The organism is Pseudomonas sp. B611 (genome assembly GCF_055407965.1).
Map to the genome: position 1 here is coordinate 399,123 of NZ_JBUZST010000002.1, position 111,481 is coordinate 510,603.

General features: G+C 61.6%; 107 protein-coding genes, 1 other RNA gene and 1 pseudogene (2 of these 109 only partly in view). 68 read left to right on the plus strand and 41 right to left on the minus strand.

Annotated elements, in window-relative coordinates; genetic code table 11:
• The 3 genes in view from ACZRMO_RS06840 to ACZRMO_RS06850 are tightly spaced (at most 7 nt apart) and all read left to right on the plus strand, a layout consistent with a single transcriptional unit that may run on beyond the window.
• Positions 1-506, plus strand: the 3' portion of a protein-coding gene (locus ACZRMO_RS06840; protein WP_463972491.1) for a fimbria/pilus chaperone family protein. It extends 184 nt beyond the left edge of the window; the window shows 506 of its 690 coding nt (coding positions 185-690); its start codon lies beyond the left edge, outside the window; it ends in the stop codon at positions 504-506.
• A gap of 7 nt (positions 507-513) precedes the next feature.
• Positions 514-3,009 carry a fimbria/pilus outer membrane usher protein gene (locus ACZRMO_RS06845; protein ID WP_463972339.1) on the plus strand — a complete coding sequence of 832 codons (2,496 nt, stop codon included), beginning with the start codon at positions 514-516 and terminating at the stop codon, positions 3,007-3,009.
• Positions 2,999-3,538, plus strand: a complete 540-nt coding sequence (locus ACZRMO_RS06850; protein ID WP_124526862.1) for a DUF1120 domain-containing protein — start codon at positions 2,999-3,001, stop codon at positions 3,536-3,538. Before ACZRMO_RS06845 ends, ACZRMO_RS06850 begins: the two co-directional genes overlap by 11 nt.
• Here the strand turns inward: ACZRMO_RS06850 and ACZRMO_RS06855 are convergent.
• From ACZRMO_RS06855 to ACZRMO_RS06870, 4 genes are read right to left on the minus strand one after another with little or no spacing between them, the layout of a single operon-like run.
• Entirely contained in the window at positions 3,519-4,256 is a 738-nt protein-coding gene (locus tag ACZRMO_RS06855; RefSeq protein WP_124526861.1) for an amino acid ABC transporter ATP-binding protein, read from the minus strand. The genes ACZRMO_RS06850 and ACZRMO_RS06855 overlap by 20 nt on opposite strands.
• A complete protein-coding gene (locus ACZRMO_RS06860) occupies positions 4,243-4,893 on the minus strand; it encodes an amino acid ABC transporter permease (RefSeq protein ID WP_429474736.1) in 651 nt (216 codons plus the stop codon). The genes ACZRMO_RS06855 and ACZRMO_RS06860 overlap by 14 nt, the downstream gene beginning before the upstream one ends.
• Positions 4,890-5,558 carry an amino acid ABC transporter permease gene (locus ACZRMO_RS06865; RefSeq protein ID WP_017736949.1) on the minus strand — a complete coding sequence of 223 codons (669 nt, stop codon included), beginning with the start codon at positions 5,556-5,558 and terminating at the stop codon, positions 4,890-4,892. Before ACZRMO_RS06865 ends, ACZRMO_RS06860 begins: the two co-directional genes overlap by 4 nt.
• Positions 5,559-5,572: 14 nt before the next feature.
• Positions 5,573-6,358: a transporter substrate-binding domain-containing protein gene (locus tag ACZRMO_RS06870; protein WP_463972340.1), complete on the minus strand. Its 786-nt coding sequence runs from the start codon at positions 6,356-6,358 to the stop codon at positions 5,573-5,575.
• A gap of 262 nt (positions 6,359-6,620) precedes the next feature.
• On the opposite strand from ACZRMO_RS06870, the gene ACZRMO_RS06875 reads away from it, so the two are divergent.
• The 5 genes from ACZRMO_RS06875 to ACZRMO_RS06895 all read left to right on the plus strand — a co-directional run bounded on the left by ACZRMO_RS06875 (position 6,621) and on the right by ACZRMO_RS06895 (position 11,817).
• The gene (locus ACZRMO_RS06875) at positions 6,621-7,316 is read left to right on the plus strand and encodes a FadR/GntR family transcriptional regulator (RefSeq protein ID WP_124526858.1); all 696 of its coding nucleotides are present in this window, start codon (positions 6,621-6,623) and stop codon (positions 7,314-7,316) included.
• Positions 7,317-7,424: 108 nt separating this feature from the next.
• Positions 7,425-7,754 carry a thioredoxin TrxA gene (trxA, locus tag ACZRMO_RS06880; protein WP_017736946.1) on the plus strand — a complete coding sequence of 110 codons (330 nt, stop codon included), beginning with the start codon at positions 7,425-7,427 and terminating at the stop codon, positions 7,752-7,754.
• 234 nt (positions 7,755-7,988) lie between these two features.
• Positions 7,989-9,248, plus strand: coding sequence for a transcription termination factor Rho (gene rho / locus ACZRMO_RS06885; protein WP_016973082.1), 1,260 nt, complete (start codon positions 7,989-7,991; stop codon positions 9,246-9,248).
• Positions 9,249-9,382: 134 nt separating this feature from the next.
• Complete coding sequence (ubiD, locus tag ACZRMO_RS06890; RefSeq protein WP_017736945.1) at positions 9,383-10,849, plus strand: 4-hydroxy-3-polyprenylbenzoate decarboxylase; 1,467 nt, start codon at positions 9,383-9,385, stop codon at positions 10,847-10,849.
• Complete coding sequence (locus ACZRMO_RS06895; protein WP_463972341.1) at positions 10,849-11,817, plus strand: CDP-6-deoxy-delta-3,4-glucoseen reductase; 969 nt, start codon at positions 10,849-10,851, stop codon at positions 11,815-11,817. Before ubiD ends, ACZRMO_RS06895 begins: the two co-directional genes overlap by 1 nt.
• A gap of 140 nt (positions 11,818-11,957) precedes the next feature.
• On the opposite strand, the gene ACZRMO_RS06900 is transcribed toward ACZRMO_RS06895, so the two are convergent.
• Positions 11,958-12,440 (minus strand): sn-glycerol-3-phosphate transporter, encoded by a 483-nt coding sequence (locus ACZRMO_RS06900; RefSeq protein WP_463972342.1) that lies wholly within the window; start codon positions 12,438-12,440, stop codon positions 11,958-11,960.
• 328 nt (positions 12,441-12,768) lie between these two features.
• Between ACZRMO_RS06900 and ACZRMO_RS06905 the strand changes: the two genes are divergently transcribed.
• Both ACZRMO_RS06905 and ACZRMO_RS06910 read left to right on the plus strand, forming a co-directional pair.
• Entirely contained in the window at positions 12,769-15,156 is a 2,388-nt protein-coding gene (locus ACZRMO_RS06905; protein ID WP_463972343.1) for a TonB-dependent receptor plug domain-containing protein, read from the plus strand.
• A gap of 26 nt (positions 15,157-15,182) precedes the next feature.
• The gene (locus tag ACZRMO_RS06910) at positions 15,183-15,836 is read left to right on the plus strand and encodes a gamma-glutamylcyclotransferase (RefSeq protein ID WP_124526853.1); all 654 of its coding nucleotides are present in this window, start codon (positions 15,183-15,185) and stop codon (positions 15,834-15,836) included.
• On the opposite strand, the gene glpT is transcribed toward ACZRMO_RS06910, so the two are convergent.
• Both glpT and ACZRMO_RS06920 read right to left on the minus strand, forming a co-directional pair.
• Positions 15,833-17,170, minus strand: a complete 1,338-nt coding sequence (glpT, locus tag ACZRMO_RS06915; RefSeq protein ID WP_005792400.1) for a glycerol-3-phosphate transporter — start codon at positions 17,168-17,170, stop codon at positions 15,833-15,835. The genes ACZRMO_RS06910 and glpT overlap by 4 nt on opposite strands.
• A 292-nt stretch (positions 17,171-17,462) precedes the next feature.
• The gene (locus tag ACZRMO_RS06920; protein ID WP_207040398.1) at positions 17,463-18,440 is read right to left on the minus strand and encodes an NADPH:quinone oxidoreductase family protein; all 978 of its coding nucleotides are present in this window, start codon (positions 18,438-18,440) and stop codon (positions 17,463-17,465) included.
• Between the two features lie 150 nt (positions 18,441-18,590).
• Between ACZRMO_RS06920 and ACZRMO_RS06925 the strand changes: the two genes are divergently transcribed.
• Positions 18,591-18,998 (plus strand): flagellar basal body-associated protein FliL, encoded by a 408-nt coding sequence (locus ACZRMO_RS06925; protein WP_099585937.1) that lies wholly within the window; start codon positions 18,591-18,593, stop codon positions 18,996-18,998.
• A 118-nt stretch (positions 18,999-19,116) separates the two neighbouring features.
• Here ACZRMO_RS06925 and ACZRMO_RS06930 read toward each other — a convergent pair whose 3' ends face one another.
• The 4 genes from ACZRMO_RS06930 to ACZRMO_RS06945 form a co-directional block, all read right to left on the minus strand.
• Complete coding sequence (locus ACZRMO_RS06930) at positions 19,117-20,235, minus strand: ABC transporter permease (protein WP_463972344.1); 1,119 nt, start codon at positions 20,233-20,235, stop codon at positions 19,117-19,119.
• Positions 20,235-22,952 carry a ribosome-associated ATPase/putative transporter RbbA gene (gene rbbA, locus ACZRMO_RS06935; protein ID WP_463972345.1) on the minus strand — a complete coding sequence of 906 codons (2,718 nt, stop codon included), beginning with the start codon at positions 22,950-22,952 and terminating at the stop codon, positions 20,235-20,237. The genes ACZRMO_RS06930 and rbbA overlap by 1 nt, the downstream gene beginning before the upstream one ends.
• The gene (locus ACZRMO_RS06940) at positions 22,949-23,914 is read right to left on the minus strand and encodes an HlyD family secretion protein (protein ID WP_463972346.1); all 966 of its coding nucleotides are present in this window, start codon (positions 23,912-23,914) and stop codon (positions 22,949-22,951) included. Before ACZRMO_RS06940 ends, rbbA begins: the two co-directional genes overlap by 4 nt.
• Positions 23,915-24,056: 142 nt before the next feature.
• A complete protein-coding gene (locus tag ACZRMO_RS06945) occupies positions 24,057-24,506 on the minus strand; it encodes an EVE domain-containing protein (RefSeq protein ID WP_124526849.1) in 450 nt (149 codons plus the stop codon).
• 194 nt (positions 24,507-24,700) lie between these two features.
• On the opposite strand from ACZRMO_RS06945, the gene ACZRMO_RS06950 reads away from it, so the two are divergent.
• Positions 24,701-24,850 carry a hypothetical protein gene (locus ACZRMO_RS06950; protein ID WP_092355790.1) on the plus strand — a complete coding sequence of 50 codons (150 nt, stop codon included), beginning with the start codon at positions 24,701-24,703 and terminating at the stop codon, positions 24,848-24,850.
• 22 nt (positions 24,851-24,872) lie between these two features.
• Here ACZRMO_RS06950 and ACZRMO_RS06955 read toward each other — a convergent pair whose 3' ends face one another.
• The 4 genes from ACZRMO_RS06955 to ACZRMO_RS06970 all read right to left on the minus strand — a co-directional run bounded on the left by ACZRMO_RS06955 (position 24,873) and on the right by ACZRMO_RS06970 (position 26,277).
• Entirely contained in the window at positions 24,873-25,487 is a 615-nt protein-coding gene (locus tag ACZRMO_RS06955; RefSeq protein WP_463972347.1) for a 5-formyltetrahydrofolate cyclo-ligase, read from the minus strand.
• A 57-nt stretch (positions 25,488-25,544) separates the two neighbouring features.
• Positions 25,545-25,723: non-coding RNA, 6S RNA (gene ssrS, locus ACZRMO_RS06960), on the minus strand.
• A 30-nt stretch (positions 25,724-25,753) separates the two neighbouring features.
• On the minus strand, positions 25,754-26,071 hold the full coding sequence (locus ACZRMO_RS06965; protein WP_124526847.1) for a cell division protein ZapA: 318 nt from the start codon (positions 26,069-26,071) through the stop codon (positions 25,754-25,756).
• On the minus strand, positions 26,068-26,277 hold the full coding sequence (locus ACZRMO_RS06970; RefSeq protein WP_003177365.1) for a TIGR02449 family protein: 210 nt from the start codon (positions 26,275-26,277) through the stop codon (positions 26,068-26,070). Before ACZRMO_RS06970 ends, ACZRMO_RS06965 begins: the two co-directional genes overlap by 4 nt.
• A 138-nt stretch (positions 26,278-26,415) precedes the next feature.
• Here ACZRMO_RS06970 and ACZRMO_RS06975 point away from each other — a divergent pair, with 138 nt between their 5' ends.
• The 9 genes from ACZRMO_RS06975 (at position 26,416) to gcvH (ending at position 35,808) form a co-directional block, all read left to right on the plus strand.
• Positions 26,416-26,973 carry a YecA/YgfB family protein gene (locus ACZRMO_RS06975; RefSeq protein ID WP_017739071.1) on the plus strand — a complete coding sequence of 186 codons (558 nt, stop codon included), beginning with the start codon at positions 26,416-26,418 and terminating at the stop codon, positions 26,971-26,973.
• Positions 26,974-26,993: 20 nt separating this feature from the next.
• Positions 26,994-28,316, plus strand: coding sequence for a Xaa-Pro aminopeptidase (pepP, locus tag ACZRMO_RS06980; RefSeq protein ID WP_026137093.1), 1,323 nt, complete (start codon positions 26,994-26,996; stop codon positions 28,314-28,316).
• Complete coding sequence (gene ubiH, locus ACZRMO_RS06985) at positions 28,313-29,500, plus strand: 2-octaprenyl-6-methoxyphenyl hydroxylase (protein WP_124526845.1); 1,188 nt, start codon at positions 28,313-28,315, stop codon at positions 29,498-29,500. The genes pepP and ubiH overlap by 4 nt, the downstream gene beginning before the upstream one ends.
• Complete coding sequence (locus tag ACZRMO_RS06990) at positions 29,493-29,978, plus strand: DUF4442 domain-containing protein (protein WP_463972348.1); 486 nt, start codon at positions 29,493-29,495, stop codon at positions 29,976-29,978. The genes ubiH and ACZRMO_RS06990 overlap by 8 nt, the downstream gene beginning before the upstream one ends.
• Positions 29,979-29,987: 9 nt before the next feature.
• The gene (locus ACZRMO_RS06995) at positions 29,988-31,205 is read left to right on the plus strand and encodes a 2-octaprenyl-3-methyl-6-methoxy-1,4-benzoquinol hydroxylase (protein WP_463972492.1); all 1,218 of its coding nucleotides are present in this window, start codon (positions 29,988-29,990) and stop codon (positions 31,203-31,205) included.
• A gap of 161 nt (positions 31,206-31,366) precedes the next feature.
• Complete coding sequence (locus ACZRMO_RS07000) at positions 31,367-32,371, plus strand: extracellular solute-binding protein (protein ID WP_463972349.1); 1,005 nt, start codon at positions 31,367-31,369, stop codon at positions 32,369-32,371.
• A gap of 144 nt (positions 32,372-32,515) precedes the next feature.
• A complete protein-coding gene (locus ACZRMO_RS07005) occupies positions 32,516-34,132 on the plus strand; it encodes an ABC transporter permease (protein ID WP_463972350.1) in 1,617 nt (538 codons plus the stop codon).
• 156 nt (positions 34,133-34,288) lie between these two features.
• The gene (gene gcvT / locus ACZRMO_RS07010; RefSeq protein WP_463972351.1) at positions 34,289-35,371 is read left to right on the plus strand and encodes a glycine cleavage system aminomethyltransferase GcvT; all 1,083 of its coding nucleotides are present in this window, start codon (positions 34,289-34,291) and stop codon (positions 35,369-35,371) included.
• Positions 35,372-35,424: 53 nt separating this feature from the next.
• Positions 35,425-35,808: a glycine cleavage system protein GcvH gene (gene gcvH / locus ACZRMO_RS07015; protein ID WP_463972352.1), complete on the plus strand. Its 384-nt coding sequence runs from the start codon at positions 35,425-35,427 to the stop codon at positions 35,806-35,808.
• Positions 35,809-35,965: 157 nt separating this feature from the next.
• Here the strand turns inward: gcvH and ACZRMO_RS07020 are convergent, their stop codons facing one another.
• The 7 genes from ACZRMO_RS07020 to ACZRMO_RS07050 all read right to left on the minus strand — a co-directional run bounded on the left by ACZRMO_RS07020 (position 35,966) and on the right by ACZRMO_RS07050 (position 42,044).
• Positions 35,966-37,108: a DegT/DnrJ/EryC1/StrS family aminotransferase gene (locus tag ACZRMO_RS07020; RefSeq protein WP_463972353.1), complete on the minus strand. Its 1,143-nt coding sequence runs from the start codon at positions 37,106-37,108 to the stop codon at positions 35,966-35,968.
• A gap of 157 nt (positions 37,109-37,265) precedes the next feature.
• Positions 37,266-37,931, minus strand: a complete 666-nt coding sequence (locus ACZRMO_RS07025) for an outer membrane protein (protein WP_463972354.1) — start codon at positions 37,929-37,931, stop codon at positions 37,266-37,268.
• A 183-nt stretch (positions 37,932-38,114) separates the two neighbouring features.
• Entirely contained in the window at positions 38,115-38,429 is a 315-nt protein-coding gene (locus tag ACZRMO_RS07030; RefSeq protein ID WP_003176799.1) for a DUF2388 domain-containing protein, read from the minus strand.
• 68 nt (positions 38,430-38,497) lie between these two features.
• Positions 38,498-38,944, minus strand: coding sequence for an NfeD family protein (locus ACZRMO_RS07035; protein ID WP_463972355.1), 447 nt, complete (start codon positions 38,942-38,944; stop codon positions 38,498-38,500).
• A gap of 10 nt (positions 38,945-38,954) precedes the next feature.
• Positions 38,955-39,875: an SPFH domain-containing protein gene (locus tag ACZRMO_RS07040; RefSeq protein WP_017739057.1), complete on the minus strand. Its 921-nt coding sequence runs from the start codon at positions 39,873-39,875 to the stop codon at positions 38,955-38,957.
• 66 nt (positions 39,876-39,941) lie between these two features.
• A complete protein-coding gene (locus ACZRMO_RS07045) occupies positions 39,942-41,621 on the minus strand; it encodes a GspE/PulE family protein (protein WP_463972356.1) in 1,680 nt (559 codons plus the stop codon).
• 84 nt (positions 41,622-41,705) lie between these two features.
• Positions 41,706-42,044: a hypothetical protein gene (locus ACZRMO_RS07050; protein WP_463972357.1), complete on the minus strand. Its 339-nt coding sequence runs from the start codon at positions 42,042-42,044 to the stop codon at positions 41,706-41,708.
• Positions 42,045-42,171: 127 nt separating this feature from the next.
• Here ACZRMO_RS07050 and ACZRMO_RS07055 point away from each other — a divergent pair, with 127 nt between their 5' ends.
• Positions 42,172-42,642 carry an Lrp/AsnC family transcriptional regulator gene (locus tag ACZRMO_RS07055; protein WP_017739054.1) on the plus strand — a complete coding sequence of 157 codons (471 nt, stop codon included), beginning with the start codon at positions 42,172-42,174 and terminating at the stop codon, positions 42,640-42,642.
• Between the two features lie 98 nt (positions 42,643-42,740).
• On the opposite strand, the gene ACZRMO_RS07060 is transcribed toward ACZRMO_RS07055, so the two are convergent.
• Positions 42,741-44,108 (minus strand): CYTH domain-containing protein, encoded by a 1,368-nt coding sequence (locus tag ACZRMO_RS07060; protein ID WP_463972358.1) that lies wholly within the window; start codon positions 44,106-44,108, stop codon positions 42,741-42,743.
• A 158-nt stretch (positions 44,109-44,266) separates the two neighbouring features.
• Here ACZRMO_RS07060 and argE point away from each other — a divergent pair, with 158 nt between their 5' ends.
• Both argE and argA read left to right on the plus strand, forming a co-directional pair.
• Entirely contained in the window at positions 44,267-45,415 is a 1,149-nt protein-coding gene (gene argE, locus ACZRMO_RS07065; protein ID WP_124526833.1) for an acetylornithine deacetylase, read from the plus strand.
• Positions 45,416-45,551: 136 nt separating this feature from the next.
• A complete protein-coding gene (gene argA, locus ACZRMO_RS07070) occupies positions 45,552-46,850 on the plus strand; it encodes an amino-acid N-acetyltransferase (RefSeq protein WP_124526832.1) in 1,299 nt (432 codons plus the stop codon).
• Positions 46,851-47,037: 187 nt separating this feature from the next.
• Here argA and tauA read toward each other — a convergent pair.
• Positions 47,038-47,136, minus strand: a pseudogene (gene tauA / locus ACZRMO_RS07075) (taurine ABC transporter substrate-binding protein); the annotation flags it as partial.
• Positions 47,137-47,602: 466 nt separating this feature from the next.
• Here tauA and ACZRMO_RS07080 point away from each other — a divergent pair.
• Both ACZRMO_RS07080 and ACZRMO_RS07085 read left to right on the plus strand, forming a co-directional pair.
• Positions 47,603-48,937 (plus strand): OprD family porin, encoded by a 1,335-nt coding sequence (locus ACZRMO_RS07080; RefSeq protein ID WP_017739050.1) that lies wholly within the window; start codon positions 47,603-47,605, stop codon positions 48,935-48,937.
• Between the two features lie 276 nt (positions 48,938-49,213).
• A complete protein-coding gene (locus tag ACZRMO_RS07085; RefSeq protein ID WP_463972359.1) occupies positions 49,214-49,852 on the plus strand; it encodes a peroxiredoxin in 639 nt (212 codons plus the stop codon).
• Positions 49,853-49,972: 120 nt separating this feature from the next.
• Here the strand turns inward: ACZRMO_RS07085 and ACZRMO_RS07090 are convergent, their stop codons facing one another.
• Positions 49,973-50,170, minus strand: coding sequence for a hypothetical protein (locus tag ACZRMO_RS07090; protein ID WP_463972360.1), 198 nt, complete (start codon positions 50,168-50,170; stop codon positions 49,973-49,975).
• Between ACZRMO_RS07090 and ssuE the strand changes: the two genes are divergently transcribed.
• The 6 genes from ssuE to ACZRMO_RS07120 all read left to right on the plus strand — a co-directional run bounded on the left by ssuE (position 50,169) and on the right by ACZRMO_RS07120 (position 54,844).
• On the plus strand, positions 50,169-50,762 hold the full coding sequence (gene ssuE / locus ACZRMO_RS07095; RefSeq protein WP_124526829.1) for an NADPH-dependent FMN reductase: 594 nt from the start codon (positions 50,169-50,171) through the stop codon (positions 50,760-50,762). The genes ACZRMO_RS07090 and ssuE overlap by 2 nt on opposite strands.
• 95 nt (positions 50,763-50,857) lie before the next feature.
• Positions 50,858-51,826, plus strand: coding sequence for a sulfonate ABC transporter substrate-binding protein (locus ACZRMO_RS07100; RefSeq protein WP_124526828.1), 969 nt, complete (start codon positions 50,858-50,860; stop codon positions 51,824-51,826).
• Between the two features lie 25 nt (positions 51,827-51,851).
• Entirely contained in the window at positions 51,852-53,000 is a 1,149-nt protein-coding gene (gene ssuD / locus ACZRMO_RS07105) for an FMNH2-dependent alkanesulfonate monooxygenase (RefSeq protein ID WP_463972361.1), read from the plus strand.
• Between the two features lie 8 nt (positions 53,001-53,008).
• Positions 53,009-53,797 (plus strand): aliphatic sulfonate ABC transporter permease SsuC, encoded by a 789-nt coding sequence (gene ssuC / locus ACZRMO_RS07110; protein WP_017739045.1) that lies wholly within the window; start codon positions 53,009-53,011, stop codon positions 53,795-53,797.
• Positions 53,794-54,600, plus strand: coding sequence for an aliphatic sulfonates ABC transporter ATP-binding protein (gene ssuB / locus ACZRMO_RS07115; RefSeq protein WP_124526827.1), 807 nt, complete (start codon positions 53,794-53,796; stop codon positions 54,598-54,600). The genes ssuC and ssuB overlap by 4 nt, the downstream gene beginning before the upstream one ends.
• A 28-nt stretch (positions 54,601-54,628) precedes the next feature.
• Positions 54,629-54,844 carry a TOBE domain-containing protein gene (locus tag ACZRMO_RS07120; RefSeq protein ID WP_003213899.1) on the plus strand — a complete coding sequence of 72 codons (216 nt, stop codon included), beginning with the start codon at positions 54,629-54,631 and terminating at the stop codon, positions 54,842-54,844.
• Positions 54,845-54,974: 130 nt separating this feature from the next.
• Here the strand turns inward: ACZRMO_RS07120 and ACZRMO_RS07125 are convergent, their stop codons facing one another.
• Positions 54,975-55,604: a TetR/AcrR family transcriptional regulator gene (locus ACZRMO_RS07125; RefSeq protein WP_463972362.1), complete on the minus strand. Its 630-nt coding sequence runs from the start codon at positions 55,602-55,604 to the stop codon at positions 54,975-54,977.
• A gap of 202 nt (positions 55,605-55,806) precedes the next feature.
• On the minus strand, positions 55,807-57,183 hold the full coding sequence (locus ACZRMO_RS07130) for a glutamine synthetase family protein (RefSeq protein ID WP_026137087.1): 1,377 nt from the start codon (positions 57,181-57,183) through the stop codon (positions 55,807-55,809).
• Positions 57,184-57,461: 278 nt separating this feature from the next.
• Here ACZRMO_RS07130 and ACZRMO_RS07135 point away from each other — a divergent pair, with 278 nt between their 5' ends.
• From ACZRMO_RS07135 to ACZRMO_RS07170, 8 genes are all read left to right on the plus strand, one after another.
• A complete protein-coding gene (locus ACZRMO_RS07135; RefSeq protein WP_463972363.1) occupies positions 57,462-58,241 on the plus strand; it encodes a gamma-glutamyl-gamma-aminobutyrate hydrolase family protein in 780 nt (259 codons plus the stop codon).
• Between the two features lie 39 nt (positions 58,242-58,280).
• Positions 58,281-59,639, plus strand: coding sequence for a glutamine synthetase family protein (locus ACZRMO_RS07140; protein ID WP_185709770.1), 1,359 nt, complete (start codon positions 58,281-58,283; stop codon positions 59,637-59,639).
• 58 nt (positions 59,640-59,697) lie between these two features.
• Entirely contained in the window at positions 59,698-61,062 is a 1,365-nt protein-coding gene (locus tag ACZRMO_RS07145) for an aspartate aminotransferase family protein (RefSeq protein ID WP_463972364.1), read from the plus strand.
• Positions 61,063-61,258: 196 nt separating this feature from the next.
• The gene (locus ACZRMO_RS07150; RefSeq protein WP_463972493.1) at positions 61,259-62,353 is read left to right on the plus strand and encodes a polyamine ABC transporter substrate-binding protein; all 1,095 of its coding nucleotides are present in this window, start codon (positions 61,259-61,261) and stop codon (positions 62,351-62,353) included.
• A gap of 233 nt (positions 62,354-62,586) precedes the next feature.
• Positions 62,587-63,681 carry a polyamine ABC transporter substrate-binding protein gene (locus ACZRMO_RS07155; RefSeq protein ID WP_463972365.1) on the plus strand — a complete coding sequence of 365 codons (1,095 nt, stop codon included), beginning with the start codon at positions 62,587-62,589 and terminating at the stop codon, positions 63,679-63,681.
• A 64-nt stretch (positions 63,682-63,745) separates the two neighbouring features.
• The gene (locus tag ACZRMO_RS07160) at positions 63,746-64,888 is read left to right on the plus strand and encodes an ABC transporter ATP-binding protein (protein ID WP_003176776.1); all 1,143 of its coding nucleotides are present in this window, start codon (positions 63,746-63,748) and stop codon (positions 64,886-64,888) included.
• Positions 64,885-65,805, plus strand: a complete 921-nt coding sequence (locus ACZRMO_RS07165; RefSeq protein ID WP_032884234.1) for an ABC transporter permease subunit — start codon at positions 64,885-64,887, stop codon at positions 65,803-65,805. Before ACZRMO_RS07160 ends, ACZRMO_RS07165 begins: the two co-directional genes overlap by 4 nt.
• On the plus strand, positions 65,802-66,686 hold the full coding sequence (locus tag ACZRMO_RS07170) for an ABC transporter permease subunit (RefSeq protein ID WP_124526823.1): 885 nt from the start codon (positions 65,802-65,804) through the stop codon (positions 66,684-66,686). Before ACZRMO_RS07165 ends, ACZRMO_RS07170 begins: the two co-directional genes overlap by 4 nt.
• A gap of 139 nt (positions 66,687-66,825) precedes the next feature.
• Here the strand turns inward: ACZRMO_RS07170 and ACZRMO_RS07175 are convergent, their stop codons facing one another.
• Positions 66,826-67,464 (minus strand): HD domain-containing protein, encoded by a 639-nt coding sequence (locus tag ACZRMO_RS07175; protein WP_463972366.1) that lies wholly within the window; start codon positions 67,462-67,464, stop codon positions 66,826-66,828.
• Between the two features lie 267 nt (positions 67,465-67,731).
• On the opposite strand from ACZRMO_RS07175, the gene ACZRMO_RS07180 reads away from it, so the two are divergent.
• A complete protein-coding gene (locus tag ACZRMO_RS07180; protein WP_463972367.1) occupies positions 67,732-68,697 on the plus strand; it encodes a GlxA family transcriptional regulator in 966 nt (321 codons plus the stop codon).
• Positions 68,698-68,825: 128 nt separating this feature from the next.
• Here ACZRMO_RS07180 and ACZRMO_RS07185 read toward each other — a convergent pair whose 3' ends face one another.
• Positions 68,826-71,180 carry a penicillin acylase family protein gene (locus ACZRMO_RS07185; protein ID WP_463972368.1) on the minus strand — a complete coding sequence of 785 codons (2,355 nt, stop codon included), beginning with the start codon at positions 71,178-71,180 and terminating at the stop codon, positions 68,826-68,828.
• 30 nt (positions 71,181-71,210) lie between these two features.
• A complete protein-coding gene (locus ACZRMO_RS07190; protein ID WP_463972369.1) occupies positions 71,211-71,786 on the minus strand; it encodes a DUF6436 domain-containing protein in 576 nt (191 codons plus the stop codon).
• A gap of 98 nt (positions 71,787-71,884) precedes the next feature.
• Here ACZRMO_RS07190 and bipL point away from each other — a divergent pair, with 98 nt between their 5' ends.
• On the plus strand, positions 71,885-72,808 hold the full coding sequence (gene bipL, locus ACZRMO_RS07195; protein ID WP_463972370.1) for a phospholipase BipL: 924 nt from the start codon (positions 71,885-71,887) through the stop codon (positions 72,806-72,808).
• A gap of 120 nt (positions 72,809-72,928) precedes the next feature.
• Here the strand turns inward: bipL and ACZRMO_RS07200 are convergent, their stop codons facing one another.
• Entirely contained in the window at positions 72,929-73,681 is a 753-nt protein-coding gene (locus ACZRMO_RS07200; protein WP_463972371.1) for a DUF2059 domain-containing protein, read from the minus strand.
• A 132-nt stretch (positions 73,682-73,813) separates the two neighbouring features.
• On the opposite strand from ACZRMO_RS07200, the gene ACZRMO_RS07205 reads away from it, so the two are divergent.
• Positions 73,814-74,446, plus strand: a complete 633-nt coding sequence (locus ACZRMO_RS07205) for a 2OG-Fe(II) oxygenase (RefSeq protein ID WP_463972494.1) — start codon at positions 73,814-73,816, stop codon at positions 74,444-74,446.
• 2 nt (positions 74,447-74,448) lie between these two features.
• Positions 74,449-74,943 (plus strand): 2-thiouracil desulfurase family protein, encoded by a 495-nt coding sequence (locus ACZRMO_RS07210; protein WP_463972372.1) that lies wholly within the window; start codon positions 74,449-74,451, stop codon positions 74,941-74,943.
• 101 nt (positions 74,944-75,044) lie between these two features.
• On the opposite strand, the gene ACZRMO_RS07215 is transcribed toward ACZRMO_RS07210, so the two are convergent.
• Positions 75,045-75,536: a transporter substrate-binding domain-containing protein gene (locus tag ACZRMO_RS07215; protein WP_463972373.1), complete on the minus strand. Its 492-nt coding sequence runs from the start codon at positions 75,534-75,536 to the stop codon at positions 75,045-75,047.
• Between the two features lie 134 nt (positions 75,537-75,670).
• Here ACZRMO_RS07215 and ACZRMO_RS07220 point away from each other — a divergent pair, with 134 nt between their 5' ends.
• Positions 75,671-76,111, plus strand: coding sequence for a DUF4399 domain-containing protein (locus tag ACZRMO_RS07220; RefSeq protein WP_124526814.1), 441 nt, complete (start codon positions 75,671-75,673; stop codon positions 76,109-76,111).
• Positions 76,112-76,176: 65 nt separating this feature from the next.
• Here ACZRMO_RS07220 and serA read toward each other — a convergent pair whose 3' ends face one another.
• Positions 76,177-77,406, minus strand: a complete 1,230-nt coding sequence (gene serA, locus ACZRMO_RS07225; protein ID WP_017736698.1) for a phosphoglycerate dehydrogenase — start codon at positions 77,404-77,406, stop codon at positions 76,177-76,179.
• A 205-nt stretch (positions 77,407-77,611) separates the two neighbouring features.
• Between serA and ACZRMO_RS07230 the strand changes: the two genes are divergently transcribed.
• The 4 genes from ACZRMO_RS07230 (at position 77,612) to ACZRMO_RS07245 (ending at position 81,931) form a co-directional block, all read left to right on the plus strand.
• Positions 77,612-79,006 carry an FAD-binding oxidoreductase gene (locus ACZRMO_RS07230; protein ID WP_463972374.1) on the plus strand — a complete coding sequence of 465 codons (1,395 nt, stop codon included), beginning with the start codon at positions 77,612-77,614 and terminating at the stop codon, positions 79,004-79,006.
• Between the two features lie 22 nt (positions 79,007-79,028).
• On the plus strand, positions 79,029-79,694 hold the full coding sequence (locus tag ACZRMO_RS07235) for a fumarylacetoacetate hydrolase family protein (RefSeq protein WP_463972375.1): 666 nt from the start codon (positions 79,029-79,031) through the stop codon (positions 79,692-79,694).
• A 281-nt stretch (positions 79,695-79,975) separates the two neighbouring features.
• Positions 79,976-80,902, plus strand: a complete 927-nt coding sequence (locus ACZRMO_RS07240; RefSeq protein ID WP_463972376.1) for an SdiA-regulated domain-containing protein — start codon at positions 79,976-79,978, stop codon at positions 80,900-80,902.
• Positions 80,903-81,022: 120 nt separating this feature from the next.
• Positions 81,023-81,931, plus strand: coding sequence for an SdiA-regulated domain-containing protein (locus tag ACZRMO_RS07245; RefSeq protein WP_463972377.1), 909 nt, complete (start codon positions 81,023-81,025; stop codon positions 81,929-81,931).
• Here the strand turns inward: ACZRMO_RS07245 and ACZRMO_RS07250 are convergent, their stop codons facing one another.
• A complete protein-coding gene (locus ACZRMO_RS07250) occupies positions 81,932-83,878 on the minus strand; it encodes an autotransporter domain-containing protein (RefSeq protein ID WP_463972378.1) in 1,947 nt (648 codons plus the stop codon).
• Positions 83,879-84,285: 407 nt separating this feature from the next.
• Positions 84,286-84,957, minus strand: a complete 672-nt coding sequence (rpiA, locus tag ACZRMO_RS07255; RefSeq protein WP_017736692.1) for a ribose-5-phosphate isomerase RpiA — start codon at positions 84,955-84,957, stop codon at positions 84,286-84,288.
• 138 nt (positions 84,958-85,095) lie between these two features.
• Between rpiA and ilvA the strand changes: the two genes are divergently transcribed.
• Both ilvA and ACZRMO_RS07265 read left to right on the plus strand, forming a co-directional pair.
• Positions 85,096-86,610 carry a threonine ammonia-lyase, biosynthetic gene (ilvA, locus tag ACZRMO_RS07260; RefSeq protein ID WP_463972379.1) on the plus strand — a complete coding sequence of 505 codons (1,515 nt, stop codon included), beginning with the start codon at positions 85,096-85,098 and terminating at the stop codon, positions 86,608-86,610.
• A gap of 41 nt (positions 86,611-86,651) precedes the next feature.
• Positions 86,652-87,065, plus strand: coding sequence for a DUF2269 family protein (locus ACZRMO_RS07265; RefSeq protein ID WP_124526807.1), 414 nt, complete (start codon positions 86,652-86,654; stop codon positions 87,063-87,065).
• 113 nt (positions 87,066-87,178) lie between these two features.
• Here the strand turns inward: ACZRMO_RS07265 and ACZRMO_RS07270 are convergent, their stop codons facing one another.
• Positions 87,179-87,835: a histidinol-phosphatase gene (locus tag ACZRMO_RS07270; protein ID WP_463972380.1), complete on the minus strand. Its 657-nt coding sequence runs from the start codon at positions 87,833-87,835 to the stop codon at positions 87,179-87,181.
• 143 nt (positions 87,836-87,978) lie between these two features.
• On the opposite strand from ACZRMO_RS07270, the gene ACZRMO_RS07275 reads away from it, so the two are divergent.
• The gene (locus tag ACZRMO_RS07275) at positions 87,979-88,458 is read left to right on the plus strand and encodes an RNA pyrophosphohydrolase (RefSeq protein WP_003176750.1); all 480 of its coding nucleotides are present in this window, start codon (positions 87,979-87,981) and stop codon (positions 88,456-88,458) included.
• 22 nt (positions 88,459-88,480) lie between these two features.
• Entirely contained in the window at positions 88,481-90,760 is a 2,280-nt protein-coding gene (ptsP, locus tag ACZRMO_RS07280; protein WP_463972381.1) for a phosphoenolpyruvate--protein phosphotransferase, read from the plus strand.
• 106 nt (positions 90,761-90,866) lie between these two features.
• Here the strand turns inward: ptsP and ACZRMO_RS07285 are convergent, their stop codons facing one another.
• Positions 90,867-91,613, minus strand: a complete 747-nt coding sequence (locus ACZRMO_RS07285) for an NRDE family protein (protein ID WP_463972382.1) — start codon at positions 91,611-91,613, stop codon at positions 90,867-90,869.
• A gap of 120 nt (positions 91,614-91,733) precedes the next feature.
• Here ACZRMO_RS07285 and ACZRMO_RS07290 point away from each other — a divergent pair, with 120 nt between their 5' ends.
• From ACZRMO_RS07290 to ACZRMO_RS07300, 3 genes are all read left to right on the plus strand, one after another.
• Positions 91,734-92,516 carry a sulfite exporter TauE/SafE family protein gene (locus tag ACZRMO_RS07290; protein ID WP_463972383.1) on the plus strand — a complete coding sequence of 261 codons (783 nt, stop codon included), beginning with the start codon at positions 91,734-91,736 and terminating at the stop codon, positions 92,514-92,516.
• 64 nt (positions 92,517-92,580) lie between these two features.
• Positions 92,581-93,393 carry a prolipoprotein diacylglyceryl transferase gene (lgt, locus tag ACZRMO_RS07295; protein ID WP_463972384.1) on the plus strand — a complete coding sequence of 271 codons (813 nt, stop codon included), beginning with the start codon at positions 92,581-92,583 and terminating at the stop codon, positions 93,391-93,393.
• 54 nt (positions 93,394-93,447) lie between these two features.
• Positions 93,448-94,281 carry a thymidylate synthase gene (locus tag ACZRMO_RS07300; protein WP_185709742.1) on the plus strand — a complete coding sequence of 278 codons (834 nt, stop codon included), beginning with the start codon at positions 93,448-93,450 and terminating at the stop codon, positions 94,279-94,281.
• Between the two features lie 130 nt (positions 94,282-94,411).
• On the opposite strand, the gene cadR is transcribed toward ACZRMO_RS07300, so the two are convergent.
• Positions 94,412-94,852 (minus strand): Cd(II)/Pb(II)-responsive transcriptional regulator, encoded by a 441-nt coding sequence (gene cadR, locus ACZRMO_RS07305; RefSeq protein ID WP_257783934.1) that lies wholly within the window; start codon positions 94,850-94,852, stop codon positions 94,412-94,414.
• 85 nt (positions 94,853-94,937) lie between these two features.
• On the opposite strand from cadR, the gene ACZRMO_RS07310 reads away from it, so the two are divergent.
• From ACZRMO_RS07310 to ACZRMO_RS07345, 8 genes are all read left to right on the plus strand, one after another.
• A complete protein-coding gene (locus tag ACZRMO_RS07310) occupies positions 94,938-97,190 on the plus strand; it encodes a heavy metal translocating P-type ATPase (RefSeq protein WP_463972385.1) in 2,253 nt (750 codons plus the stop codon).
• A gap of 16 nt (positions 97,191-97,206) precedes the next feature.
• Complete coding sequence (locus ACZRMO_RS07315; protein ID WP_463972386.1) at positions 97,207-98,070, plus strand: LysR family transcriptional regulator; 864 nt, start codon at positions 97,207-97,209, stop codon at positions 98,068-98,070.
• A gap of 223 nt (positions 98,071-98,293) precedes the next feature.
• A complete protein-coding gene (locus ACZRMO_RS07320) occupies positions 98,294-99,358 on the plus strand; it encodes a putative 2-aminoethylphosphonate ABC transporter ATP-binding protein (protein WP_463972387.1) in 1,065 nt (354 codons plus the stop codon).
• 1 nt (position 99,359) lies between these two features.
• Complete coding sequence (locus tag ACZRMO_RS07325; protein ID WP_463972388.1) at positions 99,360-101,072, plus strand: putative 2-aminoethylphosphonate ABC transporter permease subunit; 1,713 nt, start codon at positions 99,360-99,362, stop codon at positions 101,070-101,072.
• Positions 101,073-101,091: 19 nt separating this feature from the next.
• Positions 101,092-102,105: a putative 2-aminoethylphosphonate ABC transporter substrate-binding protein gene (locus ACZRMO_RS07330; protein ID WP_463972389.1), complete on the plus strand. Its 1,014-nt coding sequence runs from the start codon at positions 101,092-101,094 to the stop codon at positions 102,103-102,105.
• Positions 102,106-102,227: 122 nt separating this feature from the next.
• Complete coding sequence (locus tag ACZRMO_RS07335; protein WP_463972390.1) at positions 102,228-103,355, plus strand: TIGR03364 family FAD-dependent oxidoreductase; 1,128 nt, start codon at positions 102,228-102,230, stop codon at positions 103,353-103,355.
• Entirely contained in the window at positions 103,355-103,909 is a 555-nt protein-coding gene (locus ACZRMO_RS07340; protein WP_463972391.1) for a phosphonate degradation HD-domain oxygenase, read from the plus strand. Before ACZRMO_RS07335 ends, ACZRMO_RS07340 begins: the two co-directional genes overlap by 1 nt.
• Positions 103,910-104,001: 92 nt before the next feature.
• Entirely contained in the window at positions 104,002-104,535 is a 534-nt protein-coding gene (locus ACZRMO_RS07345; RefSeq protein ID WP_463972392.1) for a hypothetical protein, read from the plus strand.
• A gap of 5 nt (positions 104,536-104,540) precedes the next feature.
• Here ACZRMO_RS07345 and ACZRMO_RS07350 read toward each other — a convergent pair whose 3' ends face one another.
• Both ACZRMO_RS07350 and ACZRMO_RS07355 read right to left on the minus strand, forming a co-directional pair.
• The gene (locus tag ACZRMO_RS07350; RefSeq protein WP_463972393.1) at positions 104,541-105,908 is read right to left on the minus strand and encodes a DUF3482 domain-containing protein; all 1,368 of its coding nucleotides are present in this window, start codon (positions 105,906-105,908) and stop codon (positions 104,541-104,543) included.
• The gene (locus ACZRMO_RS07355) at positions 105,901-107,271 is read right to left on the minus strand and encodes a DUF2868 domain-containing protein (protein ID WP_463972394.1); all 1,371 of its coding nucleotides are present in this window, start codon (positions 107,269-107,271) and stop codon (positions 105,901-105,903) included. The genes ACZRMO_RS07350 and ACZRMO_RS07355 overlap by 8 nt, the downstream gene beginning before the upstream one ends.
• A 97-nt stretch (positions 107,272-107,368) precedes the next feature.
• On the opposite strand from ACZRMO_RS07355, the gene ACZRMO_RS07360 reads away from it, so the two are divergent.
• Positions 107,369-107,881 carry a dihydrofolate reductase gene (locus tag ACZRMO_RS07360; protein WP_463972395.1) on the plus strand — a complete coding sequence of 171 codons (513 nt, stop codon included), beginning with the start codon at positions 107,369-107,371 and terminating at the stop codon, positions 107,879-107,881.
• Between the two features lie 96 nt (positions 107,882-107,977).
• Here the strand turns inward: ACZRMO_RS07360 and ACZRMO_RS07365 are convergent, their stop codons facing one another.
• The gene (locus ACZRMO_RS07365; RefSeq protein ID WP_463972396.1) at positions 107,978-109,369 is read right to left on the minus strand and encodes an L-cystine transporter; all 1,392 of its coding nucleotides are present in this window, start codon (positions 109,367-109,369) and stop codon (positions 107,978-107,980) included.
• 239 nt (positions 109,370-109,608) lie between these two features.
• On the opposite strand from ACZRMO_RS07365, the gene ACZRMO_RS07370 reads away from it, so the two are divergent.
• The 3 genes from ACZRMO_RS07370 to ACZRMO_RS07380 all read left to right on the plus strand — a co-directional run.
• A complete protein-coding gene (locus tag ACZRMO_RS07370; protein ID WP_463972397.1) occupies positions 109,609-110,667 on the plus strand; it encodes an HAD family hydrolase in 1,059 nt (352 codons plus the stop codon).
• A gap of 193 nt (positions 110,668-110,860) precedes the next feature.
• A complete protein-coding gene (locus ACZRMO_RS07375) occupies positions 110,861-111,394 on the plus strand; it encodes an RNA polymerase sigma factor (protein ID WP_124526787.1) in 534 nt (177 codons plus the stop codon).
• Positions 111,391-111,481 carry the 5' end (the start) of a FecR family protein gene (locus ACZRMO_RS07380; RefSeq protein WP_463972398.1) on the plus strand. 857 nt of this gene lie beyond the right edge of the window, so only the first 91 of its 948 coding nucleotides appear in the window; its start codon is at positions 111,391-111,393; its stop codon lies off the right edge, out of view. The genes ACZRMO_RS07375 and ACZRMO_RS07380 overlap by 4 nt, the downstream gene beginning before the upstream one ends.

A 111,481-nucleotide genomic window follows, 5' to 3' on the forward strand; every position in this document is an offset into this window, starting at 1 on the left:
TGGAGCCGCTATTGATCGTGACACCGCCCATTACGCGGGTGGAAGCGGGTGAAACCCAGCTGGTGCGCTTCATCAGCACGCTGAAGGCGCCATTGAAGACCCAGCGGTTGAAGCGCGTGTCCTTCGAAGGCATCCCCCAGGCGCGCACCGCAGGCGGTGCGACCATTGGTATCACCCTGCGCCAGAACTTGCCGCTGATCCTGCACCCACAAGGCCTGCCTGTGCATCACACCCCCTGGGAGTTGCTGAAGTGGCGGCGCGCAGGGGAACGGCTCTCGGTGCACAACGACAGTGCCTATGTGGTGCGCCTGGCGTCGGAGTTGCTGTTGCTTCCACAGCGGGGCGCGGCGACGTTGCCACGCACCTACATCTTGCCGGGAGAAGTGCTGGCGGTGACGGTTGAAGGGGCTTTGGGCGCTTTGACCGAGGTCGAGATCCAGCCGGCGACGACCTACGGGTTCTCGGCCGACAACTACCGCGCTCCGATCCATGCGGATGGGAGCTGAATGACCCATGGCAAATCTCTCGAACAACAGGCCTGTGACTCGGCCCCAGCGATCCACACTGCTTGTGGGGTTTGCGACGCTGTGGAGCCTGCCTGGCCTGGTAACCGCGCTGGAACTGGGCGAAGGCTTCGACCTCGCGGCACTCACTACCCACGGTATTGACCCAAAGGTTTCCGACTACTTTCGCCATGCCGCGCGTTTTCGCGAAGGCGTGCATGTGGTGGGGCTGCGGGTCAATGGCAACCCGCTCGGGTTGGTGGACGCGCGCTTCGATGCGCAGGGGCAGTTGTGCTTTACCCCGGGGCTGCTGCAGAAGGCCGGGTTGGTCAAACCCGGCACAATCGCCCATGAGGGCGCCACTGCGGACCAGACCTGCCATGACTTTCTCGGCGCTTTCCCGACGACGATGGTGCGGCTGCGGCCGGGCAGCGATGAGGTCGCGCTGGTAGTACCGACGCAGTCACTGCTCGCGCCGCAATGGGAGAGCGGGGACTTTGCCCGGGGCGGGGCCGCCGCGCTGTTCAATTATGACGTGCTGGGGTTCGACGGTCGGTCCGGTAGTGAGTCCAGCCGGTTTGTGTCGGCCTATACCGAGGCGGGCTTCAACCTTGGTGACTGGATTGTACGCAGCCGCCAGTACTACCTGTCTGACAATGGCGCGAGCAGCACTGAGCACCTGTATGCCTATGCGCAGCGGGACATGGCTGCGTTGCAATCGACTTTCCAGGTGGGCCAGCTCTCCAGCAACAACCCGTTGTTTGGTGGCATCCAGTTGTCTGGGGTGCAGTTTTCCCCGGACGGTCAATCGCGAGTGCCCCAGGGCAGCAACAATGCGGTGGTGGAAGGCCTGGCCCAGAGCCAGTCGCGGATCGAAGTACGCCAATCCGGCGTGTTGATCCACAGCACGCTGGTGCCCGAAGGCCCTTTCAGGCTGACGGGATTACCGTTGCTCAATGGCACCAGTGACCTTGAAGTCAGCGTGATCGATGTGCGGGGCGCCAAGCGCAGCTTCGTGGTGCCGGCGGCTTCGTTCGCGGGGGCAGCGCCGGCGGCGCCGGGTTATTACTTCTCCCTTGGCAAGGTGCGTGAGAGTACCTATGGGGAGGCGCTGTCGCCGGTTGTCGCCATGGGCAGTGGCACCTGGGGTTTGGGGCGTGACTCGTCTGCGGGCTTTGGCTTGTTGAGCACCGATGACTACTGGTCGGCAGGTGGCACGCTGAGCAGCGTTTTTTTCCAGCGGGTGTCTGTGGGGGCGCGTCATAACCTCTCCCGAGACCGTCGCAACGCCGTGTCCGGAGGGCGCAGCAGTGTTTCCTTGAGCAGCCCGGTGTCGGCCAGCGTCGACCTCAGCCTCAGCGCAACCACTCAATCCAGAGGGTACCGCGAGGTGCTTGAAGCGGGCCGCTCGTTCAAGGCCGGCGAACTGGATTCGCGTTTCAAAAACCAATATACGGCGGGCGTAAGCTGGGTCGATCCGACACTGGGTGCGTTTTCCGTGGGCTATAGCCATAGCGCGCAGTTTGATGGGCGAGCGGCCGAACATGTGTTCGCTTCGTGGAGCAAATCGTTGCGCCACGCCGATGTTGGGTTGATCGCCGACTCGCAGGTGGGTGGCTCCCGGGCGCGCCGTGACGCCACACATACTGGCAGCAGGCGCGATGAAGCCCAGGATAATGACCTGTCCCTGCGGCTGCAGGTCAGCGTGCCCCTGGGCGGGGATCGTCGCGTGAACAGCTATGTCAGCCGCCGTGGGGACCAGTCCCGCGCCGGCACAGCACTCACCGAACGGGTGAATCAGTATGTGAATTACGAAGTGGGCATCGAGCGCGACCTCAGCAACCGGGAACAATCGATGCGTGGCCAGTTGGACCTGATGCCGCGTTATACCCGGGTCGGCCTGGGCGTCAGCCGCGACCCGCTGGGCACCCGCTACAACGGGCAGTTGCAGGGCGGAGTCGTGGCCCACGGCGGCGGGGTGACCTTCTCGCCGTACACCGTGCAAGACACATTCGGCATCGCCTCGGTAGGAGATATTGGCGCCGCAACTATCGACACCCCGCAAGGCCCGGTGTGGACCGACTTCAGCGGTCAGGCAGTGATCCCGGGCTTGCCGGCCTACACCAGCAGCCGCATCGCGGTGCAAACCCAGTCGTTGCCGCGCCACGTGGATTTGAAGAACGGCACCCGGGTGCTCAATGCCGGTCGGGGGTCGGTGAATACCGTGGCTTTCGACGTGGTGAAGGTGCGCCGCGTGTTGCTCACCGCCAGCGATGGGCAGGGCCAGCCGCTGCCCCTGGGCGCTGCCGTGTTTGGCGCGGACAATCGCTTCCTGACGAGCGTGGCGGGCGAGGGCATGATCTTCCTGAACGACGCCAACGATGCGCAAAGCCTGCGGGTTTCAATGCCGGATTCTTCCTCCTGTTTGCTCAACCTTTCCGCCGAGGCCAAGCCTGACCATGACAAGTTCTACGAGACTGCATCGGCGGTGTGCCATGGCCGCTAAGTTGAAAGGCATGGGCGTTGTATTGTGCTGCGCAGTATTGCTGCCTCAGGCCGTTTGGGCGCAAAACTGCCGATTGTCGGTGAGCCAGTCGCGCATCGATTATGGCGTTATTCGCCCGCTGGCATTGCTTGAAAGCCCCACCGTGGCGCTCGGCACGCGCACGCTGCACCTGAGCGTCGCGTGCGCAGAGCCGTCAACGATGGCATTGCGATTCGTGGGTGCCGCCGAGGGGCAGGATTTTCGCTTTGGCCAACAAGGGCGCTTCCGCTTGAGCCTCAAGCAGGCTCTGGTGGACGGTCGCGCCGTTGAGTGGGCAGCCACCTATTCGCCCGGTGACGCCGCCAGCGGGCGCCTGCTGCCGGGCCAGGTGTTGGTCGCGCGAGCAGCCGGTGTGGCGGTGACCGGTCGGCGCTTGACGGCCCAGGTCGAGATCGACACCGAGCTGCCCGCCGACGCCTTGCAGGTGCGCAATCAGGCGGAGCTGGAGGGGCAGGGCCGTTTCGAACTGGTCAGCCCGGCTGCTCCGTAGAACCGATGAAGTTGGCCAGCTCGGCGGTTTGCGGGTTGGCGAACAACACCTTGGGGTCACCCACTTCATGCACCTTGCCCTGGTGCATGAACACCAGCTTGTCGCCGACTTCCCGGGCAAAGCGCATTTCGTGGGTCACCATGATCAGGGTCATGCCGTCCTTGGCCAGCTGGCGCACCACGCTCAGCACCTCGTTGACCAGTTCCGGGTCGAGGGCCGAGGTGATTTCGTCGCACAGCAGCACTTTGGGTGACATGGCCAGGGCGCGTGCAATCGCCACGCGTTGCTGCTGGCCACCGGACAAGCGATCAGGGAAGGCGTCGAACTTCTCACCCAGGCCTACGCGCTCCAGCATTTGCTTGGCCAACTGGGCTGCCTTGGCCTTGGGCACTTTCTGTACGACTTGCGGCGCGAGCATCACATTTTCGCCGACGGTCAGGTGGGGGAACAGGTTGAACTGTTGGAACACCATGCCGACTTTCTGCCGCAGGCTGCGCAGGTCGGCGCGGGCGGCGTCGAGGTATTCACCGTCGACTTCGATCACACCGTCGTTGATGGATTCCAGGCCATTGAGGGTGCGCAGCAAGGTGGACTTGCCCGAGCCGCTGCGGCCGATGATTGCCACCACCTGGCCTTCTTCAACCGTCAGGTCGATGCCCTTGAGTACATGGTGATCGCCGTAATACTTATGCAGGGCGGAAATTCTAAGCAGAGGCATGCAGTCTCCTTTCCAGGTAGCGCGCACTGAGGGACAAGGGGTAGCAGAGCAAAAAGTAACCAAGGGCCACCAGGCCGTAGACCATAAAGGGCTCGAAGGTGGCGTTGGCGAGCATGCCGCCGGTCTTGGTCAGTTCGGTGAAGCCGATGATCGAGGTCACGGCGGTGCCTTTGACCACCTGCACCGAGAAGCCCACGGTGGGCGCCACGGCAATGCGCAGGGCCTGGGGCAGGATCACGTAGCGCAGTTGCTCCAGCGGGTTCAGCGCCAGGCTGGCCGAGGCTTCCCATTGCCCATGGGCGATGGAGTCGACGCAGCCGCGCCAGATTTCGGCGAGGTAGGCGCTGGTAAACAGGGTCAGGGCAATCGCAGCGGCGAGCCATGGCGAAATATCCACACCGAGCAGGGCGATACCGAAAAACACCAGGAACAGCTGCATCAACAACGGCGTGCCCTGGAACAGTTCGATATAGGTGCGCGCGACATTGCGCGCAAAGGCCTTGCTGCTGATGCGCATCGTCATCACCAGCAAGCCGATCACGCCGCCGCCGATAAACGCCACCAGCGACAACAACAGCGTCCATTGCAGGCCGGTGAGCAGGTTACGCACGATGTCCCAGAACGAAAAATCACTCATCGGCTATTCCTCATCACGAAGCGGCGGCCGATCCAGTTGAGCAGTTGGCGAATCATCAATGCCATGCACAGGTACACCAGGGTGGTCAGGGCGTAGGTTTCAAAGGCGCGGAAGTTGCGCGACTGGATAAAGTTGGCGGCAAAACTCAGCTCTTCGGTGGCGATCTGTGAACACACCGCCGAGCCGAGCATGACGATGATGATCTGGCTGCTCAGGGCCGGCCACACCTTGCCCAGTGCCGGCAGCAGCACCACATGGCGGAACGCTTCGAAGCGTGTCATCGCCAGCGCCGCCGCGGCTTCCAGCTGCCCGCGCGGGATGGCCTGGATGCCGGCGCGGATGATCTCGGTGGAGTAGGCTCCGAGGTTGATCACCATCGCCAGCACGGCGGCTTGCCACTCGGTAATCTTCAACCCCAGGGACGGCAGGCCGAAGAAGATGAAAAACAGCTGCACCAGGAACGGCGTGTTGCGGATCAACTCGACGTACACGCCAAAGAACCAGGCGAACGGCTGGATCTTCCACGCCCGCACCACGGCGCCGACGGTGCCCAATGCGACGCCGAGGATGGCGCCGATGGCCGTCAGCTCAAGGGTGAACAGTGCGCCGCGCAACAGCAGGTCGGTATTGGCCAGCACCGGCACAAAGTCGAATTGATAGGCCATGGGTCAGCTCCGCTTCAGAGGTCAGCCGGCAGTGGCTCTTTGAGCCATTGCAGCGCGTTCTTTTCCAGGCTGCCGTCGGCCTTGGCGGACACCAGGATCTGGTTGACCTTCTCCAGCAGCGCCGGCTCGTTCTTGTTCACGCCCACGTACACCGGCGAGTCCTTGAGTTTCACTTTCAGCGCGGGCACGCGTTTCGGGCTGCGTTCGCTGATCGCCACCATCACCACGTTGCCACTGGCGATCAGATCGACCTGGCCGGCGAGGTACGCGGCGATGGTGGAGTTGTTGTCTTCGAAGCGCTTGATCGTGGCTTCCTTGGGCGCAACAGCGGTCAGCTCGATGTCTTCGATGGCGCCACGGGTCACGCTGATGGTCTTGCCTTTGAGGTCATCGAGGCCGGTGATAGGCGCATCAGGCGGGCCGAACACCGCCAGGTAGAACGGCGCGTAGGCCTTGGAGAAGTCGATGACCTTCTCCCGCTCGGCGTTTTTGCCCAGGCTGGAGATCACCAGGTCAACCTTGCCGGTGGTCAGGAAGGGGATGCGGTTGGTGCTGTTCACCGGCGTCAGTTCCAGCTTGACCTTGAGCTGCTCGGCCAACAGCTTGGCGGTGTCGATGTCCAGGCCGCGCGGCTTCATGTCCGGGCCGACTGAGCCGAAAGGCGGAAAATCCTGGGGTACGGCAACCTTGAGGGTGCCACGGGCGACGATATCGTCCAGACCGTTGGCCTGGGCGGGTGCCTGGCTCAGCATCAGGCTGGCAAACAGGGCAGTGAGCAGGGCGCTGTAGCGCTTGGTCATGGCAACTCTCCGGGGGGCGAAGGGATTTACTGGATTTGGCTCATGGGGTGATTGCACAGCCCATGCCATGACCCGCAGGATTGGCTGTAACCCAGGGTTTTGTTGAGTTGAGGTGGTCTTACTGGTCTGAACAGTGGGCGCATTTTTCGCACCTTTATCGAGCGCCGCGAAAACCCCGCGAGCCCCTTTGGGGCGTGGCTTGCCGCCCGTTGCGAATAGCTTTACAACTAGTCACTCAGTTGACTGGAACCTTGAGTTTTTTATGAATTCCATCGCCCAAGCCGTACCGGAAGCGGCCCTGCAGGCCATTCGCAAACTCATCAAGGAGCAAGGCTTCGGACCGGGCGATGCATTGCCCTCCCAGCGCGATCTGGCGGTGCAGTTGGGGGTGAGCCGGGCGTCGTTGCGCGAGGCGCTGTCGTCATTGAGCGCCTTGGGCGTGGTCAGCGTGCAGCCGGGCAAAGGCGTGTTTGTGCAGGCGACCGACGAGGCGCCGGGGTTTGCCTGGCCCTTTGCGGCGCAGGCCACGCCGTTGGACATCTTCCAGTTGCGCTACGCCCTTGAAGGTTTTGCAGCGGGGTTGGCGGCGGTGACGCTGAGCACGGCTGAACTGGACAGCCTTGAGGATAATGTCGAGGCGATGCGCAAGGTGCTCAAGGCGGGCGACTTTGAAGCGGCTGCGCGGCTGGACTTCGAATTCCACCAGCGCATCCTGCTGGCCAGCGGTAACCAGGCGATGGTGAGCATCCTCAGCGCCAGTGCCGAGGTGTTCCTGGAGAGCCAGAAACTACCGTTCATCCGGCCGGAACGGGCCATGGAAACCTGGCAGGAACACCGCAAGATCCTGCGCGCCCTGGCCCGGCGTGCCAGTGCCGCAGCGCAGAAAACCATGCAGGAACACGTGCGCAATGCCGCGCTGCGCACCGGGATTGCCTTCGTCACGCCCGTAACGCCCTGAGTTGGGCTATACCGGTCATAGCAAGACTCAATCAGAGGCGGCTTCCTGAACGGTGGAAGGGCGGCTATGATGGGCCACGTTTTTTTTGCTTACAAACCGGAGACATCCATGAGCAACGATCTTATCAAGCACGTCACCGACGCGACCTTTGAGGCCGAAGTACTCAAGGCTGCTGGCCCGGTGCTGGTTGACTACTGGGCTGAATGGTGCGGCCCTTGCAAAATGATCGCGCCTGTTCTGGACGACATTGCGACTGCTTACGAAGGCAAGCTGACCATTGCCAAGCTGAACATCGACGACAACCAGGAAACCCCGGCCAAGCACGGCGTGCGTGGTATCCCGACGCTGATGCTGTTCAAGGATGGTGACGTTGCAGCCACTAAAGTAGGCGCACTGTCGAAGTCCCAGCTGCAAGCTTTCCTCGACGCGAACATCTAAACGTCGTCAAAAAAGCCCCGCAAATTGCGGGGCTTTTTCGTGAAACAGGGCTAGACGCTCCGAAACTCAGGTGGTACATTCGGCCCCGCACTGGTTTCTCCACTGCCCCCTGCATGCCGTCGCCGACGCACTCCTTTTCGATTAGTACGCGATCCTGTCGCCTTCTCTGCGGCGCGGCCTCATTAAGCCAAAAGCTTAATTTCCCCCCTCCATAAATGATTACGTCATTCCTATATGAATCTGACTGAACTCAAGCAAAAGCCGATTACCGACCTGCTCCAGCTGGCCGAAGAAATGGGCATAGAAAATATGGCCCGTTCGCGCAAGCAGGACGTGATTTTCTCCCTGCTGAAAAAGCACGCGAAAAGCGGCGAGGAAATCTCCGGTGATGGCGTGCTGGAGATTCTCCAGGACGGCTTCGGCTTCCTCCGCTCTGCTGACGCCTCCTATCTCGCCGGCCCAGACGACATTTACGTCTCGCCGAGCCAGATCCGTCGCTTCAACTTGCGCACCGGTGACACCATCGTTGGCAAGATCCGCCCTCCAAAGGAAGGCGAGCGTTATTTCGCCCTGCTCAAGGTCGACACGATCAACTTCGATCGTCCTGAGAACGCGAAGAACAAGATTCTCTTCGAGAACCTGACTCCGCTGTTCCCGACCGTGCGCATGAAGATGGAAGCCGGCAACGGTTCCACCGAAGACTTGACCGGTCGTGTGATCGACCTGTGCGCCCCGATCGGCAAGGGCCAGCGTGGCCTGATCGTCGCACCGCCGAAAGCCGGTAAGACCATCATGCTGCAGAACATTGCAGCGAACATCGCGCGTAACAATCCTGAAGTTCACCTGATCGTGCTGTTGATCGATGAGCGTCCGGAAGAAGTGACCGAAATGCAGCGCACCGTGCGCGGCGAAGTGGTTGCCTCGACGTTCGATGAGCCGCCAACCCGCCACGTGCAGGTTGCCGAAATGGTGATCGAGAAGGCCAAGCGCCTGGTCGAACACAAAAAAGACGTGGTGATCCTGCTCGACTCCATCACCCGTCTGGCCCGTGCCTACAACACCGTGATCCCGAGCTCCGGCAAGGTCTTGACCGGTGGTGTCGATGCCCACGCTCTGGAGAAACCGAAGCGTTTCTTCGGCGCCGCGCGGAACATCGAAGAAGGCGGCTCGCTGACCATTATCGCCACTGCACTGGTTGAAACCGGTTCGAAGATGGACGAAGTGATCTACGAAGAGTTCAAGGGTACCGGCAACATGGAACTGCCCCTGGACCGTCGCATCGCGGAAAAACGCGTGTTCCCGGCGATCAACATCAACCGTTCCGGCACCCGCCGCGAAGAGTTGCTGACCGCCGACGACGAACTGCAGCGCATGTGGATCCTGCGCAAGCTGCTGCACCCGATGGACGAAGTCGCTGCCATCGAGTTCCTGGTCGACAAGCTGAAAACCACCAAGACCAACGACGAGTTCTTCCTGTCGATGAAGCGCAAGTAATACCGCGTTTCAGGTCCTAAAGAATGGCGCCCTCAGGGGCGCCATTTTTTTTGCGCCCGCTTTTTCAGCGCCCGGCAGCCAAATACCCCTCGGAGCAGGTAGGATGTACGCCTATTTTACGGGTGGCATGGTTAATGAAATTCAAGGATCTTCGGGATTTCGTGCAGCAACTTGAGCAGCGCGGAGAGTTGAAACGTATCCAGATGCCGGTGTCTCCGGTGCTGGAAATGACTGAGATTTGCGACCGTACCCTGCGCAACAAGGGCCCGGCGCTGCTGTTCGAAAACCCGACCGGCTATGACATTCCGGTGCTCGGCAACCTGTTCGGCACGCCCGAGCGGGTGGCCTTTGGCATGGGCGCCGAATCGGTCAGCGAACTGCGCGAGATCGGCAAGCTGCTGGCCTTCCTCAAGGAGCCCGAGCCGCCCAAGGGCTTGAAGGACGCCTGGTCGAAGCTGCCGATCTTCCGCAAGATCATTGCCATGGCGCCCAAGGTGGTCAAGGACGCGGTGTGCCAGGAAGTGGTCATCGAAGGCGATGACGTGGACCTGGCCATGCTTCCGGTGCAGACCTGCTGGCCCGGCGACGTCGGCCCGCTGATCACCTGGGGCCTGACCGTCACCAAAGGCCCGAACAAGGACCGCCAGAACCTCGGCATCTACCGCCAGCAAGTGATCGGCCGCAACAAGGTGATCATGCGTTGGCTGAGCCACCGTGGCGGCGCGCTGGATTTCCGTGAGTGGTGCGAGAAGCACCCGGGCCAGCCGTTCCCGGTCTCTGTGGCCCTCGGCGCCGACCCAGCCACCATCCTCGGCGCCGTGACCCCGGTGCCCGATAGCCTGTCCGAATACGCCTTCGCCGGCCTGCTGCGTGGTAACCGCACCGAACTGGTGAAGTGCCGTGGCAACGACCTGCAAGTGCCGGCCACTGCCGAAATCATCCTTGAAGGTGTGATTCACCCGGGCGAAATGGCCGATGAAGGCCCTTACGGCGACCACACCGGCTACTACAACGAAGTCGACAGTTTCCCGGTGTTCACCGTTGAGCGCATCACCCATCGGATCAAGCCGATCTACCACAGCACCTACACCGGCCGTCCGCCGGATGAGCCGGCGATCCTCGGCGTGGCGCTCAACGAGGTGTTCGTACCGATCCTGCAAAAGCAGTTTCCGGAAATCACCGACTTCTACCTGCCGCCCGAAGGCTGCTCGTACCGCATGGCCATCGTGACCATGAAGAAGTCGTACCCGGGCCATGCCAAGCGGGTAATGCTGGGTGTGTGGTCGTTTTTGCGACAGTTCATGTACACCAAGTTCGTTATCGTCACCGACGACGATATCAACGCCCGCGACTGGAACGACGTGATCTGGGCCATCACCACGCGCATGGATCCCAAGCGCGATACGGTGATGATCGACAACACGCCGATCGACTACCTCGACTTCGCCTCGCCGGTGTCGGGTCTGGGCTCGAAGATGGGCCTGGACGCTACGCACAAGTGGCCGGGTGAAACCACCCGCGAGTGGGGCCGGGTGATCGTCAAGGATGAAGCCGTCACGGCCCGTGTCGATGCCATGTGGAAAGAATTGGGAATAGATTGATGCGTGTAACCCTGCAACCTTCCGGCGCCATCCTGGAGCTGGTCCCCGGCGAGCGAATCCTCGAAGGCGCGCGGCGCCTGGGCTACGAATGCCCCCAGGCCTGTCGCAACGGCGTGTGCCACGTGTGTGCCGCGCTGCTGGTGGAAGGCCGGGTGCAGCAAGCCGGTGAGGTGCGCGACCACGGTGAGTTCTACACTTGCATTGCCGAGCCGCTGGAAGATTGCATCGTGCTGTGGGATGGCGTGCTGGCGCCGGGAGAGTTGCCGTTGCGCAAGTTGTCGTGCCAATTGAGCGAGTGCGTGGACGTCGGTGGCGACGTGTGGCGCGTGCGCCTGCGCGCGCCGGCCGGCAAGGCGGTGCGTTACCACGCCGGGCAATACCTGATGATCGAACGGGAGAATGGCGAGAAGTCGGCGTTCTCCCTGGCGTCGGCGCCCCACGGTGGGCGTGAGCTGGAGCTGCATGTGCTGGCCCGCGAAGACAGCGCCCGCAACCTGCTGGCGCAACTGCAGCGCGACCAGATGGCGCGCATCGAACTGCCCTTTGGCGACACCCACCTGGCCGAACTGCCGGACGGGCCGCTGGTATTGATCGCCGCCGGTACCGGCATGGCGCAGATGCACAGCCTGATCGAACACTGCCGCGCTTCCGGCTTCAAGCATCCGGTGCACCTGTACTGGGGCGTGCGGCGCCCGGAAGATTTCTACGAGATTGAACACTGGGACCAATGGCTGCAACTGCCCAACCTGTTCCTGCACAAGGTCGTCAGCGATCTGTGTGGCTGGGAAGGGCGCTGCGGGTTGTTGCATGAAGCGGTGTGCGAAGACATCAGCGATCTCAAGGCCGTGCACGTCTACGCCAGCGGTTCACCGGCGATGATCTACGGCACCTTGGATGCGCTGGTCGAGGCCGGCATGGATGCGCACCAGATGCGCGCCGACGTGTTTGCCTACGCCCCCCGCCCCTGAAGCCTTACGCTGAAACCCTGTGGGAGCGGGCTTGCTCGCGAATGCGGTGGACCAGTCACCGAATGTATTGACTGGCACACCGCTTTCGCGAGCAAGCCCGCTCCCACACAAGCCAGCTCCCACACTGATCTGCGCTGTGCTCAGAAACGCACGCCGGTGGTCACCATCGCCGCATTGAACCCCAGCAACACCAACTCCGCCGCCACCGGTCCGTAATGGGTGCCCACCGACGGAATGATCACCGGCGCCACGCCAAAGCGGTTCAACGGGATCTTGTCGCGGTACTTACCGCGATAACCCTGGATCGCGCCGCCAGTCAGTTTCAGGTACACCGGATAGTCGGCCATGTCGTAGCGCTTGCCCGCATACGCGTAGTACGAGCGCTGCCTGAACGAGTTGCGAAACGTTGCCCCGCCATACACAAAACCTGAGGCCTCATTGCGCTCCAGGCCAATCAGGTCCTGATGGTTGTTGTGCTCGGGGTCGGGCGCGAAGTGCCGGGTGTAGACGCTGGTCTGCGCGTACCAGAAGCCTTTGTCATCGTCGGTAACCGGCGCTTCGCCCGCCAGTGCAGTGGTGGCCTGGGCCAGGAACAGCAGGCCCGGCAATCGGAATTTTTTCATGGGTGCGACCTCGATAGTCGGTTTGATGGGCGGCTAAGTGGGTCGTTGTGTGCACGCTATTTTGACGGCTTGACGCGTTCCCAGGCTGAACCGGGGCTGAAAGTAGCGGGAATGGCGCACGCAATCCTGACGAGTGGGGTGGTTTGCTTATGCATTCGCTTATGCGTTAAAGGTATTTAATTTGTTACATAAATATCATTAAGCTATATCGCAACGGACTACCGACTTTCTGCCAACCACCAATAACTGACCGCCACCGCCCGCCAGCCGGATCGATCGTACGCATTCAGAGCATGACGTTCTGAGTCTTGATTCCAAGGGGAGCGGTATGGGGAGTTACAAGAAACACGCGCTGTACTCGGCGATTTTGTCGGCCAATTTGCTGACCGCCGTAGGCTTCAATCCAGTTTTTGCCGCCGAAACTTCGGCCACTGACGCACCTAAACTCGACACCGTGATCGTCACCGGCACCCGCGCCCAGGAGCGCACTGCCAGCGCCTCGCTGTCGCCGGTGGATGTGATTTCTGGCGATACCCTACGCAGCACTGGCTCCGATGAGTTGGGTGCGGTATTGGCGCGCCTGATCCCGTCGATCAACTTCCCACGGCCAAGCCTGGTGGACGGCGCCGAACTGGTGCGCCCGGCGCAGTTGCGCGGGCTGTCGCCGGATCAGGTGCTGGTGCTGGTCAACGGCAAGCGCCGTCACACCAGCGCCTTCGTCAACCTCGGCGGCGCGGTGGGCCGTGGCTCGGCGCCGGCGGACTTGAACGCGATCCCGCTGTCGGCGGTGGACCATATCGAAGTGCTGCGCGACGGCGCCTCGGCGCGCTACGGTTCGGACGCGATTGCCGGGGTGATCAACGTGATCCTCAAGCACGCCGACCATGGCGGCTCTATCTCCAGCAAGTTCGGCCAGTACAAGAAGGGCGACGGCATCCAGCGCAACATCAGCGGCAACACCGGGTTGGCGCTGGGCGACAACGGCTTTATCAGCCTCTCCGGCGAAGGCGCCGACAACGATTACACCAACCGTGCCGGCAAGGATTACCGCGCCGCCAGCATCGGTTCCACCACCTACGGCCAGCAGGTGTTCCGCCAGGGTGAACCGGCAACCAATGAAGGCAAATTCCAGTTCAATTCCGAATATGCCTTCAACGATGCGGCCGAGTTCTACAGCTTCGGCGGCTACAGCAAGCGGCGCGGCGAGACGGCGGCGTTCTACCGCGCAAGCAATGCGTCCAACAACATCGCGGCGCTCAACCCCAATGGCTACTTGCCGCTGATCAAGGGCAACCTCGAAGACACCTCGCTGGTGGTAGGCCTGCGCGGGTTGCTGGCCTATGACTGGCATTACGACTTGTCGGCCAACTACGGCAAGAACCAGTACGAACTCAGTACCGAAACCATCAACACCTCCCTGGGCCTGGCCACGCCGCGCAAGTTCGACAACGGCACCCTGAGCAACGACCAGAAGCAAGTCAGCCTCGACCTGTCCCGTGAATTCGACGTGGGCTTCCTGCCGTATCCGGTGTCCGTGGCGTTTGGCGGCGAATACCTGCGCCAGGGCTATGAAATCGAAGCGGGCGAGCCTGCGTCCTACTACCAGAGCGGCAGTTCGGGCCTCGGCGGCTTCCGTGCGGCTGACGCCGGCAGCAGTTCGCGGCACAACTGGGCGCAGTACCTGGACCTGGAAACCAACTTCACCGAAAAACTCAGCGCCTCGGCCGCCGTACGGCATGAGGACTACAGTGATTTCGGCTCCAACGTCAGCGGTTCGCTGTCGGCGCGCTACGATTTCACCCCGCAAGTGGCCTTGCGCGGCAGTATCTCCAACGGCTTCCGCGCGCCGTCCCTGGCCCAGCAGAACTTTGCGTTTACCTCGTCCCAACTGATCGGCAGCGAAATCCGCGAGGCCGGCACGTTCCCGGCCTCCAGCCAGGTCGCGCGCCTGCTCGGCGCAGAGGACCTGAAGGCCGAGAAATCGCGCAACTACAGCCTGGGCCTGGTGCTGGAGCCCGCCGATGACCTGACGCTGACGGTGGATGTGTATCGCATCGATATTCGCGACCGCATCAGCCTGTCGTCCAACCTCAACCTGAGCCCGGCGACCCAGGCCTACCTGCAAGCCAACGGCGTCGGCAACATCAACTACACCACCGCGCGTTACTTCACCAACGCCACCGACACCAGCACCGACGGCGTCGACCTGGTGGCCAATTATCGCTACCAGTTCGATAACGGCATCCGCTGGAACAGCACCGTGGGCTACAACTACAACCACACCAAAGTCACGGACGTGAAGGCCAACCCGGCAATCCTCGACAGCCTCGGTGCCAACCTGGTGCGCGTAGACCGTCGCGAGAAAAGCGGTTTGCTCGGCGACACCACGCCGGAACACAAGCTGAGCCTGGGCAACGACTTCACCTTCGGCAATTGGGCGCTGCACAGCAATTTGGTGCGCTATGGTGAATTCACCAGCTATCAGGCGGACAAGGTCAACGACCAGACCTTCAAGGCGGCGTGGGTGCTGGACTTGTCGGCAGACTACAAGTTGCAGAACTGGACCTTCACCCTGGGCGGCGACAACGTCACCGACAAGTACCCGGAAAAGGTCAACGCGTTCGCCAGCAGCGGCGGCAACCTGGCCTATAGCACTTTTTCGCCGTACGGTTACAGCGGCGCGTTTTATTACGGTAAAGTTGCTTACAACTGGTAACAAACAGGAGACCTAAGCGATCTGCCATGACCGTTATTGAATCCGATCTTATGCAATTGGCTTACCCTCCGCGGCTCGATCTGGGGCCGCAACTCACTCACGAACAGTTGATGAGCTCGATGCAGGCCACCATGGGCCGGCACAAGGGTGGGCCGGTCTGGCTTTTTGCTTATGGTTCGCTGATCTGGCGCCCGGAATGTTCCTCGACGCAACGGGTGCGGGCACGGGTCCACGGTTATCACCGGGGCCTGTATCTGTGGTCCCACGAGCATCGGGGCACGCCGGAAGTGCCGGGGTTGGTGTTTGGCCTGGATCGCGGCGGCTCTTGCAGCGGGTTTGCCTACCGCTTGCCGGAAGATCAGCTGGAAGCCTCGCTGTACGCACTGTGGTGCCGCGAAATGCCCTATCCCTCATACCGGCCACACTGGCTCAGCTGCCGTCTGGAAGATGGCAGTCAGGTGCAGGCGTTGGGGTTTGTGTTGGAGCGGCACTTGCCCAGCTACGCCGGCAACTTGCCGGACATTGTGCTGAACCACGTGTTGCAAAGCGCTTGCGGGCGTTACGGCACTACGCGCGATTATGTCGAGCAGACCGTCAACGCCCTGCGTAGCCACGCCATGCCAGATAAGAATCTGGAGGCGCGGCTCAAGCGTTGTGCGAAGGATTGTTCAGGCGGTTAACGCGCCGAACTGACGCTGTTGGTGTGCCACAGCGTGGGGATCAGGAACGCAATCGCCAGCACACACGCGCCGATCAGCAGCACAAAACCACCGTCCCAGCCGAAGTGGTCCACGGTGTAGCCCATGGCCGCACTCGCCGCCACCGAACCGCCCAGGTAACCGAACAGGCCTGTGAAGCCCGCGGCCGTACCGGCGGCTTTCTTCGGTGCCAACTCCAGCGCCTGCAGGCCGATCAACATCACCGGGCCGTAGATCAGGAAGCCGATGGAGAACAGCGCGATCATGTCGACCATCGGGTTGCCCGGCGGGTTGAGCCAGTACACCAGGGTCGCGACCGTTACCAAGGCCATGAACACGATACCGGTCAGGCCACGGTTGCCACGGAAGATCTTGTCCGACATCCAGCCGCACAGCAGCGTGCCCGGAATACCCGCCCACTCGTAGAAGAAGTACGCCCACGACGACTTGTCGACGGTGAAGTGCTTGGCTTCCTTGAGGTACGTCGGCGCCCAGTCCAGCACGCCGTAGCGCAGCAGGTAGACGAAGACGTTGGCGAAGGCGATGTACCAGAGCATTTTGTTGCGCAGCACGTACTTGACGAAGATTTCCTTGGCGCTGAATTCATCTTCGTGGCTGGCGTCGTAGCCTTCCGGGTAGTCGTTCTTGTACTTCTCGATCGGCGGCAGGCCGACCGACTGCGGGGTGTCGCGCATGGTGATGAAGGCAAACGCCGCCACGGCCAACGCCACGGTGGCCGGCACGTAGAACGCCGCGTGCCAGTCGTTGAACCACGCCATGCCGAGCAGGAACAGCGGGCCGATCAGGCCGCCGCCGACGTTATGCGCCACGTTCCATACCGACACCACGCCGCCGCGTTCTTTCTGCGACCACCAGTGCACCATGGTCCGCCCACTTGGCGGCCAGCCCATGCCCTGGGCCCAGCCGTTGATGAACAGCAAAATGAACATCATGGTCACGCTGGACGTTGCCCAAGGTGCGAAACCGAAAATGAACATCACACCCGCTGAAACCAGCAGGCCGAAGGGCAGGAAGTAGCGTGGGTTGGAGCGGTCGGACACCAGGCCCATAAGGAACTTGGACAGGCCGTAGGCAATCGCGATGGCCGACATCGCCAGGCCCAGTTCGCCACGGGTGTAACCCTCGTCGATCAAGTAGGGCATGGCCAGGGAGAAGTTTTTGCGCAGCAGGTAGTAGCCGGCGTAACCGAAGAAAATACCGGCGAAGATCTGCCAGCGCAGGCGTCGGTAGGTGCTGTCTATTTTTTCTTCAGGCAGGGGCGCCTGATGTGCGGCAGGTCGAAAGAAAGCAAACATTCAAGAGCTCCAAATTTCTTGTTTTGACTGCGGATGCGAATGTTACAGTTTCGTTACCGAAAATAGCATCGCCTCTTATCTGCAAACACAGGAAATGAGCGCAAGTGCATGTTCTCTTACGAACATGTCGCGAATGGATAAGTGTGGGTCGTTATTAATTCTTGAGATCAAAGCAGATCAAAGGTGGGAGCGGGCTTGCTCGCGAATGCGGTGGATCAGTCACCGAATATATTGACTGACCCACCGCATTCGCGAGCAAGCCCGCTCCCACACTGATCGCATTTCAAAGCTATTAGCGGGTTTGGACGACTACCTTGCCCACCGCCCGGCGCTGCCCCAAATCATTGATCGCCTGCGCCGCCTGCTCCAGCGCATACACCTGCGACACCAACGGCTTCAACTTGCCCTCGCCATACCAGGTAAACAACTGCTGGAAATTCGCCGCATTATCCTGCGGCTGGCGCTGGGCAAACGAGCCCCAGAACACGCCGACCACCGCCGCGCCCTTGAGCAACGCCAGGTTCACCGGCAGCTCGGGAATGCGCCCGCTGGCAAAGCCCACCACCAGCAAGCGCCCGTTCCAGGCAATGCTGCGGATGGCCTGGTCGAACAGGTCGCCACCCACCGGGTCGTAGATCACATCCGCGCCGTTGCCGTCGGTGAGGCGCTTGATCTCGTCTTTCAGGCTGGTTTCGCTGTAGTTGATCAACTCATCGGCGCCGGCCGCCTTGGCCACTGCGAGTTTGTCGGCGCTGCTGGCGGCGGCGATCACGCGGGCGCCCATGGCCTTGCCGATTTCCACGGCGGCCAGGCCCACGCCACCGGAGGCGCCGAGGACCAGCAGGGTTTCGCCGGGTTGCAGGTGGGCGCGTTGTTTCAGCGCGTGCATCGAGGTGCCGTAGGTCATGCTGAAGGCGGCGGCGGTGTTGAAGTCCATGCTCGGCGGGATCGGCAGCACGTTGTAGCCCGGCACCGCGACCTGCTCGGCAAAGCTGCCCCAGCCAGTCAGGGCCATGACCCGGTCGCCGACCTTGAGGTGGCTGACCTTCTCGCCGACTTCACTGACCACGCCCGCCGCCTCGCCACCCGGCGAGAACGGGAAGGGCGGCTTGAACTGGTACTTGCCCTCGATGATCAAGGTGTCCGGGAAGTTGACCCCGGCGGCATGCACGTCCAGCAGGATCTCGTTCTTCTTGATCGCTGGGCTGGCGACCTCTTCCAGCACCAGGGTTTCGGCAGGGCCGAAGGCTTTGCACAGCACAGCTTTCATCGGACTATTCCTTTGGGCGTCGTGGCCGATAAGTGTAGAAGGGCAGGTCTGTGGGTCAACGAGCATGCTCGTGCCTGATAAGTCGCCATAAGCTTGTGCTCAGCGTTGCTAGCGTTATGCTAGCGCGCAACCGAATGTGAGGAATGAACTGTGAAAGCGTGGATCCTGTTGATGCTGGCCCTGACCCTGCCGATGGCAGCCCAGGCCGAAGAAGCCAAGGAAGGCGAGGCGCCGAAAGTCAGCTACATCAGCCTCAGCCCGCCCTTCGTGGGTAACTATGGCCTGGATGGCACGGCCAAGCTCAAGGTGTTCAAGGCCGACATCGCCCTGCGCGTGACCGGCACCGAAGCCGCCGCAGCGGTCAAAGCCAACGACGCGTTGATCCGTAATCAGTTGGTGGCGCTGTTTACCCAGCAGACCAACGAGACCATGAGCACGGTCGAAGGCAAGGAGAAGCTGCGCCAGGAAGCCCTGAAACAGACTCAGCAAGTGATGAATGACGAGACCGGCAAGCCGGTGGTGGAAGACCTGTTGTTCAACAACCTCATCATTCAGTAAGCCGGGCGCTTCGCGCCATTCGCGAGCAAGCCCGCTCCCACAGTTGACCGCGTTTCAACATGAGAATGCGGTCAACTGTGGGAGCGGGCTTGCTCGCGAAGAGGCCCTGACAGTCACCTCAAGACGCCAAACTCTTCCTGAACCTGGCCAACGCCACCAAGAAAAACACCAACCCAATCCCCGCCAACGCCAGCAAATCCGGCCACACCACCCCCACCCCCGCATCCCGAAACAGAATCGCCGCACTCAAGCTCACAAAATGCGTCGACGGCGACCCCTGCATCACCCACTGCAACCACTCGGGCATGCTGTCCAACGGCGTACTGCCGCCGGACAACAACAGCATCGGGATAATCACCGGGATCGCCAGCAAGCCAAACTGCGGCGTCGAACGCGCTAGCGTGGCCAGGAAGATCCCCAGCGCCGTACTGGCAAACAGATACAGCGCCGTCACAAACAGGAACAGACTCAGCGACCCGGCCAGCGGTACGCCGAGCAACCCCTTCACCACCACCTCCAGTGAAATCCACGTACACAACACCACCACCAGCATGTTGCTCCAGATTTTCGCCAGCATGATCTCCAGTGCCGTCAGCGGCAGCACCAGCAAGTGGTCGAGGGTGCCGTGTTCCCGCTCGCGCAGCAGCGCGGTGCCGGTGAGCACGATGGCGAGGATGGTGATGTTGTTGACGATCTGGATTACCGCCAAAAACCAGCCACCTTCCAGGTTGGTATTGAACAGCGCCCGCGTCGTCAGCAGTGCCGGCGCCTGGCTGGCGGCGTCGGTCTGGCCGCCGTAGGCCAGCAGTTCGCGCTGGAAAATCCGCCCGATGTAACCGGCGCCCATGAATGCCTGGCTCATCGCCGTGGCGTCCACGTTCACCTGCACGCCGGGCTGGCGACCGGCCAACAGGTCGGCCTGGAAGTTCGCCGGCACGTTGATCACGAAGGTGTACTCGCCACTGTCCATGACCTTGTCCAATTGGTCGTAGGGCAACGGCACGGGCGCCTGGAATTCGGGCGGTTGCAGGGCCTCGGCCATTTGCCGCGAGAGTGCGCTGTGGTCTTCATCGACAAACGCCACGCTGGCGTTGTGCACGCCAATCACCGAACCGGCGGCGGGCATATAGATAGCCACGGTGAAGGCGTAGAACAGAAACAGCAGCAACACGCTGTCATGGCGCAGGCTGGTGAGTTCCTTGAGGCCCAGGCGCAGGATGTGCGCGAACTTATGCATCAGGCCTCCTGCTTCTTGAGCATGATCAGGCTAAGCCCGGTAAACCCGACAAAGAACCCGAACAGCGCCAGGCATTGCGGCCACAACTGGCGCAGGTCCAGGGCTTTGGTGAAAGTGCCCACGGCGATATCCAGGAAGTGCCCGGCCGGAAACAGCATACCCATCAAGGCTGCCGCACCTTCCAGGGACGAGCGCGGCACAATCAGCCCGGAGAACTGGATGGTGGGCAGGCTGGTGATGATCATGGTGCCGAGGATCGCCGCGATCTGGGTGCGGGTGAATGCGGAAATCAGCAGGCCCATGCCGGTGGTGGCCAGCACATACAGCAGGCCGCCGAACGCCAGCGTCAGGCCGCTGCCTTTGAAGGGCACGCCGAACAGCCAGCGGTTCATCGCCACCAGCAGCGCCAGGTTGACCAGGCTGACGGCCAGGTACGGCGCCTGTTTGCCCAGCAGGAATTCCAGGCGCGTCAGCGGCGTGGCGTAGAAGTTGGTGATCGAACCCAGTTCCTTTTCCCGCACGATGCCGAGGGCTGTGAGCATCGCCGGGATAAACGCGAGGATCAGTGCCATCACGCCGGGGCCGATGGCGTTCACGCTGACCACGTCCTGGTTATAGCGAAAGCGCGTTTCCAGCTTGGCCGCTGCCTGGCTGTGTTGCGGCAGGCTGCTCAGTTCGCCCAGTTGCTGGAGGTTGGCCTGGTGTACGGCCTCGACATAGTTGCGGCTGGTTTCCGCGCGAAACGGCATGCCGCCGTCGAGCCACGCCGCCACGCTGGGTTGGCGCCCGGCGTAGAGGTCGCGGCCAAAGCCCGGCGGGATCTCCAGGGCCAGTTTGATTTCCGAGCGTTGCAGGCGCCGGTGCAGTTCGTTCGAATCCTGGATCGCTGGCTGCTCGGCGAAGTAGCGCGAGCTGCGGAACGCTTCCAGATAGGCACGGCTCTGCGGCGTCTGGTCCTGGTCGTAGACGGCAAAGGCGAGGTTTTCCACATCCAGGGAGATGCCGTAGCCGAAGATCACCATCATGAACATCGCCCCCAGCAGGGCAAACGCCATGCGCACTTTGTCGCGCAGCAGCTCCTTGCCTTCGCGGCTGGCCACCGCCAACAGGCGCGTCAGGCTGAAGCCACGCTTGCTCACGGGCGGCGCGGTGGTTTCGCTGACGGTGGCGGTGGGTGCGCTGGGTTCGGGCTCGCCCTGAGCCTGTTCCAGGCAGGTGACGAAGGCGGCTTCCAGGGTGTCGCCGTGGAATTGCCGTTGCAGCGCGTCGGGCGTGTCGCAGGCGAGCACCTTGCCGGCGTGCATCAGCGAGATGCGGTCGCAGCGCTGGGCTTCGTTCATAAAGTGGGTGGACAGGAAGATGGTCACGCCCTGTTCGCGGGACAGTTCGATCAGCAAGCGCCAGAAATCATCCCGCGCGGCCGGGTCAACGCCCGAGGTCGGTTCATCGAGGATCAGCACTTCCGGGCGATGCAGCACCGCCACGGCCAACGACAAGCGCTGGCGCAAGCCGAGGGGCAGTTCGCCGGAAGGTTGCTCGGCCACGTCACCGAGGTCGAAACGCTGGATCAGCTCATCAATGCGCGGGCCGCTGTCGGCCTTGGGCAAATCGAACAGTTGCGCATGCAGCACCAGGTTCTGGCGCACGCTGAGTTCGCCATACAGCGAAAAGCTTTGCGACATGAACCCCACGCGCTTGCGGGTGGCCAGGTCCTTGGCGTTCACCGGGTTGCCCAGCAGCTTGGCGCTGCCTTCGGTGGCCGGCATCAGGCCGGTGAGGACTTTCATGGTGGTGGTCTTGCCGCAACCGTTGGAACCGAGAAAACCGAAGATCTCCCCGCGACCAATGGCGAAGCTGACCTGGTTCACCGCCGTGAAGTCACCAAAACGCAGGGTCAGGTTGTGGGCTTCGATGGCGATGTCGGTGTTGTCGCTCTCGCGCGGCGGGATCACCAACGGCTGGTTGTTGTGGGCACTGTCGCCCTGGAAGTGGGTGAAGGCCTCGTCCAATTTGCCGCTGGGTGTAACAGCCGCCAGCTCGCTGCTGAGGCCATCGGCGATCAGCTTGCCGCGATCGAGCATCAGGCAGTGTTCGAATTGTTCGGCTTCTTCCATGTAGGCCGTGGCCACCAGCAGCGTCAGTTGCGGGCGTTCGCTGCGTACGGTTTCGACCAGTTCCCAGAAGCGGCGGCGCGACAGCGGGTCGACGCCGGTGGTCGGTTCGTCGAGGATCAGCAGGTCCGGGTCATGGATCAGCGCGCAGCACAGGCCGAGCTTCTGCTTCATCCCGCCGGACAGCTTGCCCGCCGGGCGTTCGGCAAAGCGTGCGAGGTCGGTGGCCAGCAGCAGGTTGTGCATGCGCTGGTCGCAATCGGCTTTGGACAGACCGAACAGGGTGGCGAAGAAACGGATGTTTTCGCTGATGGACAACTCGGGATACAAGTTGCCGCCCAGGCCTTGGGGCATAAAGGCGATGCGCGGGTACAGGCTGTTGCGGTGGCGGCGGTCCTGGATCGAGCCGCCAAGCACCTGCAATTGGCCTTCCTGAAGCTTTTTGACCCCGGCGATCAGCCCCAGCAGGCTCGACTTGCCCGCACCATCCGGGCCGATCAAGCCGCAGCGTGTGCCGGCGGGCAGGCTGAAGGCGATGTCGAGCAGTGCCTGTTGCTTGCCGTAGCGATGGTTGATCCCGGTGGCGTGCAGCGCCAGGCCGGTCATTGCAGGTTGGCCGGCCAGTCGATATCGGCCGTGCGCACGTAGCCGGCGCCGGGCATGCCCGGTTTGGCTTGGGGCACGGCGTCGGGGTGGGTCAGGCGCAGTTTGACGCGGAACACCAGTTTCTGGCGCTCGTCGCGGGTTTCCACTTCTTTGGGGGTGAACTGCGACTTGGCGGCGACAAAGCTGATCTTGGCCGGCAGCGGTTGCTGGGGCAGGGCGTCGAGCAGGATGCGCGCTTCACTGCCGACGGTCAGGCGACCGGTGACGGAGGCGGGCAGGTAGAGGTTCATGTACTGGTCGTTCGGATCGATCAGCAACAGCACGCGTCCACCCGCGCCAAGCACTTCACCGGGTTCGGCCAGACGCAGTTGGATGATGCCGTCGATGGGCGCGCGCAGGCTGCTGTCGTCGATTTCGCTGTTGAGCTGGGCGACCTGGGCCTGGGCGGCGCCGATGGTGGCTTTTACCGAATTGACCTGGGCTTGCGCGGCGATCACCGCCGCGTTGCCGGTGTTTTGCCGGGCTTGCTGCTGGTCGATCAATTGGCTGCTGGCGAAGCCGCGCTTGTACAGTTCCTGGGTGCGCTTGAGTTCCTGGTTGGCCAGCAACTGCTCGCTTTGGCGCAGTTGCACATTGGCTTCGGCGGCGGCGAAGTTTTCCTTGGCGCGCAGCACTTCGGCTTCGGCCTGGGCGCGTTGGGCTTCGAGGGTGCGGGTGTCCATGCGCGCCAGCAGTTGGCCCTTGAGCACCTTGTCGCCTTCATCCACACGCACTTCCGCCAGGCGCCCGGGGATCTTTGCGGCGATCTGCACTTCAGTGGATTCCAGGCGCCCGTTGCCCATGCTCAGGCCTTCGGGCAGGCGGTCCTGGGTGGAGCGCCAGTAACCGAAGCCGCCGGCGCCGAGCAGCAGGGCGATCAAGGCGATGGCGAAAATACGGGAGGTGTGGTTGTTCTGCGACATGGCGGCTTCCTGCGGCATTAGCGTCCTAGTTTGACCGGACGGCGCCCAGAGGCGGTTGATACCGGTCAAATGAAGCGCAAGCCTAACGCGCTTGGCGCACAGATGCATGCGCCAGGCGCGTGACCGCCGGGTTCCGGTGCGATCAGCCCAGGGCCAGCACCGCCGCCCATTGTTCGGCAGTCACCGGCATCACGGACAAGCGGCTGCCTTTTTGCACCAGCGGCAACTCGGCGAGGGCGGTTTGTTGTTTCAGGTAGCCCAGGCCCAGCACCTTGGGAAAGGTTTTGACGTGCGCCACATCGATCGCGCTCCACGGGTTTTTCTCCGGGGTGGCCTTGGCGTCGAAATAGTGGCTTTCCGGCTCCAGCGCTGTGGGATCCGGGTAAGCCGCCTTGATGATTTTGCCGATGCCGGCAATCCCTGGCTCCGGGCAGCTGGAGTGGTAGAAGAAAAACTCGTCACCCTCGGCCATGGCGCGCAGGAAATTGCGCGCCTGATAGTTGCGCACCCCGTCCCAGCGGGCTTCGCCGAGCTTTTCCAGGCCCTTGATGGAGAGTTCATCGGGCTCGGATTTCATCAGCCAATAGGCCATTTGTGCGCTCCTGAAAATGGGATTGGGCAAGTTGTCAGGCAATTAAATGACAAACCGACAGTCGGTTGGCGTCAAGGTTTGCGTGTTGGTTCACGTTACCGCAGAATGCCCGCTTTTAAGCTTGACGCCGCTGCAACGGACTACTTTGGAACGTTGTTGTCATCGTGTACGAGGTGCCTGAAGGGGGGCAATCGATGCAACGTAAACCGGATTTACTATGGATTTTGGTTATTTTGTTTGGTCTGGGCGTCGTGACCACCGGGTATGCCCAAAGCCTCTGGTCGAACAAGACCGATGCACCCGTTGAACTGACTCAGCAGCAACCGCAACCGTTCAAGCGCTGACCCTTCTTCCAGACGCCGCTGTTTACTGCGGCGTCTGCGCGATATACCACTGCTTATCCGTGACGGTGCCAGCCAATGGCACATCCCAGCTCGCCTGCGCCAATCGTTCGACCTTCTGACATTCATGGGCCAGGCCCAGCAGCGTCGGCTTGCGCCAGCTCTTGCGGCGCGCCAGGTAAGCGAGGCTGCGGTCGTAGAAGCCGCCGCCCATGCCCAGGCGCCCACCCACATCATCGAAACCGACCAACGGCAATAACACCAGGTCCAGCGCCCAGACCTTGCGCTGCTGGCCGATGTTCACCCGTGGCTCGAGGATGCGGAAGCGGTTGGGCCGCAGCTTTTCCCCGGGGCGCACGCGCTGGAACACCATCTTGGTACGCGGCCACGCGCTGAGCACCGGCAGGTAGGTGGCCTTGCCCCGGCGCTGGGCGGCGCGCAGCAGCAAGCGCGGATCGATTTCACCGTCCGTCGGTAGATACAGGGAAATATGTTTGGCCCGGCGAAACAGCGGCTGCTGTGCCAGTTGCCGATACAGGCCGAGGGCGGCCTTGCGCTGCTCGCTCGGCGTGAGTGCGCGGCGGGCTTTGCGCAACATGCGTCGAAGTTGCGGACGGGAAAGCGGCGCAGGTTCGGTCATGGTGTTCGGCTCATAAAACAATGCCAGTCCGAAGACTGGCATTGAGTTTGGGAATTCAGGCTCCCCGACAGAGCCGCTGTCGACTTAGCCCTTGAACCCGAAAGTTCAAGGTGGAAGAAGCAGTAGGCTTTAAGGCTTTCCGTCTAGCGGACATGCACACCAGCCCAACGTGCAACTTCCAGGGTAGTGCGAATCGGCTCAGGGACATCGCCGACTGGCAAACACGCCAGGGAGTGCGGCGAGTATACCTTAAACGTCGGCGGCAATCAGCCCTTGGGTGCGTCTGAATCGGTGGAAAGCACCAGATCCACACGTTCCAGCAGGTCGCGCACCTGCTCGCGCGTCGAGCCGCTGGCCTGTACATCAGGGCGTTCCTGCTTGTGCAGCAGATCGTGGGTGATGTTCAGCGCGGCCATCACGGCGATGCGGTCGGCGCCGATGACTTTGCCGCTGCTGCGGATTTCACGCATCTTGCCATCCAGGTAGCGGGCGGCGCTCACCAGGTTGTTGCGCTCTTCCTGGGGGCAGATGATCGAATATTCTTTATCCAGGATCTGCACGGTGACGCTATTGCTTGAACTCATGAGTCTTGCTCCAGGGCCTTCAGGCGCGAAATCATCGATTCGACCTTACGCCGGGCGATTTCGTTTTTTTCAATGAGGTGAGCGCGTTCCTCGCGCCAGGTTTTTTCCTGAGCTAGTAGGAGTCCATTTTGACTCTTAAGTTGCTCGACCCGATCAATTAGCAATTCGAGTCTGGCCATCAGCGCTTGCAGGTCGGTGTCTTCCATTGGGTTCCACTGGATTTGTCTGATGAATGGCAACTGCAGGATAAACGATCTGACGCCCTTGATAGTCTTGGTACGTCTGCCGGTGCTAGGATACAGCGCTCCATTCTAGACATTGCGCCGTCTGGCGCCTAGCTCACCATGCCTATTCAGAACTCCCCGTACGATGCTTTCTCCAAACTGCTGAGCACCAGCGGCCACCCTTGCTCGCCGGCCGAATTGCACGGCGTGTTGCTGGGCCGCAGCTGCACCGGCGTAGGCTTTGATGCCGACAACTGGCTGGCCGATGTGGCTGAGCTGCTGGAAACCGAGCCGACCGAGAACGTGCGAAACGCGCTGATCGGCCTGCAGGAAATGGTCAAGGGCGAGCTGACCGGTGACGACGTTACCGTGGTCCTGCTGCTGCCGACCGACGACGCGCCACTGACCGAACGCGCCGCCGCGCTGGGCCAATGGTGCCAGGGCTTCCTCCACGGTTTCGGCGTCAACGCCGGCGGCCTGGAACTGAGCACCGACGCCAAGGAAGTGTTGCAAGACTTGGCAGCCATCTCCCAGGTGCAAGACGCCCTGGAAGAGTCCGAAGACGGCGAAGGCGACTACATGGAAGTCATGGAATACCTGCGCGTCGCGCCGCTGCTGCTGTTCACCGAGACCAAGAAGTCCGCTGAACCCGCCGCACCCAAGCCGTCGCTGCACTGAGAAAGGACGCCCATCTGCCCATGATTCATATCCCCAGAGCGGAATACACCCGGCGCCGCAAGGCGCTCATGGCGCAGATGGAACCCAACAGCATCGCGATCCTGCCGGCCGCCGCCGTGGCCATTCGCAACCGCGATGTCGAGCACGTCTACCGCCAGGACAGCGACTTCCAGTACCTGAGCGGTTTCCCCGAGCCAGAAGCGGTGATCGTGCTGATGCCCGGTCGCCTGCATGGCGAGTACGTGCTGTTCTGCCGCGAACGCAACGCCGAACGCGAGCTGTGGGACGGCCTGCGCGCCGGCACCGAAGGCGCGATCCGTGACTTTGGCGCCGACGACGCATTCCCCATCACCGACATCGACGACATCCTGCCCGGCCTGATCGAAGGCCGCGACCGGGTGTATTCGGCCATGGGCAGCAATGCCGAATTCGACCGGCACCTGATGGAGTGGATCAACGTAATCCGCTCTAAAGCGCACCTCGGCGCCCAGCCGCCGAACGAATTTGTTGCCCTGGATCATCTGCTCCACGATATGCGCCTGTATAAATCGGCGGCAGAAGTGAAGGTGATGCGCGAGGCCGCACGCATCTCCTGCGCCGCCCATGTACGGGCGATGCAGGCCAGCCGCGCGGGGTTGCACGAGTACAGCCTGGAAGCCGAGCTGGACTACGAATTCCGCAAGGGCGGCGCGAAAATGCCGGCCTATGGCTCCATCGTCGCCGCTGGACGCAACAGCTGCATCCTGCATTACCAGCAGAATGACGCGCTGCTCAAGGACGGCGACCTGGTGCTGATCGACGCCGGTTGCGAGATCGACTGCTACGCCAGCGACATCACCCGCACCTGGCCGGTCAACGGCAGGTTTTCGCCGGAGCAAAAGGCAATCTACGAGATTGTGCTGGCCTCCCAGGAAGCCGCCTTTGCCGAGATCGCCCCCAACAAACATTGGAACCAGGCCCACGAGGCTACGGTGCGTGTCATCACCGCCGGGCTGGTCAAGCTGGGCTTGTTGCAAGGCGACGTCGGCGAGCTGATCGCCAGCGAAGCCTATAAAGCCTTCTATATGCACCGCGCCGGCCACTGGTTGGGCATGGATGTGCATGATGTGGGCGAGTACAAAGTGGGCGGTGAATGGCGTGTGCTGGAAGTCGGCATGGCCTTGACCGTGGAACCGGGGATCTACATCGCACCGGACAACCCGAACGTGGCAAAGAAATGGCGTGGCATTGGCGTACGCATCGAGGACGACGTGGTAGTGACCAAGCAAGGCTGTGAAATCCTGACCGGCGGCGTGCCCAAGACCGTCGCCGACATCGAAGCGCTGATGGCGGCTGCCCGATGAGCCGGGTCAACCTGGCGATTATCGGCGGCGGCCTGGTGGGCGCCAGCCTCGCGCTGGCCTTGCAGGCCGGGGCCAAGGCCCGTGGCTGGAAGATCCTGATGATCGAGCCGTTCGCCCCGGGCGACAGCTACCAGCCGAGCTACGATGCGCGTTCGTCGGCGCTGTCCTACGGCGCCAAGCAGATTTATCAGCGCCTGGGCCTGTGGCAAGAGATTTCCCGCCGCGCCGAGCCGATCAAGCAAATCCATGTGTCGGACCGTGGCCGTTTCTCCACGGCGCGCCTGTCCGCCATGGAAGAGGGCGTGCCGGCGCTCGGCTACGTGGTCGAAAACGCCTGGCTCGGCCAATGCCTGTGGCAAGGCCTGGACAAAGACGTGGTCAGCTGGCGTTGCCCGGCCGAAGTCACGCGCATGGAACCGCTGCCTGACGGCTATCGCCTGACCCTCAACGATGAAACCGTGCTGGAATGCGACCTCGCCGTGCTGGCCGACGGCGGCCGTTCCGGCCTGCGCGAGCAACTGGGGATCGGCGTGAAGACCCGCCCGTACAACCAGAGCGCGCTGATCGCCAACATCACCCCCAGCGAAGCCCACAACGGCGAAGCCTTCGAGCGCTTCACCGATGACGGCCCGATGGCCCTGTTGCCGCTGCCGGACAACCGTTGCGCGCTGGTATGGACGCGCATCGGCATGGACGCCCAGCGTCTGGCCAACCTCGATGAGCGCAGCTTCCTCAGCGAATTGCAGGGCGTGTTTGGCTACCGCCTGGGCACGTTGAAACAAGTCGGCGCGCGTCACCTGTATCCGTTGACCCTGGTGGAAGCCGAAGAACAAGTGCGTTCCCACCTGGCGATCCTCGGCAATGCCGCCCACAGCCTGCACCCGATTGCCGGGCAGGGCTTCAACCTGTCCCTGCGCGATGCCGTTGCCTTGGCCGAAGCCTTGCTGGCCGGGCCGCAAGTACCGGGTGACCTGGCGACCTTGCAGGGCTATCGCGAGCGCCAGCGCCTGGATCAGAAATTGACCGTGGGCTTCTCCGACCAGGTCACGCGCCTGTTTGGCAGCGCCCAGCCGCTGGTCGCCCTGGGCCGCAACATGGGCCTGCTTGGCCTCGACCTGCTGCCGCCGGCCAAACGCTGGTTCGCCCGTCAGGCCATGGGCCTGGGCACGCGTCCCGATGCGTAAGTGGTTGATCGAGCGCCTGGGCAAGGCGCGGCTGTTGCGCTGGATCATGACCCTGTACCCGCCGTATCTGGGTGCGGGGGTGAGCGTGCAGCAGATGAGCGCCGATTTTCGTCACGTCAAAGTGCGTATGGGCCTGGGCTGGTACAACCGCAACTACGTCGGCACGCAGTTCGGCGGCAGCCTGTATTCGATGGTCGATCCGTTCTACATGTTGATGCTCATGGAGAACCTGGGCCGCGACTACATCGTCTGGGACAAGGCCGCGAGCATCGACTTTGTCTCGCCGGGCAAAGGTCCGGTGTTTGCCGAGTTTTCCATCGACGACGCCTTGCTGGACGAGATCCGCCGGCAGACCGAAGGGGGCGAGAAGTACTTGCCCCACCTCAAGGTGCAGATTCATGACGGCGCCGGCACCCTGGTGGCGCGCGTCGATAAAACCCTTTACGTGCGGCGCAAGCCGCCAGCGAGACAGGCTTAAACCATGGACATGCGCGCAGATGTGCTGATTGTCGGGGCCGGAATGGTCGGAAGCGCCCTGGCGCTGGCGTTGCAGGGCAGTGGCCTGCAAGTGCTGCTGCTGGACGGCAGCCCGCTGAGTGTCAAACCCTTCGACCGTGACGCGGCCTTTGAACCCCGCGTGAGCGCGTTGTCGGCCGCCAGCCAGCGAATCCTCGAACGCCTTGGCGTGTGGGACGGCATTGTCGAGCGCCGCGCCAGCCCTTACGGCGAGATGCAAGTGTGGGACGGCAGCGGCACTGGGCAGATCCATTTTTCGGCGGCCAGCGTGCATGCCGAAGTGCTCGGGCATATCGTCGAAAACCGCGTGGTCCAGGACGCCTTGCTCGACCGTTTGCACGACTGCGACCTCGGCCTTTTGGCCAATGCGCGCCTGGAACAGATGCGCCGTTCCGGCGATGACTGGCTGCTGACCCTGGCCGATGGCCGCACCTTGCGCGCGCCGCTGGTGGTCGCCGCCGACGGCGCCAACTCCGCCGTGCGCCGCCTCACCGGCACCGCGACCCGCGAATGGGATTACCTGCACAACGCCATCGTCACCAGCGTACGCAGCAGCCAACCGCACCAGCGCACGGCCTGGCAGCGCTTTACCGACACCGGCCCACTGGCGTTCTTGCCGCTGGTACGCGATGGGCAGGAGGACTGGTGTTCGATCGTCTGGTCCACCACGCCGGCTGAATCCGAGCGCCTGATGGCATTGGATGATGAAAGCTTCTGCCGCGAACTGGAGCGTGCCTTTGAAGGTCGCCTGGGCACGGTGATCAGCGCCGACCCGCGCGTCTGCGTGCCCTTGCGCCAGCGCCACGCCAAACGCTATGTGGCCGAAGGCCTGGCGTTGATTGGCGACGCGGCCCACGTGATCCACCCGTTGGCGGGGCAGGGCGTGAACCTTGGCTTCCTCGACGCGGCGACACTGGCTGAAGTGCTGCTGTCGGCCACCGAACGCGGTCAGCGCCTGGCGGATGTCAAAGTGCTGAGCCGTTATGAGCGCCGGCGCATGCCGCACAACCTGGCCTTGATGGCGGCGATGGAAGGTTTTGAGCGCTTGTTCCAGGCCGACCAACTGCCGCTGCGCTGGTTGCGCAATGCAGGCCTCAAGATGGTCGACCAGATGCCTGAAGCGAAAGCGGTGTTTGTGCGTCAAGCGTTGGGTTTAAGTGGCGACCTCCCAGATCTCGCCAAACCCTGACCTTGAAATACAGTCCCCTGTGGGAGCGGGCTTGCCCGCGATGAGGCCATCAGCCCCACTATAAATCCTACTCATGCAACATCTGGTAACGCCTCCACCAAGCGCCAGCAAATGTGAGTCCTTATCATTTGCCCTCTTTTTGCAAATGAGAGACCGCACCCATGTTGGCACCCAAGCGCCTCCTGACTGCCCTGGCACTCACTCTGATCGGCAGCACCACCGTGCAGGCAGCCGACGAAGTGGTGGTCTACTCCTCGCGCATCGACGAACTGATCAAGCCGGTGTTCGATGCCTACACCAAAAAGACCGGCGTGCAGGTGAAGTTCATCACCGACAAGGAAGCCCCGCTGATGCAGCGCATCAAGGCCGAGGGCGAAAACGCCACCGCCGACCTGCTGCTCACCGTCGATGCCGGCAACCTCTGGCAGGCCGAGCAAATGGGCATCCTGCAACCGTTCACCTCGCCGGTGATCGACAAGAACATTCCCCTGCAATACCGCTCCTCCAACCATGCCTGGACTGGCCTGAGCCTGCGCGCGCGGACCATCGCCTATTCCACCGACCGGGTAAAACCGGATGACCTGACCACCTACGAAGCCCTGGCCGACAAACAGTGGGAAGGTCGCTTGTGCCTGCGCACGGCGAAGAAGGTCTACAACCAGTCGCTGACCGCCACCCTGATCGAAACCCATGGCGCGGCCAAGACCGAAGAAATCGTCAAGGGTTGGGTCAACAACCTGTCCACCGACGTGTTCTCCGATGACATCGCGGTGCTTGAAGCGATCAACGCCGGGCAATGCGACGTGGGTATCGTCAACACCTACTACTACGGGCGCCTGCACAAGCAGAACCCGAAGCTGGCAGTGAAGCTGTTCTGGCCGAATCAGGGCGACCGTGGTGTGCATGTGAACCTGTCGGGCATCGGCCTGACCAAGCACGCACCGCACCCGGAAGCCGCCAAGGCGCTGGTGGAGTGGATGAGCACGCCTGAGGCACAGAAGATCTTTGCCGACGTGAACCAGGAATTCCCGGCCAACCCTGCGGTACCACCGTCGGCGGAAGTGGCGAGCTGGGGCAAGTTCGTGGCGGACACCTTGCCGGTGGAAGTGGCAGGCAAGCGCCAGGCTGAGGCGATTCGCCTGATGGATCGTGCTGGCTGGAACTGACACACTCATATGATTGTTCCCACGCTCTGCGTGGGAACACCGCCCCCGACGCTCCGCGTCGCGCCCTGAAGCGTGACGCAGAGCGTCACAGGCTATGTGCCCACGCCGAGCGTGGGCACAATCATTTTTAGAGAGAACACCCCTTTGGCCCACCCCGTCCAACGCCGCTGGTACCTGCCGGTCTTCACCGTCGCCGCCCTGGTGCTGCTGCCGCTGAGCGTGCTGTTGCTGTCCTGGCAAAGTATCGACGCGCAAATCTGGTCACACCTCTGGGCAACCCAGATGCCGCGCCTGTTGGGCAACACCCTGACTCTGGTACTCGGCGTCGGTGTCGGCGTGACCGTGCTTGGCGTCAGCCTGGCCTGGCTCACCAGCCTCTGCGAATTCCCCGGGCGGCGCTGGCTGGATTGGGCACTGATGCTGCCCTTCGCGATTCCGGCTTATGTGCTGGCCTTTGTGTTTGTCGGCCTGCTGGACTTCGCCGGCCCGGTGCAAACCCTCTTGCGCGAATGGTTCGGCAGCGGTCTGCGCCTGCCGCGTGTGCGGTCCACCAGCGGCGTGATTATCGTCTTGGTGCTGGTGTTCTATCCCTACGTCTACCTGCTGGCGCGCACCGCGTTCCTCGCCCAGGGCAAAGGGCTGATGGAGGCCGCGCGGGTGCTGGGGCAATCGCCTTGGCAAGCGTTCTGGCGCGTCGCCCTGCCCATGGCGCGGCCGGCGATCGGGGCGGGTGTGGCGTTGGCGCTGATGGAGACCCTGGCGGATTTCGGCGCGGTCTCGGTGTTCAACTTCGATACCTTCACCACCGCCATTTATAAAACCTGGTACGGCTTTTTCAGCCTGTCGAGTGCGGCGCAGTTGGCCAGCCTGTTGCTGCTGGTGGTGATGCTGGTGCTGTACGGCGAGCGCCGTGCCAGGGGCGCCAGCCGGCCGAGCAACGAGCGGCCAAGGGGCAAGGCGCTGTACCACCTGCGCGGGTTCAAGGCTGCGGCGGCCAGCAGTTGGTGTGGGTTGGTGTTTGCCTGCGCGTTTGTCATCCCGATGCTGCAGCTGGTCGCGTGGTTTTGGCAGCGCGGTCGTTTCGACCTGGATGAGCGCTATTCGGGCCTGATCGTCCATACCCTTTACCTGGGCGGTATCGCCGCATTGATCACGGTCAGCGTGGCGCTGGTGCTGGCGTTCGCCAACCGCCTGGCGCCGACCCGGGCGATCCGCTCCGGCATCAGCCTGGCCAACGTCGGCTACGCCTTGCCGGGTTCAGTGCTGGCGGTGTCGATCATGTTGGCGTTCAGCTACCTGGACCGCGAACTGGTGGTGCCGCTGTCCGGCTGGTTAGGCGGTGCGGGCAAGCCATTGCTGCTGGGCAGCCTGTCGGCGCTGGTGCTGGCGTATCTGGTGCGCTTTTTGGCGGTGGCCTATGGGCCGCTGGAAAACAGCCTGGCGCGCATCCGCCCGTCGTTGCCGGAAGCTGCCCGCAGCCTGGGGGTGAGTGGGCCGCGACTGTTTTGCAAAGTGTATCTGCCGTTGTTGCTGCCGGGAACGCTGAGTGCGGCGTTGCTGGTGTTCGTCGACGTGCTCAAGGAAATGCCCGCGACCTTGCTGATGCGCCCGTTTGGCTGGGACACCCTGGCGGTTCGGATCTTTGAAATGACCAGCGAAGGCGAGTGGGCGCGTGCGTCATTGCCAGCGCTGACGCTGGTGTTGGTCGGCCTGCTGCCGGTGATTGGGTTGATTCGCCGCTCTGCTCGACAAATCGCTTAGGTGCCAGGCCCACGGCTTGCGGCTACAATGCGCGGCATTCGGTGCGCTCCGCCTTACTGGCTGGGTTGCTATATGTGGCTACAGGCCTTGTAACTCAAGGCATTCAGCGCGTATGGCAACGCTGCGCACCTTCGCCAAGCCCGGAAGGAGAAACCCATGGGACAGCGTACGCCTCTGTATGACCTGCATCTCGCCCTCGGCGCGAAAATGGTCGATTTTGGCGGTTGGGATATGCCTCTGCATTACGGCTCGCAAGTTGAAGAACACCATCAGGTGCGACGCGACTGCGGGGTGTTCGATGTATCTCATATGACCGTAATCGATGTCACCGGCCCCCAGGCCAAGGAATGGCTCCAGCACCTGCTGGCCAATGATGTCGAGCGTCTGCATGGCTGCGGCCGTGCGTTGTACAGCGCCATGCTCAACGACAAGGGCGGCGTGGTGGACGACATGATCGTCTACCGTACCGACGCCGGCTACCGGCTGGTGGTCAACGCCGCCACTCGCGACCAGGACATGGCCTGGATGCAGGCGCAATTGGGCGGCTTCCAAGTGCAGCTCAATGAGCGGTCCGAGTTGGCCATGCTCGCCATCCAGGGCCCCCACGCCCGGCAGAAGATCGCCGAGCTGGTCACCCAGTCCCGCAGCGCCCTGATTCACCAGCTCAAGCCCTTCGAAGGCCTGGCCGATGGCGATTGGTTTATCGCCCGCACCGGTTATACCGGCGAAGACGGCCTGGAGATTGTGTTGCCGGCCGATCAGGCCCCGGGTTTTTTCAACGACCTGGTGGGCGCCGGCATTTCCCCCATCGGCCTCGGTGCCCGCGATACCCTGCGCCTTGAAGCCGGCATGAACCTGTACGGCCAGGACATCCACCAGGACGTTTCCCCGCTCGCCGCCAACATGGCCTGGAGCATTGCCTGGGAGCCTGCCGGGCGCAATTTCATCGGCCGCGCCGCGCTGGAAGCCGAATTGGCGGCCGGTGTGCAGTTCAAATTGGTCGGGCTGGTGCTGGAAGAACGCGGGGTTTTACGCGCTCACCAGGTGGTTCGTATCGCCAATGTTGGCGAAGGAGAGATCACCAGTGGTAGTTTCTCTCCTACGTTGAGCAAATCCATTGCCCTGGCGCGTGTACCGACGGCAACGGCCGATCGGGCCGAAGTGGAAATCCGCGGCAAGTGGTATCCGGTTCGAGTGGTCAAGCCGACCTTCGTGCGCCATGGTAAAACCTTGATCTAACCTATTTCCGGCAGGCCGAAGGCCGCTGACATTACTTCTTGAGGACACAGACTATGAGCGATATCCCTGCCGACCTGCGTTTTGCCGAAAGTCACGAATGGGCCCGACTGGAAGCTGACGGCACCGTGACCGTTGGTATCTCCGACCATGCCCAGGAAGCGTTGGGTGATGTGGTGTTTGTCGAGCTGACCGAAGTGGGCAACGTGTTTGCCGCAGCTGATCAGGCGGGTGTGGTTGAGTCGGTGAAAGCCGCTTCGGATATCTACTCGCCAATTGCTGGCGAAGTGATTGCAGTGAACGAGGCCCTGAGCGGCGAGCCTGAGTTGTTGAACTCTGACCCGTATGGCGCCTGGATCTTCAAGATCAAGCCAGCCAACTCGGCTGACCTGGACAAACTGCTGGATGCTGCCGGCTACAAAGCTGCCATCGGCGAGTAAGTAGTACGCACTGTGTGGCTTGCTGTGGCGAGGGAGCTTGCTCCCGCTGGAGTGCGAAGCGCTCCCAAGATTTTGGGGCCGCTACGCAGCCCAGCGGGAGCAAGCTCCCTCGCCACAAAAGCCAGCTCCCACATTTGATTGGGGTGAGCCAGATTTTTCAGCTCGCTTTCAACACGGCTTTCACTGCCGCCACCGAACGCTCCACATCCGCCTCGGTCATCGCCGTGAACATCGGCAACGACACGATCAAGCGCCCAACCTTTTCCGCCACCGGGAACATGCCTTCCTTGAATCCCTGTGCCCGATAAAGGCTGAGCAGGTGGATCGGCGGGTAGTGATAGCCAATGCCGACGCCGTGGGCCTGCATCTGCTCCATGAACGTGGCCCGGGCTGGCAGGCCGTCCTGACGCTCCGGCAGCACCAGTTGGAACAGGTGCCAGTTGCTGTTTTCGAAATCCGCCGGTGGCAGTTGCGCGCCGTATGTCTCTTCAAAGTCGCTGCCGAAGCATTTGAAATAGTGCCGCGCCAGGTTCTGGCGATGGGCGGTGATCTTCTCGATATGGGCAAACTGCCCCAGGCCGATGGCCGCCGCGATATCGGTCATGTTGAACTTGCCGCCCAACACATCCACATCCAGTCCGTCGAAGCCGGTACGGGTCACGCCTTGCAGGCGGTACTTCTCGGCCAGGCGCGCTTCTTCGGCGTTGTTCAACACCAGGCAGCCGCCTTCGGAGGAGGTGATGTTCTTATTCGCCTGGAAGCTGAACGACACGAAGTCCCCGGTGGCGCCGATGCGTTCGCCATCCCAGCTGGAACCCAGGGCCTGGGCGGCGTCTTCGACGATGCGCAGCTTGTACTTGTTGGCCAGTGCGTAAAGCATCGGCATGTCCAACGGCAGGCCAGCCAGGTAAACCGGGATGATCGCCTTGGTGCGCGGGGTGATCGCGGCTTCGACTTGGGCCAGGTCGATATTGCGGGTAACCGGGTCGATATCGGCGAACACCGGCGTAGCACCCACTTCCAGGATTACGTTGGCCGTGGCGACCCAGGAGATCGGCGTGGTGATGACCTCATCGCCCGGGCCGACCCCGGCGATGCGCAGGGCAATCTCCATGGTGCAGGTGCCCGAGTTGAACGTGCGCACCGGACGGCCGCCAAAATATTCCGACAGCTGGGCTTCGAATGCCTGCACTTTCGGCCCGCTGGTGATCCAGCCCGAGCGCAGTACATCGCCGACTGCGGAGATAGTGGCTTCGTCGATGGTGGGTTTGGAGAACGGCAGGAAGGGCTGTTGGCTCATGACGACGAAGGCATCCGTTTCAGATTGGCGATGAGAAAAGGCTTATCAGAACCGGCATGGTTGCACGGCTCGACTGAATATAGCCTGTCGCCCGTGAATGAATCGTCATGATGACGGCGAAAAATGCCGCTCTATGAACGGCATTCCCTGTCGCAAGTCAGAAGGACAAACGTGCCTCCAGAAACACATTTTGCTCCTTGAGTTTGCCTTTGAGCTGTTCATCTCGGGCATTTATGCGGTTGGCGAAGGTGTTGTAGCCGGTTTCTACATCGCCCATGGCAACGTATCGGTACCCGGCGCCCAGGGTGACTTGTTCGTTGGCCTTGGCCTCCAGGCCCATGCCCACACTGTAGGCGAAATTATGCTGGCGGTTATTGGCGAAACGGCGGATATCGACGGTTTGGTAGCCCTCGGCTTCAACCCGTGCAACCCCCATCCCAGCCATGCCGTAAAACGACAGCCAATGGTTGATCGGGATGTCCTTGTAGCCATTGAGCATCAAGCGCTGGCTGTTGACCTGCAGGTTGTTGACGTTGGCATTGAAGGGCGCCCAGTAGGATTTGAACGCAGAGCTGTTTGGCATCGTGTATTCCCCTTCCACGCGCCAGCCATCGATAAAGGCATAACCCACTGCAAACGAGGCGACGAGTGACTTGGTGCTATCGGGGGCTTGCACACGCTCGGTGACGCGAGGGCTGGTCAGCAACGCACTAGAGAGGTTTTGGCGAGTGCTGTTGAGTTTTGCCGACCCGTACCAGCTTTCTGCTTGAGCGTGGGAGGTTGTGAATGTAGCGAGAAGTATCGCGTAGACAAGCTTGTGCATGGGCGGTGATTCGCTTTGTATAAAAGGAATCCATAGCTTGTGATCTGGCCCACGCTTGTCACGACAGGACCTATCTCGATCAGTTGGGGAAAAGCAGAATGTATGTGTAGTTATCAGTACTGATGGCTGTAAGAACGAATACAAAAATGCCGCTTAAAAGCGGCATTTTTTATGGGGCGTGTGTTACTCGGTGACGGCGTTTTTCGCGAGAATGGCGTTGGCCAGCTCCATGTCCGTGGCTTGCAGGCCAGGGTTGTCGGCGCGGACTTTCTGCATTGCGGCTTCCAGGTACGGACCGCGGATGCCGCCGTCGCTGGCAACAAAGCTGCCCGCGTCATCTTGCGCAGCGACCACCAATTTGTGGTCCTTGAAGGTCAGGTACGTCGAGCCGGTAGTGGCGCCCGACGAGATGACATTGCGCCAGAAACTGTCGGCCATGGCTGAACCGACAGGGAGGGAAAGCACAGCGAGGGTTGCGACAGCATATTTGAGACGCATGATGGGTGACTCCGGGTGGTTATCTGTACTTTATGATTGTAGTCAGCCCCCCCGAGTTCCATCAGTGACTAAACAGTTTCAACCTTTAAAATCACCCCATCCTGACCAACCACCCGGACTTGAGCGCCCGCAGGGCTGTCAGGGCCGGTCACCATCCAGACGCCATCGCCGACTTTGACCTTGCCCCGGCCATCGATAATCGGCTGATGCACCACGAAGATGCGCCCAACCAGCTCCGAACCCCGTTCATTGAGCCCGGGTTGGTCGCTGGGCTTGGCACTGCTGCGCAGACGTTTCCACCACGCCAGCGCCGTCAGCAGCGACAGCACCGCAAACAGCAGCAGTTGCCATTCCAGCCCCAGGGACGGCACCAGAAACTTGATCACACCCACGGCAGCCGCTGCGATACCCATCCACAACAGGTAACCGCCGGCACCGAAGACCTCAAGAATCAGCAGCACCGTACCCAGCGCCAGCCAATCCCAAAACGAAAGATGCTGCAGGAAGTCCCACATGGTGGTCGCCTCAGCCTTTCTTGCTGTCGAAGGTCGCCTTGACGATCTCGCCGATACCGCCGACCGCGCCGATCACCTGGCTGGCTTCCAGCGGCATCAGGATCACCTTGCTGTTGTTGGCCGAGGCCAGTTTGCCGAGGGCGTCGATGTATTTTTGCGCGACGAAATAGTTGACCGCCTGCACGTTGCCCGAGGCGATTGCTTCCGACACCACTTGTGTCGCGCGCGCTTCGGCTTCGGCCTGACGCTCACGGGCTTCGGATTCGAGGAACGCTGCCTGGCGGCTACCTTCGGCCTCCAGGATCTGCGCCTGCTTCTTGCCTTCGGCAGTCAGGATCGCCGACGCCCGCAGGCCTTCGGCTTCAAGGATCTGTGCACGCTTGATCCGCTCGGCTTTCATCTGGCCGGACATGGCGGCCATCAGGTCAGCTGGCGGGCTGATGTCCTTGATCTCGATACGGGTGATCTTGATGCCCCATGGCGCGGTGGCTTCATCGACGGTACGCAGCAGCTTCTCGTTGATGCCGTCACGCTGGCTGAGCATCGCATCCAGCTCCATGGAACCGAGGACGGTACGAATGTTGGTTTGCAGCAGGTTGCGAATGGCGTGTTCGAGGTTGTTGACCTCGTAGGCGGCCTGGGCGGTATTGACCACCTGGAAGAAGCACACGGCGTCGATCTGCACGGTGGCGTTGTCGGCGGTGATGACTTCCTGTGGCGGGATATCCAGCACGCTTTCCATCACGTTGATCTTGCGACCGATGCGGTCCATGACCGGGATGATGATGTTCAGGCCGGGCTTGAGGGTGTTGGTGTAGCGGCCGAAACGCTCCACCGTCCATTGGTAGCCCTGGGGCACCACCTTGAAGCCCATGATGAGCAAGGCCACGGCCAAGCCCACGAAAATAAGCAGTACGGTTCCGATCTGCATAGCGATTCCCTATCCAATGTTGTCAGTGAGCGGAGTGTAACGATGTTGCCACTGATAAAAACGGTTTCACGCCGCAACAATCAAAGGATTTGTTTCTGGATCCCCGGGTGTGACCCGCAACACTTCGGCCATGGTAGTCAGGCCGGCGCTGGCCTTTTCCGTGGCGGCCATGCGCAGGCTGCACATGCCTTGGGCTATCGCGCTCTGGCGCAGGGCCTGCACGTCGGTGCCAGGGGTGATCAACGCCTTGAGGTGTTCGTCCAGCACCATGATTTCATAGACGCCGGCACGGCCCCGGTAACCGCTGTTTCGACACTCCCCGCAGCCAACGGCCTCATGGGCGTCTTCGCGCATTCGTTTGCAGTGCGGGCACAACAGTCGCACCAAGCGTTGCGCCATCACCCCTATAAGGGTAGCCCTGATCAAATAATGAGCAATCCCCAGCTCCTGTAAGCGGGCGACCGCGCTGGGTGCGTCGTTGGTGTGCAGGGTGGCCAGTACCAGGTGCCCGGTCAGTGCCGCCTGGATCGCCATTTCTGCGGTTTCCTGGTCGCGGATCTCGCCGATCATGATGATGTCCGGGTCCTGGCGCAGCAGTGCGCGGATGCCGCTGGCGAAGGTCAGGTCGATATTGTGCTGGACCTGCATCTGGTTGAACGCCGGTTCAACCATCTCGATAGGGTCTTCCACCGTGCACAGGTTGACCTCTCGGGTCGCCAGTTGCTTGAGCGTGGTGTAGAGCGTGCTGGTCTTGCCGGAACCGGTAGGGCCGGTGACCAGGATGATGCCGTGGGCCTGGCAGGTCATGGTGTGCCAGCGTCGCTGGTCCTCGGCGGATAAGCCCAATTGGTCGAAATCCTTGAGCAGGACCTGCGGGTCGAAAACGCGCATCACCAGTTTTTCGCCAAACGCGGTGGGCAGGGTTGAAAGGCGTAATTCCACTTCGGTGCCCGTTGGGCTTTTGGTCTTGACCCGGCCGTCCTGAGGTTTGCGTTTCTCCGCCACGTTCATCCGTCCCAGGCTTTTCAGGCGGCTGACGACCGCCATCGTCACCTGGTGCGGAAATTGGTAGACGTCGTGCAGCAGCCCATCGATGCGAAAGCGCACGCGGCCCTGTTCTCGGCCCGGTTCTATATGGATATCGCTGGCGCGCTGGGCAAAGGCGTACTGCAACAGCCAGTCGACGATGTTGACGATATGGGCGTCGTTGGCATCGGGCTCCTGGTCGCTGGCGTTGAGGTTGAGCAGCTCGAAAGGGCCCGGTGCCGTCATCTTTTGATCGGCACCGCTGACGGACTTCGCCAGCCGGTAAAACTCGCCGATGCAGCGTTGGATGTCCTGGGGGTTGGCCACCACGCGCTTGATCGAGCGCTTGAGGACCTGGGCCAACCCCGCTTCCCAACTGGTGACGAACGGCTGGGCACTGGCGATGGTGACGGTGTGCGCATCCACCGCCACGGCAAGAATGGCGTGGCGTTGGGCGAAGGCGTGGGACATCAAGGGGACGACGGCGGCGACGTCGATCTTCAGCGGGTCGATACGCCAATACGGTTGCCTGGCATGTTCGGCCAGCCACTGGGTCAGACTCTCCAGCGATGGCCCCAGGGCGGCGATGCTTTCCAGGGGATGCAGGGTGTTGCTGGTCGCAAGCGCAGACAGGCGCTTTGCCATGTCGGCGGTCACCAGCCCCGTGTCGATCAAGGGCGGCAACAACGGCAGCAATTCCAAGCGTTGATCAGCAGGCATCTAGGGTTTCCTGGGGGGGTGGTGGGCGTAATCCCAGGCTAGTCAGCCCCTGCCAATCTGCCTCCCAGGGTGTATTGCAGACTTTTACTGAGCCGCTGCCACCAGCGCCGAAGCCCGCACGGCATCAGCCGGCCACAGTTCCAGCGAACACACGCTGATCAGGTTTCGAATCTTTTCACCGATCACTTGGGCACGGTGCCAGCTCAGGCCGTCCAGGGTGATGTCGATCTTCAGCAGGTCGTGTTCGCGGTTCACCGTCACCTGCTGTGGCGTGAGGAATTGCAGGGCGAAATAGTTGAGCACCCGGCACAGCACATCCGGTTCCGCTTCGGCGACGATTTGGTAATGCGCCTGGCAGTGGGCGCTGTTGACGGCCCACACATCGGCGCGGGTAACAGAGTGGCTAGTTTCGACGGCGTGCATGGGAATTCTCCAGATTCGACTGGAGAAATTTTTACATTCGCCAACGGAGATTTCTTATCTAAGATGAGCCAATATTTCGAAATTTCGAATCATTCAATTCAAGATAATCGCCATAGAAGGTATTTATATGCACAGTGAGCTGGACGCCTACGACCGTCGCATCCTGGCCTTGCTGCAAGAGGACGCCTCGCTCTCCAGCGCGCAGATTGCCGAACAGGTCGGCCTGTCCCAGTCGCCGTGCTGGCGCCGTATCCAGCGGCTCAAGGAGGAGGGCGTGATTCGCGCGCAGGTGACGTTGCTGGATCGCAAAAAGATCGGCCTCAACACGCAGATATTCGCCGAGGTCAAACTCAACGCTCACGGGCGCTCCAACTTCACTGAGTTCACCGACGCGATTCGCGGGTTTCCAGAAGTCTTGGAGTGTTATGTGCTGATGGGGGCGGTGGATTTTCTGCTGCGCATCGTTACAGCGGATATCGAGGCGTACGAGCGGTTTTTCTTTGAGAAGTTGTCGATGGTGCCGGGGATTCAGGAGGTCAATTCGATTGTGGCGTTGTCGGAGATCAAGTCCACTACCAGCTTGCCAGTGTTGCGCTGACCCTGTGGGAGCGGGCTTGCTCGCGAAGGCGGTGGGTCAGTTGTAAAACTTGTGACTGACACACCGCTTTCGCGAGCAAGCCCGCTCCCACATTTGGATTACAGACGCAACAAGGTCTTCCACGCCCGGTTCTGATACACCGCAATCGCCTGGTGCATGCGTGCATCCAGCGACTCATCGGTGATCGGCTGGTTGGCCAGTTGCGCCAGCTTGTTCAGCTCGCCGTACAAACGGTCCATTTCCGGGATGTCCACCACATGGCGAGCATGGTGCAGCCACGCCTGGATGCGTTCGATACGCGGCAGTTGCTCGGCCAGGTCTTCCGGCTGTTGCTGGTAGCGCGGCAGTTGCAGGGCAACGGCGTCGTCGGCCAGCAGGCGCGGTAGCCAGTTGGTGATTTGCGCAGCGCCCTGGCGGTTGCCGCGCACGTTACGCTCGGCGGTCCAGGCGCGGGCCAACAGCCAGCGCGAGGTGTTCAGTGAGAACAGGCCCCAGCGCACGTCGTCCAATTCTTCAATGAATTGCTCGGGTGCGGCTTTGCGGATGTCTTCGTCGTCATCACCGGCTTGCACCAGTGGGCGCCAGTCTTCCAGCAGGGCATCCAGTGCGCTGCGCAGTTCGCTGGTGGATTGGCGTGGTGCGGCCTGGCCGAGGCTGCCGATCAGGGCGCGCAGTTCGCCGAGGTTCTCGACCCAGTCTTGCAGCAAGCGCCAGTGGCCATTGAAACGGTATTGCTCGGCCAGGCGCTGGCTGCTGCCGAGCAGGTGCCACATGATCGCGGCGAAGGCGTCGTCCAGCGGCATTTCGGCGTGGATCTGCGGCGCCGGCAGGCTCAGGGAGTAGCTGCTGGCGTCATACAGACGGTAGCCGCGCTCGGCCTTGCTGATGTCACACGGCATCAACGCCAGGGTCGCGGCCAGTTCGGCGGCCAGTTCCAGCAGGGCGGCCGGTTCACCTTCGCGCAGTTCCAGTTCCAGCTCGCAGATTTCTTCTTTCTGCTTGCCGACCACGACGTGGCCCAGATCCAGGGCGGCTTCGATGACCACCTTGGCCTTGCCACGGCCCCAGGCGATTTCGGCGCGTTCACGCACGAAGTCGGTGGTGAAGATCGGCTTGAGGGTTTTTTTGTCCAGCTCGGCCAGTTGCTCGGGCCAGCATTCGCCGTCGAGTTTCTTCACATCGAGCTTGGCTTTGGGCAGGTCCCAGTTGTACTCGTTGCGTTCCGACAAACCGGCGACGCTTAGGCCACGGGTCTTGAGGGTCTGGATGATCTCGTCACCGTCCTTGCGCAGGCGCAGGGCGACTTTGGCCTGGGCCAGGTCGCGCTCGGGGGTGTCGAAATACTGGTTCATCAACTCACGGCGTTCCCAGCCACTTTTGTTGCGTTTTTTCAGTAGCGGGTGCTCACGCAGCGCGGCGAGGGTTTCGCGGCTGACGCGGAGCTTGATTTCGGTTTCTTTCTGCATGGCCGGAAAATCCAGGATCGGGAGCGCAGCCGGGGAAATGTGTGGCTGCCAAGGCCGTGCAGTGTACAGGACTGAGCCCGGCAACGCGCCGCAACGGTTTATTGTGTCGTGCAGATGGCTCTATAGTGGGCTTCATCCGGGAAGTTGAGAGACCGCGCATGCCATTACCGTCCATGAAAGAGCAGTTCGCCGCGTTGATTGCCGCGCCGTCGGTCAGTTGCACCCAAGCGTCTCTCGACCAGACCAACCGCCCGGTGATCGATTTGCTCGCCAGTTGGCTGGGGGATCTGGGTTTCGCCATCGACATCCAGCAGGTCAGCCCCGGCAAGTTCAACCTGCTCGCCAGCTTTGGCAGCGGCCCCGGCGGCCTGGTGCTGGCGGGGCATAGCGATACCGTGCCTTACGACGCGGCGCTGTGGAAGACCGATCCGCTCAAGCTGACGGAAGTCGACGGCCGCTGGGTAGGATTGGGCAGTTGCGACATGAAGGGCTTTTTCGCGCTGGTGATTGAAGCCGTGCTGCCGCTGCTGGATCAGCCGTTCAAGCAACCGTTGCTGATCCTCGCCACCTGCGATGAAGAAAGCTCCATGTCCGGCGCCCGCGCGCTGGCCGAAGCCGGGCGCCCGCTGGGGCGTGCGGCGGTGATCGGCGAGCCCACCGGCCTCAAGCCGATCCGCCTGCACAAAGGCGTGATGATGGAGCGCATCGACATCCTCGGTCGCAGCGGCCATTCGTCGGACCCAAGCCTGGGCCACAGCGCCCTGGAAGCCATGCACGATGCCATCAGCGAACTGCGCGGCTTGCGCCAGGTGTGGCAGGGCCAGTACCGCAACCCGCAATTCAGCGTGCCCCAGCCAACGATGAACTTCGGCTGCATTCACGGTGGCGACAACCCCAACCGCATCTGCGGCCAGTGCTCCCTGGAGTTCGACCTGCGTCCGCTGCCGGGCATGGATCCGGAGGTGTTGCGCGCCGCCATCCGCCAGAAGCTCGAACCCCTGGCCGAGCGCCATCAGGTGCAGATCGACTACGCGCCGCTGTTCCCCGAAGTGCCGCCGTTCGAACAGCCTGAAGACGCCGAACTGGTGCGGGTTGCGGAACGTTTGACCGGTCATCGTGCCGAAGCAGTAGCGTTCGGCACCGAAGCGCCTTATCTTCAGCGCCTTGGTTGTGAAACCCTGGTGCTCGGCCCTGGCGATATCGCCTGCGCCCACCAGCCGGGCGAGTACCTCGAAATGTCACGCTTGACGCCTACAGTGCGTCTATTGCGGGAACTGATCGAACACTACTGCCTGAAACCCGCATAAATTAACCCCTGTCTGTTCGTACATATGAAGGAGAGTGAGCGTGTCGCCAAGCCTGTTCCGACGATAACCATCAGCCCGCTGTGCGCTTTCATGATTGATCCTTTTTCGGCTGCTTTTTATTACAGGCCCAGGTGTTATGCCCGACTACGTTAATTGGCTTCGTCACGCTTCTCCTTACGTCAACGCCCACCGCGACTGCACCTTTGTGGTCATGTTGCCCGGCGACGGCGTGGAACATCCCAACTTCGGCAATATCGTCCACGACCTGGTGCTGCTCCACAGCCTGGGCGTGCGGCTGGTGCTGGTCCACGGTTCGCGCCCGCAAATCGAAACCCGTCTTGAAGCCCGTGGCCTGACCCCGGCTTACCACGAAGGCCTGCGCATCACCGATGCGGCGACGCTGGAGTGTGTGATCGACGCGGTCGGCCATCTGCGTATCGCCATCGAAGCACGCTTGTCGATGGACATGGCCTCGTCGCCGATGCAGGGCTCGCGCCTGCGGGTGGCCAGCGGCAACCTGGTGACGGCACGGCCGATTGGCGTGCTGGAAGGCGTGGACTACCACCACACCGGCGAAGTGCGCCGGGTTGACCGCAAGGGTATCGGCCGCCTGCTGGACGAGCGCTCCATCGTGCTGCTGTCGCCGCTGGGTTATTCGCCCACCGGTGAAATCTTCAACTTAGCCTGCGAAGACGTCGCCACCCGCGCCGCCATCGACCTGGGCGCCGACAAGCTGCTGCTGTTTGGCGCGGACAAGGGCCTGATCGATGAAAATGGTCGCCTGGTGCGTGAGTTGCGCCCGCAACAAGTGCCGGCGCATCTGCAACGCCTGGGCAGCAACTACCAGGCCGAACTGCTCGATGCCGCCGCCGAAGCGTGCCGTGGTGGGGTAGGGCGCAGCCATATCGTCAGTTACGCCGAAGATGGCGCGTTGCTCACCGAACTGTTTACCCGGGACGGCGGCGGTACGCTGGTGGCCCAGGAGCAATTCGAGCAGGTGCGTGAAGCGGCGATTGAAGACGTCGGCGGCTTGCTCGATTTGATCAGCCCGCTGGAAGAGCAGGGCATTCTGGTGCGCCGTTCGCGGGAAGTGCTGGAGCGCGAGATCGAGCAGTTCAGCGTGGTCGAGCGTGAAGGCATGATCATCGCCTGTGCGGCGCTGTATCAGATCGCCGATTCGGACGCCGGCGAGCTGGCGTGCCTGGCGGTGAACCCGGAATACCGCCACGGCGCACGCGGCGATGTGTTGCTGGAGCGCATCGAGACCCGCGCACGGGCGCAAGGCTTGAAGACTTTGTTCGTGCTGACGACGCGCACTGCGCACTGGTTCCGTGAGCGTGGTTTTGTGCCGAGCAGCGTGGACCGCCTGCCGTCGGCGCGGGCGTCGCTGTACAACTACCAGCGTAATTCGAAGATCTTCGAAAAGGCCCTCTGATTCAGCCCAGGCCTGGCTTCTGTGGGAGCTGGCTTGCCTGCGATAGCATCACCTCGGTTTTCCTGAAAGACCGAGTTGTCAGCATCGCAGGCAAGCCAGCTCCCACATTTGAACTTCGCCACTTCCCAAATCGCCTTCGCCGTGCAGCCTTTAAAACAGGCAACGGTTTGCTGCGCCTCGGCATCCGGGGTGCGTCAATGTGGCTGCCGTTACGCATCACCCATGCTTCAGAAGTATTGATCTGCGCCGATACGATAAACGCGACGACGGGTAGATTGCGGCCTGCGGTTACAACTCGCCGTCTCGGCGGCTGAAACCGCAAAAAAATATAAGCGATACAAAAACTGTAACAAATTGACGGGAGGATGCGCGTTTGGCCATGATGGCGTCGCCTTTTTGATCGTGGGTGACGTATGAAGCCCTACGGCCACACTAGGCGATCTAAAAAAGCGCAAACAAATACCCTTTAGGAATTAGCTTACGGAGTGGGGCGTCTTCCCTGACCCATCCGTGCCATGCAAAGGCTTATTCCCAAATCGTATGAAAAAGGATGAAACAATTCTTTTTGGGTGTATGAAAAACTCATTACCCTGCAAGGACCAAATCTAACTGCTGTTAGACGAAGGTAGTAGACACACAAGGTTACGATTGACTTGTCAGTCACTATCCGGTGCTAATCGCGCATCTGTGGATCGAGGGCGTCAGACCCGAGACCAAAGAAATACAAAAATTAGAAATGAGAGGAGCGGTACATGAATAAGTCCACCTTGGCTTTGGCTGTAGCTTTGGGCGCAATCGCCCAGCAAGCAGGCGCTGCCGGTTTCATCGAAGACAGCAAGGCGAGCGTTACTGCGCGCAACTTCTACATCAACCAAGACAACCGTGACGGCACCGCCAAGCCGAACAAGCAAGAAGAATGGGGCCAAGGCTTCATCTTCAACTTCGCTTCCGGCTACACCCAAGGTACCGTTGGTTTTGGTGTTGACGCCATTGGCCTGTACGGCGTGCGTCTGGACTCCGGTAAAGGCACTGCCTACAACAACAATAGCGCCAACAAGGGCGGCATTGTGTTCCCAAGCGACAGCGATGGTCGTGCGGTGAACGATTTCGGTAGCATTGGCCTGACCGGCAAGGTCAAGATCTCCAAGACTGAATTGAAGCTGGGCACCCTGCAGCCAAAACTGCCGGTGGTGACCTCCAACGACGGTCGTCTGCTGCCACAAACCTTTGAAGGTGGCCAGATCACCTCCAACGACATCGACAACCTGACCCTGGTTGGCGGTAAGTTGGAACACGCCAAAGGCCGTAACTCGTCGAACAACGACTCGCTGACCATCGCTGGCTCCAACGGCGCTACCCGCACCGCCACCGCCAACGCCCGCAGCAACGAGTTCTACTACGCCGGTGGTGACTACAAGATCACCAAGGACCTGACTGCCCAGTACTACTACGGCAACCTGTCCGACTTCTACAAGCAGCACTTCCTGGGCCTGTCCCACAACTGGGCATTGCCAGTGGGCGTGTTCAAGACCGACCTGCGTTACTTCAACAGTGACTCCGATGGCAAGAACGCCAGCCAGGAAGGTCGTGTTGCCGGCTACCGCGCTTCTGGCTACCAGAACAACGGTGAAGTCGATAACCGCACCTGGAGCGCCAAGTTCACCTACGCCCTGCAAGGCCACGCGATCAGCGCCGGCTACCAGCGCGTAAACGGCACGAGCGACTTCCCGTTCCTCAACCAGGGTGACGGTGCTTCTTCGTACCTGATCACCGACGTGCAGATCGGCAAGTTCCAACGTGCCGGCGAGCGCACCTGGTTGGCCCAGTACGCCTATGACTTCGCTGCTGTCGGCCTGCCAGGCCTGACCACTTCCGTCATGTACCTCAAGGGCGACAACGTTGCCACTGCGACCGGTGACAAAGGCGAGTGGGAACGTGACTTCAACCTGGGCTACGTAGTACCGGAAGGCACTTTCAAAGGTCTGGGCGTTGCCTGGAAAAACGCTTCGCTGCGTTCCGACGTAGCTTCCCAGCGTAACCAGGACGAAAACCGTCTGATCGTCAGCTACACCCTGCCGATCCTGTAAGACTGGTTGTAAAACCTTGCCCGGCGCGACGCCGGGCAAGGCGTTTTACTTTCAAGTCGGGCCAAACCCCCGCAAGCCCTTCCTGAACCCCTCTTTGTACAGCGTCTCAAGGCCTTCTCGAACCTTGAAGCGGATGGTGCTCCTCGCCCGTTGTGGCGTCCAATGAACAGATTTTTAATATTCCTTTATCGTCTAGATAAATCGATATTTATTCTTTTTAAATAATCCGCAACCCATGCACAGTAGGCTCCATAAGCACTCACCAGGAGCCACACCATGAGCCTAAGACTGGGCGACATCGCCCCCGACTTCGAACAGGATTCCAGCGCCGGCAAGATTCGTTTCCACGAATGGCTGGGCGATAGCTGGGGCGTGCTGTTTTCCCATCCGGCGGACTTCACCCCGGTGTGCACCACTGAGCTGGGCTTTACCGCCAAGCTCAAGGACGAGTTCGCCAAGCGCGGCGTCAAGGCCATCGCCCTGTCCGTCGACCCGGTGGATTCGCACCATAAGTGGATCGAAGACATCAACGAAACCCAGAACACTACCGTCAACTTCCCGATCCTGGCCGATGCCGATCGCAAAGTGTCGGACCTGTACGACCTGATCCACCCGAACGCCAGTGACACCCTCACCGTGCGTTCCCTGTTCGTGATCGATCCGAACAAGAAGATCCGCCTGACCATTACCTACCCGGCGAGCACCGGGCGTAACTTCCATGAAATCCTGCGGGTCATCGACTCGTTGCAGCTGACCGACAACTACAAAGTCGCCACGCCGGCCAACTGGCAGGAGGGTGATGAAGTGGTGATCGTGCCGTCGCTCAAGGATGAGGACGAGATCAAGAAGCGCTTTCCGAAGGGTTACCGTGCAGTGAAGCCTTACCTGCGCCTGACCCCACAACCCAACCGCTAACGCAGAACCAATGTGGGAGCGGGCTTGCTCGCGAATGCGGTCTGTCAGGCACAGATGTGTTGTCTGACCCACCGCTTTCGCGAGCAAGCCCGCTCCCACATTTAGATCGCATTTCAAGGCTCACAATGCAGGGGTTTTCAGGCCGTTTTCACGGCCTTTTTTTTCGCCCGGCGTTTCATAAATCCCATATGCATTTAAAGAATAAACACATGAAAAAATAAGATTTAAAGATATATAAATCTGCTGATATGGTCTGTCCCATCTTGGCGCCATCGCCACACAGCGAACCGCCGGCACTAGCTCAAGGAATTCCTGCATGTTGGTCGTAACACTTGGAGGCAGTCCCAGCCAGCGTTCCCGCTCCGGGGTCTTGCTGGAAAAAACCCGTCAGTGGCTACAAGACAAAGGCGTGGAAGTGGTGAGTTACCAGATACGGGACTTCCCGGCTGAAGACTTGCTGCACGCCCGCTTCGACAGCCCCAAGGTCATCGACCTGTTGCAGCAAGTCGCCAACGCCGACGGCCTGGTGATCGCTACGCCGGTGTACAAGGCGTCGTTCTCCGGCGCGCTCAAGACCGTACTCGACCTGCTGCCCGAACGTGCCCTGGCCCACAAGATCGTATTGCCAATGGCCACGGGCGGCAGTATCGCCCACATGCTCGCGGTGGATTACGCCTTGAAGCCGGTGCTGTCGGCTCTCAAGGCCCAGGAGTTGCTCCACGGCATCTTTGCCGAAGACAGCCAGATCGCCTACGCCGAAGGCAGCGCCCAGGCACAGTTGGTGCCGGTGCTCGAACACCGTTTGCACGAAGCCCTGGAAACGCTTTACGGCGCCATGGCCCGCCGCCCGAAACCGCTGGACCCCCATGTGTTGAATGAACGTTTGTTGAGTGCTCGCTGGAGCATTTAAGCCACATCGAAACCTGGAAGTACTCACCTTACTCAGCCGCCAACGGCCAAGCAGGTGCAGCCAACCCCCTAAACGCATTATTTGGAGAGAGCGCCATGCGCACTGTCATCTTGCGTCGTGGTCTGGTCGCACTGTTTGCTGCGGCTGTGTCCTTCGGCGCCATTGTTCAAGCCCAAGCCGCCGAAACCCTGCGGATCGGTTATCAGAAATACGGCACGCTGGTGCTGCTCAAAGCCAAGGGCACCTTGGAAAAACGCCTGGCTGCCCAAGGCGTGAACGTGCAGTGGACCGAGTTCCCTGGCGGCCCGCAATTGCTCGAAGGCCTGAACGTCGGCTCCATCGACTTTGGCGTCACCGGCGAAACCCCACCGGTGTTTGCCCAGGCGGCTGGCGCTGACCTGCTCTACGTCGCCTACGAGCCGCCTGCGCCGACCAGCGAAGCGATCCTGGTGCCGAAAGACTCGCCGATCAAATCGGTGGCCGAGCTCAAGGGCAAGAAAATCGTGCTCAACAAAGGCTCCAACGTGCACTACCTGCTGGTACGTGCGCTGGAAGATGCCGGCCTCAAATACACCGACGTGCAGACCGTCTTCCTGCCGCCCGCCGATGCCCGCGCCGCGTTCGAACGTGGCAGCGTAGATGCCTGGGTGATCTGGGACCCGTACCAGGCCGCCGCCGAGAAACAACTGCAAGCGCGCACCCTGCGTGATGGCACTGGCATCGCCGACAACCATCAGTTCTACCTGGCTACCAAGCCCTATGCCGAAAAACACCCGGAAGTGGTCAAGGCCCTGATCGAAGAAGTGCGCGCCGTGGGCGAATGGTCCAAGGCCAACCCGCAGGAAGTCACCGATCAAGTCGCACCGCTGCTCGGCCTGCCGGCTGACATCACCCTGACCTCGGTGAAACGCCAAGGCTACGGCGCGCTGTTCCTGACCCCGGCCGTGGTCGCCGCCCAGCAGAAAATCGCCGACACCTTCTACCAACTCAAATTGATCCCGAAACCCTTGAGCATCAAGGACGTGATCTGGACGCCACCCGCCGCCGTTGCCAAAGCGCCGTAATCCGACTACTTCAGGAGACAACTCCATGAGCCTCAATATTTTCTGGTTCCTGCCTACCCACGGCGACGGCCATTACCTTGGCACCGCCGAAGGCGCTCGCGCCGTTGATCACGGTTATTTGCAGCAAGTGGCCCAGGCCGCTGATCGCCTGGGCTTCGGCGGGGTGCTGATCCCCACCGGGCGCTCCTGCGAGGATTCGTGGCTGGTGGCGGCGTCGCTGATCCCGGTGACCCAGCGTCTGAAATTCCTGGTTGCCCTGCGCCCCGGGATCATTTCCCCGACGGTGGCCGCGCGTCAGGCCGCGACCCTCGACCGCCTGTCTGGCGGGCGTGCGTTGTTCAACCTGGTCACCGGCGGTGACCCGGAAGAACTGGCGGGCGATGGCTTGTTCCTCAGCCACGAAGAGCGCTATCAGGCCTCCGTGGAATTCACCCGCATCTGGCGCCGCGTGCTGGAAGGCGAAACCGTGGATTACGACGGCGAGCACATCAGCGTCAAAGGCGCCAAGTTGCTCTACCCGCCGATCCAGCAACCGCGTCCGCCGCTGTACTTCGGCGGTTCTTCCGAAGCGGCCCAGGACCTGGCGGCTGAACAGGTGGAAATGGTGCTGACCTGGGGCGAGCCGCCAGCGGCCGTCGCAGAAAAAATCGCCCAGGTACGGGCCAAGGCCGAGAACCTCGGACGCACCCTGCGTTTCGGTATCCGCTTGCATGTGATCGTGCGCGAAACCAACGAAGAGGCGTGGCAAGCCGCCGACAAACTGATCTCCCACGTGGACGACGACACTATCGCCCGCGCCCAGGCCTCGCTGTCGCGCTTCGACTCCGTGGGCCAGCAGCGCATGGCCGCCTTGCACGGCGGCAGCCGCGACAACCTCGAAGTCAGCCCCAACCTGTGGGCCGGCGTCGGCCTGGTGCGTGGCGGTGCCGGCACCGCGCTGGTGGGCGATGGCCCAACCGTGGCGACGCGGGTGAATGAATACGCGGCGCTGGGCATCGACACCTTTATCTTCTCCGGTTATCCGCACCTGGAAGAGTCGTACCGCGTCGCCGAGTTGCTGTTCCCCCACTTGGATATCGAACGTCCCGAGCTGCCCAAGGGCGCCGGGTATGTGAGCCCGTTCGGCGAGATGGTCGCCAACGACATCCTTCCCAAAGCTGCGTCGGCGAGCTGAGGCAGCCCATGAACTATGAAAAATTGAGCCATCGTGTGGCGCCTTGGGTGCTGCCGATTCTGTTGCTGGCGATCTGGCAGTTGTCGGTGTCGGCCGGTTGGTTGTCCACGCGCATTCTGCCGGCGCCGAGTGCCGTGATTGCCGCCGGGGTGCACCTGGTGGCCAGCGGCGAGATCTGGACGCACCTGGCCATCAGTGGCTGGCGCGCGGGCCTGGGTTTTGTGATTGGCGGCAGCATCGGCCTGGCCCTGGGCTTTATCACCGGCCTGTCGAAGTGGGGCGAGCGCCTGCTGGACAGCTCGGTGCAGATGATCCGCAACGTGCCGCACCTGGCACTGATTCCGCTGGTGATCCTGTGGTTCGGCATTGACGAGACGGCGAAGATTTTCCTGGTCGCCCTGGGCACGCTGTTCCCGATCTACCTGAACACCTACCACGGTATCCGCAACGTCGACCCGGCGTTGGTGGAGATGTCGCGCAGCTACGGCTTGTCCGGCTTCAGCCTGTTCCGCCAGGTGATCCTGCCGGGTGCGTTGCCGTCGATCCTGGTGGGCGTGCGCTTTGCCCTGGGCTTTATGTGGCTGACGCTGATCGTGGCGGAAACCATATCGGCCAGCTCCGGTATCGGTTACCTGGCGATGAACGCCCGGGAATTCCTGCAGACCGACGTGGTGGTGCTGGCGATTGTCATGTACGCCATCCTCGGCAAGCTCGCCGACCTCGCTGCCCGCGGCCTGGAACGTGTGTGGTTGCGCTGGCATCCGGCGTATCAAGTGAATAAAGGAGGTGCGGCATGACCGCTCAACAACCTCCGCGCCTGCTCAAGGGCATCCCGTTGGCGGTGCGCAAACTGCGCAAGGCCTTTGGTGCGCGGGAAGTGCTCAAAGAGATTGATCTGCATATTCCGGCTGGCCAGTTCGTGGCCGTGGTCGGCCGTAGCGGGTGCGGCAAAAGTACCTTGCTGCGCCTGCTCGCCGGTTTGGACAAAGCCAGCGGCGGCGAGCTGCTGGCCGGCTCCGCGCCGCTGAGCGAAGCGCTGGAAGACACGCGGTTGATGTTCCAGGAAGCGCGTCTGCTGCCGTGGAAAAAGATCATCGACAACGTCGGCCTGGGCCTCAAGGGCAACTGGCGGCCCAAGGCCTTGGAAGCCCTGGAAGCGGTGGGCCTGGCCGAGCGTGCCGATGAGTGGCCGGCGGCGTTGTCCGGTGGCCAGAAGCAACGCGTGGCTCTGGCCCGCGCCTTGATCCACCAGCCGCGCCTGCTGTTGCTCGACGAACCGTTGGGCGCACTGGATGCCCTGACCCGTATCGAGATGCAGCAACTGATCGAAAACCTCTGGCTCAAGCACGGTTTCACCGTGTTGCTGGTGACCCACGACGTCAGCGAAGCCGTGGCCATTGCCGACCGGGTGATCCTGATCGAAGACGGCGAAATCGGCCTCGACCTGCTGGTTGACCTGCCACGCCCACGGGCCCGCGGCTCGTACCGTCTGGCGGCGCTGGAAGCCGAAGTGCTCAACCGTGTGCTGTCACTGCCCGGCACGCCCCCGGAACCCGAACCTGTTTCACCGCTGCCGACGCAATTGCGTTGGGCTCAATAACTCACGCGTCCCACGAAGAGAGAACGACATGACTATTAAAGCGATCAACGTACGTAACCAGTTCAAAGGCACCATCAAGGAAATCGTCGAAGGCGACGTGCTGTCGGAAATCGATGTGCAGACGGCGTCCGGTATCGTCACTTCGGTGATCACCACCCGCTCGGTCAAAGAGCTGGAACTGGTGATTGGCAGTGAGGTGATTGCGTTTGTTAAATCGACTGAGGTGTCGATTGCCAAGTTGTGATTGGCGGCGTTCTTGAGGCCGCTTTCGCGAGCAAGCCCGCTCCCACATTCGACCGAGTTCCAAAGTTGGAATGAGGTTAAATGTGGGAGCGGGCTTGCTCGCGAAGAGGCCCGCCCAGCCACCACAAAACTCAACGCTTAGGCAGGTAAGCCGGCAAATAAAGCCCCACGTAAGCATCAAACACCCGCATCCCTTCCTCCGCCATGCGCGGCGTAATCAGCCCATGCTGATGCACCGAACGCGCATACACGCGGTCGCTCAGCTCCAGCGCCAGCGCAAACACATCCACATCGCTCGGCAGTGTCGGCACGTCAAAGTGACGGTTGAATACGGCCAGCATCAAGTCGCCTAACTCCAGATCATGCTGACGATCCGCCTGGGTCACCTCCGTCAGCCCATGCTGCGCCAGGATCAACTGGCGTGCGGCGGCGTCGTGGTCGTAGATCGTCAGCATGCGCTGTTCAACGATGTAGGAAAGGTCCCGCCAGTGCTTGAGTGAAGCATGGTCGATGGGCGCCTGAATCGCCGCGCGGAAGGCGGCGTGGACATCCGCAGTCAATGCTTCCAGCAGCGCCGGCACGCTGGCGAAAAAGTGATACACCGACGACGGCGGAATCTGCGCGCGCTCGGCCACGCTGTAGATCGACAAACTGGCCACGCCTTCGGCGGCCAGCAAGGTGCGGGCGGCGTCGAGGATCGCGTCGATCCGCGCCTGGCTGCGGGCACGGGGTTTGCGAGGCGGGGCGGGGCGGGTGGTCATGGATGTCTCCTACAAGGCAACGGGCATTGTACGCGACCTAATGATCGTTCCCACGCTCCGCGTGGGAATGCAGTCGTGACGCTCCGCGTCACAAGAGCAGACGCAGAGCGTCTTAAGAGACGTTCCCACGCAGAGCGTGGGAACGAGCATAAAAAAACGCCCCAGGCCAAAAGCCTGCGGCGTTCTTTAATGCAGCCGCCGTTTAGACGGTATGCAGGTACCAGTTGTACTCAAGGTCGGAGATGGAGTGTTCAAACTCTTCCAGCTCACTTTCCTTACAGGCGACGAAGATATCGATGTATTTAGGATCGATGTACTTGGCCATCACCTCGCTGTCATCCAGCTCACGCAATGCATCGCGCAGGTTGTTTGGCAGGCTTTGTTCGTTCTGCTCGTAGCTGTTGCCTTCCACCGGTGCGCCTGGCTCGATCTGGTTGGTCAGGCCGTGGTGCACGCCTGCCAACACCGAAGCCATCAGCAGGTACGGGTTGGCGTCGGCGCCGGCGACACGGTGTTCGATCCGTACGGCGTCGGACGAGCCGGTCGGTACGCGAATCGCCACGGTGCGGTTGTCCAGGCCCCAGCACGGCGAGTTCGGCACGTAGAACTGTGCGCCGAAACGACGGTAGGAGTTGACGTTAGGGCACAGGAACGCCATCTGGGCGGGTAGGGTCTCCAGCACACCGCCGATTGCGTGGCGCAATGCGGCGTTCTGCTCGGGATCCTCGCTGGCAAAGATGTTCTTGCCGTCCTTGTCCAGAATGGAGATGTGTACGTGCAAACCGTTGCCTGCCTGGCCTGGGTAAGGCTTGGCCATGAAGGTGGTGTCCATCTCATGGTCGTAGGCGATGTTCTTGATCAGGCGCTTGAGCAGTACCGCGTAGTCGCAGGCCTTGATCGGATCGGCGACGTGGTGCAGGTTCACTTCGAACTGCGCCGGAGCACTTTCCTTGACGATGGCGTCGGCCGGGATGCCTTGCTCTTTGGCACCTTCCAGGATGTCCTGGAGGCAGTCGACGTATTCGTCGAGGTCGTCGATCAGGTAGACCTGTGTCGAGTGCGGGCGTTTGCCGGAGATCGGCGAGCGGGGCGGTTGTGGGCGGCCGTTCACGTTCTCCTGGTCGATCAGGTAGAACTCAAGCTCGAAGGCGGCGCAGATGGTCAGACCGAGGTCGTCAAATTTGCTTACAACTTGGCGGAGCACTTCGCGCGGATCGGCGAAGAAAGGTTCACCTTCAAGTTCGTGCATGGTCATCAGCAGTTGCGCGGTTGGGCGCTTTTGCCAGGGTTCATTGCACAGGGTGTCAGGGATCGGATAACAGATTCGGTCAGCATCACCGATGTCCAGACCCAGGCCGGTGCTTTCCACCGTCGAGCCGTTGATATCCAGGGCAAATAAAGAGGCAGGCAGGTTAATGCCCTTCTCGTAAACCTTGTGGAGGCTGGTGCGTTCGATGCGCTTGCCGCGCACCACACCATTCATATCCGCAATTAGAAGGTCTACGTACAGAACCTCAGGATGATCCTTAAGGAACGCGTTCGCTTCGTTAAGCTGAACGGCACGCGGGGGTACCGACATGATGCAACACCTTTGTTGTTAAAAATATCAATCATTGATCTTTTCTGGTTTCAGTCAACCCGAACGGCATGCCGAAGTCAAGCGAGGCCTTTTTTGCCCTAAAAAAGCGCCACGAGGGCATTTTTGCGGCGTTTTGGGGCGGTTTTATCGGTTTGCAACGAGTAGGACTCGCGGGCTTGAGCGGGCCGTGTTGTATTTTTTACGGGGGTGTTGTGTAAAAAAATGAACAAGGCTAAGCTCGATTCAAACCCATAACAGCAATAATACCGGGGTGCTTCATGTCTCGCCTGCCGTTAATCGGCGTCACCGCCTGCTCCAAACAGGTCGGTCTGCATGCTTATCACATCAGTGGCGACAAATACGTCCGTGCAGTGGCCACCGCTGCCAAGGGCTTGCCATTGATCATTCCGTCCCTTGGGGATTTGCTCGAACCGGCCAATATTCTTGACGGTCTGGACGGCATTCTATTTACCGGCTCCCCTTCCAATATCGAACCCTTTCACTACGACGGTCCGGCCAGCGCGCCCGGGACTGCTCATGATTCTGCACGGGACCAAACCACGCTGCCGCTGCTGCGTGCCGCGATTGCGGCGGGCGTGCCGGTGCTGGGCATCTGCCGGGGTTTCCAGGAGATGAACGTGGCCTTTGGCGGCAGCCTGCACCAGAAGGTTCATGAAGTGCCGGGCATGATGGACCACCGCGAAGACGACACCCAGCCGCTGGCAGTCCAGTACGGCCCGGCACACGCCGTGGCGATTGCGCCGAACGGCGTATTGGCGAGCCTGGGCTTGCCGTCGACGATTCAGGTCAACTCGATCCACAGCCAGGGCGTTGACCGCCTGGCGCCCGGTTTGCAAGTCGAAGCCACCGCGCCGGATGGCTTGATCGAGGCTTTTTCTGTTACAGCGGGCAAGGCTTTTGCTTTAGGAGTGCAATGGCACCCCGAATGGCAGGTAAGCTCTAACCCGCACTATCTCGCGATCTTCCAGGCATTTGGCACCGCCTGTCGAAAGCGGGCGATGCAACGCGACGCGGATGCTGCGTCAACCAACGCCTGACCTTTAATGGATGTCAGGAAACCCAGCCCAGAGGCATTTATGAGTAACAACCTCGACCAGCTCACCGATTGGTTGAAAGACCACAAGATCACAGAAGTCGAATGCATGATTGGCGACCTCACCGGCATCACCCGGGGCAAGATCTCGCCGACCAACAAGTTCATCGCCGAAAAAGGCATGCGCCTGCCCGAGAGCGTTCTGTTGCAGACCGTGACCGGCGACTATGTCGAAGACGACATCTATTACGAATTGCTCGACCCGGCCGACATCGACATGATCTGCCGCCCCGACCAGAACGCGGTATACCTGGTGCCGTGGGCCATCGAGCCGACCGCCCAGGTGATCCACGACACCTACGACAAGCAAGGCAACCCCATCGAGTTGTCGCCGCGCAACGTGCTCAAGAAAGTCCTGCAGCTCTACGCCGACAAAGGCTGGCAGCCCATCGTGGCGCCGGAGATGGAGTTCTACCTGACCAAACGCTGCGAAGACCCGGACTTCCCGCTGCAACCGCCGATCGGCCGTTCCGGGCGTCCGGAGACCGGTCGCCAGTCCTTCTCTATAGAAGCGGCGAACGAATTCGACCCGTTGTTCGAAGACGTCTACGACTGGTGCGAATTGCAGGAGCTGGACCTCGACACCCTGATCCACGAGGACGGCACCGCGCAGATGGAAATCAACTTCCGTCACGGTGATGCGCTGTCCCTGGCCGACCAGATCCTGGTGTTCAAGCGCACCATGCGTGAAGCCGCGCTCAAGCACAACGTGGCGGCCACCTTCATGGCCAAGCCGATGACCGGCGAGCCCGGCAGCGCGATGCACCTGCACCAGAGCATCATCGACATCGCCACCGGCAAGAACGTCTTCTCCAATGAAGACGGGACCATGAGCCAACTGTTCCTCAACCACATTGGTGGCCTGCAGAAATTCATCCCGGAATTGCTGCCGCTGTTTGCCCCCAACGTGAACTCGTTCCGCCGCTTCCTGCCCGATACCTCGGCGCCGGTCAACGTGGAATGGGGCGAAGAAAACCGCACCGTCGGCCTGCGCGTACCGGATGCCGGCCCGCAGAACCGTCGTGTGGAAAACCGCCTGCCGGGCGCCGATGCCAACCCGTACCTGGCGATTGCTGCCAGCTTGTTGTGCGGCTACATCGGCATGGTCGAAGGCCATAACCCGAGCGCGCCGGTAGTCGGTCGTGGTTACGAGCGACGCAACCTGCGCCTGCCGTTGACCATCGAAGACGCCCTGGAACGCATGGAAAACAGCAAGACCATCGAGAAATACCTGGGTCAGAAATTCATCACAGGCTACGTCGCGGTCAAGCGGGCCGAGCATGAAAACTTCAAGCGCGTGATCAGTTCGTGGGAGCGGGAATTCCTGCTCTTCGCCGTCTGATGCGCCGGGCGCGCCCTTTAAACGGCGCGCCCTTCACTGAAAAGTCTAGGAGATTGGTATGTCCAGCAACAACCCGCAAACCCGTGAATGGCAAGCCTTGAGCAATGAGCACCACCTGGCGCCGTTCAGCGACTTCAAGCAATTGAAAGAGAAAGGCCCGCGCATCATTACCAAAGCCCACGGCGTTTACCTGTGGGACAGCGAAGGCAACAAGATCCTCGACGGCATGGCCGGCCTGTGGTGCGTGGCGATCGGTTACGGTCGCGATGAACTGGCTGACGCCGCCGCCAAGCAAATGAAAGAACTGCCGTACTACAACCTGTTCTTCCAGACCGCTCACCCGCCGGTACTGGAGCTGGCCAAGGCCATTTCCGACATCGCGCCTGCCGGCATGAACCATGTGTTCTTCACCGGTTCCGGCTCCGAAGGCAACGACACCATGTTGCGCATGGTCCGCCACTACTGGGCGATCAAAGGCCAGCCGAACAAGAAAACCATCATCAGCCGCAAGAATGGCTACCACGGCAGCACCGTGGCCGGCGCCAGCCTGGGCGGCATGACCTATATGCATGAGCAGGGCGACCTGCCGATCCCAGGCATCAGCCACATCGCCCAGCCGTACTGGTTTGGCGAAGGCGGCGACATGAGCCCGGAAGAATTCGGCGTGTGGGCCGCCAACCAGTTGGAAGAGAAGATCCTCGAACTGGGCGTGGACAACGTCGGTGCCTTTATTGCCGAGCCGATCCAGGGCGCCGGTGGCGTGATCGTGCCGCCCGCCAGCTACTGGCCGCGCATCAAGGAAATCCTCGCCAAGTACGACATCCTGTTTGTGGCGGACGAAGTGATCTGCGGTTTCGGCCGTACCGGTGAGTGGTTCGGTAGCGATTTCTACGACCTCAAGCCCGACATGATGACCATCGCCAAGGGCCTGACCTCGGGCTACATCCCTATGGGCGGCCTGATCGTGCGCGATGAAGTGGTGGCCGTGCTCAATGAAGGCGGTGATTTCAACCACGGCTTCACTTATTCCGGTCACCCGGTGGCCGCAGCGGTGGCCCTGGAAAACATCCGCATCATGCGCGATGAAAAAATCGTTAAGCGCGTGCACGACGAAACGGCACCGTATTTGCAGAAACGTCTGAGGGAACTGGCGGATCACCCGCTGGTGGGTGAAGTACGCGGTGTGGGCATGTTGGGCGCAATCGAGCTGGTGCAGGACAAGGCCACGCGCAAGCGCTACGAAGGCCGCGGCGCTGGCATGATCTGCCGCACGTTCTGCTTCGAAAATGGCCTGATCATGCGCGCCGTGGGCGACACCATGATCATTTCGCCACCGCTGGTGATCAGCGAAGCGGAAATCGACGAGCTGGTCACCAAGGCTCGCCAGTGCCTGGACCTGACTTTGGCGGCATTGCAGGGCTAAGTGCTAGGCTCAGGAAGCAGTGGCCCTAGGCGCTGCTTCCGGGCGGTTATAAATGTAGGGGCTTTGGTTGAAAGCCGGCCCCTGAACTTGCCAGACTGTCGCCCTGTTTTGTTGCCCTTTAGACGGGCCGCAGGACTTAGTAAGAACGTGGCCCAAAAAAGAAAAATTGGAGCATCACCAAATGAAGGCATTAGGTTTGAAGAACGCTGGCAAGACCCTCCTCGCCTTGTCCCTGATGGGCGCAATGGCGGGCGCGGCCCAGGCCGACGATAAAGTGCTGCACGTCTACAACTGGTCCGACTACATTGCACCGGACACCATTGCCAACTTTGAAAAAGAGTCGGGCATCAAAGTGGTGTACGACGTTTTTGACAGTAACGAAACCCTGGAAGCCAAGTTGCTGGCAGGCAAGTCCGGCTACGACATCGTCGTGCCGTCGAACAACTTCCTCGCCAAGCAGATCAAGGCTGGTGTTTACCAGGAGCTGGACAAGTCCAAGCTGTCCAACTACGACAACCTGAACAAGTCCCTGCTTAAAGCCGTGTCGGTCAGCGACCCGGACAACAAGCACGCCTTCCCGTACATGTGGGGTTCGATCGGCATCGGCTACAACCCGGAGAAGGTCAAGGCCGCGCTGGGCGTGGACAAGATCGACTCGTGGGACGTGCTGCTCAAGCCTGAGAACATCGCCAAGCTGAAAAGCTGCGGTGTGAGCTTCCTCGATTCGCCAACCGAAATGTTGCCAATCGCCCTGCATTACCTCGGTCTGCCGACCGACAGCCAGAAGAAACCGGACCTCAAGCAAGCCGAGGACCTGTTCCTCAAGATCCGTCCTTCGATCGGCTACTTCCACTCGTCCAAGTACATTTCCGACCTGGCCAACGGCAACATCTGCGTCGCCGTGGGTTACTCGGGTGACATCCAGCAGGCCAAGTCCCGCGCGGCTGAAGCCGGTGGCAAGGTCAAGGTGGCCTACGACATTCCGAAAGAAGGCGCCGGTAGCTTCTTCGACATGGTCGCCATCCCTAAAGATGCCGAAAACGTCGACGCCGCCTACAAGTTCATGAACTACCTGCTCAAGCCGGAAGTCATGGCTTCGATCACCAACAGCGTGCGCTTCCCGAACGGTAACGAGAAAGCCACCGCTCTGGTCGACAAAGACATCACCAGCGATCCGGGCATCTACCCGCCAGCGGACGTGCAAGCCAAGCTCTACGCGATTGCCGACCTGCCAGCGGCGACTCAGCGTGACATGACGCGCAGCTGGACCAAGATCAAGTCGGGTAAATAACCCGTAGGACCTAGCTTGTGTGGGAGCGGGCTTGCTCGCGAAGACGGTGTGTCAGCCGGTGCATGTATCAACTGATACACCGCCTTCGCGAGCAAGCCCGCTCCCACATAGGCCAGTTCCCACACATTAAATGACAGAAAGTTTTGCCGGATCGGTTTATCGAGGGTAAGTTGCGCGCCGGTTTTGTTGCCGGGCAACAACTTCAAGGCCCAACTATTTAAGAGGACCTCCACTTGCCAAGTTCTTTATTTCGCCAAGCCATGCTGGTGGGTGCAGGTATCACGCTGACGCTGAGCGTGCAGGCCGCACCGACGGTGCATATTTATAACTGGTCGGACTACATCGGCACCGACACCCTGGCCAACTTCGAAAAGGCCAGCGGCATCAAGCCCGTGTATGACGTGTTTGATTCCAACGAAACCCTGGAAGGCAAGTTGCTGGCCGGGCGCACCGGCTATGACGTGGTCGTGCCGTCCAACCACTTCCTGGGCAAGCAGATCAAGGCGGGCGCGTTCCAGAAGATCGACAAGGCGCAGTTGAGCAACTACGCCAACCTCGACCCGGCGTTGCTCAAGCGCCTGGAGAAGAACGACCCGGGCAACCAGTACGCCGTGCCGTACCTGTGGGGCACCAACGGCATCGGTTACAACGTCGATAAAGTGAAGGAAGTACTGGGCGTCGACAAGATCGACTCCTGGGCCGTGCTGTTCGAGCCGGAAAACATGAAGAAGCTGGCCACCTGTGGTGTGTCGTTCATGGATTCGGCGGATGAAATGCTGCCGGCAGTGCTCAACTACATGGGCCTGGACCCGAACAGCACCAACCCGGACGACTACAAGAAGGCCGAAGAAAAGCTGCTGAAAGTGCGGCCCTACGTGACCTATTTCCATTCTTCGAAATACATCTCCGACCTGGCCAACGGCAATATCTGCGTGGCCGCCGGGTTCTCCGGCGATGTGTTCCAGGCCAAGGCCCGCGCGGCCGAGGCTGGCAAAGGCGTGAACATCGCCTACGCGATTCCGAAAGAAGGCGGCAACCTGTGGTTTGACGTGCTGGCGATCCCCAAGGATGCCACCAACGTCGAGGAAGCCCACGCCTTCATCAACTATTTGCTGCAGCCTGAGGTGATCGCTCAGGTCAGTGATTACGTCGGTTACGCCAACCCTAATCCAGGGGCGGACAAACTGATGGAGCAATCGATACGCACCGACGAAGCGGTTTACCCACCGCAGGCGGTTCTCGACCGGACTTTCGTCAACTTCGAGCTACCCCCGAAAGTGCAGCGTTTAATGACCCGTAGCTGGACCAAGGTCAAGACGGGCAAGTAAAGCCCAAACTATCCAAGGTTCGCCTGTTTCGGGCGAACAGACATTTTTGTTGGGAGTTTCGTAAATGGCAGTTGCCTCCGGCGCCTATAAGAAAGCCCTCGAGGGCGACCAGACACCTAAGAAGGTGCTGGTCAAAATCGACCGGGTCACGAAGAAGTTCGACGAGACGATTGCCGTGGACGATGTGTCCCTGGAAATCAAGAAAGGCGAGATCTTCGCCTTGCTCGGCGGTTCGGGTTCGGGCAAATCCACCTTGCTGCGCATGCTCGCAGGTTTTGAGCGCCCGACCGAGGGCCGCATCTACCTCGACGGCGTGGACATCACCGATATGCCGCCCTACGAGCGGCCGATCAACATGATGTTCCAGTCCTACGCCTTGTTCCCGCACATGACCGTGGCGCAGAACATCGCCTTCGGCCTGCAACAGGACAAGATCCCCAAGGCCGAGGTCGATGCCCGCGTGGCCGAGATGCTCAAGCTGGTGCAGATGAGCCAGTACGCCAAGCGCAAGCCGCACCAGTTGTCCGGTGGCCAGCGCCAGCGTGTGGCCCTGGCCCGCTCCCTGGCCAAGCGCCCGAAACTGCTGCTGCTCGATGAGCCGATGGGCGCCCTCGACAAGAAGCTGCGCTCGCAAATGCAACTGGAGCTGGTGGAAATCATCGAACGCGTTGGCGTGACCTGCGTGATGGTGACCCACGACCAGGAAGAGGCCATGACCATGGCCGAGCGCATCGCGATCATGCACCTGGGCTGGATTGCCCAGATCGGCAGCCCGATCGACATCTACGAAACCCCCACCAGCCGCCTGGTGTGCGAGTTCATCGGCAACGTCAACATCTTCGACACCCAGGTGGTGGACGACGCCGAAGGCCACGCGGTGCTCAAGTGCCCGGACCTGGACCGCGACATCTACGTGGGCTACGGCATCGCCACGGCGGTGGAAGACAAGTCGGTGACCTACGCCATCCGCCCGGAAAAGCTGCTGGTCACCACCGAAATGCCGACCTGCGAGCACAACTGGTCCAGTGGCAAGGTGCACGACATCGCTTACCTCGGCGGCCACTCGGTGTTCTACGTGGAGCTGCCAAGCGGCAAGCTGGTGCAGTCCTTTGTCGCCAACGCCGAACGCCGTGGCCAGCGCCCAACCTGGGGTGACCAGGTGTACGTGTGGTGGGAAGACGACAGCGGCGTGGTACTGCGCTCATGAACACAAAAAAACTCAAGCGGCGCTTGAACCGCCTCGTCCCCAGCGGCAAGCAGGTGGTCATCGGGATTCCGTTCCTGTGGCTGTTCCTGTTCTTCGCCTTGCCGTTTTTCATCGTCCTGAAAATCAGCTTTGCCGAAGCCGACGTAGCGATCCCGCCGTACACCGAGATCTACACCTACGTTGAGCAGAAGCTGCAAGTGGTGCTGAACCTGGCGAACTACAGCTTGCTGGCGGGCGACGAGCTGTACATCGCGGCCTACCTGGGCTCGCTGAAAATGGCGTTCTTCAGCACGCTGTTGTGCCTGTTGATCGGCTACCCGATGGCCTACGCCATTGCCACCGCACGCAAAGAGATGCAGACCGTGCTGGTGCTGCTGATCATGATGCCGACCTGGACCGCGATCCTGATCCGCGTGTATGCGTGGATGGGCATCCTCAGCAACAACGGTCTGCTCAACGGTTTCCTGATGTCCATGGGGCTGATCAACGAGCCGCTGCAGATCCTCAACACCAACATCGCGGTGTATATCGGCGTGGTCTATTCGTACCTGCCGTTCATGATCCTGCCGCTGTACGCCAACCTGGTGAAGCACGATCAAAGCCTGCTGGAAGCCGCGTCCGACCTGGGGTCGAGCACTTTCAACAGCTTCTGGAAGATCACCGTGCCGCTGTCCAAGAACGGCATCATCGCCGGCTGCATGCTGGTGTTTATCCCGGTGGTGGGCGAGTTCGTGATCCCGGAACTGCTGGGCGGCCCGGAAACCCTGATGATCGGTAAGGTGTTGTGGCAAGAATTCTTCAACAACCGTGACTGGCCGGTGGCCTCTGCCCTGGCGGTGGTGATGCTGGCGATCCTGATCGTGCCGATCATTCTGTTCAACCGCAGCCAAGCCAAAGAGATGGAGGGCAAGATATGAAGCGCGTCAGTTTCTCAAGCTTCATGCTGGTGGCGGGGTTGGTGTTCATCTACCTGCCGATGCTGATCCTGGTGATCTACTCGTTCAACGAATCCAAGCTGGTGACGGTGTGGGGCGGTTGGTCGATCAAGTGGTACGTGGGCCTGCTGGACAACACCCAGTTGATGGGCTCGGTGATGCGCTCCCTGGAAATCGCCTGCTACACGGCGGTGGCGGCGGTGGCGTTGGGTACGTTGGCGGCATTCGTGCTGACCCGTATCAGCCAGTTCAAGGGCCGCACGCTGTTCGGCGGCCTGGTGACGGCGCCGTTGGTAATGCCGGAAGTGATCACCGGTCTGTCGCTGTTGCTGCTGTTCGTGGCGATGGCGCAGATGATCGGCTGGCCGCAAGAGCGTGGCATCGTCACCATCTGGATCGCCCACACCACCTTCTGCGCGGCGTATGTGGCGGTGGTGGTGTCGGCGCGTTTGCGTGAACTGGACCTGTCGATCGAAGAAGCGGCGATGGACCTCGGTGCGCGGCCGTGGAAGGTGTTCTTCCTGATCACCATCCCGATGATCGCGCCGTCGTTGGCGGCGGGCGGCATGATGTCGTTTGCGCTGTCCCTCGATGACCTGGTACTCGCCAGCTTCGTGTCGGGGCCGGGTTCGACCACCTTGCCGATGGAAGTATTCTCGGCGGTGCGCCTGGGGGTTAAACCCGAGATCAACGCCGTGGCCAGCTTGATTCTGTTGGCGGTGTCGTTGGTGACCTTCCTGGTGTGGTTCTTCAGCCGTCGTGCCGAAGAGAAACGCAAGAAAGCGATCCAGCAAGCGATTGAAGAAGCGGCGGCAGATGGCTGGCAACAGCCGGATAAGCGTAGAGCACCCGCACCGGTCTAAAGGCCGGAACGGGGTCAAAATGTGGGAGCTGGCTTGCCTGCGATAGCGGTGTATCAGTGACTGATTTGTTTACTGATACACCGCTATCGCAGGCAAGCCAGCTCCCACAGGGGTTTTGTGGTGTTGATAAGGTTGTGTTTCAGGCGGTCCAAGGGGATTTGCGGATGACTTCCACAAAATTCATCGGCCTGAACCCCGGCTCCTGATCTACCAACACATCGGTCTTCACATTCCCAAACGTAGTCTGCGGACGATGGCGCAAGCCGTCGGCAAACGCGCAGATGATGCACTCCTTGAACCCTTCACCCCGTGGATGCGCATGCACCACCGCTTCGCGCTGCACGCTGGAAAAGGCCGCATAGTCCATGCCCAGCACGTCCATCTCCACACCCGCCGTCACCAAGGCTACAGTCGGGCGCAGATGTTGTGGCACGCCCGGCGTGGTGTGCAGGGCGATGGACAACCACACCTGTTCGATATCGTCATCGCTCAGCCCGTAAGGCTTGAGGAAGGCCGCCGCTGCATTGGCGCCGTCCACTTCAAAACGCTCGTTGTCACTGCGATGGCCGGCCACCAGGCCGAGGTCGTGGAACATTGCGCCGACGTAGAGCAATTCCGGGTTGTAGGCCAGTTGCTTGCGTTCACCGCTCAACGCGCCGAACAGGAATACCCGGCGGGAGTGGTGGTAGAGCAGGTCGGATTCGACGTCGCGGATGTATTCGGTGGTGGCCTTGGCGAGGGCGCTGTCGGGGATCTGGATGCCGGCGATGGTGGTCATGGTGGTTCTCCTGTGGGAAGGCTCCAGTCTGGTCGCGCGCCTGTGGCGGGGCCATCGCCGCGAGGGCGTGATCCCGGCCAATGTGCCGTCACTTCATGCCAGAAGGGATACTCTCTTGAGGCCTGAGAAGATCAAATGTGGGAGCGGGCTTGCTCGCGAATGCGGTCTGTCAGTTAATGCATGTGTCGACTGAACAACCGCCTTCGCGAGCAAGCCCGCTCCCACAGGGGTTCTGTGTTTATCCAGTTAGAGAAGGTGTGCCTGTTCATGAGCAAAACCGTCGCCATCCTGATCTTCCCCGGCGTCCAGTCGCTGGATGTCACCGGGCCCATGGATGTGTTCTGCGAAGCCAACCGCTTTCTGGCGCCGCAGGACCATTACCAGCTGGAAGTCATCGGCCTCGCGCACGGCAACATGGCCGCCTCCAACGGCCTGTCATTGCAGGCCCACCGGCATTTCAGTGAAGCCCTGCAAGCCTACGACCTGCTGCTGGTCGCCGGTGGCCCGCAGTTGCCCTTTGAGGATTTCGGCCCGACGTTCGATGCTTGGCTGCGCGGCGCCACCGAAAGGGCACACCGCTTCGGCTCCATCTGCAACGGCACCTTCATGCTCGCCCGCGCCGGCTTGCTGGACGGCAAAACCGTCACCACCCACTGGAACGATGCCGCCGACCTGGCGCGCCTGTGCCCCACGGCCCAGGTCGAGGCTGATCGTCTCTACGTGCAGGACGGCAACCTCTACACCTCGGCGGGGGTCACGGCGGGCATCGATCTATCCCTGTATTTGCTGGCCCAGGACCATGGCCCGGAAGTCGCGCTGAGCGTGGCCAAGCGCCTGGTGGTGTTTACCCAGCGTTCGGGCGGGCAGTCGCAGTTCAGCCCATTTCTTACGCCCCACGCCGAAACCACCTCGGCGGTGGCGTTGGTGCAGCTGTATGTGTTGGCGAACCTGACTGGGGATTTGACCATCGCCGACCTGGCCAAGGCGGCCAATATGAGCGCGCGCAATTTCTCCCGGGTGTTTGCCCGTGAGGCGCGCATCACCCCGGCGGAGTTTGTCGAGCGGGCGCGGGTGGATGCGGCGCGGGTGATGCTCGAAAGCAGCCACGCACCGCTCAAGACCGTGGCCTATCAGTGCGGTTTTCGCGATGCCCAGCATATGCGCAGTGTGTTCAACCGCCGGCTTGGGGTGACGCCGCAGCAGTTCCGGCTCAACTTTGCCGCACCGATATAGCGGCGCCCCCAATCAAGTGTGGGAGCGGGCTTGCTCGCGAATGCAGTGGATCAGTCGAAACATCTGTGACTGACACACCGCATTCGCGAGCAAGCCCGCTCCCACATTTTTGACCGAGTTCCAAGCAGCTATCGGGCTGGCAGCAGTTTCAAAGTGCCACGGGTATTGGCCGTGACTTCTTCATCGGTGAAATGCGCCTGTTCGTAACCACCCTCGATATAAGTCTCCGCCTGGTCCCCATAATGCCGGTCAAACGGCACACCGCTTTGCCCCACCGGGTTGATGGTCAGGGCGTGGGCCACGTCGGCAAAGTCGATCAGGCGGCGGGTGGAGGGCCCGTAGGTCACCGGCCATGGCGCCGGGCCGATGTTCGCCGATTGGTTGTTCGGCACCTCGTGGCTGCCCGGCGCCGGAAATGGGCCGACGTTGAACACCCTGTCCAACGGCTTCTGCATGCCCAATGGATGGCCGTGGGTCAGGGTGTGGGCCTTGCCCCATTGCCACTGGCTCGGGTCATCGCCGAAGGTGCGCTTGAGGTGGGCGAGGCTGTTGTCCCAGGCGCGCTTGACGGTCTCGGCGCGCTGGCCGTTCCACCACGGTGAGTCCGGCGCTGCCGCCAGGCGCGGCAGCGCGGCGTCGATTACGCGGGTGCTGAGCAGGGTCTTGAACATGCCGTCGCCGAGCTTGGGGTGGAACGCCGCGTCGGCGAGGTTGAACAGGAACTGGTTGAACAGCGTGGCGCTGGTGGAATCCAGCGGGTAATCGCCTTTCCAGGCGGCCAGTTGTTCGACCAGCTGCAATTGCGCCGGGTCCTTGACCACCTCGCGCAGCACCGGCAACAGCGGCGCCAGCAGGCGTGGACCGAAGGCAGTGGTGGTGCCCAGTTGCAAGGCCTGGCTGTTGTTCACATCCCACTTCACGCTGTTGTCGCTCAACTGCGCGTTCAACTGCTGGCCGCGGTCGGCCAGGTTGTAATAACCGGGGATCTCCATGCCCGTGGGCGACACTGGCTGGGCATTGGCTGATACCACGTAGCCGCGCGCCGGGTTTTCTTCCTGGGGGTTGGCGCTGAACGGGTAGAAACCCAGCTTATCGGCCTGGGCCGTGCTGCCATCGAGGATAAACCCGGCGTTGACCCCGGCCGGGCGGACCGGCAACTGCGCCGCTGCCCACCAGCCGATATCGCCCTTGGCATTGGCCCACACGATGTTCAAGCCCGGCGCCGAAACCTTGGCTGCCGCCGCACGGGCCTTGGCCAGGGTGTCGGCACGGTTGAGTTGGTAGAAACCTTCGAGGATCGGGTTCTGCGTATCGAGGAACGCCCACCACATGGCAATCGGTGTCTTGCCGGCGTTGTCGCCGAGTACGTCATTGATGATCGGGCCGTGGGGCGATTGGCGCAGGGTGAGACTGACCGGCGCCTGGCCTTTGACCTTGATCTGTTGCTCAGTGCGGGTCATGTCGACCCAGGCGTCGTGATACCAGACCTGATTGGGATTGTCCGGGTTGACCTTTTCGGCGATCAGGTCGAGGTCATCGTTCTGGAACATGGTCAGGCTCCAGCCGAAGTCCAGGTTGTGCCCCAGGAACGCCACCGGCACCAGCGCGTTGTGATAGCCGTATAACTCAAAGCCCGGCGCCGACAGCTGCGCCTCGTACCACACCGACGGCACCGAGAAGCGGATATGCGGGTCGCCCGCCAGCAACGGCTTGCCACTTTTGGTGCGGTTGCCGCTGACGGCCCAGGCGTTGCTGCCCTCGAACTGCGGCAGGCCGTTGTCGGCCAGCGCCTGTTCGCTCAGGGACGCGAGGGCGCCGAGGGTCTGCCAATCGCTGGCGGCGAGGTTGAGCGCGCCCTTGGGTTGCCAGTCGAGGTCGAAGACTTTGAGGTAGTCGCTGCCCAGTTGGTCGCGTACGTAAGTCAGCAAGGGCTCGGTACGAAAGGCTGCGGCAAAGCTGTAGGCCATGTACCCGGCGACGCTGATGGTGTCTTCGGCGGTAAACGGCCGCTTGGGGATGCCCAGCACGTCGAATTCCACCGGGCTGGCATGGCTGTCCTGATATTGATTGATCCCATCCAGATAGGCTTGCAGGGCCTTCCAGTGCGCGGACTCATGGTCCAGCTGTGCGACGTAGGTGGCGGCGCGGTCGCGAATGCGCAGGCTGCGGAACAGCTTGTCGGTCTCCAGCACCTTGGGCCCGAGCACCTCGGCCAGCTCGCCACGGGCCAGGCGCCGCATGATCTCCATCTGGAACAGGCGGTCCTGGGCATGCACGAAGCCCAGGGCGCGATACAGGTCGGTCTCATTTTCGGCACGGATATGCGGCACGCCACGGTCGTCATACCGCACCGTGACCGAACCTTGCAGGTTGGCCAGCGTCACCGTGCCCTGGCGGGTCGGCTGCTTGCTGTAGAGGTACACGCCGGCGCCAACGGCGACCAACACCAGCAGAACCGCGAGAACCTGCAAGACGCGCTTCATGAACTTTCCTTAGCCAGAATGGGTAACGGACTACTGCTCTTTAGGCCACGAACAATAGCAGCCCACCGCCAGGGTGTGCGTGGCATTCACCTCGCGGCCGTCTTCCAGCGCCTGCAGGATCGGCTCGATAAAACTGTTGCTGGCGTTGCACGTCAGCCCTTCGCTGTAGGGCCCGAAATACGCGAGTTTGCCCGTGCGATCCCAGATCCCCACGGCAGGGCTGGCCGGCACCTGATCGGCGCCGGGCAGGGCGGTGAGGATTTTCATCTGGCGCAGGTTGTCGGGCAGTTGGCCGTGGCTGCCGGGTTTTTGCAGGGCATAGAACTCGACGCCCTGGGGCGCGTAGTGCTCGATCAACTCACCGAGGTGTTGCTGGTTACCGACGTTGCACGGGCAGGCCGGGTCCCAGAAGTGCACCAGGCGGATCGGACCGGGGCCGGCGAGGTCGGCCGGCAGCTTCAACGGGTCACCGGAAAACACCGCCGTGTGCTCGCTGAAGGCGCGCAGGTAGCGGCCCTGGAACCAGTCATACGCCGCCCACAGCACGCCGGCGCAGAGGACCAGGAGCAGGCTGGCGAACAGGGCGGAACGGTAGGGCGGTCGCATTCAGATGTATCCTCGAAGGTCGCGTAGCTTGCCATGCTTGTCCTGACAGATGAATATCGCAGCTCGATATTCATCCGCGCCGTAGTCTGGAAGCCTTTATGCCCGTCACCTTTGACCCCGATCATCTGCGCGAAAGCTTGCGGCCCCTGGTGGAGGCGCAAGCGCTGTCCGCCGAGGCGCGGGTCTACCAGCGTTTTTACGGGCTTGATCAGGCCGCTAGTCGCCTGGGGCGTTTCGAGGTGGCTGGGTTTCAGGTGGTTGCGCAAGTGTGGTGGCCGGCGGCGCCGGTGGCGACAGTGTTCATGTACCACGGCTTTTACGACCACATGGGGCTGTATCGCCATGTGGTGAAGTGGGCGCTGGACCAGGGCTTCGTGGTCATCGCCTGCGATCTGCCGGGGCACGGTCTATCCAGCGGCGTGCGCGCCAGCATCGATGATTTTGCGGTGTACCAACAGGTCGTACAGGCGCTGTTTGCCGAGGCGAAAGCGCTGCAACTGCCGCAACCCTGGCACCTGTTCGGGCAAAGCACCGGTGGCGCGGTGGTGGTGGATCATCTGCTCAACCATGGCGCTGACAGCCCGGCCCAGGGCAAGACGTTCCTGTTGTCGCCGCTGGTACGGCCACGGGCGTGGGGTTGGTCACAACTCAGCTATTACCTGCTGCGGCCGTTCGTCAAAGGCATCGCGCGGCGGTTCAGCGACAACACCCACGACCCGGCATTCAGGCCGTTCCTCGAAGCCGACCCGTTGCAGCCCCGCCAATTGCCCACCGCCTGGGTCGGCGCCTTGGCGCGCTGGATCAAACGCATCGAAGTCGCACCACGCAGCCCACGGCGGCCGGTGATTGTGCAAGGCGAGGAAGATATGACGGTGGACTGGCAGCACAACTTGCAGGTGCTGCGGGGTAAGTTCGATGAACCGGAGGTGTTGATGCTGGCGCGGGGGAGGCATCATTTGGCGAATGAAATTGCGGAGATTCGCGAGGAATACTTCAGTTTTCTCACGGACCAACTGAAGTAATGCAGTTCAAAATGTGGGAGCGGGCTTGCTCGCGAATACGGTGTGTCAGTCACAGATGTTTCGACTGATCCGCCGCATTCGCCAGCAAGCCCGCTCCCACATAAGCCCATTTCACATTGGTTATTGCGTCAGGCTGGAGGTGCTTTGGCCCACAGCAAGTCCGGCGCGGATCGCTGCTAATGCCGCCTGGTAATACGCCTTCCCCTCCACCGACTCCGCAAACGTGGCGAATTCTTCCAGCTCCGGGTCAGACAAATCCCGATAGACGTACAGCAACGTATTGTTCAGATCATTGCCAATCTGCTGCATCAACCGCTCACGCTGGCCATTCAACATGCCTTGCGCCTGACCGCCGCCGAGCAGGCCGGGAATCATCTGGCTCAGGCTGTCGGCCGCCACGCCGGCAATCGCCAGGCTGACTTCCGCACCGGCTTCACGGGCGGGCAACGCTTGAGCCAAGTGACCAATGATCAGGCTACGCGTAGCGTCGGCTTCGATTTTCGGCAGGCCCTGGGCGTTTTTCGCCAACTGGTCGCGGCGCGTGGCCAGCAACTCGGCGGCGACGATCTTGCGGCCCAACGGCGATTGGAAAAAGGCCAGGGCCGGTGCCGGGTCTGCCAGGTTCTTGCGCAATTGCGCTTCGGCACGTTGGTCCATGGCCTGGGCGGCGAAGCGTTTATTGCTGTTGTCCACCAGCGCCTGGTACACCGCCGGCGGCAGGCTATTGCGGTAGCGTTGCTGGGCGGCGCTGAGGGCGTCGTTGAAATGCGCACGTTGTTCGGCCCAGCCGGCGACCTTGTACAACTGGTCATGGCCGTCTGCCCAAGCGGGCAAAACGCAGAACATCAGCAAGGATAAAAACAAACGACGCATTAGGGACTCCTGTCAGTCGGCCACTATTGTCCGTGTCGGGCGTAGGATTTGTCGAGAAGTCCTATCGGTCACCTGACTAAAGTGTATTCAGACGCTCGGCGGCTCTGTCGGATTCACAGGCGTATGGATACTATGCGCGCCATGCAAATACCCTTCGATCACCCGCTGTTGCAACGTATTGTCGACGACCTCGCCGAGAAGGGCTGGTCGCGTCAGGACGGCTTCCTGCCCCAGGCTCTGACCCTGGAACTGGCGGCTGAGTGCCGTAAACGTGCAGCCGAAGGTGAATTGGCCCCGGCGGCGGTAGGACGCGGGCCAGCCCAGGAGATTCGCGAAGGCATTCGCGGTGACCACATCCAGTGGTTGGAAGAGGGCGATGCAGCCGTTTGCGGCACTTATATGGCCCTGATGGACAGCCTGCGCCTGGCGATGAACCGCAGCCTGTTCCTCGGCCTGGAAGACTTCGAAAGCCACTTCGCGATGTACCCACCGGGGGCGTTTTACCTCAAGCACCTGGACCGTTTCCGCGACGATGATCGGCGCATGGTCTCGGCGGTCATCTACTTGAACGACGCCTGGCTGCCCGAGCATGGCGGCCAGTTGCGCATGTACCTCAAGGACGCCGTCGAATACGACGTGGTGCCCACCGGTGGTTGCCTGGTGGTGTTCCTGTCCGGTGAGGTGCCCCACGAAGTCATGCCCGCCACGCGCGAACGCCTGTCCCTCACCGGCTGGTTTCGCCGGCGCGGCAACGAGCCATTTTAAGCATGGAAAAGATTCTGATCAGCCGCTGTTTGCTCGGGCACAAGGTGCGCTACGACGGTGGCGCCAGCGGGCCGTTCGATCAACTGGCGGCATGGCAGGCCGAAGGTCGGGTGGTTGCGATCTGCCCGGAAGTGTCCGGTGGCTTGCCGACGCCGCGTCCGCCCGCCGAAATTCCAGGCGGGCAGGGCGTGGAGGTGTGGGAAGGGCGTGCGCAGGTGTTGACGGCCGAGGGCGAGGATTTTAGCGCGGCCTTTCTTGACGGTGCACGGCAGGCGTTGGCGTTGGTGCAGCGTCACGGTATCCGCATTGCTGTGCTGAAGGCGAATAGCCCGTCTTGTGGGAATTTACTGACGTATGACGGGACGTTTAGTGGCGTGAAAGTCAGCGGTGAAGGCGTGACAGCGGCGCTGCTCAAGCGCCATGGGGTGCAAGTCTTCAGCGAGCTGGAGTTGCCCGAGGCGGCAGCGGCCCTGGCCCATCTCTCAGAAAATGTGTAGTTCAATGTGGGAGCTGGCTTGCCTGCGATAGCGGTGCATCAGTCCCACATCAGTTACTGACCCACCGCAATCGCAGGCAAGCCAGCTCCCACATTTAAATATCACTCGGCTTTGGGTGCGGGTTCGTTCTCAAGCCACTTCTGCGCCAACGCCTTCAACCGCCCATCCTCCTTCACCCGCTGCAACGCCTTGTCCAAACTTGCCTTGAACGCCGGGTTGCCCTTCTGGAACGGGATTGCCAGCTCCGGCTTCTCGTTGTACGCCTCACTGAAATCGAACCGATCCTGCAACAGGGCAGTCATAGCGATATGGTTGATGGCCACGTCGTACTTGCCGGTTTCCACCCCCGGCAGCAGATCGGCGTCGTCGGTGGTGATAAACGAGGGGCGTACGTCCATCTCCTTGGCCAGTTGCTCACCCAGTTCCACTTCAAACCCGGTGAGTTTGTCGCCTTCCTTGAAGTTGAACGGCGGGGTGTTGGCTTCAAGGGCGATACGCAGTTCGCCACGGTCAAATACGTCATCGACCAGTTCGGCGTGAGCCAAGGGGCTCATCAGGGGCAGCACAAGTAACAGGCCAGGCGAAAAGCGCATGGTCACTCCTAGAGAATTTTTATGTGCGAGGCGCCGTTCAGCATCGCTTTGCTATGGTGTTGAGTGCCTTGGACAGCAATTTGTCGCGAAGTTGTCATAACCCTACAGATTTCACCGAAAAACTGGAGAAGTGAATGAAGACCCTTTTGTCCCGTGCAACGATTGCCAGCCTGCTGCTGGGTGCCTCGATGATGGCCAGCGCCGCAGACCTGCCGCGTACCCCTGCGCCTGCAGGTGCCGAAGTGTTTATCGTCTCGCCTAAAGACGGCGCGACCGTCGACAAGACCTTCACCGTCAAATTCGGCGTCAAGGGGCTGGACCTGGAGCCCATCGACAAGCAAGTGCATGGCGCTGGTCACCATCACCTGCTGGTAGATCGCGATGTGCAGTCGCTCAAGGCCGATGAGCCCATTCCGGCCGATGCCACCTCGATCCACTTCGGCAAGGCCCAAACCGAAACCGAACTGACCCTCACCCCAGGCAAGCACACCCTGCAGCTGGTGGCTGGCGATAACGTACACCGCCAGTTCGAGCCTACTGTAGCCTCGAAAGTGATCACGGTTAACGTTAAGTAAGATTTGTTCAGATGCAAAAAAAGGGAGCCCCGAGGGGCTCCCTTTTTTGTGGTGCCGTTGAAACCTTAGAACAACACGCGGCTACGAATCGTGCCTTTGATGTGCTGCAGCTTCTCTTGCGCCAGGTCCGAGTACTCGGCGTCGACGTCGATGACCACGTAGCCGACCTTCTCGTTGGTCTGCAGGAACTGACCGGAGATGTTGATGCCGTTTTCCGCGAAGACCTTGTTGATCTCCATCATCACGCCAGGGATGTTCTGGTGGATGTGCAGCAGACGGTGCTTGCCAGGGTGAGCCGGCAGGGCCACTTCCGGGAAGTTCACCGACGATACCGAGGTACCGTTGTCGCTGTACTTGACCAGCTTCTCCGACACTTCCAGGCCGATGTTGGCTTGGGCTTCGGCAGTGGAACCGCCGATGTGCGGGGTCAGGATCACGTTGTCCAGGCCACGCAGCGGGCTTTCGAAGATGTCGTCGTTGGAGCGTGGCTCCACCGGGAACACGTCGATGGCCGCGCCGATCAGGTGCTTGTCCTTGATCGCGTCGGCCAGGGCGTCCAGCTCGACCACGGTGCCGCGTGCAGCGTTGATCAGGATGCCGCCTTTCTTGATGGCGCGGATTTCCTTCTCGCCGATCATCCACTGGGTCTCAGCGGTTTCCGGGACGTGCAGGGTGACGATGTCGGACATGCCCAGCAGCTCGGTCAGGCTGGCCACTTGCGTGGCGTTGCCCAATGGCAGCTTGGTCAGGGTGTCGTAGAAGAACACCTGCATGCCCAGGCCTTCAGCCAGGACCGACAATTGCGTGCCGATCGAGCCGTAACCGACGATACCCAGCTTCTTGCCGCGGATTTCGAAGGAGTTGGCTGCGCTTTTGATCCAGCCGCCACGGTGGCAGGAAGCGTTCTTCTCAGGAATGCCGCGCAACAGCAGGATCGCCTCGGCCAGCACCAGCTCCGCAACGGAACGGGTGTTGGAGTACGGTGCGTTGAACACCGCGATGCCGCGCTCGCGCGCTGCGTTGAGGTCGACCTGGTTGGTGCCGATGCAGAAACAGCCGACTGCCACGAGTTTCTTGGCGTGATCGAAGATCTCTTCGGTCAGCTGAGTGCGGGAGCGAATGCCGATGAAGTGCGCGTCGGCGATCTTTTCCTTGAGTTGGGCTTCCGGCAGAGAACTGGTGATGTACTCAATGCTGGTGTACCCGGCGGCTTTCAGAACGTCGACAGCCGATGGGTGGACGCCTTCCAGAAGAAGGAACTTGATCTTGCTCTTATCGAGAGAAGTCTTGCTCATCTGCGTAAACCTGTATCCCGGAGAAAAATGGCAGGGAATCGAGCAGCACAAGCTGACCCGGACGGCAGGAAAGCCGTCACCGCAGAAACGCCCTTGGGCTCTGTCCTGCGGGGGCGGTATGCTAGCATACGCGCCCCGCTAAACACCTATTCCTGCGACGTGAAGCGTTCTCAGGATGACCATGAATTGTTCGAGAGTTCTGTCGATGACCCATCCTGCCCTGATTGATGAGCTGAAGACCCTGGTTGAGCCTGGCAAAGTGCTGACCGATGCAGACTCCCTGGAGGCTTACGGCAAGGATTGGACCAAGCACTTCGCACCCGCGCCGACCGCCATCGTCTTCCCCAAGACCATCGAGCAGGTCCAGGCCATTGTGCGTTGGGCCAATGAGCACAAGGTGGCACTGGTGCCATCCGGTGGCCGTACCGGCCTGTCCGCCGCCGCCGTGGCCGCTAATGGCGAAGTGGTCGTGTCGTTCGACTATATGAACCAGATCCTCGATGTGAACCTCACCGACCGCACCGCCGTGTGCCAGCCGGGCGTGGTCACCAAGCAATTGCAGAACGTCGCCGAAGAAAACGGCCTGTACTACCCGGTGGACTTCGCGTCGTCCGGTTCCAGCCAAATTGGCGGCAATATCGGCACCAATGCCGGCGGGATCAAGGTGATTCGCTACGGCATGACCCGCAACTGGGTGGCCGGCATGAAGGTCGTCACCGGCAAGGGCGACGTGCTGGAACTGAACCGCGACCTGATCAAGAACGCCACCGGCTACGACATGCGCCAGCTGTTTATCGGCGCCGAAGGCACCCTGGGCTTTGTGGTGGAAGCCACCATGCGCCTGGACCGTGCGCCGAAAAACCTCACCGCCATGGTCCTTGGCACCACCGATTTCGACTCGATCATGCCGGTGCTGCACGCGTTCCAGAGCAAGCTCGACCTCACGGCCTTTGAGTTTTTCTCCGACAAGGCCCTGGCCAAAGTCCTCGGCCGTGGCGATGTGCCGGCGCCGTTCGAAACCGAGTGCCCGTTCTACGCCCTGCTGGAATTCGAAGCCACCACTGAAGAAGTCGCCAACCACGCGCTGGAAACCTTCGAGCATTGCGTGGAGCAGGGCTGGGTGCTGGACGGCGTGATGAGCCAGAGTGAAACCCAACTGCACAACCTGTGGAAGCTGCGCGAGTACATCTCCGAGACCATTTCCCACTGGACCCCGTACAAGAATGACATCTCGGTCACCGTGTCGAAAGTGCCGGCGTTCTTGAAGGAAATCGACGCGATTGTAGGCGAACACTACCCGGACTTCGAAATCGTCTGGTTTGGCCACATCGGCGACGGCAACCTGCACCTGAACATCCTCAAGCCAGAAAACCTGAGCAAGGACGAGTTCTTCGCCAAGTGCGCCACCGTGAACAAGTGGGTGTTTGAAACCGTCGAGAAGTACAACGGTTCGATCTCTGCCGAACACGGCGTGGGCATGACCAAGCGCGATTACCTGACGTACAGCCGGTCCCCGGTGGAAATCGACTACATGAAAGCCGTCAAAGCCGTGTTCGACCCGAACGGGATCATGAACCCTGGCAAGATCTTCGCTGTTTAATCGCCCCTGAAGGAGTCGTTCCATGAGCTACCAGCACAAGTATGTCGACGGCACCAACATCCACTTCCCGGTGGGCAAAGTGGTGTGTATCGGGCGTAACTACGCCGAACATGCCAAGGAACTGGACAATCCGGTGCCTACCGAACCGTTGCTGTTCATCAAGCCAGGCAGTTGCGTGGTGGCTTTGGAGGGCGGTTTTGCCATCCCTACCGAGCGCGGTTCGGTGCACTACGAAGCGGAAATCGCGGTACTGATCGGCAAGCCGTTGTCCACCAAGCCGAGCCGTGAAGAAGTGCTGGATGCCATCTCCGGCTTCGCCCCGGCGCTGGACTTGACCCTGCGCGACAAGCAAGCCGAGCTGAAAGCCAAGGGCCTGCCGTGGGAAATCGCCAAGTCCTTCGACGGCGCGGCGGTGATCGCACCGTTCGTGGTCAACAGCACCTTCCCGGACGTGACCGACATCGGCATTCGCCTGACCATCAATGGCGAAGTGCGCCAGGATGGCAACAGCGCGATCATGCTCAACCCGATCGTGCCAATGATCCAGTACATGGCCGGCTGCTTCTCGCTGCAAGCGGGCGACGTGATCCTCACCGGCACCCCGGCCGGCGTGGGCCCGCTGAATGTGGGCGATGAGCTGGTGCTGGAGTTGTCGGGTGTGAATCGCTTCGAAAGCGTGGTTCGCTGACCCAAGACCGGTGAGGTCAAAATGTGGGAGCGGGCTTTTGTGGGAGCGGGCTTGCTCGCGAATGCGGAGTGTCAGTCGCTGAATTAGTTGACTGATCCACCGCTTTCGCGAGCAAGCCCGCTCCCACCCAAGCCCGCTCCCACATGGATTCTCTGTGTATCAGTAATCTCCAGTTCTTTGCATTTTTTTCACACCCCATCCGGATAATCCTCAGCCTCTTGCGCGCGGGCTTCCTGATCCTGTGCTATCACCTAACGCTGACTTTCCGGAATAAGCGCCCCATGGCCGTCACCCTGCCCAGCAGTACCTCCAAGCCGCGTTCCCGCTTTGCCCTGCGCTGGTATTCCTGGCTGTTGCTGGCTGGCGTGATTACCTATGGGGTCTCCTGGGCCATGCACTGGGACGATCGCGGTGTGCTGTGGGTGCTGGAACGCTTTGAAACCCCCGCCGAACGCCAACAGAGTGTGTGGCTGCCGGACTACCACGCGGTGATCGATGGCAAGCGGTTGCCGGGGATGGAGAAGGATGAAGCTTCGGACGTCTCTTACAATCCGCAGACCAAAACCCTGTTTTCTGTCATGGGCAAAAACCCGTTTCTCGTCGAGTTGAGCCTGCAAGGCGACGTGCTGCGCAAAATGCCGCTGAACGGCTGGAGCAACCCGGAAGGCTTGACGGTGCTGGAAAACGGTTTGATGGCCGTGGTCGATGAGCGCGAACACAGCCTGACCATCGTCAAGCTCGATGCCAGTACCACCCAGTTGAACAAGGCCGATTTCCCGAGCTATGACCTGGGCCCGTCGAAAAACCAGAACAAAGCCTTTGAAGGCATCACCTGGGACAAGCGCAACCAGCAGATCGTGCTGGGCGAAGAGCGTCCACCGGCGCTGTTCACCTGGAAAAGCGACGGCAGCCAGACCCTGGTGGGCGACAAACAAAAGCTGACCAGCACCGAATTGGACATGCGCAACCTGTCGGCCCTGGCGGTGGACCCACGCACCGGGCACCTGCTGGTGCTGTCGGCCGATTCCCATCTGCTGCTGGAACTGGATGAAAAGGGCGAGCAAGTCAGCTTCATGACTCTGCTGGGTGGTTTCAACGGGCTCAAGGACACCATTCCACGGGCGGAAGGCGTGACGATGGACGAGGATGGCAACCTGTACATGGTCAGTGAGCCAAACCTGTTCTATCGCTTCGAAAAGCAGAAATAGCACACCGATTACGTCGGATAGTTCTCTAAGAACGGCGTTCGCCAGACAATAGGGCGTGTTTAAGTTTAAATTCAGACGGGCGTGATATTCATACGCCACTTTTGACTTTGAGCACGCCCGATGCGCCGACTTGTCCGCCCCAAACCCATTCTTTTCATGCTTGCGCTGATCGCCCTGATTAGCGCCGGGGTCGTTGCACAACACTTTCGCCTGTTCGAGCGCGCCTGGTTCAACCTCCAGGCGTTGCGCCAGCCTGTCGGCGAGGCCTCCATTGGCCTGTCCGATTACCGCGTAGTCCTTGAAGCCCAGGTCATCGAAGGCCTCGATAGCGACGTGTCGGCCCTGACCTTCGATCCGGTGCGCAAAAGCCTGTTTACCGTCACCAATAAAAACCCCGAGCTGATCGAGTTGTCATTGGACGGCAAGATCCTGCGGCGTATTGCCCTGGTGGGTTTTGGCGATGCCGAGGCGGTTGAGTTCATCAGCGAAGGCACCTACGTGATCAGCGATGAGCGCGAGCAGCGGCTGATCAAGGTGCACGTGGACGACGATACCCAATTCCTCGATGCTGCGGATGCGGAACAGATGACCCTGGGCCTGCATGTCGGCAGCAACAAGGGCTTTGAAGGCCTGGCCTATGACTCGGTGGGCAAGCGCCTGTTCGTGGCCAAGGAGCGCGACCCGATGCTGATCTACGAGATCCACGGGTTCCCCCATTTCAAACCGGAAAAAACCTACTCGGTGCACGTGGTCAACAACCCCAAGCGCGACGCCGGGTTGTTTGTGCGTGACCTGTCGAGCTTGCAATACGATGAGCGCAGCGGCCATCTGCTGGCGCTGTCGGATGAGTCGTTCCTGGTACTGGAACTGGATATCGACGGTCGCCCGTTGAGCAGCTTGTCGCTGCTCAACGGGCGCCATGGCCTGAAAAAACGCGTGCCTCAAGCCGAAGGGATCGCCATGGACGATGACGGTACGTTGTACCTGACCAGTGAGCCGAACCTGTTCTACGTGTTCAAGAAGCCCTGATCAGAACATCCATTGCACGCCCAGCGAGTAGCCGGTCTGGCTGCCTTCGCTGTGGCCAAGGCGGCCGTTGACCTCGGCAAATACCCCCAGCTGCGGGGTGATCGCCAATTGGCTGCCGACTTGCGCGCGACCAAAGCTCTTATCGGCTGAGCCCAGCTTGGCGGTGCGCGCCTGGCCGTCGGCGCGGGCGGTCAGTTGCAGGTCGTCCAGGCGGCCGTCGCCCAGTTCCTTGACCCAGGCGATGTCGCCGTAAGGCATCAGGCTGAGGCCGTAGGGCAGGGCGACAGCGCCACGCACACGCCAGCCGAGGCTGGCTTCCAGGGAGTCGAAAGACTGTTCTTCGTACGTCAGGGCCGTGCGCAGGTCCTGCTTTTCGCGGAATTGATCGATACGCGAGTGGCTGTAGTCCAGGCCCGCAAAAGGCCCGCTCTTGATGGCGCCGAAGTCAAAGTCGTAGCCGCCCAGCACGCGCGCACCCAGGGTCAGGGCGTCGGTGTTGCCGGTCAGTTGCTGGTTGAGCAGGATCGGCCCGCCATTCGCCTGGATCAGCAGGTTGCGCTTGGACTCGAAGCGGCTGTGGCCGATGCTCAGGTCGCCAGCCAGCCAGCTCGGGCCGCCATCGTTGAGCAGGGCATAGGCCGCCGCTTGCCAGGTGTCGCTGTCAAGTTTGCCGCGGTGTTCCAGCTTGTCGCGGCCGTTGAGGTAGCTGAGGCTGGCGCCGATGTTCAGGCTCGGGGTGAGCTGATAGTCGCCCAGCGCATGCAAGCCCACGCGTCGCGCTTCGGGGTTGGGGGCCGTGTCGAAGCCGCTGTCCGGGTTGTATTCGCCATCCACGCCGATCTCGCCATCAAAGCTGCCGACCTCGCGGCTGGCCGACTGCAAGGTCAGCCAGCGCCGGTCATGCAGGCGCACCATGGCTTGGTGCTGGCGTTGCAGGTTGTCCTGCATATTGCGCGCAACAGCGCCGCCTGAGGCGGTGGAGGCCATCAGGTCGGCGTTGGTCAATTCCAGCACGAGGCGGCTGAGCAGGCGCGAATAGTCGCGCAGGCGCTGGTCGATGCGCGCCTGGCCGAAGGCGTCGGTGAGCACGGCCTTGTTGTCTTCGGCGGGGTCGTGCCAGGTCGAGCCCCCGGGGATCTTCGGGTTGTCGGTCTGGGTGTAGCCGTCGAGGTCGCCCAGTTCCCAGTTGGTGGCTTCTATATACAGGATCGGGATGTTCAGCGGCTCGAAGGGCTCGCCATCGCTGCAGCAGCCGGTGCCTACGGGGTATTGCGGGTCCAGGCCGGGGTTGGTGAACAGCGGGATGTTCAACTCCTTGGCGATCTGGAAGGTGTGCTCGCGCAACGACGCCAAGGCCGGGTTGGCGGTGCTGTTCTGGCCAGCATGGGCGTACATCATGTCGCCGGTGATCAGGCTGTCGAGATTGATCATCGCCAGCATGTTCGCGCGCTGGCTGGCGCTCAGCGAGTCGACGAAGGCCCGGGAACCACGCAGGCCTTCCTCTTCGGCGCCGAAGCCGACGATCTGCAAGCCGTTTTCCAGTTGCAGGCCGCCGAGGTTCTTCGCCACCTCGGTCAGCACGCTGGCGCCGGAGCCGTTGTCGTCCAGGCCTTGCAGGGTTGGGCGGCCGAAGAAGGTGTCGAAGTGTGCGCCAATCACCACGTACTGCGGTTTGGTGCCGGCGGCGTAGGCCACCACGTTTTGCGACGCGCGACTGCCGTTGTTCCAGGTGAAGTCCTGGCGGCTGATGCTGTAGGCCGTGCCCATCTGGCTCTGCATCCAATCGGCGGCCCCGGCGAAGTTGGCTGTGCCGCGATAACGGCCGGGGTAGTCGTTGATCAGTTTTTCCAGGGTGGTGTTGGCGTGTTCGCCGTAGTCGTAGGCCAGCAGGTGAGTCGGCAGCAGGGCGCAGGCCGCGCTGATAGCAAGGGCTAGGGGCTTTATCACAAGGTCTTCCTTGAGGTGATGGGGATGTTCAAGCCGAGACCCTTTGCACAATGCGCGCCTCATTCCCTGGGCGATTGTGATGTGGCGCATTGTTAAACGGGCGAGTCGCCTGGCTGTAATTTGTAACGGATTTGATACCAGCGGCGGTGTTGAGTGTCGTGATGTGGCGCACGATTTTGGCGAGGGGTGCTGCGAAAAGTAGCGTTTTTGTTACATTGGCGACAAATTGCCGTGGGAGCAGTCAGTTAGGGGTGAACACTGGTCCTGTGGCGAGGGAGCTTGCTCCCGCTGGGCCGCGAAGCGGCCCCTGCTCTTTGATTAAAAAGGCTGGGACTGCTTCGCAGTCCAACGGGAGCAAGCTCCCTCGCCACAGGTTACTTGCTGCGTCTTAACCGGCGGGTGTTGCATCAGGCCTTGAGGGTTTTAACGCCTTCAGCAGTGCCCAGCAGCAATACATCAGCCGGACGCGCAGCGAACAAGCCGTTGGTGACCACGCCGACGATGGCATTGATCTGGGTTTCCAGCTCCACCGGGTTGGTGATCTGCATGTTGAACACGTCGAGAATGATGTTGCCGTTATCGGTCAACACGCCCTCGCGGTACACCGGGTCGCCGCCCAGTTTCACCAGCTCGCGGGCCACGTGGCTGCGGGCCATCGGGATCACTTCCACCGGCAGCGGGAAGGCGCCGAGGACGGGCACCAGCTTGCTGGCGTCGGCGATGCAGATAAAGGTCTTGGCCACGGCCGCGACGATCTTCTCGCGGGTCAGGGCCGCGCCGCCGCCTTTGATCAGGTTCAGGTGCGCGTCGCTTTCATCGGCGCCGTCGACGTAGAACTCCAGGTCGCTCACGGTGTTGAGCTCATACACCGGAATGCCATGGCCTTTGAGACGTGCGGCGGTGGCTTCGGAGCTGGCCACGGCGCCGTCAAATGCGCCCTTGTGCTGGGCCAATGCATCGATGAAGCAGTTGGCGGTGGAGCCGGTGCCGACACCGACGATGCTTTTGTCGTCGAGTTTGGGAAGGATTAAATCGACGGCGGCCTGGGCCACTGCCTGTTTGAGTTGATCCTGGGTCATGCGGGCTCCGGAACGGGCGGGGAGTTATCGAGGGGCGCGAGTATAACCCAACAAAACCTCGGGATTCGTGTGGTCGCCCGGCCAAAAGCCGGGTTAGACTCCTTGGCCCTGCCAAACCGTGAAAGTAGATGCCCGCCGATGCTTGAACAGTACGTCAAAAAGATCCTCACCTCGCGCGTTTACGACGTTGCCGTAGAAACCCCCTTGCAGACCGCTCGCCAGCTCTCCGAGCGGCTGGGCAATACGGTCTGGCTCAAGCGCGAAGACTTGCAGCCGGTGTTCTCGTTCAAGATTCGCGGCGCCTATAACAAGCTGACCCAGCTCACTGCTGAAGAGCGTGCGCGCGGCGTGGTCACGGCCTCGGCGGGCAACCACGCCCAGGGCCTGGCCCTGGCGGCCAAGGTGCTGGGGGTAAAAGCCACCATCGTGATGCCCAAGACCACCCCGGAGATCAAGGTCGAAGGCGTGCGCTCCCGTGGCGGCAAAGTGGTGCTGCATGGCGATTCCTTCCCGGAAGCCCTGGCCTACTCGCTGAAACTGGTCGACGAAAAAGGCTACGTCTACATTCACCCCTACGATGATCCGCACACCATTGCCGGGCAGGGCACCGTGGCGATGGAAATCCTGCGCCAGCATCCGGGGCCTCTGGATGCGATTTTTGTCCCGGTGGGCGGCGGCGGGCTGATCGCCGGGATTGCGGCGTACGTGAAATACCTGCGCCCGGAGATCAAGATCATCGGCGTCGAGCCGGACGACTCCAACTGCCTGCAAGCCGCCCTGGCGGCGGGTGAGCGCGTGGTGCTGCCGACGGTGGGGATCTTTGCCGACGGCGTGGCCGTGGCGCAGATCGGCCAGCACACATTTGATATCTGCAAAGACTATGTCGACGAAGTGATCACCGTGAGCACCGATGAAATCTGTGCGGCGATCAAGGACATCTACGACGACACCCGTTCCATCACCGAGCCTGCGGGCGCGCTGGGCGTGGCGGGCATCAAGAAATACGTGGAAACCCGTGGCGTGACCGGGCAGACCCTGGTGGCCATCGACTCCGGCGCCAACGTCAACTTCGACCGCCTGCGCCACGTGGCCGAGCGCGCCGAGCTGGGTGAAGGCCGCGAGGCGATCATCGCCGTGACCATCCCCGAGAAGCCGGGCAGCTTCAAGGCGTTCTGCGAGGCCGTGGGCAAGCGCCAGATCACCGAATTCAACTACCGCTTCCACTCCGGCAGCGAGGCGCACATCTTTGTCGGCGTGCAGACCCATCCCGATACCGACCCACGCAGCGCGCTGATCGCCAGCCTGACCGGGCAGGGTTTCCCGGTGCTGGACCTGACCGAGAATGAGCTGGCCAAGCTGCATATCCGCCATATGGTCGGCGGCCATGCGGCGCACGTCAGCAATGAAGTGGTGTTTCGCTTCGAGTTCCCGGAGCGTCCGGGAGCCTTGTTCAACTTTCTTAACAAATTAGGCGGGCGCTGGAACATCTCGATGTTCCACTATCGCAACCACGGCGCAGCTGACGGCCGTGTGGTCGCTGGCCTACAAGTGCCGGCGAACGAGCGTCACCTGGTACCGGCAGCCCTGGAAGCCATCGGCTACCCGTACTGGGATGAAAGCGATAACCCGGCCTACAAACTGTTCCTCGGTTGAGCGACTACGCTGATTGGGGCGGCCTTTAAGGAATACGAGAGATGGAAACCCTGATCACCCTGAAAGTTATCCACATCGCGGCGACGGTGTTGCTGCTGCTCAGCGGCTTGGGCCTGGCGCTGCTGGCCTGGCGCAAACGCAGCGCAGGCCCGGCGGTCACCGTGCAGCGCCCGTGGGTGTTTGTGTGGTTGTTGATGGGGATTTGCGTGGTCAGCATGCCGTTTACCGGCTGGTGGCTGGTGCATTTGGTTGGCTGGCCGCTGGGGCAGACGTGGATTCTGGGTTCCAGCATCCTCTACACCGTGGCGGCGCTGGCGTGGTTCTGGCTGGTGGCGCGGCTTAACCGCCTGCGTAAAGGCGAGGGCGGTAGCTTGAATTTCACCCTGGTGCTGGCGGTGGTCAGCCTGGTGGGGTTTGTGGCGATTGCGGGGCTCATGGGCGCCAAGCCGGTTTAGGGCTCAAGACCGAGTCGTCTGCATTCGCGAGCAAGCCCGCTCCCACACTCGACCGAGTTCCAACATGAGAAGGCGGTCAAAATGTGGGAGCGGGCTTGCTCGCGAAGGGGCCATCAGCTGCGCAATGTAATCACCGGCCACCCACGCTTCTCAGCCTCGGCGCGCAAATTCGGGTCCGGATCCACTGCCACCGCATGGGTCACTTGCTCCAACAGCGGCAAGTCATTCATCGAATCGCTATAGAAATAGCTGTCTTCCAGGCTAAACCCGGTCTCCGCCAACCAACGATTCAAACGCGTCACCTTGCCCTCACGGAAGCACGGCACATCCGTGCTGCGCCCGGTGTAGCGGCCGTTTTCCATCTCGCATTCGGTGGCGATCAGGGTTTCCACGCCCAGGCGTGCGGCAATCGGCGCGGTGACGAAACGGTTGGTGGCGGTGATGATCACCAGCGTGTCGCCGGCGGCGCGGTGCTTGGCCAGCAATTCCACGGCTTTTGGCAGCATCAGCGGTTCGATGCAGTCGCGCATGAAGTCACGATGCCATTCGTCGAGTTGGGCCATCTCGGTGCGGCCGAGGATTTCCAGGCTGAAGTTCAGATAAGCGGCGTTGTCCAGCTTGCCGGCCAGGTAATCCTGGTAGAACTCGTCGTTGCGGGCCTTGTAGGCGATGGGGTCGAGAATCCCGCGTTCACAGAGGTAATCGCCCCACGCGTGATCGCTGTCACCGCCGAGAAGGGTGTTGTCCAAGTCGAATAAAGCCAGGCGCATTGCAGTTACTCGCTGAAAAGTCTGTAAAAAGGCGTCCAGAATACGGTCTTTTCACAAGAGTGCACATAAGGTAAGAAGCCTCGTTGCCGCTGCAACAACCTTTGTGGAACAATGCGGCGACATGCGTTTGCGAGGTTGTTGCCGTGATCGACCCCGATGGTTTCCGTCCTAATGTCGGGATTATTCTTACGAATGATGCCGGACAGGTGCTATGGGCTCGCCGAATCAACCAAGATGCCTGGCAGTTTCCTCAAGGTGGGATCAACCCCGACGAAACCCCTGAAGACGCCTTGTACCGTGAGTTGAACGAAGAAGTCGGCCTTGAGCGCGAAGATGTACAGATTCTGGCCTGTACCCGTGGCTGGTTGCGTTATCGTTTACCGCAACGCCTGGTGCGTACCCACAGCCAACCGCTGTGTATCGGCCAGAAGCAGAAATGGTTTCTCCTGCGCCTGATCTCCAACGAGCAGCGGGTGCGGATGGATTTGACCGGTAAACCGGAGTTCGATGGCTGGCGCTGGGTCAGCTATTGGTACCCGTTGGGCCAGGTGGTGACATTCAAGCGCGAGGTTTACCGTCGCGCTCTCAAAGAGCTTGCCCCGCGCCTTTTAGCGCGCGACTGACGACGGAGTTCGACCCCGAGCCATGCTCAATACGCTGCGCAAGATCGTCCAGGAAGTTAACTCCGCCAAGGATCTCAAGGCGGCGTTGGGGATTATTGTGTTGCGCGTCAAGGAAGCCATGGGCAGCCAGGTCTGCTCGGTTTATCTGCTGGACCCCGAGACCAACCGTTTTGTGCTGATGGCCACCGAGGGCTTGAACAAGCGCTCCATCGGCAAGGTCAGCATGGCGCCCAATGAAGGTCTGGTGGGCTTGGTGGGGACGCGTGAAGAACCCCTGAACCTCGAAAACGCGGCCGATCACCCGCGTTACCGCTACTTTGCCGAAACCGGTGAAGAGCGTTACGCCTCGTTCCTCGGTGCGCCGATCATTCACCACCGCCGCGTTGTCGGCGTGTTGGTCATCCAGCAGAAAGAACGCCGCCAGTTCGACGAAGGTGAAGAAGCCTTCCTCGTGACCATGAGCGCGCAGCTCGCCGGCGTAATCGCCCACGCCGAGGCCACCGGCTCGATTCGCGGCCTGGGGCGCGAGGGCAAGGGCATCCAGGAAGCCAAATTCGTCGGCGTACCCGGTTCGCCGGGCGCCGCGGTCGGTACGGCGGTGGTCATGTTGCCGCCGGCAGACCTGGATGTGGTGCCGGACAAGACCGTCAAAGACATCGACGCTGAAATCAAGCTGTTCAAGACCGCCCTGGAAGGCGTGCGCGCCGACATGCGCAACCTGTCGAACAAGCTGGCCACCCAGCTGCGCCCCGAAGAGCGCGCGCTGTTCGACGTGTACCAGATGATGCTCGACGACGCGTCCCTGGGTAACGAAGTCAAGACCGTGATCAAGACCGGCCAGTGGGCCCAGGGCGCGCTGCGCCAGGTGGTCACCGATCACGTCAACCGCTTCGAAATGATGGACGACAACTACCTGCGCGAGCGCGCCTCGGATGTGCGCGACCTCGGCCGACGTCTGCTGGCCTACTTGCAGGAAGACCGCTCTACCAACATGGTCTTCCCCGACAACACCATCCTGGTCAGTGAAGAACTGACGGCCACCCAGCTGGGCGAAGTGCCGGAAGGCAAGCTGGTGGGCCTGGTCTCGGTACTCGGTTCGGGCAACTCCCACGTCGCGATCCTGGCCCGGGCCATGGGCATCCCGACGGTGATGGGCCTGGTGGACCTGCCGTACGCCAAGGTCGATGGCATCGACATGATCGTCGATGGCCATCGCGGCGAAGTCTTTACCAACCCCAGCGACGTGCTGCGCAAGCAATACGCCGAAGTGGTGGAAGAAGAGAAGCAACTGGCACTGGGCCTGGATTCATTGCGCGAACTGCCGTGCGTGACCACCGACGGCCATCGCGTGCCGCTGCTGGTCAACACCGGCCTGCTGGCCGATGTGGCCCGCGCGCAACAGCGTGGCGCGGAAGGGGTGGGGCTGTACCGCACCGAAGTGCCGTTCATGATCAACCAGCGTTTCCCGAGCGAGAAGGAGCAGCTGGCGATTTATCGCGAGCAACTGCAGGCCTTCCACCCGTTACCGGTGACCATGCGCAGCCTGGACATCGGCGGCGACAAGTCACTGTCGTATTTCCCGATCAAGGAAGACAACCCCTTCCTCGGCTGGCGCGGCATCCGCGTGACCCTCGACCATCCTGAAATTTTCCTCGTCCAAACCCGCGCCATGCTCAAGGCCAGCGAAGGCCTGAACAACCTGCGCATCCTGCTGCCGATGATCTCCGGTACCCATGAGCTGGAGGAGGCGCTGCACCTCATTCACCGTGCCTGGGGCGAAGTGCGCGACGAAGGCGCCGACGTGCCGATGCCGCCGATTGGCGTGATGATCGAAATCCCGGCGGCGGTGTACCAGGCTAAAGAGCTGGCGCGCCAGGTGGACTTCCTCTCGGTGGGCTCCAACGACCTGACCCAATACCTGCTGGCCGTGGACCGTAACAACCCACGGGTGGCCGACCTCTACGACTACCTGCACCCGGCGGTGCTGCAAGCCCTGCAACATGTGGTGCGCGACGCCCATGCCGAAGGCAAGCCGGTGAGCATCTGCGGTGAGATGGCCGGCGACCCGGCGGCGGCAGTGCTGTTGATGGCGATGGGCTTTGACAGCCTGTCGATGAACGCCACCAACTTGCCAAAGGTGAAGTGGATGCTGCGCCAGGTTGACCTGGGCATGGCCAAGGACCTGCTGGCGGAGTTGATGACCATTGATAACCCGCAAGTTATCCACAGCTCGTTGCAATTGGCGCTGAAGAACCTGGGGCTGACGCGGATGATCAACCCGGCCTCAGCCAAAACCTTATAAGTGATCGTTCCCACGCTCTGCGTGGGAACGCCTCTTGTGACGCTCCGCGTCACGCTTCGGGACGCGGAGCGTCCGGGCTGCATTCCCACGCAGAGCGTGGGAACGATCAGATCTTCAGTTCTACCTCACCCAGCCGCCCACCATGGGGCCCAAAACTGCGCTCCACCATCCGCCGCGTCCCGTCGGCATTCACAATCAGCGCCGTACTCGCCCGCGTCCCATAACTGGGGCTGGCAATAAACACACTGGATAACAGACTCTCCGTCGCCAACCCCACGCCGGTATCCGGCAAGTCTGCAAACGGCGCCGTCAGTGGATCACTCAAGATCGCCAGCAACGCCTCCGGCTGCGGATCATCCAGCACCGCACTCAGCGCCGCCTTGGCCTTGAGCAACTTGGGCCACGGCGTATCCAGCCCAGCGTTGGATAACCCATACACGCCGGCCTGCAAGCGCGTCGGCTCGGTGTGATTGGCGTTGTAATGCCACAACTCATCTCGCGTACCCACCAACAGGTTAAACCCGGCATATTCAATCGAACGGCCGTTAACGTCGGCTAAATAGTCGTCAATCGGCAGGGTTCCATTGAGAAAACGCGCCACCAGTTCCCCGCGGGACTTGCGGGCTGGCGGCTGGTGCGGGTCGCGGATGTTGGTCAGGGCGGCAAAGCGCCCATCGGCATTCACCCCCAGCCAGGTTCCGCCGGCTTCCTGATCACGGCCGGCGTAGACCTCGGGCGCATCCGGCCACTGGGCCAGCGGCAGGCTGGGGCGGGCGTAGAATTCATCACGGTTGGCCGCGACGATCAGCGGTTGGGCATGCCCCGGCCGCCAGGCGAAAACAATCAGGCACATCAGGCGATCCCTTTTGTGTTTTTTGCCACTCTACGCACTCAAGCGCAGGCGTTCCATCGTCACCAGTTGGGTCGCATGCCTTCCATCCGTTAACATGCCGGACTTGTTTGGGGGGCTCCCATGGAATTTTTGCTGTATTTGGCGCTGGGCGCCTGTGCAGGCGTACTCGCCGGGCTGTTTGGCGTGGGCGGCGGCATCATCATCGTGCCGGTGCTGGTGTTCAGCTTCACCTTGCAGGGCTTCGACCCGCAGGTGCTGACCCACCTGGCCGTGGGCACGTCCCTGGCGACCATCATCTTTACCTCGATCAATGCCGTGCGTGAGCACCATCGGCGTGGCGCGGTGCGTTGGCCGATCTTTGTGTGGATGACCGTGGGCATCCTGATCGGTGCCGGGTTTGGCGCGCTGACCGCCGAGGCGATCTCCGGCCCGCACTTGCAGAAGGTTATCGGTGTGTTTGCCCTGGTGATCGCCCTGCAACTGGCCCTGGAGGTCAAGCCCAAGGCCAGCCGCACGGTGCCGGGCAAGGTCGGCTTGACGTTGGCCGGCACGGTGATCGGCTGGGCTTCGGCGATTTTCGGGATTGGCGGCGGTTCGCTGACCGTGCCGTTTTTGACCTGGCGCAGCGTGCCGATGCAACAGGCGGTGGCCACGTCCTCGGCGTGCGGCCTGCCGATCGCCCTGGCAAGTGCATTAAGTTTCATGATTCTGGGCTGGCATGACCCACTGCTGCCCGCTCATAGTCTAGGGTTCGTGTATTTGCCGGCGCTGCTGGGCATTGCCCTGACCAGCATGGTGTTTGCCCGCTTCGGCGCGCGCCTGGCGCACAAGCTGTCGCCGCGTCTGCTCAAGCGGTTGTTCGCCGCTTTGCTGTTTTGCGTCGGTTTGAATTTTTTGCTGTAACGCAGGCTTAATCGCAGCCCGGCATGGTCCGGGCGCTATAACGAATGATTAACGAGGAGTCGCAATGCTGCCTTACCCGCAGATCGACCCGGTGGCCCTGGCCATCGGTCCGCTGAAAATCCACTGGTACGGGTTGATGTACCTGATCGGCATCGGCGGCGCCTGGCTGCTGGCCTCCCGGCGCCTGAACCGTTTCGACCCGACCTGGACCAAGGAGAAGCTCTCCGACATGGTCTTCTGGCTGTCGATGGGGGTGATCGTCGGCGGGCGACTCGGTTATGTGTTGTTCTACGATTTGTCGGCGTACATCGCCAATCCAACGCTGATCTTCGAAGTGTGGAAGGGCGGCATGGCGTTCCACGGTGGGTTTATCGGCGTGATGATCGCCGCCTGGTGGTTCGGCCGTCGTAACGGTAAATCGTTCTTCCAACTGATGGACTTTGTCGCACCACTGGTGCCGATCGGCCTGGGCGCCGGGCGCATCGGTAATTTCATCAACGCCGAGTTGTGGGGCAAGCCGACCGACGTGCCATGGGCGATGGTGTTCCCACCGTTCAGCGACCCGGCGCAACTGCCGCGCCATCCGTCGCAGCTCTACCAGTTTGCGTTGGAAGGTGTGGCGCTGTTCCTTATCCTCTACATCTTCTCGCGCAAGCCACGCCCAACCATGGCCGTGTCGGGCATGTTCGCGTTGTTCTACGGGATCTTCCGTTTCATCGTCGAGTTCGTGCGGGTGCCGGATGCACAACTGGGCTACCTGGCGTGGGGCTGGGTGACCATGGGGCAGATCCTCAGCATTCCGATGATCCTCGCCGGCCTGGGCCTGCTGTGGTGGGCGTACAACCGCCCGCAGCCGCTGAAGAACACCGCGCTTTAAATTCGAATGCCGAGGCTGTCGAGCAGCCTCGGCTTCAACGATACGGGTACTTAAATGAAGCAATATCTCGAACTACTGAACGACGTCGTGACCAATGGCCTGACCAAGGGCGACCGCACCGGCACCGGCACCAAAGCCGTGTTCGCCCGTCAGTATCGGCATAACTTGGCCGACGGCTTCCCGCTGTTGACCACCAAGAAGCTTCACTTCAAAAGCATCGCCAACGAACTGATCTGGATGTTGAGCGGCAACACCAACATCAAGTGGCTGAACGAAAACGGCGTGAGGATCTGGGACGAGTGGGCCACCGAAGACGGTGACCTCGGCCCGGTGTACGGCGAGCAGTGGACCGCCTGGCCCACCAAGGATGGCGGCAAGATCAACCAGATCGACTACATGGTCGAGACGTTGAAGACCAACCCCAACAGCCGCCGCATCCTGTTCCACGGCTGGAACGTCGAGTACCTGCCCGACGAAACCAAGAGCCCCCAGGAAAACGCGCGCAACGGCAAGCAAGCCCTGCCGCCGTGCCACCTGCTGTACCAGGCCTTCGTGCACGACGGGCACCTGTCGATGCAGCTGTATATCCGCAGTTCCGACGTGTTCCTCGGTCTGCCGTACAACACCGCCGCGCTGGCGTTGCTCACCCATATGCTGGCCCAGCAGTGCGACCTGATCCCCCACGAGATCATCGTCACCACCGGCGACACCCACGCGTACAGCAACCATATGGAACAGATCCAGACCCAGCTGGCGCGTACGCCGAAGAAGCTGCCGGAGCTGGTGATCAAGCGTAAGCCTGCGTCGATCTATGACTACAAGTTTGAAGATTTCGAAATTGTGGGGTATGACGCGGACCCAAGCATCAAGGCTGACGTCGCCATCTGATCAATGTGGGATCGAGCTTGTGTGGGAGCGGGCTTGCTCGCGAATGCGGTGGTTCAGTTGGAACATCTTTGACTGACACACCGCTTTCGCGAGCAAGCCCGCTCCCACATTTAGTCCGTGCTCACTTGATTTAGTGGCCGTGGCTTCTGCCCACATGGGAAGGCTCGGCCTCACTGGCTGCCACACTGCCGCTGACCTCCAGCCGCTGCAAAATCCCGCACTGCTCCCCGCCACCACAACGCTGACGCAAGTCCAGCAACTGCTCCTGTAACGCCAGCAATCCATCAATCCGCGCTTTCACATGGTGGATATGCTCGTCGATCAACGCATTCACGCTTTCACACTGGTCCTGCGGGCTATCGCGCAATCCCAGCAAGCTGCGGATTTCTTCCAGCGTCATGTCCAAACTGCGGCAATTGCGGATAAAGATCAGCCGCTCGGTATGCGCCTGGGTGTACACGCGGTAATTGGCGTCAGTGCGTGCCGGAGGCGGCAGCAGGCCTTCCTTCTCGTAGTAACGGATGGTTTCCACCGGGCAGTCGGTCAGTTTGGCCAGTTCGCCGATCTTCATCGCAGCAATCTCCAAATGGGTGCTTGACCCTATAGTGGCTACAGGGTCTTTACTTGGCAACAGGCACCTCTACGGACGCGACAGAATGAGCGATTCCATCCACACCCCGCATAAACACGACCACGACCATGATCACGGCGAGAAAAAACTCACGCCTGTGCATAACCATGGCCACGCGGGCGCCTGCTGTTCCGGCAGCCCGGCCCCGGCAAAGGTCACGCTCAACGAAGCGCCCACCGCCGGCTCGCGCCTGAGCACGTTCCGCATCGAAGCCATGGACTGCCCCACCGAGCAAACGCTGATCCAGAACAAACTGGGCAAGCTCGCCGGTGTGCAGCAGCTGGAATTCAACCTGATCAACCGCATCCTCGGCGTCACCCACGACCTGCCGAGCACCGCGCCGATCATCGATGCGATCAAGGCCATCGGCATGCAGGCCGACCCCATCGAAGAAGGCACCCCGGCTGCCGCGCCGCCCGCCAAGAAGCACTGGTGGCCGCTAGCGTTGTCCGGCGTGGGTGCGTTGGGTGCCGAAGTGCTGCACTTCACAGACGCCGCCCCGACGTGGGTGATTGCGCTGGTGGCGCTGGTGTCGATCCTCAGCGGCGGCCTCACCACCTATAAAAAGGGCTGGATTGCCCTGAAGAACCTCAACCTGAACATCAACGCGTTGATGAGCATCGCCGTCACCGGCGCGGTGCTGATTGGCCAGTGGCCGGAAGCGGCGATGGTGATGTTCCTGTTCACCGTCGCCGAGTTGATCGAAGCCAAGTCCCTGGACCGTGCGCGCACTGCCATCAGCGGCTTGATGCAGATGACCCCGGAACAGGCCACGGTGCAGCAGGCGGACGGTTCGTGGGCTGAACAAGAGGTCAAAAGCATTGAACTAGGTGCCATCGTGCGGGTAAAACCCGGCGAGCGCATTGGTCTGGACGGTGAGGTCACCGCTGGTCAATCCACCATCGACCAGGCGCCGATCACCGGTGAAAGCCTGCCGATTGAAAAGACCGTGGGCGATAAAGTCTTCGCCGGCACCATTAACCAGGCTGGCTCGTTGGAGTACAAGGTCACTGCAGCGGCCGACAATTCCACCCTGGCGCGCATCATCCACGCCGTGGAACAGGCCCAGGGCGCCCGCGCGCCGACCCAGCGTTTCGTCGACAGCTTCTCGAAGATCTACACCCCGGCGGTGTTCCTGTTTGCCCTCGGTGTGGCGCTGATTCCGCCGCTGTTCATGGCCGGCGCGTGGTTCGACTGGATCTACCGCGCCCTTGTGCTGCTGGTGGTCGCCTGCCCGTGTGCGCTGGTGATCTCCACCCCGGTGACCATCGTCAGCGGCCTCGCGGCAGCGGCGCGCAAAGGCATCCTGATCAAGGGCGGCGTGTACTTGGAGGGCGGTTACAAGCTCGATTACCTGGCCCTCGACAAGACCGGCACCATCACCCACGGCAAGCCGGTGCAAACCGACTACCTGGCGTTGTTCCCCAACGTCGAAGACAGCGCACCGGCCCTGGCCGCCAGTTTGGCCGGGCGCTCCGACCACCCGGTGTCCCTGGCCATCGCCAACGCGGCTGTGGATAAAAACCTGCCGAGCCACGTTGTGGATAACTTCGCGGCCCTGGCCGGTCGTGGTGTGCGCGGTGATATCAACGGCGAAACCTACCACCTGGGCAACCATCGCCTGGTGGAAGACCTCGGCCTGTGCTCGCCGGAGCTTGAAGAGAAACTCTTCGCCCTGGAAAAACAAGGCAAGTCCGTGGTGCTGCTGCTCGACAAGTCCGGCCCGCTGGCGCTGTTCGCCGTGGCCGACACGGTCAAGGACAGCAGCCGCGAAGCCATCCAGCAGTTGCACGAACTGGGCATCAAGACCCTGATGCTCACCGGTGACAACACCCACACCGCCCAGGCGATTGGTGCTCAGGTCGGCATCGACCAGGCCCGTGGCGACCTGCTGCCCACCGACAAACTGCAAGCCATCGAAACCCTCTACGGCCAAGGCCATCGCGTCGGCATGGTCGGCGACGGCATCAACGACGCCCCGGCCCTGGCCCGCGCCGAGATCGGTTTTGCCATGGCCGCCGCGGGCACCGACACGGCCATCGAGACCGCCGACGTGGCGCTGATGGACGATGATTTGCGCAAGATCCCGGCATTCATTCGGCTCTCCAGGCAAACGTCGAGTATCCTCAAGCAGAACATCGCCCTGGCGTTGGTGATCAAGGCGATCTTCCTCGCCGTCACCTTCCTGGGCATGGCTACCATGTGGATGGCGGTGTTCGCCGACATGGGCGTGAGCCTGCTGGTGGTGTTCAATGGCCTGCGCCTGCTGCGCAAATAAACGATGAGAGGGTGGTGTGCTGAGTGCTGAGTTAAAGGCGTTTTTCATGGTCGCGCGACTGGGCAGCATTACCCAGGCGGCGAAAAAACTCGGCCTCAGCCAGCCCACCGTCACGACGCAGATCCGCAACCTGGAAAGCCAGTACGGCGTCGAGCTGTTCTACCGCGGCGGGCGCCGCCTTACCGTCAGCGACGAGGGCGCGCGGCTGCTGCCGATGGTCAAGGCGCTGTTGCAGCAGGAAGCGGATATCGAGTTTTTCCTGCGCAACAACGGCCAGGTCCAGGGCGCCTTGCGCATCGCCGCGACGGCGCCGTATTACATCCTCGACCTGGTCAAAGCCTTTCGCGAACGCCTGCCGCAAGTGGAAGTGTCGGTGGAAATCGGCAACTCCCAGCAAGTGCTGGAAGCGCTGGACGATTACCGCGTCGATGTCGCCGCCTCCTCGCAACTGCTCGAAGACCCGCGCCTGGTCCGCCGCGTGCTCGGCACCGACCCGCTGGTGCTGGCGGTGCATCGCAACCATCCCCTGGCCACGCTCGACCATGTGCCCCTCAGCGCACTGGCCGGGCACACCCTGTTGATGCGCGAAGCCGGCTCGACCACACGGCGGCTGACGGAAGAAATGTTGCAGGGCGCCCACGTGAGTTACGGGCCGCTGCTGGAAATCGGCAGCCGCGAATCGATCCGCGAGGCGGTGTTGCGCAATATCGGCATCAGCATCATTGCGCGCCAGGAAGTGCCCCATGACCCGCAGTTGCGCGTGCTGACCATCGAGAATGCGCCGCAGATCCCGGAGTATTTGTACTGCCTCAAGGAACGCAAGGGCGCGCGGTTACCAGCCGCATTTTTAGGCTTGGCGCAGGAAATGTCCCCCCTCTGATCGTTCCCACGCTCCGCGTGGGAATGCCGCCCTGGACGCTCTGCGTCCGCTCTTGAAGGTCGTGACGCGCAGCGTCACAGGATGCGTTCCCACGCGGAGCGTGGGAACGATCCTCTATACCAAAATCCACCAATACCACTATCACCACCTTTTGCCTTCCTGCCACACCAGCGACGCATTCCCTACCTAGCATGGCCTTCATCCGTTTGATGAGGTGCCTTGCATGAACACTGCCCTGACCCAACCCGGCGCACCGATGAAGGTGCGCAATGTCCAGAAACGCTTCGGCGCCTTCACTGCGCTGGACAACGTGTCCCTGGATGTCGCCGCCGGTGAGCTGGTGTGCCTGCTGGGCCCGTCCGGCTGTGGCAAGACCACCTTGCTGCGCTGCATCGCCGGCCTGGAGCGTCAGGACAGCGGTGAACTTTACCTGGGCAACCGCGACGTTTCCCTGCTGCCGCCCCAGGCGCGGGACTACGGCATCTTGTTCCAGTCCTACGCGCTGTTTCCCAACCTTACCGTCGAAGCGAACATCGGCTACGGCCTTACCGGCAGTGGCCGCGACGAAATGCGCCAGCGCGTCGGGCAGATGCTGGAGTTGGTGGGCCTGCTGGGTAGCGAAAAGAAATACCCCGGCCAACTTTCCGGCGGCCAGCAACAACGTGTCGCCCTGGCCCGCGCCTTGGCGCCGGCCCCTTCATTGTTGCTGCTGGACGAACCGATGTCGGCCCTCGACGCCCGTGTGCGTGAGCATCTGTGTACCGAGTTGCGCCAACTGCAACGCCGCCTGGGCATCACCACGCTGATGGTCACCCACAACCAGGACGAGGCCATGTTGATGGCCGACCGCATCGCCGTGATGAACAACGGCAAGGTCGAGCAATACGCCACGCCCCAGGAAATCTATGACCGCCCGGCCACGCCGTTTGTGGCGGAGTTTGTCGGCCAGGGCAACTGGCTGCCCTTCAGCCGCAACAGCGCCAGCCATGCCCAGGTCGGCGGGATGAACATGCGCCTGGCCGATGATGCCGGTATGGCCAAGTCCGGGCGCCTGTTCTGTCGCCCGGAAGCCATCAGCGTCAACCCGCCGGTGCACGAAGAAAACCTGTTCCCGGCCAAGGTCCGCGAGATCACCTTTCTCGGCAATCGCTGCCGCATGAGCTTCGAACTGGAGCAACTTCCCGGCCACGCATTGCTCGCCGAACTGGCGCCCGAAGCCATGCCACGCCTGGGCGCCCAGGACATCTGGGTAGCCCTGCCGCCGCGCAGCCTGCAGGTGTTTGCCTGAGATGGGTGCTGTCATGACCTTGCCGGCCGCGCGCCAGGCTTCCCGTGCCGAACTCGGCGACCGCCTGTTTGTGGTCGGCGGCAAACTGCTTTGGCTGTGCTTGCTGGGCGTCGCCGTATTGCTGCCGTTGCTGGCGATCTTCTGGCGCGGTTTCAGCAGCGAAGCCGGGCAGGGCGGCGGTCTGGTCGCTGCTCAAGAACTGATCACCAGCGCCAACTTCCACTGGCTGCTCGGCAACAGCCTGAAGGTTTCCCTCAGCGTCGCGGCCATTGTCGTACCGCTGGCCTACCTGTTTGCCTACGCGCTGCAACGCACGCTGATTCCCGGCAAGGCGATCTGGCGCGGCCTGTCCCTGTTGCCGTTGATGGCGCCGTCGATGCTGCCGGGGATTGCGCTGGTCTATCTGTTCGGCAACCAGGGCATGCTGCGCGGCTTGCTCTCGGAGAATATCTACGGCTTCTGGGGGATTGTTCTCGGTGAGGTGATCTACACCTTCCCACACGCGTTGATGATCCTGCTGTCGGCGCTGTCCCTGGCGGATGCGCGCCTGTTCGACGCTGCCTCCAGCATGGGCGCCAGCCCGGCCCGGGCGTTTCGCAGCATCACCTGGCCAGCCACGCGCCAGGCCGTATTCGCCGCGTTCTGCCTGGTGTTTACCCTGACCATCACCGACTTCGGCGTGCCCGTGGTGGTGGGCGGTGATTATCAAGTGCTGGCACTGGAAGCCTACAAGGCGGTGGTCGGCCAGCAGCAGTTCGGTCGCGGCGCATTGATCGGCATGGTGTTGCTGTTGCCGGCGCTGTTCAGCTTTGGCGTGGATGCGTGGTTGCGCCGTCGCCACGGCGATGCCATGAGCGGCCGCGCGCAAGTGTTCCAGCCGGTGCCTTCACGCGTAAGAGACGGCTGCTACCTGGCCATCGTCCTGCTGATCTGCGCCGTCTTGCTGCTGGTGTTCGGCATGGCGGTGTACTCTTCGCTGGTGAAGTTCTGGCCGTACAACCTGTCGCTGTCGCTGAACCACTACAGGTTCGAAGACACCGCTGGCGGCGGCTGGCTGGCCTATCGCAATAGCCTGACCATGGCCCTGTGCACCGCGTTGATTGGCAGCGTGCTGATCTTTACCGGCGCCTACCTGATGGAAAAGACCAAGGGTCAGAAGGGTCTCAACCTCGCGCTGCGCATGCTCAGCTTTGTGCCGATGGCCGTGCCGGGGTTGGTGCTGGGCCTGGGCTACGTGTTCTTTTTCAACCTCAACGGCAACCCGCTGCATGTGTTCTACGGGACCATGACCCTGCTGGTGGTGTGCACCATTGCGCACTATCTGACCACCGCACAGATGACCGCCACCACCGCGTTGCGCCAACTGGACGCCGAGTTCGAAGCCGCCGCGTTGTCCCTCAAGGCGCCGTTGTATCGGCACTACCTGAAAGTCACGGTGCCGATCTGCCTGCCGGCGCTGCTGGACATCGTGCGCTACCTGTTTGTGTCGGCGATGACCACCGTGTCCGCCGCAATCTTCCTCTACAGCCCCGACACCATCCTCGCCGCCGTCGCCGTGTTGAACATGGACGACGCCGGCAACGTGGGCGGTGCGGCGGCCATGTCCACCCTGATCCTGTTCACCTCGGCCGGCGTCTCGCTGCTGCTGGCGTGGGCTTCCCGTGGCGCCCTGCGCCGCTCCCAAGCCTGGCGCCAGACCGCGCCCGGCCAATAATCCCGATAGGAGGTGTTCCATGTTCAAGCCCCTGGCGCTGGTCGCTGCCGTACTGTCTGCATTCAGCCTGAATGCCTTCGCCAAGACTGACCTCACCGTGTACACGGCCCTCGAAGCCGAGCAGTTGAAGACCTACAAGCAAGCCTTCGAAAAGGCCAACCCGGACATCGAGATCAAGTGGGTGCGCGACTCCACCGGCATCATCACCGCCAAGCTGCTGGCCGAGAAAGACCGCCCGCAGGCCGACGCGGTCTGGGGCCTGGCGGCCTCCAGCCTGGCGATCCTCGACCAGCAAGGCATGTTGGACAACTACGCACCCAAGGACCTGGACAAGATCGGCAAGAACTACCGCGACCCCGCCAACCCTCCGGCCTGGGTGGGCATGGACGTCTGGGCCGCGACCATCTGCTTCAACACCGTCGAAGCCGAGAAGCAAGGCCTGAGCAAACCCGTGAGCTGGCAGGACCTGACCAAGCCGGAGTACAAGGGCAAGATCGTCATGCCCAACCCGGCCTCGTCCGGCACCGGCTTCCTGGATGTCAGCGCGTGGTTGCAGACCTACGGCGAGAAACAAGGCTGGCAGTACATGGACGACCTGCACCAGAACATCGGCCAATACGTTCACTCCGGCTCCAAGCCGTGCAAGCTGGCGGCGTCGGGTGAATTCCCGATTGGCATTTCCTTTGAATACCCGGCCGTGCAGCTGAAACGCCAGGGCGCGCCGCTGGACATCATCCTGCCCAAGGAAGGCCTGGGTTGGGACATCGAAGCCACGGCGGTGATGAAGGGCACGGCCCATGCGGACGCGGCGAAAAAGCTCGCCGACTTCTCTGCCAGCGCTGCTGCCATGGATTTGTACAAGGACAACTTTGCTGTCCTTGCCCAGCCGGGGATTGCCAAGCCGCAGACCGAATTGCCAGCGGACTACGAGCAGCGGTTGATCAAGAACGACTTTGCCTGGGCGTCGAAGAATCGCGACAGCATCCTGACCGAGTGGCGTAAGCGCTATGACGGGAAGTCGGAAAAACAGTAACCGATCGTTCCCACGCTCTGCGTGGGAACGCTACCCCGGGCGCTCTGCGTCCGCTCCTGAATGTGTGACGCAGAGCGTCACAGGATGTATTCCCACGCGGAGCGTGGGAACGAGAGGCATGCATGAGTAGTGATCTGTTAATTGTCGGCGCCGGCATCCTCGGTCTATCCCACGCTTACGCGGCCGCCAAACGCGGCCTCAAGGTCAAGGTCTTCGAACGCAGTGCCACACCACTGGGCGCCTCGGTGCGCAACTTCGGCCAGGCCCTGGTCACCGGCCAACCACCGGGCCCGATGCTCGACCTGGCCCGGCAAAGCCGCGAGATCTGGGGCCAGTGGGCCCAGGTCGCCGGCCTGCAACTCAAGCGCAACGGCTCCTACCTGTTTGCGCGCACCGAGGCCGAAGAGCATCTGCTGGAAGCCTTCTGCGCCGGTCGCGCCCAAGAGCACGGCTACCACGTCGAACTGCTGCAAGGCGCCGCGCTGAATGACCTGTACGGCGGCCAGTTCCGCCATCACCGCGCCGCGTTGCATGGCCGGGACGATCAGCAACTGTATTCGCGGGAAGCGATCCCGGCGTTGATCAACTATCTGAGTCAGGAACTGAAAGTGGAATTCCACTTTTCCACCCTGGTGCGCGACGTCGAACCCGGCCAGATCCACACCACGGCGGGCAGCTTTCGTGGCGAGCAGATCATCGTCTGCTCCGGGCATGACTACCAAACCCTGCTGGCCGACGCGATGGCAGAGCTCAACCCGAGCATCTGCCGCCTGCAAATGCTGCGCGCGCGGCCAGCGCTGAACCTGAACCTGCAACACGCGTTGCTCACCGGCTTGAGTTGCGTGCACTACGGCGCTTTCGCCGACCTGCCCGAGGCCGCCGCCGTGCAGGCGCAAATCCTGCGTGAAGCACCGCACCTGCATGAACACGGCATCCACTTGCTGATCAGCCCCACGCCCCATGGCGAACTCATCATCGGCGACTCCCACGACTATGGCAGCGATGCCTCGCCGTTCAATGCCGAACAGGTGGATGACTGGATGATCGAACTGGCGGAACAGACCCTGGGGTGCAAGATCCAGGTGGTCGAGCGCTGGCAGGGCGTGTACGGCTCACGCGGGCCGGGGCCGTTTTCGTTCCTGCGGGCGGCATCCGGGGTGAACGCGGCGTTGATGCACACCGGTGTGGGCATGAGCGTCGGGCCGGCGCTGGCCGAGCGCAATATCAGCCTGTTGTGGGGCGCAGCGTGATGAGCCCGGAACAGGCGATTGCCGAGGTCTTCGGCTTGTATGAGAGGCACGGCACGGCGGATTACATCGGCGAGCCGGTGTCGCAGATCGAGCACATGTCCCAGGCCGCGCAGTGGGCGATGGCCGAAGGCTTTGACGATGAAGTGGTGCTGGCGGCGTTTTTCCACGACATCGGCCATCTGTGCGGCCAGGGCGGCGCGAACATGGGCGGTTACGGCGTGGTCAGCCATGAGCGTTTGGGCGCGGATTACCTGCGCCGCGCAGGGTTCAGCGAGCGCATGGCCACGTTGGTGGAATATCACGTGCAGGCCAAGCGTTACCTGACCTTCAGCCAGCCGGACTACTACGCACGCCTGAGCGAAGCCAGCCGTCGTACCCTGGCCTATCAGGGCGGCGTGATGAGCGCCGAAGAGGCCCAAGTGTTTGAGCAGGACCCGTTGTATACGGTGAGTTTGCGCATGCGCCATTGGGATGAGCAGGCCAAGGAAATGCACGTACCGGTGCTGGATTTGCAGTTGCTCAAGGCCAAGGCCATACGGCTACTCGCTGCGTAGAGTGGCCTTACGCAAAACGCAGACGCGCCGCCTAGAGTCTCGTTTGGCAGGTTACTAAGGTGCTTGCTTCTATTAGTCAAAGGAGCAATGCGATGCGTTATTTGAAAGCCACCGCCCAGGACCTGTGCGGGAATGGGCGCGCCGATACGGTGATTTTGCACTTCTATCAGCAGCAACCCGCTGCCCCCGACGCGTTGATCTACGAAACCGTCGGCCTGGATATGACCGTGGATGGCAAGGTCGACCTGCAGCTGGCGGGAGAACGTAAGCCTGACGGTCTGGATTTTGACGAACGTCTGCTCGCGAGTTTCGCCGACAGCTTTTTGAAGCTGAACTGGTTCAACCCGGCCAGGCAGTGGCAGCGCACATTGATCCTGTACGTCGATCATTTCGGCAAAGCGGGCAAGCCGAACGCGATCAAGCTGGATTTTCACGAACCTGCTGCCTCTGGGGGCGCCGTTCCGCTGATCTACAAGGTAGCGGCCTATGACGGCGACAGCGACGGCGTACTCGAATCGTTCACCAACAGTGACGTTGACCGCAATGGTGTGGCTGACAAGGCCGACAAGGAGCTGATCCGCTCGTTATGCACGACCTTCTTGGCCTTGAACTGGTATGAGGTGTAACCGGTTTACGCCTCGTCGAGCCGGGTGGCCAATGCCTCGACCTGTTCCTGGCGCTCAGCCTGGCTCAACTTGGCGTGCGGATTGAGGGACGACCACTGCGGGTGGGCGCGAGCCTTGTGTAGAGCGTCCGGTAACTTGCCTTCGCGCCAGGTCTTGTCCTGGGGCGTGTCGACCTTGATGCTGTGCATCGCCGCATGGCCGCGCAGGTTCAGGGCCTTGAGCAACTGGCGCTGACGCAGGGCGAGCAGGCGCAACACACTGTCGTCGACGGTCAGCTCGCGTTGCCCTTTGATTTTGCCCAGCAACCGGCTGCCATAACTGCGCGCGGTTTGCAGCGCGCCACCGGCAATCGCACCGGCCAGGGCGGCGGCGCCCAGCGTCAATCCACCGACCAACAAATCCACGCCCGCACCGGCCGCCGCCCCTGCGGCGATCCCGCCACCGACGCGCACGCCCAGTTGCTTGAGGGTTTCCGGGTTGAACAGGTCATCGCCCCAGCGCCCGTCGAGCAGGGGCAAGTCGCTGGCGGCGGCGTCCTGCGGTCGGAAGCCGAAGAGTTTGAGCAGGGCTTCCACGCATTTCTGTTCACGTTGGCGCACGGCTTTGCGCAGGTCGCCGATGGCTTGTTGCTCATCTTCGGTGACCACACTGCGACGACAGGCGGCGCAGTCGATCAGCAATTCTGCGATCAGTCGCGCAGCACTTTGCTGGCGAGCCTGGCGCTGGGCCTCCTGATCAAGAATCAAGCGTTCCAACTGTGGCCGCGCGCTTTCCAGCAGCAGGGCGAGGCTTTCATACAGGCGCCGTTCGCCGTCTTCCGGTGGCGCCACACTGTCGAAACGCACCAGCGCATGCAGGCCCAGGCGGGCCAGGGCTTCACGCCAGTCCGGCTCGCGGTGGTCGCTGCTGCTGACAAAATTGAGCGCCGGCAGCAACGGCTTGCCGCAACTGGCCAGCACTTGCAGCTCGTCGCGGTACTTGGCCAGCACCGGCTCGCGGGCGTCGATCACGTACAGGCCGGCGTCCGAGGCCAGCAGTTGGCGCAGCACCTTGGCTTCCTGTTCGAAACGCTGGCGCGCTTCGCTGCCGTCGAGGAACCGCGCCAGGCGCGCCGGGCCGTCGAGGCGTTCGCCCGGGCGGTCCAGGCGCTCCAGGTAATCGAGCAGGGCGATGGCATCTTCCAGACCGGGAGTGTCGTACAGCTCCAGCAGCGCTTCGCCATCCACCGACAGGCGCGCACCTTCGACATGCCGCGTGGTGCTGGGGCGATGGGACACTTCGCCAAAGCCCACGTCACGGGTCAGCGTGCGCAGCAGCGAGGTCTTGCCGACATTGGTGTGGCCGACCACGGCGAGTTTCAGCGGTTTAGTCATGCCCGGTCTCCAACCAGTTCAGCGGCGCGCAGTCGGCGAAGGGCAGTTCCAGCTGTTGCAGCGCGGTGTGCCAGTCGCCCAGGCGTTCGGCGTCCAGCGCCTGGCCGTGGGGTGCTTGCAGCAGCCACACGCGGGTTGCGCTGGCGCTGCGCGCAAGCTCGGCGATCAACGCCAGGCTGCCGCGATCCGGCGAGCGCCGTGGGTCGCAGGCGATGGCCAGGCGTGCGGGCGGGAAGCGTGTGAGTTGCTCCAGCAGTTTGTGCCGCGATTCGCGGCTGTCGAGGATGCCGGCATCTTTCACGTTGGCCGGCAGCCTGGGCGGCCACGGGTGTTGATCGTCCAGTTCGATGGCCACCAGCAGGGCGCCGTCGCTTTGCAGTTCGCTGACGCCGCCGCTGACGTGATGCAGTTGGTCCGGCGCGGCGTCGCTGACGCCGAGGCGTTCACTGCTGGGCATCAGGCGTTCGCGCAGTTGGCTGTAGCCAGGCAGGTTGAGGTCCAGGCGCAGGGCGGCGCGCCCGCGTTGCCAGCGCCACAGGCAGAGCAGGGCGAGGATCAGGCGCGGCAGCAGGCCGTAGACCAGCAGCACGCCGACCAGCCACGCGGCCCAGGCTTGGCGGGCGCTTTCGATGTTCAGGGCGGAATCGCCGCTGGCGCGGATCATCTCGACAGTGGGCACGTTGAAGCCGAGCAGGGCGGGCAGGCTGCCCAGGGCCTGGGTTGCGGCGACGAAGGTGTCGGCGCTGAGGATGGTGGTTTCCCACACGAAACCGTAGCGACGGGTGGCGAGCAGCGTCAGCAGAATCACCAGCGCACTGAGCAATGCCAGCAGCCACAGGCCGTTGACCAGCACACCCACGGCCCAGCGATTGAGTTTCTGGCGTTGCAGCAGCAACAGCAGCGCCGGCGCCAGTTGCGCGGCCTTGGCGTCGCGGGCGAGCTTTTCGCTGAGCCACAACCACAAGCGCCCGAGGCTGGCGCCGTGTTCGCCGGCAAACAGCAAGCCCAGGGCCCAGCTTATGAGCAGGATCAGGTTCAAGCCGAGCAGGCTGCCCAATGCCCAGAACACATTCACCGGGGCCAGGCCGTTGCCCAGCGCGGCGAAGGCCAGGCCCGCGCCGCTGATCACGGCGACGACCGCCAGCAGCACCAGCGCCAGGCGTGCGCCTTGCAGCCAGCGGGTCAGGGCGACGGTCAGGCCATCGCGCTCGGCCAGGTGCAGGGCGCGCTGCTGGATGCGCGTCGGCAGGTCACCACCGGCCGCGCGGGCCAGGCGGTTGGCTTCCTGGTCTTCCAGGGGGCCGGCGTGTTCTTCACGCAGGCGTACTGTTTCCGTCAGCCAGAGTGTGTGCAGAGGAGTCACGCGGTGTCCTGTTGTGTTTGTGAGCCTGGAGCATAACCCCTGTGAGGCTGTTTAGTGCACGCTGCGCGTGGCAGGGGGCTCTGGTATTCTCGTCGCCATGAAAAAAACTCTCCCTTTAAGCCTGATCGCAGCCCTCGGTGAAAACCGTGTGATCGGCGTCGACAACAGCATGCCCTGGCATTTGCCGGGGGATTTCAAATATTTCAAGGCCACGACCCTCGGCAAGCCGATCATCATGGGGCGCAAGACCTGGGACTCCCTCGGTCGACCGTTGCCGGGGCGCTTGAACCTGGTGGTCAGCCGTCAGACCGATCTGGCGCTTGAAGGTGCGGAAGTTTTTCCGTCGCTGGAAGCGGCGGTGGAGCGCGCTGAAGAGTGGGCGTTGGCCCAGGGCGTGGATGAGCTGATGCTGATCGGCGGTGCGCAGTTGTATGCGCAGGGGCTGGAGCAGGCGGATCGCCTGTATTTGACGCGGGTGGCGTTGAGCCCGGAAGGGGATGCGTGGTTTCCGGAGTTTGATCAGGGCCAGTGGAAACTGGTCTCGAACCAGGAGAACCCGGCTGAAGGCGACAAGCCTGCTTACAACTTTGAAGTCTGGGAAAAAGCTTAAGAGCATCGCAGGCAAGCCAGCTCCCACATTTGGCCGAGTTCTAACGTGAGAATGCGGTCAAAATGTGGGAGCGGGCTTGCTCGCGAATGCGGTCTATCAGGCCTGCGCTAGTTCGGCATGCTCATCGGCATCCAACACCGCCTTATCCGTCTGCCCCATGATCTGGCTGGTAATCGCCCCCGCCGTCATCGAACCGTTCACGTTCAGTGCCGTGCGGCCCATGTCGATCAGCGGCTCCACGGAAATCAGCAACGCCACCAGTGACACCGGCAAGCCCATCGCCGGCAGCACGATCAGCGCGGCAAACGTCGCACCGCCGCCCACGCCGGCCACACCGGCCGAACTCAAGGTCACAATCGCCACCAGGGTCGCGATCCACAACGGGTCCAGCGGGTTGATGCCGACGGTCGGCGCTACCATCACCGCCAACATGGCCGGGTAAAGGCCCGCGCAACCGTTCTGGCCGATGGTCGCGCCAAACGAGGCGGCGAAGCCGGCGATGGACTGCGGGATACCCAGGCGACGGGTCTGCGCCTCGATGCTCAACGGGATCGCCGCCGCGCTGGAGCGGCTGGTGAAGGCAAAGGTCAGCACCGGCCACACTTTACGGAAGAAGCGCAGCGGGTTGATCCCGGCCAGGGACAACAGCAGGCCGTGCACCACAAACATCAGGCCCAGGGCCAGGTATGACACCACGACGAAACTGCCGAGCTTGATGATGTCTTGCAGGTTGGAGCCGGCGACCACCTTGGTCATCAGCGCCAATACACCGTAGGGCGTGAGTTTCATCACCAGGCGCACCAGGCGCATCACCCAGGCTTGCAGGGTGTCGATGGCGTTGAGGACTTTCTGGCCTTTTTCCACGTCATCCTTGAGCAGTTGCAGCGCGGCAACCCCCAGGAATGCGGCGAAAATCACCACGCTGATGATCGACGTCGGCTTGGCCCGCGCCAGGTCGGCGAACGGGTTGGACGGCACGAACGACAGCAGCAACTGCGGGATATTCAGGTCAGCGACCTTGCCCGCGTAATCGCTCTGGATCACTTGCAGGCGCGCCATTTCCTGGGTGCCGGCCACCAGACCTTCGGCGGTGAGGCCGAACAGGTTGGTCAGGCCGATACCGATCAACGCCGCAATCGCAGTGGTGAACAGCAGGGTGCCGATGGTCAGGAAGCTGATCTTGCCCAGGGACGCGGCATTGTGCAGGCGGGCCACGGCGCTGAGGATCGAGGCAAATACCAGCGGAATCACGATCATTTGCAGCAATTGCACGTAGCCATTGCCGACCAGGTCAAACCAGCCGATGGACGCCTTGAGCACCGGGTTGCCGGCGCCGTAAATGGTATGAAGCGCCACACCAAACGCCACGCCCAGGGCCAGGGCGAACAACACCTTCTTGGCGAGGCTCCAGTTTGTGCGGCGGGTTTGTGCCAGGCCCAGTAACAGGGCCACGAACACCAGTAAGTTGAGAATCAGGGGCAGATTCATTGAAGCTCCGTCAGAGGCTGCCAATCGCGTGAGCCTGCGATTGCGAACCGGAAAGACTAACAGCTTGAAATATATTGATTTAATACCGATATGGAATGGTGACTGTCGTTTTTGGAATAAGCGTTTGACGCTCAGGCGTATGCGGTTGGCGGGATCAGGACGCAAGCGGTCGCGCTCGGGAGGTAGCTGTCACAGGGATTTGTTAGCGTCGATGTCTTTCACTCAGGGAGAAAACGCATATGAAGCTCGCTTCGAGACTGTTTGCCGCCGCACTGTGCCTGGGCCTCGCCGGCCACGCCATGGCCGCCACCGAGTTGAAACACTGGCCTGCCCCGGCGGCCAAGCAACTAGACGAGATGATCGCCGCCAACGCCAACAAGGGTAACTTCGCGGTGTTCGACATGGACAACACCAGTTACCGCTACGACCTCGAAGAATCCCTGCTGCCCTACATGGAAAACAAGGGCCTGATCACTCGCGACAGCCTCGATCCGTCGCTCAAGCTGATGCCGTTCAAAGACACCGCCGAGCACAAAGAGAGCCTGTTCAGTTACTACTATCGCCTCTGCGAAGTGGACGACATGGTCTGCTACCCGTGGGTTGCCCAGGTGTTTTCCGGCTTCACCCTCAAGGAACTCAAGGTCCAGGTCGACGAGCTGATGGCCTCCGGCAAGCCGGTGCCGGTCAGCTATTTCGAAGGCGACGTGGTGAAAAAATCCGAAGTGCAGCCGCCAAAAATCTTCACCGGCCAGCAGGAGCTGTACAACAAGCTGATGGAAAACGGCATCGACGTGTACGTGATGACCGCCGCCTCCGAAGAGCTGGTGCGCATGGTCGCGGCTGATCCGAAGTACGGCTACAACGTCAAACCCGAGAACGTCATCGGCGTGACCACCCTGCTCAAGGACCGCAAGACCGGCGAGTTGACCACCGCACGCAAACAGATCAGTGCCGGTAAATACGACGAGAAGGCCAACCTCGGCCTGGAACTCACGCCCTACCTGTGGACCCCAGCGACCTGGATGGCCGGCAAGCACGCGGCGATCCTCACCTACATCGACGAATGGAAAAAACCGGTGCTGGTGGGTGGCGACACGCCAACGAGCGATGGCTACATGCTGTTTCACGATGTGGACGTGGCCAAGGGTGGCGTGCACTTGTGGATCAACCGCAAGGACAAATACATGACCCAGCTCAATGGCATGATCGCCAAGCACGCGGCGGCGCAGGCCAAGGAAGGGCTGGCGGTGACGGCGGACAAGAATTGGGTGATTGTGAAGCCTGAGGAGATTCAGTAACACCGAGTTGATCGTTCCCACGCTCCGCGTGGGAATGCCGCCCGGGGCGCTCTGCGCCCGCTCTTAAAGTGGTGACGCGGAGCGTCACAGGATGCATTCCCACGCTGAGCGTGGGAACGATCATTGCGAACCAATCTCATTCTTTGCTAGCGTGCACACCTCCTGAACCCCCCGTTCTTCTCAAGGTAGTGCCGTGCTCTCCTGGAATTCACAGATCGCGCGCCTGTTCGCGGAGCAGAAGAAAGCCCTCGAAGCCTTCGTCACCCGCCGCACCGGCAGCGCCCAAGTGGCCGCCGACCTGACCCAGGAATCGTTCCTGCGCCTGGCGCGCCTGGACTCCGGCGAGAAGATCGACAACCTCCCAGCCTTTCTCTTCACCATCGCCAGCAACCTGGTGCGCGATCACCAGCGCCAGGCCATCCGCCGCGAACGCCTGGACGCCGGCGAGCCCAGCGAAGAACTGCCGTGCAGCAACCCCGGGGCCGATGAACAATTGGCTGCCTACCAACAGGAACAACTGATGCAGGACGCGATCCTGGCGTTGCCCGAAGCGACTCGGCAGATCTTCCTGCTCTATCATGTCGACGAACTTTCCTACCGCGAGATTGGCGAACGTCTGTCGATCACCCCGCGCAGTGTGGAATACCAATTGCGTCGCGCCTTGATTGAATGCCGCGCGTACATCAAGACGCGGCTTGCCTGCGATGCACAAGGACGTCGGACATGACCGCCACACCTACTGCCGACGCGCTGTTTGAACAGGCGTCCGGCTGGTATTTCCGCCTACAGGCCGAGGACGTGACACCGGCTGAAA

Excerpts from the sequence above, each read along its gene's own strand:
- ACZRMO_RS06845 (WP_463972339.1), top strand. The coding sequence starts at position 514 with ATGGCAAATCTCTCGAACAACAGGCCTGTGACTCGGCCCCAGCGATCC.
- ACZRMO_RS06850 (WP_124526862.1), top strand. The coding sequence starts at position 2,999 with ATGGCCGCTAAGTTGAAAGGCATGGGCGTTGTATTGTGCTGCGCAGTA.
- ACZRMO_RS06855 (WP_124526861.1), bottom strand. The coding sequence starts at position 4,256 with ATGCCTCTGCTTAGAATTTCCGCCCTGCATAAGTATTACGGCGATCAC.
- ACZRMO_RS06860 (WP_429474736.1), bottom strand. The coding sequence starts at position 4,893 with ATGAGTGATTTTTCGTTCTGGGACATCGTGCGTAACCTGCTCACCGGC.
- ACZRMO_RS06865 (WP_017736949.1), bottom strand. The coding sequence starts at position 5,558 with ATGGCCTATCAATTCGACTTTGTGCCGGTGCTGGCCAATACCGACCTG.
- ACZRMO_RS06870 (WP_463972340.1), bottom strand. The coding sequence starts at position 6,358 with ATGACCAAGCGCTACAGCGCCCTGCTCACTGCCCTGTTTGCCAGCCTG.
- ACZRMO_RS06875 (WP_124526858.1), top strand. The coding sequence starts at position 6,621 with ATGAATTCCATCGCCCAAGCCGTACCGGAAGCGGCCCTGCAGGCCATT.
- trxA (WP_017736946.1), top strand. The coding sequence starts at position 7,425 with ATGAGCAACGATCTTATCAAGCACGTCACCGACGCGACCTTTGAGGCC.
- rho (WP_016973082.1), top strand. The coding sequence starts at position 7,989 with ATGAATCTGACTGAACTCAAGCAAAAGCCGATTACCGACCTGCTCCAG.
- ubiD (WP_017736945.1), top strand. The coding sequence starts at position 9,383 with ATGAAATTCAAGGATCTTCGGGATTTCGTGCAGCAACTTGAGCAGCGC.
- ACZRMO_RS06895 (WP_463972341.1), top strand. The coding sequence starts at position 10,849 with ATGCGTGTAACCCTGCAACCTTCCGGCGCCATCCTGGAGCTGGTCCCC.
- ACZRMO_RS06900 (WP_463972342.1), bottom strand. The coding sequence starts at position 12,440 with ATGAAAAAATTCCGATTGCCGGGCCTGCTGTTCCTGGCCCAGGCCACC.
- ACZRMO_RS06905 (WP_463972343.1), top strand. The coding sequence starts at position 12,769 with ATGGGGAGTTACAAGAAACACGCGCTGTACTCGGCGATTTTGTCGGCC.
- ACZRMO_RS06910 (WP_124526853.1), top strand. The coding sequence starts at position 15,183 with ATGACCGTTATTGAATCCGATCTTATGCAATTGGCTTACCCTCCGCGG.
- glpT (WP_005792400.1), bottom strand. The coding sequence starts at position 17,170 with ATGTTTGCTTTCTTTCGACCTGCCGCACATCAGGCGCCCCTGCCTGAA.
- ACZRMO_RS06920 (WP_207040398.1), bottom strand. The coding sequence starts at position 18,440 with ATGAAAGCTGTGCTGTGCAAAGCCTTCGGCCCTGCCGAAACCCTGGTG.
- ACZRMO_RS06930 (WP_463972344.1), bottom strand. The coding sequence starts at position 20,235 with ATGCATAAGTTCGCGCACATCCTGCGCCTGGGCCTCAAGGAACTCACC.
- rbbA (WP_463972345.1), bottom strand. The coding sequence starts at position 22,952 with ATGACCGGCCTGGCGCTGCACGCCACCGGGATCAACCATCGCTACGGC.
- ACZRMO_RS06940 (WP_463972346.1), bottom strand. The coding sequence starts at position 23,914 with ATGTCGCAGAACAACCACACCTCCCGTATTTTCGCCATCGCCTTGATC.
- ACZRMO_RS06945 (WP_124526849.1), bottom strand. The coding sequence starts at position 24,506 with ATGGCCTATTGGCTGATGAAATCCGAGCCCGATGAACTCTCCATCAAG.
- ACZRMO_RS06950 (WP_092355790.1), top strand. The coding sequence starts at position 24,701 with ATGCAACGTAAACCGGATTTACTATGGATTTTGGTTATTTTGTTTGGT.
- ACZRMO_RS06955 (WP_463972347.1), bottom strand. The coding sequence starts at position 25,487 with ATGACCGAACCTGCGCCGCTTTCCCGTCCGCAACTTCGACGCATGTTG.
- ACZRMO_RS06965 (WP_124526847.1), bottom strand. The coding sequence starts at position 26,071 with ATGAGTTCAAGCAATAGCGTCACCGTGCAGATCCTGGATAAAGAATAT.
- ACZRMO_RS06970 (WP_003177365.1), bottom strand. The coding sequence starts at position 26,277 with ATGGAAGACACCGACCTGCAAGCGCTGATGGCCAGACTCGAATTGCTA.
- ACZRMO_RS06975 (WP_017739071.1), top strand. The coding sequence starts at position 26,416 with ATGCCTATTCAGAACTCCCCGTACGATGCTTTCTCCAAACTGCTGAGC.
- pepP (WP_026137093.1), top strand. The coding sequence starts at position 26,994 with ATGATTCATATCCCCAGAGCGGAATACACCCGGCGCCGCAAGGCGCTC.
- ubiH (WP_124526845.1), top strand. The coding sequence starts at position 28,313 with ATGAGCCGGGTCAACCTGGCGATTATCGGCGGCGGCCTGGTGGGCGCC.
- ACZRMO_RS06990 (WP_463972348.1), top strand. The coding sequence starts at position 29,493 with ATGCGTAAGTGGTTGATCGAGCGCCTGGGCAAGGCGCGGCTGTTGCGC.
- ACZRMO_RS06995 (WP_463972492.1), top strand. The coding sequence starts at position 29,988 with ATGCGCGCAGATGTGCTGATTGTCGGGGCCGGAATGGTCGGAAGCGCC.
- ACZRMO_RS07000 (WP_463972349.1), top strand. The coding sequence starts at position 31,367 with ATGTTGGCACCCAAGCGCCTCCTGACTGCCCTGGCACTCACTCTGATC.
- gcvT (WP_463972351.1), top strand. The coding sequence starts at position 34,289 with ATGGGACAGCGTACGCCTCTGTATGACCTGCATCTCGCCCTCGGCGCG.
- gcvH (WP_463972352.1), top strand. The coding sequence starts at position 35,425 with ATGAGCGATATCCCTGCCGACCTGCGTTTTGCCGAAAGTCACGAATGG.
- ACZRMO_RS07020 (WP_463972353.1), bottom strand. The coding sequence starts at position 37,108 with ATGAGCCAACAGCCCTTCCTGCCGTTCTCCAAACCCACCATCGACGAA.
- ACZRMO_RS07025 (WP_463972354.1), bottom strand. The coding sequence starts at position 37,931 with ATGCACAAGCTTGTCTACGCGATACTTCTCGCTACATTCACAACCTCC.
- ACZRMO_RS07030 (WP_003176799.1), bottom strand. The coding sequence starts at position 38,429 with ATGCGTCTCAAATATGCTGTCGCAACCCTCGCTGTGCTTTCCCTCCCT.
- ACZRMO_RS07035 (WP_463972355.1), bottom strand. The coding sequence starts at position 38,944 with ATGTGGGACTTCCTGCAGCATCTTTCGTTTTGGGATTGGCTGGCGCTG.
- ACZRMO_RS07040 (WP_017739057.1), bottom strand. The coding sequence starts at position 39,875 with ATGCAGATCGGAACCGTACTGCTTATTTTCGTGGGCTTGGCCGTGGCC.
- ACZRMO_RS07045 (WP_463972356.1), bottom strand. The coding sequence starts at position 41,621 with ATGCCTGCTGATCAACGCTTGGAATTGCTGCCGTTGTTGCCGCCCTTG.
- ACZRMO_RS07050 (WP_463972357.1), bottom strand. The coding sequence starts at position 42,044 with ATGCACGCCGTCGAAACTAGCCACTCTGTTACCCGCGCCGATGTGTGG.
- ACZRMO_RS07055 (WP_017739054.1), top strand. The coding sequence starts at position 42,172 with ATGCACAGTGAGCTGGACGCCTACGACCGTCGCATCCTGGCCTTGCTG.
- ACZRMO_RS07060 (WP_463972358.1), bottom strand. The coding sequence starts at position 44,108 with ATGCAGAAAGAAACCGAAATCAAGCTCCGCGTCAGCCGCGAAACCCTC.
- argE (WP_124526833.1), top strand. The coding sequence starts at position 44,267 with ATGCCATTACCGTCCATGAAAGAGCAGTTCGCCGCGTTGATTGCCGCG.
- argA (WP_124526832.1), top strand. The coding sequence starts at position 45,552 with ATGCCCGACTACGTTAATTGGCTTCGTCACGCTTCTCCTTACGTCAAC.
- ACZRMO_RS07080 (WP_017739050.1), top strand. The coding sequence starts at position 47,603 with ATGAATAAGTCCACCTTGGCTTTGGCTGTAGCTTTGGGCGCAATCGCC.
- ACZRMO_RS07085 (WP_463972359.1), top strand. The coding sequence starts at position 49,214 with ATGAGCCTAAGACTGGGCGACATCGCCCCCGACTTCGAACAGGATTCC.
- ssuE (WP_124526829.1), top strand. The coding sequence starts at position 50,169 with ATGTTGGTCGTAACACTTGGAGGCAGTCCCAGCCAGCGTTCCCGCTCC.
- ACZRMO_RS07090 (WP_463972360.1), bottom strand. The coding sequence starts at position 50,170 with ATGCAGGAATTCCTTGAGCTAGTGCCGGCGGTTCGCTGTGTGGCGATG.
- ACZRMO_RS07100 (WP_124526828.1), top strand. The coding sequence starts at position 50,858 with ATGCGCACTGTCATCTTGCGTCGTGGTCTGGTCGCACTGTTTGCTGCG.
- ssuD (WP_463972361.1), top strand. The coding sequence starts at position 51,852 with ATGAGCCTCAATATTTTCTGGTTCCTGCCTACCCACGGCGACGGCCAT.
- ssuC (WP_017739045.1), top strand. The coding sequence starts at position 53,009 with ATGAACTATGAAAAATTGAGCCATCGTGTGGCGCCTTGGGTGCTGCCG.
- ssuB (WP_124526827.1), top strand. The coding sequence starts at position 53,794 with ATGACCGCTCAACAACCTCCGCGCCTGCTCAAGGGCATCCCGTTGGCG.
- ACZRMO_RS07120 (WP_003213899.1), top strand. The coding sequence starts at position 54,629 with ATGACTATTAAAGCGATCAACGTACGTAACCAGTTCAAAGGCACCATC.
- ACZRMO_RS07125 (WP_463972362.1), bottom strand. The coding sequence starts at position 55,604 with ATGACCACCCGCCCCGCCCCGCCTCGCAAACCCCGTGCCCGCAGCCAG.
- ACZRMO_RS07130 (WP_026137087.1), bottom strand. The coding sequence starts at position 57,183 with ATGTCGGTACCCCCGCGTGCCGTTCAGCTTAACGAAGCGAACGCGTTC.
- ACZRMO_RS07135 (WP_463972363.1), top strand. The coding sequence starts at position 57,462 with ATGTCTCGCCTGCCGTTAATCGGCGTCACCGCCTGCTCCAAACAGGTC.
- ACZRMO_RS07140 (WP_185709770.1), top strand. The coding sequence starts at position 58,281 with ATGAGTAACAACCTCGACCAGCTCACCGATTGGTTGAAAGACCACAAG.
- ACZRMO_RS07145 (WP_463972364.1), top strand. The coding sequence starts at position 59,698 with ATGTCCAGCAACAACCCGCAAACCCGTGAATGGCAAGCCTTGAGCAAT.
- ACZRMO_RS07160 (WP_003176776.1), top strand. The coding sequence starts at position 63,746 with ATGGCAGTTGCCTCCGGCGCCTATAAGAAAGCCCTCGAGGGCGACCAG.
- ACZRMO_RS07165 (WP_032884234.1), top strand. The coding sequence starts at position 64,885 with ATGAACACAAAAAAACTCAAGCGGCGCTTGAACCGCCTCGTCCCCAGC.
- ACZRMO_RS07170 (WP_124526823.1), top strand. The coding sequence starts at position 65,802 with ATGAAGCGCGTCAGTTTCTCAAGCTTCATGCTGGTGGCGGGGTTGGTG.
- ACZRMO_RS07175 (WP_463972366.1), bottom strand. The coding sequence starts at position 67,464 with ATGACCACCATCGCCGGCATCCAGATCCCCGACAGCGCCCTCGCCAAG.
- ACZRMO_RS07180 (WP_463972367.1), top strand. The coding sequence starts at position 67,732 with ATGAGCAAAACCGTCGCCATCCTGATCTTCCCCGGCGTCCAGTCGCTG.
- ACZRMO_RS07185 (WP_463972368.1), bottom strand. The coding sequence starts at position 71,180 with ATGAAGCGCGTCTTGCAGGTTCTCGCGGTTCTGCTGGTGTTGGTCGCC.
- ACZRMO_RS07190 (WP_463972369.1), bottom strand. The coding sequence starts at position 71,786 with ATGCGACCGCCCTACCGTTCCGCCCTGTTCGCCAGCCTGCTCCTGGTC.
- bipL (WP_463972370.1), top strand. The coding sequence starts at position 71,885 with ATGCCCGTCACCTTTGACCCCGATCATCTGCGCGAAAGCTTGCGGCCC.
- ACZRMO_RS07200 (WP_463972371.1), bottom strand. The coding sequence starts at position 73,681 with ATGCGTCGTTTGTTTTTATCCTTGCTGATGTTCTGCGTTTTGCCCGCT.
- ACZRMO_RS07205 (WP_463972494.1), top strand. The coding sequence starts at position 73,814 with ATGCGCGCCATGCAAATACCCTTCGATCACCCGCTGTTGCAACGTATT.
- ACZRMO_RS07210 (WP_463972372.1), top strand. The coding sequence starts at position 74,449 with ATGGAAAAGATTCTGATCAGCCGCTGTTTGCTCGGGCACAAGGTGCGC.
- ACZRMO_RS07215 (WP_463972373.1), bottom strand. The coding sequence starts at position 75,536 with ATGCGCTTTTCGCCTGGCCTGTTACTTGTGCTGCCCCTGATGAGCCCC.
- ACZRMO_RS07220 (WP_124526814.1), top strand. The coding sequence starts at position 75,671 with ATGAAGACCCTTTTGTCCCGTGCAACGATTGCCAGCCTGCTGCTGGGT.
- serA (WP_017736698.1), bottom strand. The coding sequence starts at position 77,406 with ATGAGCAAGACTTCTCTCGATAAGAGCAAGATCAAGTTCCTTCTTCTG.
- ACZRMO_RS07230 (WP_463972374.1), top strand. The coding sequence starts at position 77,612 with ATGACCCATCCTGCCCTGATTGATGAGCTGAAGACCCTGGTTGAGCCT.
- ACZRMO_RS07235 (WP_463972375.1), top strand. The coding sequence starts at position 79,029 with ATGAGCTACCAGCACAAGTATGTCGACGGCACCAACATCCACTTCCCG.
- ACZRMO_RS07240 (WP_463972376.1), top strand. The coding sequence starts at position 79,976 with ATGGCCGTCACCCTGCCCAGCAGTACCTCCAAGCCGCGTTCCCGCTTT.
- ACZRMO_RS07245 (WP_463972377.1), top strand. The coding sequence starts at position 81,023 with ATGCGCCGACTTGTCCGCCCCAAACCCATTCTTTTCATGCTTGCGCTG.
- rpiA (WP_017736692.1), bottom strand. The coding sequence starts at position 84,957 with ATGACCCAGGATCAACTCAAACAGGCAGTGGCCCAGGCCGCCGTCGAT.
- ilvA (WP_463972379.1), top strand. The coding sequence starts at position 85,096 with ATGCTTGAACAGTACGTCAAAAAGATCCTCACCTCGCGCGTTTACGAC.
- ACZRMO_RS07265 (WP_124526807.1), top strand. The coding sequence starts at position 86,652 with ATGGAAACCCTGATCACCCTGAAAGTTATCCACATCGCGGCGACGGTG.
- ACZRMO_RS07270 (WP_463972380.1), bottom strand. The coding sequence starts at position 87,835 with ATGCGCCTGGCTTTATTCGACTTGGACAACACCCTTCTCGGCGGTGAC.
- ptsP (WP_463972381.1), top strand. The coding sequence starts at position 88,481 with ATGCTCAATACGCTGCGCAAGATCGTCCAGGAAGTTAACTCCGCCAAG.
- ACZRMO_RS07285 (WP_463972382.1), bottom strand. The coding sequence starts at position 91,613 with ATGTGCCTGATTGTTTTCGCCTGGCGGCCGGGGCATGCCCAACCGCTG.
- ACZRMO_RS07290 (WP_463972383.1), top strand. The coding sequence starts at position 91,734 with ATGGAATTTTTGCTGTATTTGGCGCTGGGCGCCTGTGCAGGCGTACTC.
- lgt (WP_463972384.1), top strand. The coding sequence starts at position 92,581 with ATGCTGCCTTACCCGCAGATCGACCCGGTGGCCCTGGCCATCGGTCCG.
- ACZRMO_RS07300 (WP_185709742.1), top strand. The coding sequence starts at position 93,448 with ATGAAGCAATATCTCGAACTACTGAACGACGTCGTGACCAATGGCCTG.
- cadR (WP_257783934.1), bottom strand. The coding sequence starts at position 94,852 with ATGAAGATCGGCGAACTGGCCAAACTGACCGACTGCCCGGTGGAAACC.
- ACZRMO_RS07310 (WP_463972385.1), top strand. The coding sequence starts at position 94,938 with ATGAGCGATTCCATCCACACCCCGCATAAACACGACCACGACCATGAT.
- ACZRMO_RS07320 (WP_463972387.1), top strand. The coding sequence starts at position 98,294 with ATGAACACTGCCCTGACCCAACCCGGCGCACCGATGAAGGTGCGCAAT.
- ACZRMO_RS07325 (WP_463972388.1), top strand. The coding sequence starts at position 99,360 with ATGGGTGCTGTCATGACCTTGCCGGCCGCGCGCCAGGCTTCCCGTGCC.
- ACZRMO_RS07330 (WP_463972389.1), top strand. The coding sequence starts at position 101,092 with ATGTTCAAGCCCCTGGCGCTGGTCGCTGCCGTACTGTCTGCATTCAGC.
- ACZRMO_RS07335 (WP_463972390.1), top strand. The coding sequence starts at position 102,228 with ATGAGTAGTGATCTGTTAATTGTCGGCGCCGGCATCCTCGGTCTATCC.
- ACZRMO_RS07340 (WP_463972391.1), top strand. The coding sequence starts at position 103,355 with ATGAGCCCGGAACAGGCGATTGCCGAGGTCTTCGGCTTGTATGAGAGG.
- ACZRMO_RS07345 (WP_463972392.1), top strand. The coding sequence starts at position 104,002 with ATGCGTTATTTGAAAGCCACCGCCCAGGACCTGTGCGGGAATGGGCGC.
- ACZRMO_RS07350 (WP_463972393.1), bottom strand. The coding sequence starts at position 105,908 with ATGACTAAACCGCTGAAACTCGCCGTGGTCGGCCACACCAATGTCGGC.
- ACZRMO_RS07360 (WP_463972395.1), top strand. The coding sequence starts at position 107,369 with ATGAAAAAAACTCTCCCTTTAAGCCTGATCGCAGCCCTCGGTGAAAAC.
- ACZRMO_RS07365 (WP_463972396.1), bottom strand. The coding sequence starts at position 109,369 with ATGAATCTGCCCCTGATTCTCAACTTACTGGTGTTCGTGGCCCTGTTA.
- ACZRMO_RS07370 (WP_463972397.1), top strand. The coding sequence starts at position 109,609 with ATGAAGCTCGCTTCGAGACTGTTTGCCGCCGCACTGTGCCTGGGCCTC.